This is a genomic window from Mesorhizobium sp. BR1-1-4 (assembly GCF_020165375.1).
Classification (GTDB): Bacteria; Pseudomonadota; Alphaproteobacteria; order Rhizobiales; family Rhizobiaceae; genus Mesorhizobium; species Mesorhizobium australicum.
Genome location: NZ_JAIUIB010000015.1, coordinates 1 through 114,397 on the forward strand (window position 1 = coordinate 1; position 114,397 = coordinate 114,397).

109 protein-coding genes and 4 pseudogenes (1 of these 113 cut by a window edge) are annotated in these 114,397 nt (G+C 61.6%); 49 read left to right on the forward strand and 64 right to left on the reverse strand.

What is annotated here, in order from left to right; translation table 11 throughout:
- Positions 1–395 precede the first annotated feature (395 nt).
- On the forward strand, positions 396–770 hold the full coding sequence (locus tag LB571_RS26515; protein ID WP_224599248.1) for a DUF3363 domain-containing protein: 375 nt from the start codon (positions 396–398) through the stop codon (positions 768–770).
- Positions 771–1,293: 523 nt separating this feature from the next.
- Here the strand turns inward: LB571_RS26515 and LB571_RS26520 are convergent.
- The 6 genes from LB571_RS26520 to LB571_RS26545 form a co-directional block, all read right to left on the reverse strand.
- Entirely contained in the window at positions 1,294–2,949 is a 1,656-nt protein-coding gene (locus LB571_RS26520) for an ABC transporter ATP-binding protein (RefSeq protein WP_224599250.1), read from the reverse strand.
- A complete protein-coding gene (locus tag LB571_RS26525; protein WP_224599252.1) occupies positions 2,939–3,763 on the reverse strand; it encodes an ABC transporter permease in 825 nt (274 codons plus the stop codon). The genes LB571_RS26520 and LB571_RS26525 overlap by 11 nt, the downstream gene beginning before the upstream one ends.
- A gap of 65 nt (positions 3,764–3,828) precedes the next feature.
- A complete protein-coding gene (locus LB571_RS26530) occupies positions 3,829–4,881 on the reverse strand; it encodes an ABC transporter permease (protein ID WP_263484769.1) in 1,053 nt (350 codons plus the stop codon).
- 58 nt (positions 4,882–4,939) lie between these two features.
- Positions 4,940–6,547 carry an ABC transporter substrate-binding protein gene (locus LB571_RS26535; RefSeq protein ID WP_224599254.1) on the reverse strand — a complete coding sequence of 536 codons (1,608 nt, stop codon included), beginning with the start codon at positions 6,545–6,547 and terminating at the stop codon, positions 4,940–4,942.
- A gap of 123 nt (positions 6,548–6,670) precedes the next feature.
- A complete protein-coding gene (locus LB571_RS26540; protein ID WP_224599256.1) occupies positions 6,671–7,024 on the reverse strand; it encodes a Rieske (2Fe-2S) protein in 354 nt (117 codons plus the stop codon).
- 11 nt (positions 7,025–7,035) lie between these two features.
- Positions 7,036–8,118 carry an amidohydrolase family protein gene (locus LB571_RS26545; protein ID WP_318011591.1) on the reverse strand — a complete coding sequence of 361 codons (1,083 nt, stop codon included), beginning with the start codon at positions 8,116–8,118 and terminating at the stop codon, positions 7,036–7,038.
- 132 nt (positions 8,119–8,250) lie between these two features.
- On the opposite strand from LB571_RS26545, the gene LB571_RS26550 reads away from it, so the two are divergent.
- The 4 genes from LB571_RS26550 (at position 8,251) to LB571_RS26565 (ending at position 14,079) form a co-directional block, all read left to right on the forward strand.
- Entirely contained in the window at positions 8,251–9,108 is an 858-nt protein-coding gene (locus tag LB571_RS26550) for a LysR family transcriptional regulator (RefSeq protein ID WP_224599262.1), read from the forward strand.
- A gap of 90 nt (positions 9,109–9,198) precedes the next feature.
- Complete coding sequence (locus LB571_RS26555; RefSeq protein ID WP_224599263.1) at positions 9,199–10,278, forward strand: hybrid-cluster NAD(P)-dependent oxidoreductase; 1,080 nt, start codon at positions 9,199–9,201, stop codon at positions 10,276–10,278.
- A gap of 565 nt (positions 10,279–10,843) precedes the next feature.
- Positions 10,844–12,937, forward strand: a complete 2,094-nt coding sequence (locus LB571_RS26560) for a ParB/RepB/Spo0J family partition protein (protein ID WP_224599264.1) — start codon at positions 10,844–10,846, stop codon at positions 12,935–12,937.
- A gap of 830 nt (positions 12,938–13,767) precedes the next feature.
- Positions 13,768–14,079 carry a DUF736 domain-containing protein gene (locus tag LB571_RS26565; protein ID WP_224599265.1) on the forward strand — a complete coding sequence of 104 codons (312 nt, stop codon included), beginning with the start codon at positions 13,768–13,770 and terminating at the stop codon, positions 14,077–14,079.
- 86 nt (positions 14,080–14,165) lie between these two features.
- On the opposite strand, the gene LB571_RS26570 is transcribed toward LB571_RS26565, so the two are convergent.
- Complete coding sequence (locus LB571_RS26570) at positions 14,166–14,696, reverse strand: MucR family transcriptional regulator (protein WP_224599266.1); 531 nt, start codon at positions 14,694–14,696, stop codon at positions 14,166–14,168.
- A gap of 416 nt (positions 14,697–15,112) precedes the next feature.
- Between LB571_RS26570 and LB571_RS26575 the strand changes: the two are divergent.
- From LB571_RS26575 to LB571_RS26595, 5 genes and pseudogenes are all read left to right on the forward strand, one after another.
- Positions 15,113–16,314: pseudogene (locus LB571_RS26575) on the forward strand (DUF932 domain-containing protein).
- A gap of 218 nt (positions 16,315–16,532) precedes the next feature.
- Positions 16,533–16,745: a helix-turn-helix domain-containing protein gene (locus LB571_RS26580; RefSeq protein ID WP_224599267.1), complete on the forward strand. Its 213-nt coding sequence runs from the start codon at positions 16,533–16,535 to the stop codon at positions 16,743–16,745.
- A gap of 107 nt (positions 16,746–16,852) precedes the next feature.
- Positions 16,853–17,131, forward strand: coding sequence for a DNA -binding domain-containing protein (locus tag LB571_RS26585; protein ID WP_224599268.1), 279 nt, complete (start codon positions 16,853–16,855; stop codon positions 17,129–17,131).
- Positions 17,118–17,471: a transcriptional regulator domain-containing protein gene (locus LB571_RS28985; RefSeq protein WP_224599269.1), complete on the forward strand. Its 354-nt coding sequence runs from the start codon at positions 17,118–17,120 to the stop codon at positions 17,469–17,471. The genes LB571_RS26585 and LB571_RS28985 overlap by 14 nt, the downstream gene beginning before the upstream one ends.
- Before the next feature lie 52 nt (positions 17,472–17,523).
- Positions 17,524–18,048: a DUF2285 domain-containing protein gene (locus LB571_RS26595; protein ID WP_224599270.1), complete on the forward strand. Its 525-nt coding sequence runs from the start codon at positions 17,524–17,526 to the stop codon at positions 18,046–18,048.
- A 61-nt stretch (positions 18,049–18,109) separates the two neighbouring features.
- On the opposite strand, the gene LB571_RS28895 is transcribed toward LB571_RS26595, so the two are convergent.
- Positions 18,110–18,460, reverse strand: a complete 351-nt coding sequence (locus LB571_RS28895) for a hypothetical protein (protein WP_318011590.1) — start codon at positions 18,458–18,460, stop codon at positions 18,110–18,112.
- Between the two features lie 30 nt (positions 18,461–18,490).
- Here LB571_RS28895 and LB571_RS26605 point away from each other — a divergent pair, with 30 nt between their 5' ends.
- The 10 genes and pseudogenes from LB571_RS26605 to LB571_RS26645 all read left to right on the forward strand — a co-directional run bounded on the left by LB571_RS26605 (position 18,491) and on the right by LB571_RS26645 (position 25,950).
- Complete coding sequence (locus LB571_RS26605; protein ID WP_224599271.1) at positions 18,491–19,375, forward strand: replication initiator protein A; 885 nt, start codon at positions 18,491–18,493, stop codon at positions 19,373–19,375.
- A gap of 315 nt (positions 19,376–19,690) precedes the next feature.
- The gene (locus LB571_RS26610; RefSeq protein ID WP_224599273.1) at positions 19,691–20,155 is read left to right on the forward strand and encodes a DUF2840 domain-containing protein; all 465 of its coding nucleotides are present in this window, start codon (positions 19,691–19,693) and stop codon (positions 20,153–20,155) included.
- A complete protein-coding gene (locus tag LB571_RS28990; RefSeq protein WP_411908847.1) occupies positions 20,152–20,397 on the forward strand; it encodes a hypothetical protein in 246 nt (81 codons plus the stop codon). The genes LB571_RS26610 and LB571_RS28990 overlap by 4 nt, the downstream gene beginning before the upstream one ends.
- 26 nt (positions 20,398–20,423) lie before the next feature.
- Positions 20,424–20,816, forward strand: a complete 393-nt coding sequence (locus tag LB571_RS28995) for a S26 family signal peptidase (RefSeq protein ID WP_411908848.1) — start codon at positions 20,424–20,426, stop codon at positions 20,814–20,816.
- Positions 20,753–21,061 (forward strand): DUF736 domain-containing protein, encoded by a 309-nt coding sequence (locus LB571_RS26620; RefSeq protein ID WP_224599275.1) that lies wholly within the window; start codon positions 20,753–20,755, stop codon positions 21,059–21,061. Before LB571_RS28995 ends, LB571_RS26620 begins: the two co-directional genes overlap by 64 nt.
- Before the next feature lie 31 nt (positions 21,062–21,092).
- On the forward strand, positions 21,093–22,172 hold the full coding sequence (locus LB571_RS26625; RefSeq protein ID WP_224599277.1) for a lytic transglycosylase domain-containing protein: 1,080 nt from the start codon (positions 21,093–21,095) through the stop codon (positions 22,170–22,172).
- Between the two features lie 247 nt (positions 22,173–22,419).
- Positions 22,420–24,159 carry a relaxase/mobilization nuclease domain-containing protein gene (locus LB571_RS26630; RefSeq protein ID WP_224599280.1) on the forward strand — a complete coding sequence of 580 codons (1,740 nt, stop codon included), beginning with the start codon at positions 22,420–22,422 and terminating at the stop codon, positions 24,157–24,159.
- 148 nt (positions 24,160–24,307) lie between these two features.
- Entirely contained in the window at positions 24,308–24,637 is a 330-nt protein-coding gene (locus tag LB571_RS26635; protein WP_224599282.1) for an ArsR/SmtB family transcription factor, read from the forward strand.
- Between the two features lie 205 nt (positions 24,638–24,842).
- Positions 24,843–25,079: pseudogene (locus LB571_RS28840) on the forward strand (SRPBCC domain-containing protein); the annotation flags it as partial.
- A gap of 157 nt (positions 25,080–25,236) precedes the next feature.
- Entirely contained in the window at positions 25,237–25,950 is a 714-nt protein-coding gene (locus LB571_RS26645) for a dihydrofolate reductase family protein (protein ID WP_224599284.1), read from the forward strand.
- Positions 25,951–26,262: 312 nt separating this feature from the next.
- On the opposite strand, the gene LB571_RS26650 is transcribed toward LB571_RS26645, so the two are convergent.
- The 7 genes from LB571_RS26650 to LB571_RS26680 all read right to left on the reverse strand — a co-directional run bounded on the left by LB571_RS26650 (position 26,263) and on the right by LB571_RS26680 (position 30,631).
- Positions 26,263–27,012, reverse strand: a complete 750-nt coding sequence (locus LB571_RS26650; protein WP_224599286.1) for an ATP-binding cassette domain-containing protein — start codon at positions 27,010–27,012, stop codon at positions 26,263–26,265.
- A complete protein-coding gene (locus tag LB571_RS26655; RefSeq protein WP_224599288.1) occupies positions 27,005–28,165 on the reverse strand; it encodes a hypothetical protein in 1,161 nt (386 codons plus the stop codon). Before LB571_RS26655 ends, LB571_RS26650 begins: the two co-directional genes overlap by 8 nt.
- A gap of 88 nt (positions 28,166–28,253) precedes the next feature.
- The gene (locus LB571_RS26660; RefSeq protein WP_224599291.1) at positions 28,254–28,655 is read right to left on the reverse strand and encodes a periplasmic heavy metal sensor; all 402 of its coding nucleotides are present in this window, start codon (positions 28,653–28,655) and stop codon (positions 28,254–28,256) included.
- On the reverse strand, positions 28,652–29,086 hold the full coding sequence (locus LB571_RS26665; protein WP_224599293.1) for a hypothetical protein: 435 nt from the start codon (positions 29,084–29,086) through the stop codon (positions 28,652–28,654). Before LB571_RS26665 ends, LB571_RS26660 begins: the two co-directional genes overlap by 4 nt.
- The gene (locus tag LB571_RS26670) at positions 29,083–29,667 is read right to left on the reverse strand and encodes an RNA polymerase sigma factor (RefSeq protein WP_224599294.1); all 585 of its coding nucleotides are present in this window, start codon (positions 29,665–29,667) and stop codon (positions 29,083–29,085) included. Before LB571_RS26670 ends, LB571_RS26665 begins: the two co-directional genes overlap by 4 nt.
- 108 nt (positions 29,668–29,775) lie before the next feature.
- On the reverse strand, positions 29,776–30,153 hold the full coding sequence (locus LB571_RS26675; RefSeq protein ID WP_224599296.1) for a hypothetical protein: 378 nt from the start codon (positions 30,151–30,153) through the stop codon (positions 29,776–29,778).
- A gap of 43 nt (positions 30,154–30,196) precedes the next feature.
- Positions 30,197–30,631 (reverse strand): EF-hand domain-containing protein, encoded by a 435-nt coding sequence (locus LB571_RS26680; protein ID WP_224599298.1) that lies wholly within the window; start codon positions 30,629–30,631, stop codon positions 30,197–30,199.
- Positions 30,632–30,854: 223 nt separating this feature from the next.
- Here LB571_RS26680 and LB571_RS26685 point away from each other — a divergent pair, with 223 nt between their 5' ends.
- From LB571_RS26685 to LB571_RS26695, 3 genes are read left to right on the forward strand one after another with little or no spacing between them, the layout of a single operon-like run.
- Positions 30,855–31,277 carry an EF-hand domain-containing protein gene (locus LB571_RS26685; protein WP_224599300.1) on the forward strand — a complete coding sequence of 141 codons (423 nt, stop codon included), beginning with the start codon at positions 30,855–30,857 and terminating at the stop codon, positions 31,275–31,277.
- 34 nt (positions 31,278–31,311) lie between these two features.
- A complete protein-coding gene (locus tag LB571_RS26690) occupies positions 31,312–31,731 on the forward strand; it encodes a BA14K family protein (protein WP_224599302.1) in 420 nt (139 codons plus the stop codon).
- A gap of 50 nt (positions 31,732–31,781) precedes the next feature.
- Positions 31,782–32,234, forward strand: coding sequence for a VOC family protein (locus tag LB571_RS26695; RefSeq protein ID WP_224599304.1), 453 nt, complete (start codon positions 31,782–31,784; stop codon positions 32,232–32,234).
- Positions 32,235–32,885: 651 nt separating this feature from the next.
- On the opposite strand, the pseudogene LB571_RS26700 reads toward LB571_RS26695, so the two are convergent.
- Both LB571_RS26700 and LB571_RS26705 read right to left on the reverse strand, forming a co-directional pair.
- Positions 32,886–33,369: pseudogene (locus LB571_RS26700) on the reverse strand (IS6 family transposase); the annotation flags it as partial.
- 122 nt (positions 33,370–33,491) lie between these two features.
- Complete coding sequence (locus LB571_RS26705; protein WP_224599492.1) at positions 33,492–33,695, reverse strand: hypothetical protein; 204 nt, start codon at positions 33,693–33,695, stop codon at positions 33,492–33,494.
- Between the two features lie 12 nt (positions 33,696–33,707).
- Here LB571_RS26705 and pyk point away from each other — a divergent pair.
- A pseudogene (gene pyk, locus LB571_RS26710) lies at positions 33,708–34,873 on the forward strand (pyruvate kinase); the annotation flags it as partial.
- 85 nt (positions 34,874–34,958) lie between these two features.
- Here pyk and LB571_RS26715 read toward each other — a convergent pair.
- On the reverse strand, positions 34,959–35,921 hold the full coding sequence (locus LB571_RS26715) for an alpha/beta fold hydrolase (protein WP_224599306.1): 963 nt from the start codon (positions 35,919–35,921) through the stop codon (positions 34,959–34,961).
- 245 nt (positions 35,922–36,166) lie between these two features.
- Here LB571_RS26715 and LB571_RS26720 point away from each other — a divergent pair, with 245 nt between their 5' ends.
- Both LB571_RS26720 and LB571_RS26725 read left to right on the forward strand, forming a co-directional pair.
- Positions 36,167–37,153 (forward strand): PdxA family protein, encoded by a 987-nt coding sequence (locus tag LB571_RS26720; RefSeq protein ID WP_224599309.1) that lies wholly within the window; start codon positions 36,167–36,169, stop codon positions 37,151–37,153.
- A 31-nt stretch (positions 37,154–37,184) separates the two neighbouring features.
- The gene (locus tag LB571_RS26725) at positions 37,185–38,258 is read left to right on the forward strand and encodes a tartrate dehydrogenase (protein WP_224599311.1); all 1,074 of its coding nucleotides are present in this window, start codon (positions 37,185–37,187) and stop codon (positions 38,256–38,258) included.
- An 85-nt stretch (positions 38,259–38,343) separates the two neighbouring features.
- Here the strand turns inward: LB571_RS26725 and LB571_RS26730 are convergent, their stop codons facing one another.
- From LB571_RS26730 to LB571_RS26740, 3 genes are all read right to left on the reverse strand, one after another.
- Positions 38,344–39,687, reverse strand: a complete 1,344-nt coding sequence (locus LB571_RS26730; protein WP_224530534.1) for an MmgE/PrpD family protein — start codon at positions 39,685–39,687, stop codon at positions 38,344–38,346.
- Between the two features lie 65 nt (positions 39,688–39,752).
- Entirely contained in the window at positions 39,753–40,502 is a 750-nt protein-coding gene (fabG, locus tag LB571_RS26735; protein WP_224599313.1) for a 3-oxoacyl-ACP reductase FabG, read from the reverse strand.
- Entirely contained in the window at positions 40,499–41,209 is a 711-nt protein-coding gene (locus LB571_RS26740) for an FCD domain-containing protein (RefSeq protein WP_224599315.1), read from the reverse strand. Before LB571_RS26740 ends, fabG begins: the two co-directional genes overlap by 4 nt.
- A gap of 105 nt (positions 41,210–41,314) precedes the next feature.
- On the opposite strand from LB571_RS26740, the gene LB571_RS26745 reads away from it, so the two are divergent.
- The 10 genes from LB571_RS26745 to LB571_RS26790 all read left to right on the forward strand — a co-directional run bounded on the left by LB571_RS26745 (position 41,315) and on the right by LB571_RS26790 (position 51,725).
- Positions 41,315–41,896 carry a chromate transporter gene (locus LB571_RS26745; protein ID WP_224599318.1) on the forward strand — a complete coding sequence of 194 codons (582 nt, stop codon included), beginning with the start codon at positions 41,315–41,317 and terminating at the stop codon, positions 41,894–41,896.
- Complete coding sequence (locus LB571_RS26750; RefSeq protein WP_224599320.1) at positions 41,883–42,422, forward strand: chromate transporter; 540 nt, start codon at positions 41,883–41,885, stop codon at positions 42,420–42,422. The genes LB571_RS26745 and LB571_RS26750 overlap by 14 nt, the downstream gene beginning before the upstream one ends.
- Before the next feature lie 166 nt (positions 42,423–42,588).
- Positions 42,589–43,647: an ABC transporter ATP-binding protein gene (locus LB571_RS26755; protein ID WP_224599479.1), complete on the forward strand. Its 1,059-nt coding sequence runs from the start codon at positions 42,589–42,591 to the stop codon at positions 43,645–43,647.
- Between the two features lie 11 nt (positions 43,648–43,658).
- Positions 43,659–44,705, forward strand: a complete 1,047-nt coding sequence (locus tag LB571_RS26760; protein WP_224530520.1) for an ABC transporter substrate-binding protein — start codon at positions 43,659–43,661, stop codon at positions 44,703–44,705.
- Between the two features lie 415 nt (positions 44,706–45,120).
- Entirely contained in the window at positions 45,121–46,569 is a 1,449-nt protein-coding gene (locus LB571_RS26765) for an ABC transporter permease (protein ID WP_263496335.1), read from the forward strand.
- A gap of 211 nt (positions 46,570–46,780) precedes the next feature.
- Entirely contained in the window at positions 46,781–47,488 is a 708-nt protein-coding gene (locus tag LB571_RS26770; RefSeq protein WP_224599323.1) for an FCD domain-containing protein, read from the forward strand.
- A gap of 237 nt (positions 47,489–47,725) precedes the next feature.
- Positions 47,726–49,135, forward strand: coding sequence for an MmgE/PrpD family protein (locus tag LB571_RS26775; RefSeq protein ID WP_224599325.1), 1,410 nt, complete (start codon positions 47,726–47,728; stop codon positions 49,133–49,135).
- Positions 49,136–49,193: 58 nt separating this feature from the next.
- Positions 49,194–50,285 carry an isocitrate/isopropylmalate dehydrogenase family protein gene (locus tag LB571_RS26780; RefSeq protein ID WP_224599327.1) on the forward strand — a complete coding sequence of 364 codons (1,092 nt, stop codon included), beginning with the start codon at positions 49,194–49,196 and terminating at the stop codon, positions 50,283–50,285.
- On the forward strand, positions 50,272–51,357 hold the full coding sequence (locus LB571_RS26785; RefSeq protein ID WP_224599329.1) for a tartrate dehydrogenase: 1,086 nt from the start codon (positions 50,272–50,274) through the stop codon (positions 51,355–51,357). The genes LB571_RS26780 and LB571_RS26785 overlap by 14 nt, the downstream gene beginning before the upstream one ends.
- A gap of 140 nt (positions 51,358–51,497) precedes the next feature.
- On the forward strand, positions 51,498–51,725 hold the full coding sequence (locus tag LB571_RS26790; protein ID WP_224599483.1) for a hypothetical protein: 228 nt from the start codon (positions 51,498–51,500) through the stop codon (positions 51,723–51,725).
- Positions 51,726–51,856: 131 nt separating this feature from the next.
- Here LB571_RS26790 and LB571_RS26795 read toward each other — a convergent pair whose 3' ends face one another.
- Positions 51,857–52,843, reverse strand: coding sequence for an aldo/keto reductase (locus LB571_RS26795; RefSeq protein WP_224599331.1), 987 nt, complete (start codon positions 52,841–52,843; stop codon positions 51,857–51,859).
- 176 nt (positions 52,844–53,019) lie between these two features.
- On the opposite strand from LB571_RS26795, the gene LB571_RS26800 reads away from it, so the two are divergent.
- From LB571_RS26800 to LB571_RS26820, 5 genes are all read left to right on the forward strand, one after another.
- Positions 53,020–54,228: an ABC transporter substrate-binding protein gene (locus tag LB571_RS26800; protein ID WP_140789339.1), complete on the forward strand. Its 1,209-nt coding sequence runs from the start codon at positions 53,020–53,022 to the stop codon at positions 54,226–54,228.
- A 73-nt stretch (positions 54,229–54,301) separates the two neighbouring features.
- A complete protein-coding gene (locus LB571_RS26805; protein ID WP_096455234.1) occupies positions 54,302–55,174 on the forward strand; it encodes a branched-chain amino acid ABC transporter permease in 873 nt (290 codons plus the stop codon).
- The gene (locus LB571_RS26810) at positions 55,171–56,181 is read left to right on the forward strand and encodes a branched-chain amino acid ABC transporter permease (RefSeq protein ID WP_224599333.1); all 1,011 of its coding nucleotides are present in this window, start codon (positions 55,171–55,173) and stop codon (positions 56,179–56,181) included. The genes LB571_RS26805 and LB571_RS26810 overlap by 4 nt, the downstream gene beginning before the upstream one ends.
- Entirely contained in the window at positions 56,178–56,900 is a 723-nt protein-coding gene (locus LB571_RS26815; RefSeq protein ID WP_224599335.1) for an ABC transporter ATP-binding protein, read from the forward strand. The genes LB571_RS26810 and LB571_RS26815 overlap by 4 nt, the downstream gene beginning before the upstream one ends.
- Positions 56,897–57,619 (forward strand): ABC transporter ATP-binding protein, encoded by a 723-nt coding sequence (locus LB571_RS26820; RefSeq protein WP_224599337.1) that lies wholly within the window; start codon positions 56,897–56,899, stop codon positions 57,617–57,619. Before LB571_RS26815 ends, LB571_RS26820 begins: the two co-directional genes overlap by 4 nt.
- A 26-nt stretch (positions 57,620–57,645) precedes the next feature.
- Here LB571_RS26820 and LB571_RS26825 read toward each other — a convergent pair whose 3' ends face one another.
- Positions 57,646–58,386, reverse strand: coding sequence for a FadR/GntR family transcriptional regulator (locus tag LB571_RS26825; RefSeq protein ID WP_224599339.1), 741 nt, complete (start codon positions 58,384–58,386; stop codon positions 57,646–57,648).
- 122 nt (positions 58,387–58,508) lie between these two features.
- Here LB571_RS26825 and LB571_RS26830 point away from each other — a divergent pair, with 122 nt between their 5' ends.
- Positions 58,509–59,414, forward strand: coding sequence for an NAD(P)-dependent oxidoreductase (locus LB571_RS26830; RefSeq protein WP_224599340.1), 906 nt, complete (start codon positions 58,509–58,511; stop codon positions 59,412–59,414).
- Between the two features lie 74 nt (positions 59,415–59,488).
- Here the strand turns inward: LB571_RS26830 and LB571_RS26835 are convergent, their stop codons facing one another.
- Positions 59,489–60,292, reverse strand: coding sequence for a FadR/GntR family transcriptional regulator (locus tag LB571_RS26835; RefSeq protein WP_224599341.1), 804 nt, complete (start codon positions 60,290–60,292; stop codon positions 59,489–59,491).
- A 3-nt stretch (positions 60,293–60,295) separates the two neighbouring features.
- The gene (locus tag LB571_RS26840) at positions 60,296–61,738 is read right to left on the reverse strand and encodes an FAD-binding oxidoreductase (protein ID WP_224599342.1); all 1,443 of its coding nucleotides are present in this window, start codon (positions 61,736–61,738) and stop codon (positions 60,296–60,298) included.
- A 161-nt stretch (positions 61,739–61,899) separates the two neighbouring features.
- Between LB571_RS26840 and gloA the strand changes: the two genes are divergently transcribed.
- Positions 61,900–62,310, forward strand: a complete 411-nt coding sequence (gloA, locus tag LB571_RS26845; protein WP_224599343.1) for a lactoylglutathione lyase — start codon at positions 61,900–61,902, stop codon at positions 62,308–62,310.
- 83 nt (positions 62,311–62,393) lie between these two features.
- On the opposite strand, the gene LB571_RS26850 is transcribed toward gloA, so the two are convergent.
- The 4 genes from LB571_RS26850 to LB571_RS26865 all read right to left on the reverse strand — a co-directional run bounded on the left by LB571_RS26850 (position 62,394) and on the right by LB571_RS26865 (position 67,094).
- On the reverse strand, positions 62,394–63,362 hold the full coding sequence (locus LB571_RS26850) for an ABC transporter permease (protein WP_224599344.1): 969 nt from the start codon (positions 63,360–63,362) through the stop codon (positions 62,394–62,396).
- Between the two features lie 4 nt (positions 63,363–63,366).
- Positions 63,367–64,869 (reverse strand): sugar ABC transporter ATP-binding protein, encoded by a 1,503-nt coding sequence (locus tag LB571_RS26855; protein WP_224599485.1) that lies wholly within the window; start codon positions 64,867–64,869, stop codon positions 63,367–63,369.
- Positions 64,870–64,874: 5 nt separating this feature from the next.
- The gene (locus tag LB571_RS26860) at positions 64,875–65,858 is read right to left on the reverse strand and encodes an ABC transporter permease (protein ID WP_224599345.1); all 984 of its coding nucleotides are present in this window, start codon (positions 65,856–65,858) and stop codon (positions 64,875–64,877) included.
- A gap of 159 nt (positions 65,859–66,017) precedes the next feature.
- Positions 66,018–67,094 (reverse strand): sugar ABC transporter substrate-binding protein, encoded by a 1,077-nt coding sequence (locus tag LB571_RS26865; protein WP_224599346.1) that lies wholly within the window; start codon positions 67,092–67,094, stop codon positions 66,018–66,020.
- 214 nt (positions 67,095–67,308) lie between these two features.
- Between LB571_RS26865 and LB571_RS26870 the strand changes: the two genes are divergently transcribed.
- Positions 67,309–68,913: a GMC family oxidoreductase gene (locus LB571_RS26870; RefSeq protein ID WP_224599347.1), complete on the forward strand. Its 1,605-nt coding sequence runs from the start codon at positions 67,309–67,311 to the stop codon at positions 68,911–68,913.
- On the opposite strand, the gene LB571_RS26875 is transcribed toward LB571_RS26870, so the two are convergent.
- Positions 68,910–69,737 carry an NAD-dependent epimerase/dehydratase family protein gene (locus tag LB571_RS26875; protein WP_224599348.1) on the reverse strand — a complete coding sequence of 276 codons (828 nt, stop codon included), beginning with the start codon at positions 69,735–69,737 and terminating at the stop codon, positions 68,910–68,912. The two genes, LB571_RS26870 and LB571_RS26875, sit on opposite strands and share 4 nt — an antisense overlap.
- A gap of 155 nt (positions 69,738–69,892) precedes the next feature.
- Here LB571_RS26875 and LB571_RS26880 point away from each other — a divergent pair, with 155 nt between their 5' ends.
- The gene (locus LB571_RS26880) at positions 69,893–70,624 is read left to right on the forward strand and encodes a FadR/GntR family transcriptional regulator (protein ID WP_224599355.1); all 732 of its coding nucleotides are present in this window, start codon (positions 69,893–69,895) and stop codon (positions 70,622–70,624) included.
- Between the two features lie 47 nt (positions 70,625–70,671).
- On the opposite strand, the gene kdgD is transcribed toward LB571_RS26880, so the two are convergent.
- The 4 genes from kdgD to LB571_RS26900 form a co-directional block, all read right to left on the reverse strand.
- Positions 70,672–71,604: a 5-dehydro-4-deoxyglucarate dehydratase gene (gene kdgD / locus LB571_RS26885; RefSeq protein WP_224599356.1), complete on the reverse strand. Its 933-nt coding sequence runs from the start codon at positions 71,602–71,604 to the stop codon at positions 70,672–70,674.
- Between the two features lie 80 nt (positions 71,605–71,684).
- On the reverse strand, positions 71,685–72,512 hold the full coding sequence (locus LB571_RS26890) for an ATP-binding cassette domain-containing protein (RefSeq protein ID WP_224599357.1): 828 nt from the start codon (positions 72,510–72,512) through the stop codon (positions 71,685–71,687).
- Entirely contained in the window at positions 72,509–73,582 is a 1,074-nt protein-coding gene (locus LB571_RS26895; protein WP_224599358.1) for an ABC transporter permease, read from the reverse strand. The genes LB571_RS26890 and LB571_RS26895 overlap by 4 nt, the downstream gene beginning before the upstream one ends.
- Positions 73,583–73,740: 158 nt before the next feature.
- On the reverse strand, positions 73,741–74,850 hold the full coding sequence (locus LB571_RS26900; protein ID WP_224599359.1) for a sugar ABC transporter substrate-binding protein: 1,110 nt from the start codon (positions 74,848–74,850) through the stop codon (positions 73,741–73,743).
- 181 nt (positions 74,851–75,031) lie between these two features.
- Here LB571_RS26900 and LB571_RS26905 point away from each other — a divergent pair, with 181 nt between their 5' ends.
- A complete protein-coding gene (locus LB571_RS26905) occupies positions 75,032–76,060 on the forward strand; it encodes an aldo/keto reductase (protein ID WP_224599361.1) in 1,029 nt (342 codons plus the stop codon).
- Positions 76,061–76,874: 814 nt separating this feature from the next.
- On the opposite strand, the gene LB571_RS26915 is transcribed toward LB571_RS26905, so the two are convergent.
- From LB571_RS26915 to LB571_RS27000, 18 genes are all read right to left on the reverse strand, one after another.
- A complete protein-coding gene (locus LB571_RS26915) occupies positions 76,875–77,642 on the reverse strand; it encodes an SRPBCC domain-containing protein (RefSeq protein WP_224599362.1) in 768 nt (255 codons plus the stop codon).
- The gene (locus LB571_RS26920; RefSeq protein ID WP_224599363.1) at positions 77,629–77,985 is read right to left on the reverse strand and encodes an ArsR/SmtB family transcription factor; all 357 of its coding nucleotides are present in this window, start codon (positions 77,983–77,985) and stop codon (positions 77,629–77,631) included. Before LB571_RS26920 ends, LB571_RS26915 begins: the two co-directional genes overlap by 14 nt.
- 330 nt (positions 77,986–78,315) lie before the next feature.
- Entirely contained in the window at positions 78,316–79,257 is a 942-nt protein-coding gene (locus LB571_RS26925) for a 3-hydroxyacyl-CoA dehydrogenase (RefSeq protein ID WP_224599364.1), read from the reverse strand.
- Complete coding sequence (locus LB571_RS26930) at positions 79,257–80,147, reverse strand: N-acyl homoserine lactonase family protein (RefSeq protein WP_224599365.1); 891 nt, start codon at positions 80,145–80,147, stop codon at positions 79,257–79,259. The genes LB571_RS26925 and LB571_RS26930 overlap by 1 nt, the downstream gene beginning before the upstream one ends.
- A 10-nt stretch (positions 80,148–80,157) precedes the next feature.
- The gene (locus LB571_RS26935) at positions 80,158–80,721 is read right to left on the reverse strand and encodes a hypothetical protein (protein WP_224599366.1); all 564 of its coding nucleotides are present in this window, start codon (positions 80,719–80,721) and stop codon (positions 80,158–80,160) included.
- Positions 80,708–81,751, reverse strand: a complete 1,044-nt coding sequence (locus LB571_RS26940; RefSeq protein WP_224599367.1) for a LacI family DNA-binding transcriptional regulator — start codon at positions 81,749–81,751, stop codon at positions 80,708–80,710. Before LB571_RS26940 ends, LB571_RS26935 begins: the two co-directional genes overlap by 14 nt.
- A 59-nt stretch (positions 81,752–81,810) precedes the next feature.
- Positions 81,811–83,100: a histidinol dehydrogenase gene (gene hisD / locus LB571_RS26945; RefSeq protein WP_224599368.1), complete on the reverse strand. Its 1,290-nt coding sequence runs from the start codon at positions 83,098–83,100 to the stop codon at positions 81,811–81,813.
- A 59-nt stretch (positions 83,101–83,159) separates the two neighbouring features.
- On the reverse strand, positions 83,160–84,383 hold the full coding sequence (locus LB571_RS26950) for a sugar ABC transporter substrate-binding protein (RefSeq protein ID WP_224599369.1): 1,224 nt from the start codon (positions 84,381–84,383) through the stop codon (positions 83,160–83,162).
- An 82-nt stretch (positions 84,384–84,465) separates the two neighbouring features.
- Positions 84,466–85,389: an ABC transporter permease gene (locus tag LB571_RS26955; RefSeq protein WP_050596470.1), complete on the reverse strand. Its 924-nt coding sequence runs from the start codon at positions 85,387–85,389 to the stop codon at positions 84,466–84,468.
- A 122-nt stretch (positions 85,390–85,511) separates the two neighbouring features.
- The gene (locus tag LB571_RS26960) at positions 85,512–86,528 is read right to left on the reverse strand and encodes an ABC transporter permease (protein WP_224599371.1); all 1,017 of its coding nucleotides are present in this window, start codon (positions 86,526–86,528) and stop codon (positions 85,512–85,514) included.
- Positions 86,525–88,147: a sugar ABC transporter ATP-binding protein gene (locus tag LB571_RS26965; protein ID WP_224599372.1), complete on the reverse strand. Its 1,623-nt coding sequence runs from the start codon at positions 88,145–88,147 to the stop codon at positions 86,525–86,527. Before LB571_RS26965 ends, LB571_RS26960 begins: the two co-directional genes overlap by 4 nt.
- Positions 88,148–88,211: 64 nt before the next feature.
- Entirely contained in the window at positions 88,212–89,123 is a 912-nt protein-coding gene (locus LB571_RS26970) for an ABC transporter permease (protein WP_224599373.1), read from the reverse strand.
- Positions 89,124–89,155: 32 nt separating this feature from the next.
- Entirely contained in the window at positions 89,156–90,739 is a 1,584-nt protein-coding gene (locus tag LB571_RS26975; RefSeq protein ID WP_224599374.1) for a sugar ABC transporter ATP-binding protein, read from the reverse strand.
- Between the two features lie 64 nt (positions 90,740–90,803).
- Complete coding sequence (locus LB571_RS26980) at positions 90,804–91,946, reverse strand: substrate-binding domain-containing protein (protein WP_224599375.1); 1,143 nt, start codon at positions 91,944–91,946, stop codon at positions 90,804–90,806.
- Positions 91,947–92,022: 76 nt separating this feature from the next.
- A complete protein-coding gene (aldA, locus tag LB571_RS26985; RefSeq protein ID WP_224599376.1) occupies positions 92,023–93,513 on the reverse strand; it encodes an aldehyde dehydrogenase in 1,491 nt (496 codons plus the stop codon).
- Positions 93,514–93,555: 42 nt separating this feature from the next.
- On the reverse strand, positions 93,556–94,587 hold the full coding sequence (pdxA, locus tag LB571_RS26990) for a 4-hydroxythreonine-4-phosphate dehydrogenase PdxA (RefSeq protein ID WP_224599377.1): 1,032 nt from the start codon (positions 94,585–94,587) through the stop codon (positions 93,556–93,558).
- Between the two features lie 225 nt (positions 94,588–94,812).
- The gene (locus LB571_RS26995) at positions 94,813–95,907 is read right to left on the reverse strand and encodes a four-carbon acid sugar kinase family protein (RefSeq protein WP_224599378.1); all 1,095 of its coding nucleotides are present in this window, start codon (positions 95,905–95,907) and stop codon (positions 94,813–94,815) included.
- The gene (locus LB571_RS27000; protein WP_224599379.1) at positions 95,894–96,757 is read right to left on the reverse strand and encodes a DeoR/GlpR family DNA-binding transcription regulator; all 864 of its coding nucleotides are present in this window, start codon (positions 96,755–96,757) and stop codon (positions 95,894–95,896) included. Before LB571_RS27000 ends, LB571_RS26995 begins: the two co-directional genes overlap by 14 nt.
- 330 nt (positions 96,758–97,087) lie before the next feature.
- Between LB571_RS27000 and LB571_RS27005 the strand changes: the two genes are divergently transcribed.
- The 3 genes from LB571_RS27005 (at position 97,088) to LB571_RS27015 (ending at position 100,729) form a co-directional block, all read left to right on the forward strand.
- Positions 97,088–98,155 (forward strand): ABC transporter substrate-binding protein, encoded by a 1,068-nt coding sequence (locus LB571_RS27005; protein ID WP_224599380.1) that lies wholly within the window; start codon positions 97,088–97,090, stop codon positions 98,153–98,155.
- On the forward strand, positions 98,079–99,725 hold the full coding sequence (locus LB571_RS27010) for a sugar ABC transporter ATP-binding protein (protein WP_224599382.1): 1,647 nt from the start codon (positions 98,079–98,081) through the stop codon (positions 99,723–99,725). The genes LB571_RS27005 and LB571_RS27010 overlap by 77 nt, the downstream gene beginning before the upstream one ends.
- A gap of 110 nt (positions 99,726–99,835) precedes the next feature.
- Complete coding sequence (locus LB571_RS27015) at positions 99,836–100,729, forward strand: ABC transporter permease (protein WP_224599384.1); 894 nt, start codon at positions 99,836–99,838, stop codon at positions 100,727–100,729.
- A gap of 95 nt (positions 100,730–100,824) precedes the next feature.
- On the opposite strand, the gene LB571_RS27020 is transcribed toward LB571_RS27015, so the two are convergent.
- The 12 genes from LB571_RS27020 to LB571_RS27075 all read right to left on the reverse strand — a co-directional run.
- Complete coding sequence (locus LB571_RS27020) at positions 100,825–103,377, reverse strand: ATP-binding cassette domain-containing protein (protein WP_224599386.1); 2,553 nt, start codon at positions 103,375–103,377, stop codon at positions 100,825–100,827.
- An 80-nt stretch (positions 103,378–103,457) separates the two neighbouring features.
- Positions 103,458–104,651, reverse strand: a complete 1,194-nt coding sequence (locus LB571_RS27025; protein ID WP_224599388.1) for a substrate-binding domain-containing protein — start codon at positions 104,649–104,651, stop codon at positions 103,458–103,460.
- 88 nt (positions 104,652–104,739) lie between these two features.
- Positions 104,740–105,744, reverse strand: a complete 1,005-nt coding sequence (locus LB571_RS27030; RefSeq protein ID WP_224599390.1) for an ABC transporter permease — start codon at positions 105,742–105,744, stop codon at positions 104,740–104,742.
- A gap of 69 nt (positions 105,745–105,813) precedes the next feature.
- The gene (locus LB571_RS27035; RefSeq protein ID WP_224599392.1) at positions 105,814–106,701 is read right to left on the reverse strand and encodes an N-acyl homoserine lactonase family protein; all 888 of its coding nucleotides are present in this window, start codon (positions 106,699–106,701) and stop codon (positions 105,814–105,816) included.
- A 25-nt stretch (positions 106,702–106,726) separates the two neighbouring features.
- Positions 106,727–107,347, reverse strand: a complete 621-nt coding sequence (locus tag LB571_RS27040; protein ID WP_224599394.1) for a hypothetical protein — start codon at positions 107,345–107,347, stop codon at positions 106,727–106,729.
- 57 nt (positions 107,348–107,404) lie between these two features.
- Positions 107,405–108,181, reverse strand: coding sequence for an SDR family oxidoreductase (locus LB571_RS27045; protein ID WP_263484806.1), 777 nt, complete (start codon positions 108,179–108,181; stop codon positions 107,405–107,407).
- Positions 108,178–109,092: an NAD(P)-dependent oxidoreductase gene (locus tag LB571_RS27050; protein WP_224599397.1), complete on the reverse strand. Its 915-nt coding sequence runs from the start codon at positions 109,090–109,092 to the stop codon at positions 108,178–108,180. The genes LB571_RS27045 and LB571_RS27050 overlap by 4 nt, the downstream gene beginning before the upstream one ends.
- Positions 109,082–110,020, reverse strand: coding sequence for an NAD(P)-dependent oxidoreductase (locus LB571_RS27055; protein WP_318012420.1), 939 nt, complete (start codon positions 110,018–110,020; stop codon positions 109,082–109,084). Before LB571_RS27055 ends, LB571_RS27050 begins: the two co-directional genes overlap by 11 nt.
- The gene (locus tag LB571_RS27060; RefSeq protein WP_224599488.1) at positions 109,992–110,876 is read right to left on the reverse strand and encodes an amidohydrolase family protein; all 885 of its coding nucleotides are present in this window, start codon (positions 110,874–110,876) and stop codon (positions 109,992–109,994) included. Before LB571_RS27060 ends, LB571_RS27055 begins: the two co-directional genes overlap by 29 nt.
- Before the next feature lie 92 nt (positions 110,877–110,968).
- Positions 110,969–112,276: a histidinol dehydrogenase gene (gene hisD / locus LB571_RS27065; protein ID WP_224599401.1), complete on the reverse strand. Its 1,308-nt coding sequence runs from the start codon at positions 112,274–112,276 to the stop codon at positions 110,969–110,971.
- Positions 112,273–113,202, reverse strand: a complete 930-nt coding sequence (gene mmsB / locus LB571_RS27070) for a 3-hydroxyisobutyrate dehydrogenase (RefSeq protein WP_224599403.1) — start codon at positions 113,200–113,202, stop codon at positions 112,273–112,275. The genes hisD (LB571_RS27065) and mmsB overlap by 4 nt, the downstream gene beginning before the upstream one ends.
- 15 nt (positions 113,203–113,217) lie before the next feature.
- Positions 113,218–114,397, reverse strand: the 3' portion of a protein-coding gene (locus LB571_RS27075) for an aldehyde dehydrogenase family protein (RefSeq protein ID WP_224599405.1). Its footprint extends 332 nt past the window's final position; the window shows 1,180 of its 1,512 coding nt (coding positions 333–1,512); its start codon lies beyond the right edge, outside the window; its stop codon occupies positions 113,218–113,220.

Consider the following 114,397-nt stretch of genomic DNA (forward strand, 5'->3'; position numbering starts at 1 on the left):
TTCGGGGGCGGGTCGCTTCAACATGACCCAGTGAATCAAAAACCCCCGGCAATTGCCAGGGGTTTGTCAGCAGTCTGACCGTCCCGGTTTAACCGGGACGGTTTTTTGCGTTCTGGGCATGCAGTGCGACTGAGCGTCGCCGGCCAGCACGGCAGAGATATCAGCAGTGGAAACGGCATCCTGATTGGAGCACTCCGCGTCGACCTGGTGGAGGCTTCCGGGGCCAGTGAGTGAGAACCATTGCTCGCGTTCGGCCGGACTAATTTTAGGCGGATCAAAACCGTCGTCAGTACATCCAGGCGCTTGTTCATTCCGCTATCACTTGCGGATAACGAATCCCGAAATCTGCGTTCTCAAGAAAGCGCCGCGGGGATCTGCAGAGCACCTAGCGGCGATTGGACAAACGTCGGCAAAGTCTCGTCGACATGGGCCAAGCCACGCGCCTGGACGACGGACGCATCCGAGCGTCAAAGGACCTGCTGCACCGGCTCGAACAGGCCGAAGTCGCCCGCGTCGGCCGTATGATGGCGGCCGAGCGCGAGCTGAGCTTTATAAAGCATCAGACTGGGGAGCACGTCAGCGGCCGGCTGGTTGGAGCAGCTAATCTCGCCTCCAGACGCTTCGCAATGATTGACGACGGGGTCGGCTTACAGCTCGTGCCGTGGCAGCCAGCACTCGAAAAGCGCATCGGCCAGCATATTACTGGCATAACCCGTGACAGCGGCGATATCGAGTGGAGCTTCGGCAGGATGCGCGGGATGGGACTTTGAGCGTCTTCGAGCGTGGCGGCTTGACCGCACACCGGCGGAAGTAAAATGGTTATCCGCCCTCGCCGGCCGCCGCGATGTCTACTGCCGACGATCGGCGGCCCAAAGGCGAAAGCTGGGTCGGCTTCTCCATGAGAAGTGTTTTTGTCATCGACGGCCCCGAAGCCGTCACGAGCCCAGCACATTCAATGATCACCGTGACCGAACGGCAAGGTTCACTGTCACCACGCCCCATCAATGTCCAGCCTATCAGACGCCGCAGCTCTCGCATAACCGCGTTCCCATTGGCTCCGACCATCAGTGACGATCGCCTGAAATCCGGTTCCGTTGCCTCATGAAAGAGGTGCCAGCGATGCAACGGGTGTTTCAGGGGACCGGCCTGGCAAGCCTGTTCGGCTATAGCTGCTGGAGATGCGCTGGGAGGTTGCCGTGCAGGGATCATCCACCGATAGGGAGTTGGCCACATGCAACCAATATTTCGATTGCGAGCCGGCGTGAGCGAAACGTGTTCCACCCTCAGTCGATTTCAGCCGGCCGCATCCAGAATGCCTTGCCTCTGGCGTCGTGCCAGCAGTTCCGTCAGCCAATCCGGATCCATTTCCGGTACGGACGAGAGAAGCAGTTCGGTGTAGGCAGCGTGCGGGGGTGTCAAAATCTCCGTCTTCAAGCCCTGCTCCACCACCCTCCCTTGATGCATGACCACGACCTCGTCCGCGATCGCTCTTACTGTCGCGATATCGTGGGTGATGAAAATGTAGCTGACGCCGAGTTCGCGCTGCAGGCGCATCAGGAGCGTCAGGATCTCTTCCTGCACAATCTGATCCAGTGCCGAGGTGACCTCGTCACAAATAATGAACTCCGGATTGGCAGCCAGAGCGCGGGCTATGCAGATCCGCTGCTTCTGGCCACCGGACAACTCACCGGGCAGTCTGTCGAGGAAGCTTTCGTCCATCTCGATCATGTGCATGAGCTCGCCGACCCGCTCGTCGCGCTGCTGCCCCTTCAAGCCTAAGTAGAATTCAAGCGGACGCGAAATTATCTCCTCCACAGTCTGGCGAGGGTTAAGGGCGCTGTCCGGCGATTGATATACCATTTGGATGCGGCGCAGCAGGTCTTTCGAACGTCCCTTCAAGGAGAGGGTAAGCGGCTTGCCATCAAACGACATCGATCCAGACATCGCAGGCAGCAAACCGGTAACGACGCGCGCGAGCGTCGATTTCCCCGACCCTGATTCGCCCACGACTGCTACCGTCCGGCCGCGCGGAACCTTGATGGACACGTCCACCAGCACCTTAACCCTTCCGGCATAAGCCGCGGTGACATTGTCGATGGCGAGTAAATGGTCCTGGGTCCGAATCTCCGTTTTGGCGAGCTTGCGCACGGCCCAGAGGGTCCGGGTGTATTCCTGGGTAGGGGTAGTGAGCATCTGCCGTGTGTCGGCTTCCTCGACGGTTTGTCCATGGAGCAGAACCATGATCCGGTCCGCCATTTGCGCCACCACGGCTAAATCGTGTGTGACGTAGATCGCTGCTGTGTTGAAATCTTCAACAATCCTGCGGATGGAGGCCAGGACCTCCACTTGCGTCGTCACATCGAGCGCAGTGGTCGGCTCATCGAACACGATCAGGTCGGGCCGGCAAGCCATGGCCATGGCCGTCATGGCTCGCTGCAACTGACCACCGGACACCTGATGCGGATACCGGAAGCCGATGGTCTCAGGTTCTGGAAGCTGGAGGCGTCGATAAAGGCCAATAGCGTCGCGATTGGCCTTGTCTCTGCTGGCGATCCCGTGCGCAACCGCCGTCTCCACGGTCTGATCCAGGAGCCGGTGAGCCGGGTTGAACCAGGCGGCCGCGCTTTGCGCCACATAGGCGATGCGGGAACCCCTGAGGCGCCGACGGCGGGCTTCGCTCATTGACAAAAGATCGACCCCGTCGAACAGCACCGAGCCTTGGGTAATACGGCACCCCGGCTTGGCATAACCCATTGCCGCAAGGCCGATGGTCGACTTCCCGGCGCCGGATTCGCCGATCAGCCCGAGCACTTCTCCGCGTTTAAGCGAGAGATCCACGCCCCGAACGATCGGGTGCCAGCGCTCGTCCGAGAAGCCTTCAACGTGGAGGTCCCGGACCTTGAGAAGATCTGTTCCCTTTTCGCGCGCCGTGGCACTGCTACTTTTCATCACGTAGTCCACTCGTTGAATGCAGAATCCAGTCCACGACGAAGTTCACGGCTACTGTGAGGAGGGCAATGGCACCCGCCGGCAGCAGCGGCGTGACGTCGCCATACGTGATCAGCGTTGCGTTTTCCCGCACCATCGACCCCCAATCAGCCGATGGCGGCTGTATGCCGACGCCCAGGAAGGACAATGCTGCGATCGTCAGAAATACAAAGCAGAATCGCAGGCCAAATTCCGCGATGAGCGGCGGCATAATGTTGGGCAGGATTTCCTTGCGCAGAATCCAAGCGGGACCTTCGCCGCGCAATTGCGCGACCTCGACATACTCCATTACCACCACGTTCAGGCCAACGGCTCGGGCCAGACGAAACACACGCGTCGAATCGAGCAGCGCGATGATCAAGACGAGGCTGGTTATCGAGGAGCCGAATATGGAGAGCAGCATCAACGCAAAAATGAGACTGGGGATCGACATCAAGACGTCCACCGCGCGTGACAATAGCTGGTCAGGCCACCCTCGGTACATTGAAGACAGCAGGCCGAGCGTCACACCGGCTGCAAAGGATATGATGGTTGTGGCAACGGCGATGCCGATCGTGTTGCGAGCCCCGTAGATTAGTCGAGTGAGCATGTCGCGACCGAGTTGGTCAGTCCCGAACATAAACTCGTGGCTCCAGGGCGCGAATGCCTCGCTAAAGACCTGCGTCTCTCGATAAGGAGCGACGGGAGGCGCAAATAGAGCGACCAGAACGTAGCAGAGGGTTACAACCATGCCGAACCAGGCACTGAGCGGCGCCTTCTTCAGCGCTATCCACATGCGAGATCGGCGTGTGCGCCTTACCCTGAGCGCTCTCGTGGTCTGAATGAGGGGCTCCGCACTTGTCATCTTGGGTGCAAAAGCCTCGGATTGGTCGCGATCGAAATGATATCGGCGATCAGGTTGAGCAGGATGTAGGTGGCGGCGAAGACAAGGGCGCAGGCTTGCACGACTGGTACGTCCCTCGATTTCACGGCATCGACCATCAGTTGGCCGACGCCGGGGTAGACGAACACCACCTCGACAACCACGACGCCGACGATAAGGTAGGCAAGATTGAAGGCGACAACCGTCACGATCGGGGCCCAGGCGTTTGGCAAAGCGTGCCGAAGCACGACCACCATTGGCGTCATTCCCTTCAACCGAGCCATGTCGATATAGGGGCTTGAAAGCATGTTGATGATCGCCGCGCGCGTCATTCGCATCATGTGAGCGACGATGACGAGTGTGAGCGTGATGGACGGCAAGGCCGCACGCCAGACGTGCTCCCAGAAAGGCGTCTGGTCGCTGATATTGGCCAGCGTCGGGAACTTCGGTACGACGTTTAGGGTCCAGTTGATCGAAGCCGCAAGCCAGACGGGTAGAGACTGTGCGAACTCCGTCCCGGCGAACGTATCGCGCGAGATGATCAGGAAGGCGAGCATGTAGGCGACGAAGAATTCAGGGAACGAAATTGTCGTAAGCGTCACCGTGTTTACAAGCCGATCGAACCAGCTGTTGCGGTAGAGGGCCGCAAGAATGCCCAACCCCAGCGCCAGCGGCACTGCGATGAGCGCGGTCATGACCGCCAGGAACATCGTGTTGTAAAGGCGAGGTGCGATGATTTCCGCGACTGTTCGCCGGTAGCCAGTCCGGCTGGCGAAGGAGGATCCAAAATCACCCTGAGCCATCTTACCAATCCAGCTGAAATAGCGTGCGATTGGCGGGCGATCGAGGCCGATCTCGTGTTGAAGGGCCGCGACTGTTTCGGGGGTAGCGGCTTGGCCGAGCGTCGCTTTGGCGAAGTCGCCAGGCAGCATTGCGATGGCCGAAAAGATGATGATGGAAACGACGAACAACGTGATCAGGCCGAGGCCTAACCTTTGCAGAACCGTTTTTGCGACCGGATTCACACGCATGCGCGCAGTCCCAACGGCGCGCCGCCCGCTGTGCGACCGGCGCGCTTGGCAAACACCTCTATGCCTCAGCCATCCACCAGCGCTCAGCCATCTTCAGTCCGTCATTTTCCCAATTCGGCGCCACATCGCCATGCGCCAGTTTCTTGGATTTGGCGCTGACGAAGTTGTTGAACACCAGCACGATAGTACCGCCATCATCATGGGTCAGCTGCTGCATTTCGGCATACATGGCGGCGCGCTTGGCCTCATCCGTCTCGGCTCGGGCTTGGACGAGCAATTCGTTGAAGCGGGGATTCTTCCAGAAGGACTCGTTCCAGCTGGATTCGGCCGCGAAGGCTTGCGTGAACATCCAGTCGGCGGTGGCGCGACCACTCCAATACGAAGCGCACCACGGCTTCTTGAGCCAGACATTGTCCCAATATGCGTCCTCCGCTTCGCGCACCACATTGACGTCGATGCCGCACTGTGCGGCCGTCTCGCGAATGAGTGCGGCCGCGTCTACCGCCCCAGCGAAAGCGGCGTCGGCGACCGAGAGATCGACCTTCAGCTTTTCCATCCCCGCCTTCTTCAGATGATGACGGGCCTTTTCGGGATCGAAACTGTGTTGCGGCTCCGGGTTCTTGTAAAACTTGATCGCCGGCGCAATTGGATCGTCATTGGCAACGGTAGCATGGCCGAGGAAAATCTTGTCGGCGATCTCTTGTCGGTTGATCGCCCATTTCATTGCCATGCGCACATCCCGATTGTCGAAAGGCGCCATGGTGACGTTCATCGGCAAGGTATAATGCCCGTATCCGGTGATCTCGATGATGTCGATTTTTGGATTGCGCTTCAACATGCCGAGTGTTTTCAGGTCGGCGCGGCCGATGTAATCCACTTCCCCGGTCGAGAGTGCAGCCATGCGTGCGGCCAAATCCGTAATGGCGACGAACTCCACCTCATCCAGGTAAGGCTTGCCGTTCTTGAAATAATTTGGGTTGCGCTTGAGCTTGGCCGAAACGCCGGGCTGGAAATTCTCGAGCACGAATGCGCCGGTTCGGGCTCCTGATGCCCAATCGGCTTTCCCGTCAACGCTAGGCATGATCACGAGATGATAATCGCTCATAATGTAGGGGAAATCGGCGTTGCCGCTGTCGAGTGTGAAGACAACCGTTTCTGGGCCGTCCGCCTTAATGTCCTTCACAGAGGCAAGCAAAGGCTTCGCCGCAGATTTGGTGTCGGCGCCCATGTGATACCGCATGGAGGTCACGACATCGTCTGCGGTCACGCTTTTGCCATTGTGGAAGGTCGCGCCCTTGCGCAGCTTGAAGACCCACGTCTTGGCGCCATTGGAAGATTCGAAGCTTTCTGCCAGGTCTGGCTGTATGCCGCCCTTCGCATCCACCTCGGTCAGGCTGTTGGACATAGCGCCTGAAAAGGCGGTTTGGGAGAAAGTGTCGGGATACCCGGCCGGATCAATGGAATCTGTAGTCGCTCCATGCGCCATGCCGAGCTTCGCAAAGCCACCTTGCTGCGGTTCTGCTCGTGCCTCCGTGACAAAGAGCTTATCTGCGGCCGCGATGGTGAGGCCTGCCGCCAACCCTAGATGGATGAAGTCACGCCGCGAGACCTTGCCGCGACCGATCAGACTTTGCGCGATGCGAAGCTTGTACTCAGATTCCGACATTTTCGTTCTCCCATTGGCGGATTTTTTTCCGCGTTATAATTAACCCTCGTCATGCACGTCGACTTGCCAACTCTTCTTCCCTTGCTTTCGCCTTCTTCATCGAGCTGCTGATCCCTTTGACCGTTACGCGGTCACATAGATGTTGCCGTCCTCGACCACGACCGGGAATGTTCGCGCCCGCACGCTCGGGTCGACAAGTGCCGAACCCGTCTTGATGTCGAACTCCCAGCCATGCCAGGCGCAGCGCACAATCTCATTTTCCCGGTGATAGATGAACCGCGCTTCGTCGACCGGTGCGGTGGTCCCGCATTGTGGCCCCTCACACAGCGGTGCCCCGCGATGCGGACAAATATTAAGCAGCGCGTGGAATGTCTCTCCGATGCGAAAGACACCCACCGAAAGGCTGCGGACTTTTGCGATGACGGGTGTGCCCGCTTCGATCTCCTCGGCGCGACAGATGAAGATTTTCTCGGCCATGGTCTGCTCCGTCAGGCAGCATTCGCGGTCAGCAGGGCCGGAATCCGCTTATAAACATCGAGCGCATTTTGACCCATCACCTTCGTCCTCCAAGCAGGAGGAATGTGCAGCGTGTTGGCGTCATCATAGTCCCAATGCGGATAGTCTGACGCAAACATCAGCGTGTTCTCACCGTCCATCGCTTCCAGAATGGACCAGAGATGCTGCACATTCGCGGGCTGCTCCAGGGGCTGTGTGGAAAACCGAATATTTCGGCGGCAGTACTCGGACGGCAGCATTCTCAGCCAAGGGGTCTCCTTGCGCAGCGCCTTGTAGTCGGCGTCGAGGCGCCACAGCACAGTCGGCACCCAGGCGACGCCGCATTCGACCACGACGAAATAGAGTTCCGGCCATTTCTCGAACACACCGTGGGCAATCATGCTGGCGACATGGCTGATCGCCGACATGTGCAGGATTGCGTGTGTCTCCCAGAAGAAGGTGGTGGGGGCAGGCGCGACGGCGTTCCAGTTGACGCCACCGTGGCCGCCCAGGTGAATGGCAAACGGCAATCCCATCTCCGCACAGGCTTCGTAGATCGGGTGGTAGAAGGGATCGCCGTAGGGCTTCACGGAGCCTTGGGAGGCTAGAACCTGGACCATGCGAGGATGACTGCCTAGCCGACGGATTTCGGCGGCCGCCAGCTTTGGATCCTGAGGCGCAATGATGATCGAACCCATGAAGCGGTTGTCTTTCGGCAACCACTCGGCGATCTGATAGTCATTGTAGGCACTGACCAGCGCACTGGCGTAATAGGGGTTTGCGAGAGTCGAGGCTTCTATAGGCTCGTCCCCGGTCAGGATCGCCACGCCGACCTTGTATTTGTCGAGATGTTTTTCCTTCATGATCCGATAGTTGTCGGCTTCGGTCTCGGGTCGCACGTCCTTTCGCGAGAAATCCTGCGGATGGAACCAGGGGCGATGGCCATGCGGGAAGGACCCTCTGGGGCCGGTCTTCTCGCCCTCGATGAACATGTCCTTCCAGATGCCGGAAAGATACGGTTCCAATACCGTGGCGCTGGACCAGTAGTTGTGACAATCGCAGTCGACGATAAACACTTTAGCTTTTGCTCCCTCTCCAGACCGCGGCTTTACTTGCCGTTTAGCTCGCCCAGCTTCCGCCTTGACAATTGGCGGATCAAGCCAATGATCTCTGGGTAATGATCGGTTTTTTCGATTGAGGCGCAACACGTGCAGCTGGACCACATTGGAACGTTGCTCGACATCATCGAATCACGCAACTTCAACCGGACTGCCGACCGGCTGAACATTACGCAGTCGACGGTCAGCACTCGGATCAAGAGCCTCGAAAGCGCGGTAGGATCGGAGCTCTTCCATCGTGGTCGCGCTGGCGCTGAACCGACCGCGGCGGGGCGTCGTTTCGAAGCCTACGCGCGGGCGATGTTGTCGACTTGGTCGCAGGCGCGTCACGACGTGCGCGCGTTCAACCGGTTCGAAGGAACCCTGCGCGTGGCCGCGCAGGTTGGCATGACCCGCTCAGTGCTGCCTGGGTGGGTGGAGGCGCTCTGTCAGGCCCTTCCCAAAGCCTCGATCCATGTGGAATCCGACTACTCCAACCAGATGGTGACCGATCTCAGCATGGGAAATCTGGACATAGCCGTGCTCTACGCGCCCCGCTATCTTCCCGAAATTGCTTATGAGCACCTTATGGTCGAGGAGTATGTGATGGTCTCGACCTTTGCCAGGACGATGTCGGAGGTCGATCCTGACAGCTACATTCGGCCAGGCTACACCGTCGTCCTTGAGAAAACCCATTCCGAGCTGATCCCTTCTTTGGCAATCTCCCGCCTTTCCATGGGATCCGAGAGCCTGGCCGAAGCCATGCTGCGGCGAACCGGGGGGAGTTGTTACATGCGCAACGACGATGCCCGCAGGTTTACGGCCGAGTGCCCGTCGTTCCTGGTCGAGGGCGCACCGACGCTCTCCCAGCCCGTCCATACGGCCATGCTCGCCCGGCGCAAGCATGAGCCGATCATCCGCAAAGGGCTTCGTGCGCTGCAGCTGGCGGTGATGTCGCTCGAGACGTAGATCGAAATTCCCGATTAAAAAACCGGTCTGGAGCTACTATTCGGCTAAGTGCCCGGCTGCCATGTTGCGGCGTCATTTGAAGAGCTAAACATGAACGCACTCACTTCATTTCCGAGTTCCGAATTTGTTGCGAGAATGCGGCAGCGGCAATGGGCTGACGCATCGCCACAGGCAATGCTCTGCCGTGCGGTCATCGACGAGACGCACGACGCGAAGACCTTTGTGTTCTCGGCCGCCTCAGACCGCATGTTCTGCTTCAATGCGGGGCAATACGTGGTCCTTCACCTCGCGATCGATGGCGCCGCGGTGGCCAGGTCCTATTCCGTTTCGTCGCCGCCAACACGTCCGCTCGACCTGCACATTACGGTCAAGCGGACACCAGACGGGCTCGTTTCCAATTGGCTCCACGACAATCTGCGGGCGGGCGACGAAATCAACATTGAAGGCCCGCGGGGCTCGTTCAAACTTGACGGCTTGCCAGGCGAAAAGCCTCTCTTTCTTGCGGGCGGCAGCGGGATCACGCCTCTTATGTCAATGCTGCGAACCCTGACGGACAGAGCATCCGATCTGGACCTGCGTCTCGTCTACAGTGCGCGGTCGCCGCGAGATCTCATCTTCAGGTCGGAACTCGATGCGCTTGCTGCCCGATTCCGCAACCTGAGCGTGACATGCGTCTGTTCCAGGCGAGATCCTGCCTGGGCCGGACCGACTGGCCGCATAGACGGCCCCATGCTCCTGCGCCTCATCCCCGATCTTCGCGAGCGGACAGTCTACGCCTGCGGCCCCGAACAGTACATGAAGGCGCTGCGGGATGGTCTTGGCCAGGCAGGCGTTGACCCACGGAGGTATCATGAGGAGAGCTTTGGAGGCGATCTGGGTCCTACTACTTCGGACGTGGCGTCTGCCATTTCGTCCTCCGTCCATTTCGCCCGTTCCGGACTGGAGCATCGCTGCGCGCCCGGAGAGACCCTGCTGGATGCGGCGCGCAATTGCGGTGTCTATGTCCCCACCGGCTGCCAGCAGGGAATTTGCGGCACGTGCCGGATACCCAAGCTCTCTGGCGACGTCGTGATGCATGATCTTGGCGGACTCACATCCGAAGAAAAGTCAGCTGGCTTTGTCCTTGCCTGTTGCAGCCGCGCGCAGGGCGCTGTTTCAGTCGATCTTTGACCTCGGCTGAGGTTCTGAACGGATGATTTTCTATTGACGGCAAGCTGGTCCCGCATGCGATTCAGCTGAATTCCACGCCTGGGTTCTTAGAAAGGCAGACTCAAAGCTGGGTCCCATGTACCTGCTCGATCTTCGCCTGAAGGGTTGCGTCAGACCAGTCAGTCTTCATCAGCGCAGCACCCTCCATCGCAGGTCAAGTGAAGCTTTTTATAGCATCAGGCAGGTCGCTTCCCCCTTTTTAAATGGGGAGCCGTGCGCGGTGGCCTAGCTCAGCCGCCACATAGGGGCGACGGTATCCAAAACTGCATATGATGCATCGCTGCAAAGAAGGAGAGAGATGGTCTTGGCCATCTCTCCCCCGCGAATGCCGCCTGCGCAGAGCGGGGCCGCCCGCTCGCAAGGCGGTGAATGTTCTCACCGCCTAAACTGATCCCATCCGCCCGCTCGACGCGCAGCCCAGCTCCGCTCGCCGGCATTCGCCCCCCTCTCTGCCGCGCGCTCACGCGCCCCCGGAAGGCATGCCGAGGGGCATGCCTTCGGCATGTAACGGGAAAGGACCAGAGCCATGACGACCAATGAAACGAATGCGAAGACCGCAACTGCCAGCGATAACGGCACGGAGGTTTTCATCCCGCTGAACAAGCTGAAGAAGTCGCCTCGCAATGCGCGCAAGACCCCGCACAGCGAGGCGGTCATCGAGGCCTATGCGGCGAGCATCGCCGCCAAGGGCATCCTGCAGAACCTCGTGGTGGAGCCGGAGCTTGACGGGGAGGGCGCGGAAACCAGCTTCTACTTCGTCAGCATAGGTGAAGGCCGCAGGTTGGCGCAGTTGCTGCGCGTGAAGCGCAAGCAGATCAAGAAGACAGAGCCAATCCGCTGCGTCATCGACACGGTCAACGATGCGCACGAGATCAGCCTGGACGAGAACATCACCCGCGAGGCGATGCATCCCGCCGATCAGTTCGAGGCGTTCCGCGACCTTCACGAGAACAAAGGATGGGGTGCGGAGGAAATCGCCGCTCGCTTCGGCATCACCGCGCATGTCGTGAGGCAGCGCATGCGGTTGGGCGCGGTCAGCCCCACGCTGATGCAGGTCTATCGCGATGGCGACCTGACGCTTGACCAATTGATGGCTTTCGCCATCACCGACGATCACGCCCGGCAAGTGCAGGTTTTCGAAAACCTCACCTACAACCGCGAGCCGTACGTCATCCGCCGAGAACTGACGCGGACGCATGTTGCGGCGAGCGACCGGCGCGCCGTCTTCATCGGGGCAAAGGCCTACATGGAAGCCGGTGGCGCTATCTTGCGCGATTTGTTCACCGAGGATCGGGGCGGGTTCTACGAGGATGCCGCTCTGCTGGACCGATTGGTGATCGAGAAGCTGCAAGGCATCTCGGAAACTGTCAGGCAGGGTGAGGGCTGGAAATGGGCAGATGTCCATATCGACTTTCCCCACGCAAACGGCTTGCGCCGCACATACCCTCAACCGGTGGATTTGTCGGAGAAAGATCAAGCTGCCTACGCGACGGCATCCGACGAGTTCAACCGGCTCACGGATGAATGGGATAGCGCAGAGGAACTGCCGGACGATGTCGATCAGCGTTTTGGCAGGCTCGAAGCCGAGATCGAGCGCATCGACGCGCTGCGTCACGCCTTCGATCCTGATGTTGTTTCGCGTGGCGGCGTGTTCGTCGTGCTTGCCCACGACGGATCGGCGCGCATCGAACGTGGCTTCATTCGCGCCGAGGATGAGTTGCCGGAACTGGAAGCGGTAACACTGCAAGGCGGCGAAGGTTACGCCCTCAACGACGATGGCGAGATCATCGAAGCCGGCACCGGTTCAGATTGCGATGATGCGAACGATGGAGAAGCGGAGGACGACGGCAAGCCGTTGTCGGACCTTCTCATTCGCGACTTGACCGCTCACCGGACGCTTGGGCTTCGGCTTGCGCTTGGCGAACAGCCGGACATTGCCCTTGTCGCGGTTACCCATGCTCTTGCCGCGCAGACCTTCTATCAGGGTGTGGAAGCCCACTGCCTGGAAATACGCCCGACCAGCATCTATCTCGCCGGGCATGCGGACGGCATCGAGGATACGGCGGCAGGCAAGGCGCTGGCGGACCGACACGCGGAGTGGGCTGCGGACATGCCTCGCAATGTGGGCGACCTGTGGGGCTTGATCGCCGCACTCGACCACGCCAGCGTCATGGCGTTGTTCGCTCACTGCGCCTCGCTAACCGTCAATGCCGTGAAACAGCCTTGGGAGCGCAAGCCGCGCGCCCACGAGACAGCGGACAGACTGGCAACGGCGGTCAACCTCGACATGACGGCACATTGGACGCCAAACGTCCGGACGTATCTCGGGCGCATCACCAAGGCACATATCATCGACGCCGTGCGCGAAGCTGCCAGCGACGAGGCGGCAGACAGCCTGTCGGATCTGAAAAAGCAGCCAATGGCGGAAGCCGCCGAGCAGTTGCTCGCCGGGACCGGATGGCTACCTGCGATCTTACGCACAGAGCCACCAGCCATGTCCGTTGAAAAGCAGGACGAGACAGCAGATGCCAGACCGGTGGACGTTCCCGAGGTGGAAACAAAAACCGCGCAGATCGACACGACCGAGGAAGCTGATGCCTTTGACGTCGCCGCCGAGTGAGGCGCGCTTTCCAAGAATTTTCGGCCGCGCCGTTGGCGCGGCCGGACACTTCGACAGCACGAGGTTCGGAAGTGTTGGAACGCTGATGATGTCTACCGAGGCGAACATCGTCCGGGCGCGACCGCCACCTACCCGCCCGGCGCATCTCGGCGTCGTGCGCCGTCGTGCGTCCCGTTCCCGACAATGCATCACCATGCGTGAGCGGTCAGCGTATTGGGATCATCCCGCGATGGTGTGGAGCCGGTGCAAATAGTTGCCAACGCTTTCGCTCGAGTCGGGCGCGCATGCTCCGGACTTGAGATTCGTAGTCGTCACGAGGTTTGGCGGCTTGGTTGTCGCGTCCCTCGCGCCAGGTCTTCTTCATGCCGCCCGGCACTCGATCGCGGTTAGCCCAAAGATGAAGGGAAGGCGGGTCGTCCCTTTTTCATCCGATGGAGGAGGGACCACACTCTCCTGGCGTTTGAGGCCAGTTCGTTGACAGTACGGAACAGCGCCCGGGCGCGGAAGATATTGGCTGTGAGCCATCATAGTCCTCTTGGTGTTCCCTTCCGTTGGCGCCAAGCCACGCCCACGGCGTCCTCGAACGGATTGGGTCTGACCGAAGACCGTCTTCGCTTTGCTCCGCCTCGATCGTCTTCCCGCAACGACGCCACTGCGTTTTCTTCCCCTGGCCGCTGCGCGTCCATTCCTCGCGGTTCAAGAAAGCCTCGCGTCGCCGTCTTCCACTTCGTTTCAGCCCCTTCGCGGTGCGGACCGATCGTCCCCGGTCTCACGACCACCATCGAGGCCGCGATGGGCGCGGCCCGAGAAAAACAGAAGGAACCACCACAATGGCTACGATCGGCACTTTCTCCCGCACCGCGAAGGGCTTTTCCGGCTCGGTCAAGACCCTCAATCTCAATGTCAGGACGGTCACGTTCGCTCCGGCCGATGGCGAAAATGAAAAAGGTCCCGACTTCCGCATCTTCGCCGGCGCCACCGAGTTCGGGGCGGCGTGGAAGAAGACCTCGCGGGAGGGACGCGACTATCACTCCGTCAAGCTCGACGATCCGAGCTTCCCCGCTCCGATCTATGCGAGCCTGGTTGAGACTGACACCGAGGGCGACTTCTCGCTCATCTGGTCCCGCCGCACCGCAGAGTGACCCGATAAGACACGAAGCCCCGCCGCAAGGCGGGGCTTCGCCATGTTCAGGTCAGGCGCAGCCTAGGCTCTGTCAGACGCAGCAGGCTACGCTTTGGCGGGCGCCTTGCGCGCCTTCTTCACCGGCGACTTGATTGCAGCCGCAGTTGTTCTCGCTGCTGCCGCACGCACGGCGGGTTTGCGTTTTTCTGCCGCGGCAGATGTGGCCGCTGGCGCTTTGCGCCCGAGTCCAATTGATTTCGCCAGGGCCGACCGCGTCGCCGCATAGGTCGGCGCCACCATCGGATAGTCGGCCGGCAGGTTCCACTTCTGCCGATATTGGTCGGGGGTCAGGTTAAAGTGCTGAAGATGCCGCTTGAGCGATTTGAATTTCTTTCCATCTTCCAGACAGATGATGAAGTCCGGCGTCACCGACTTCTTGATCGATACTGCCGGCTCCTGCTTGACCACCGGTTCTGCCGTTGGCGTTCCGATGCCGTTCAGAGCGGCATGGATATCGCCGATCAACTTCGGCAACTCGCCAACCGGTACTGGATTGTTCGATACATAGGCGGCGACAATGTCAGCCGTTATCGACACGGTATCCAGTTCGTTGTCTTGTTCGAGAGCAGTGGTCATTTAATTTCCCTCTTTTTGTATCAGATGAATTGAGCGACGTTTGATTTTCCCAGCCTGCCCACGAGGCAAATAGTACGTCTCTTTGCAAAATACACGTCTCTTACGCAACATTATAAGAGTAAGCTTCGCTTTTATCGTCCCGATCGGCTGCGGATGCCCTTGCCGATCACATGGGAAGCGAGGAGCTTCCCCTCGCTTCCCCGCCAGTTCCGCCTGTGCAGAGCAGGGTCGCTGGCTCGCAAAGCGGCTTACCTCGGCAATGATCTCGATCGCTTTCCATCCACTTCGCTCAACCATGCAACCCGGCTCCGCGCGCCAGCACTGGCCCCCATCACTCCCGCGCGCTCTCGCGCCCCCGGAAGGCATGCCGGGGGACATGCCTTCGGCATTGACGAAAAGGAGTGAGCGAAACGAACATGACCACCACCATCGGCGAGAACAACAGCCAGCAGCAGGCGACTTCCAGCGGCTTTCGCGTGGATATCTCGCGCGGCGAGCGGATCGGGCGAGTTTCCTCGGAATGGTTCTCGCGTCCCGATGACGAGCGCTATCTGAGCCTCACCGAGCTTTATCATGCCGTGAAGCAGCGGGCGGACCGCGCTACTGCCCGCGCCGTCGAGAGTCGCGCCGTGCGCGTGGAAGCCACCCGCGACAATGCGGAGCGGCTTTCGCTAAGCGTTCCCGGACGGGAGCAGCCAATCGCACCAACGCATTGGAGTTTTGGGCAGCTTTGCAGCCTTGTCGGCGTACCAGCGACCTATATGCGCCAACTGCCCGCACCGCTCGCAGGCATCAATTTGCAGCACGGACTCTTGAGCCATCGGGCAGAATTGATGAAGACACTAGAGACGGAAGACGGACGCGTAGAACTTCGCGCCGTGACCGGCCCGGACTATGGCCGCATCTGGGATCACGAGCTTGTCGCCGCCGTCATGAATATCGCCGGCAATGGCACCGGTGACACCATGTGGAACGTGCCGGGCGTTCTGGATTGGGCGACGATGGCTCACAATCCATTCGTGGACGTGACCAAGGACACCACCACGCTTTACGCCAGCGACCGCGACGCGTTCCTGTTTCTGGTGGACGATACACATCCATCGAAGCCGGAAGGCTCCCGAATGGCGAACCGGATTTGTATTTTCGTGGCTTCTATTGCTGGAATTCGGAAGTCGGCAGCAAGACGCTGGGCATCGCGAGTTTCTATCTCCGTGCCGTGTGCATGAACCGAAATCTATGGGGCGTGGAAGGCTTCGAGGAAATCACGATCCGCCATTCGAAGTTTGCCGCGCAGCGTTTTGCGTACGAAGCAGCGCCCGCTTTGACGAGCTTTGCCAACTCAAGCGCCGCGCCGTTCATCGCCGGCATCAAAGCCGCTCGTGAGAAGATCGCCGCCCGTAGCGACGAAGAGCGCGAAAACTTCCTGCGCAAACGCGGCTTCTCCAAGGGCGAAACAGGCAAGATCATCGAGGCAGTCTTGCACGAGGAAGGCCGGCCGCCCGAAAGTATCTTCGATTTTGTGCAAGGCATGACCGCGCATGCCCGCACCAAGGCGCATCAGGATAAACGATTGGACCTCGAAGGCAGGGCGAAGACCTTGTTGGAAAAGGCGGCATGACAGTCATGACACTGCGCGGCCGGACATCCGGCCGCGCAGTGTACATCGCAGAATCTTGCGTCAATCCGTGAGCCGATCGATGGCGGCGATGCCCAGGTTGCGGCCGCGGCTCGCCGGGCTCCGCCCGGCTCGCGAAACACACACACAAACGGTTTTCAAAAGACGAATACCTAGTATATTGGGTGGCAATATATTAGGTAGCCGGTGACTCCTCCCGAATGATCTTGCGGGAGAGAGTAGCGAAGAATCTACGCCGGCTGAGACATGCCACTGGCTTGTCGCAGGAGGAGCTCGCGGATCGTGCCGACGTCAATCGCAACTATGTCGGTATGCTTGAGCGCGAGGAGCACGCAGCTACAATCGACATGCTTGAAAAGCTCGCTGCAGTTCTGGACGTCGATCCTATTGAGTTCTTCCGCAGAGACGGATGACCAAGCCAAGAGCGCCTCAAGGGAACTCGACCCTGGTCACTGTCCCCGTGCGCAAAGGAATCTTCAAGGAGCATCTCGACGCGATGTCGTAGCGGAGCGTGTGTGCCATGCTTAAACCGCTGCTCGATCCCAATGTCGCCGACGTCGCTCCGGATGCTCCGGTCCTGACTGGATATGACGAGGAGCGGCTGCTCACCTACATCCGCCTGCTCGACGCGGCGGCTGAAAATGCGGACTGGCGCGACGTGGCCAGGATCGTCCTGCACATAGATCCCAAGGAGGAGCCGGAGCGGGCGTTCCGATCTTGGGAGACCCATCTTGCCCGCGCGCGGTGGATGACGACGACCGGCTATCGATATCTTCTGGCCGGCGGTGCGCCGCACTGAGCGTCCAAGGCCATGGTTTGCTGAATCAGCACAGCGGTTTGCCGACTCTCCAACTACCCGATTTGCGTATCGGCAGGGATGCTCATCCCGAAGCCCACATCCTGATGCGGGTACCGGGAGAGGACTTGGCGCATTGCGAGGCGATTGGACCGATCCGGCAGCCTACGCACACATGCAAGGCTACGAGCCTGCAGAGTTCGCTGCCGAATATCTGATCCGGAACGACGAGTTCGTCGCCGAGTGCGGTCAGGTTTCGTCACATCACCCAAGTGCCGTAGAACTTGTTGGTCCACCCGACTTCATCGCTCGTTGGGGCGCGCGATTTCAGAGTCACCGGTGACGGGCTTCCGTTAGCTGGGAACATCGTCTGGACGGAACAGACTTCGCCGCGCGTGCTGCGAGCCACGCAAATCCGATCGTTAGTCAGCCCTTCGCATCAGACTGTTAAACTTTCCAGACTTAGCGGCGCCGCCGCGGACGAGCTGCATATTCTTTGGCCGGTATCGGCCGCGACAAATAATCTCGTCACAGACCTCGGCAACGGCGCGACCGAATTCAACGCGATCGTCCTGCCGCTCGACGACGCCTTCGAGTCGCGGCTCGACGCAGCGCGTAGGTTCTGGCGTGAACTGAACGGCCGATCTCGCGGTCCTGGCTATGGCGCGTTGCCGAAGCAGACGAAGGCGAGACACACTCTCAATCTGCGCGCTCATGACGCCCGCCGCGCAGGGGCCACCTACCGCGAGATCGCGCAGGTGCTGTTGTCACGAGAGCCGATCGCGCCTCGAGACTGGCGCGATCATCATCTCCGGCACAAGGTTAGGGCGATCCTGCGAAGGGCGGATCGCCTTGTGGCCGGCGGCTACCGCGACCTTCTCTTCTATCCGCACAGCCGCAGCCGAAAATCAGATCGCTGAAACCCTTCTCGCATGGGTAGCGAAAACACATCCCCCAATGTTTGCCCTCCCTCGCCTTTCCTCAATTCGACCATCGTCCGTTTCGCGCGTCCCGGCAGGCCAGGACGACAGCAAAACCGAACGGAGATCGAGCGATGTCGAAGGGTCCCGCGGACGCGCCCCAAAAATACCTGCGAACGAAGGAGGGGCACCAATCGTCGGCCTTTGCGCTCGCACGCTGGAAAAGCACCGGACGTACGGCACCGGACCAAAATACCGAAAAGTCGGTGGTCGCGTCCTCTATGACATCGACGATCTGCACGCCTGGATCGAACTTGGTACGCGCACGTCCACCAGCGATGCCAACGCGACCTTTGTTCCGCCTGCCAAGCCGCATGCCGCCCGCGCGCCGGCCTATGCCGGCCGGCGCCATGGCGTCTCCTGATACTGCGGGGCAAAGAAAATGCAGCTTCGCTCGACCGATCAGGGGCAGCTTGATCTGTTCCGCGCGCGCCCCAGTGTGATCACGCCACGCGATGCGCAAGACCTGATGTCGTGGCCGTTTTTCTCACTCGCCAAATCCCGCCGCGTGACACCGATCGACTTTCGCATGGGCGAGGTTTCGATCCGCGTCGAGGCGACGATCGAACATGGCATGGCGACGATCTGGGACGCCGACATCCTGATCTGGGCAGCCAGTCAGATTGTCGATGCACGTGACAAAGGCCTTCGCACGTCGCGTCTGATGTCGGCCACGCCCTACGAGATCCTTGCGTTCATCGAGCGTGGCGACTCCGCTCACTCTTACGACAGACTGAAAGCCGCGCTTGACCGCCTGCAATCGACGACCGTCGCTACATCGATCCGCCAGTCGTCCGAGCGGCGGCGGCATCGCTTCTCCTGGATCAACGAATGGAAGGAGCGGATGGACATCAGTGGGCGCCCACTTGGCCTCGAGCTCATCCTGCCGGACTGGTTCTATGCTGGCGTCATCGACGATGCACTTATTCTCACGATCGACCGCCAATATTTCGGGCTAACGGGCGGCCTGGAGCGCTGGCTTTATCGACTCGTTCGCAAGCACGGTGGCCGCCAGACCTATGGTTGGAGCTTTGATCTCTGCCATCTCCACGTGAAGTCCGGCAGCCTGTCGCCCTTCAAGCGCTTCACCTTCGACCTGCGCGAGATCGTGCGTCGCCAGCCACTGCCGGGCTACCGGCTGGCACTCTCCGTCGATCCCGACGGTCGGTCACGCCTGAACTTCCAACTCAACCCGGACGATCCATTCGCGAGCGCCAGCGCAACGCCGTGCGCGCCACGTGGCCGCACCACTAGGGCTGTGAAATGACTGTGGACAGGCCCGTGCTATCAGGAACCGCAACTCCCGTGCCATCGGGAACCGGATTCCCGCGCTATCAGGAACCGGAATCGGCCTTAAGTCATTGCAGCGATTGCCCCGCTCCTCTAACGTTTCTAACTGTGAATCCTTCGGATTCTTTCTAACGAAAAGCGTTCATCCACGAGGCTGTGGACGACAGCGGAGCCATGATCTTTCGGCCAGGCCGGGAATAGTCAATGTCCGTTGTTCCTCGTGGAACACGACTGTTTTCTCCGCCCCTCGTTTCGCCATGCTGACTGCTGACCTCCGGGCAAGGAGGCTAGTATGAGCGATCTCACCCAGGTCGAGCTGGTGTGGCTGAAGAAGCGGATCGAGAACTACATTCGGTTCGGCAAGCTTGCTGCAAACAGGACTATCGACCGCAGTCGTCGTGTCGTCTCCTTCACGCCAGGTTGCATCTTTGGCTTCGTTCGCTGGACCGCGAACGACTTCGGCACCGTCGCTTCACGCATCGATATCCTACGCGCTGTTGCCACCGGCGAGCGCTGTTCGACTGTCGCCTATGTGCGGCCTGGTGCCGACATCCTGCTTACAGCGATCGGATGGCCGAACGTCGAGAAGGTGCTGAAGATCATCGACGCTATCGAAGCGATCGGAATCGATCCCATTGATGTGTCGCCGGACTACTGGCGGCATGCCCACAGCCGACTCGCCGCGCGCCAGGCGCCCAGGCCCTACACTCGCCAGCGCCATGAGGCATGGCTCCTCCGCCGGCGAGTTGAGCCATGAGCATGCGCGCAACGATCATCATCGCCATGTTCGGCGGCGCGGTCCTCGTCGCTGCGCCGGCATGGATCGACCATCGACCGAAGTTGATCTGGAACGCTTCAGCGAGCGTCCCGGTCGGACTCTACCGCGTCGAGCCGGTCGACCGGATCGGCGTTTCCGAAATTGCCGTCGTCATGCCGCCCAAGCCGCTGGCGGATTTGCTTGCCCAACGCGAATACCTGCCGCACGCGTGCCGCTACTGAAGCATGTGTTGGCACTCGGAGGCACAATGGTGTGCCGGCGAGGCAGCTCCATCATCGTCGACGGCGTGGCCTTTGGACGTGCGCTCGATCGTGACAGTCGTGGCCGGCCGCTGCCCGGCTGGCAGGGCTGCCGCATCGTTGCCGATCGTGAAGTCTTCCTCATGAACTGGGACTCGGCTGACAGTTTCGACGGCAGGTATTTCGGCCCACTCCCGCTCAATTCGATCATCGGCCGCGCAGTCCCGATCTGGACCAACGACCGCACTTCTCCGGCGCCGGATGCCGACAAACCGGTCCCTGGTGACCTTGATACCTCGCACCAAACCTCATCAACTCTCATGAAAGGAGCACCGCAATGGCTCAGATCGGCACCTTCACCCGCAACGATGACGGCTTCTTCGGCAACATCTCGACGCTGACGCTCGACGCGAAACTCACCATCCTGCCTGTAGAGAAATCGGACGCGGAGAATGCTCCCGACCATCGCGTCTTCTGCGAAGGCATGGAGATCGGCGCGGCGTGGGATCGGACTGGCGGCAAGGCCGGCAACTATCTCTGGGTCTCCATCGATGATCCGTCGCTCACTCAGGCGATCCGCGCCAATTTGTTTCAGTCCGATGCCGAGAAAAGTGTCTGGACGTTACACTGGAGCCGGCAGTCGTAGCGCGACGAGCGAGGCTGACCGGATGCTCCGATTGCGCTCCAGCGGCCTTTCTATGTCAAACCCTTTGATCGATCGGGCGTCGGTCAAACCCTTCGACCCGATCGCCTGTCAGGCGGCCGGCGCGCGCAGCGAAGGTCAAGGGTGGCCGAACGCTTGCCCGTCGTGCAAGACGTTCATGGCGCCGCACGTTGCGGCAACAAAGTCCGGCCGGCGAAGCCTTACCCTTGACGGAAGCGAGCACGGTGGCAGGCTGCAGGCGCGTCGGGATCGTGGTGCAGGTACTTTTATCTGCCGAGGCATTGCAGCGCTGTCTGCAAGCGTCATACTCGCCCTTACGGCGTCTATTGTCTGTGCTGAGCCTTCCGCGCATCGTGAACGGCCGGCGCACTCCAGCAGTACCATCTCGTCCGCTGATCCCTGGTCGGCGCATATCCGGGAGGCGGCCAAACGCTTTGCCATTCCCGAGCGACTACTTCGCGCCGTCATGCGCGTCGAGAGCGTTGGGGATGTTCATGCGGTGTCGAGCAAGGTCGCGATGGGCCTGATGCAGATCATGCCGGCGACGTGGGATGAACTGCGGATCAAGCATCATCTTGGCGACGTTCCTTATCAGCCGCGCGACAACATTTTTGCAGGTGCAGCGTATCTGCGTGAGATGCTCGACCGCTTCGGCCGCAACGGCTTCCTCGCTGCTTACAATGCCGGTCCTGGGCGATACGAAGAGCATCTTGTTACCGGCCGGCCACTTCCGCGCGAGACGATCGACTACGTCAGGAAACTGGCGCCCCTGATCAATGGTTCGGTTCCCATTCCGATGCGCGCACGTCAAGGAGCGGGCAGGGCGAGCGCACTCGAAGCGGCGATTTTCGCGCACGTCGTGAACACACGGAATAGCTCGGCACCGCAGGGTGAGCGCGAGACTAATGTTCCCGTAGAGAGCGTCTTCACGGCGATCCGTTCACCCAGCGTGCGAGCACCGGTGGACAAAGCGGTCACCGATCTTACGGTGCTCGTACCGCAACCGGACGGCCCGCGCAGTGAAGGCGTATCAGTTCCGAACTCCGCTATTCGTAGTCCGTTTGTGCAGACCTCCGCCGTGACTCCACGATGATCTCAGCATTCCTGGTCAATCGCACTCCGGCCTGTTCTGTCGCGGAATTGGCGGCGGGAGGGCAGTTCACCGGGGAAGTCGGGAAGGGATGGCGAGATAAAAGGCCGCGAGGTGCAGCTGATGGCGGTCGTGGTTTTTCAGCGGCTTACAAGCCGATTGCGCGATGTGCGCAACATCGGCGCACATCGCGGCTTCGCGGCTTCGCCAACGATTTCTATAGCTTGATGCGATGTGCGGCGGTGCTGCGATGAAAAACGGGGACGATTTCCGCATCCGCCCGGGCCGCATCCGCTCGACCCGCGCCCAGCAGTCCAGGCCCTTCATCGCCCAGGCGCTCGCCGCGGCCCAGAAGGCCGGCGGCCACGTCTCACGATCCGGCAGGATCACATCGGGCAGCCGCTCGCGCTTTGGCCGCGGCATTCGCGCGTCCATTCAGGCCAACCGCCTGCTAACGGCACGCTCCCGCATCACAGTCATCAAGACGCGCGTGGTTCGGCACCTGGCGCGATCAGCGCCGCTATCCGCCCACCTCAACTATCTCAGGCGCGAGGGCGTCACTCGTGACGGAGAGAAGGCGCGGCTGTTCGGACCCGAGACAGACCATGCCGATCGCAAAGAGTTTGCCGAGCGCTGCAAGGATGACCGGCATCACTTCCGCTTCATCGTCTCGCCTGAGGACGCGGTGGACATGGCCGATCTCAAGACCTTCGCCCGCGACCTCATGAGGAAAATGGAGAAGGACCTCGGCACGAAACTCGATTGGGTTGGCGTCAACCACTGGAACACCGACAACCCGCATGTCCATATCATCCTGCGCGGACGGACCGACGGCGGCCAGGACCTCGTCATCTCTCGCGACTACATCAAGCAAGGAATGCGCGATCGGGCGCAGGACCTCATCACCCAGGAGCTGGGGCCGCGCACGGACCACGAGATCCGCCGCAATCTCGAACGGCAGATCGAAGCGGAACGCTGGACCAGTCTCGACCGCCAGCTTGCGCGCGACGGCAATCGCACCGGCGTCATCGACATGGCACCGAGGCCGGACCGCCAGCCAGATGAATTCCATGCGATGAAGGTCGGGCGGCTTCACAAACTCGAAACCCTCGGTCTCGCCGACCAGGTCGGCCCCGGCCAATGGCTGATGTCCGAGAATGCCGAAGCGACGCTGCGCGAACTCGGCGAGCGCGGCGATATCATCAAGCGCATCCACCGAGGCCTGACCGAGCGCGGCATCGAGCGCGGTACCGCGAACTACGTGCTGGCTGGAGAAAGTCTCGATGATCCCGTCATCGGCCGGCTGGTAAATCGTGGCCTCGACGATGAATTGAAAGGTACGGCCTTTGCCGTGGTCGACGGCACGGACGGGCGAACCCATCACATCAAGCTGCCAGACCTCGATGCCGCCGGCGACAGCGGGCTGGGCTCGATCGTTGAGCTTCGCAAGTTCGACGATGCGCAGGGTCGCCGCCGGGTGGCACTTGCCATCCGCTCCGACCTCGACATCGAACGGCAGATCACTGCGACCGGGGCTACCTGGCTCGACCGTCAGGCGATCGCGCGCGAGCCGGTGGCCCTCGGCGGCGGCGGCTTCGGCGCCGAGGTGCGCGCCGCCATGGACCGCCGCGCCGAGCACCTAATCGAACAAGGTTTTGCCGAACGGCAGGGCGGCAGCGTGATTTTCACCCGAAACCTGATCGACAGCCTGCGCAAGCGCGAAATCGAGGCGCTGGGCGAGAAGCTCGCCGGCGAGACCGGGCGTCCCTTCAATCGATCCACCAGCGGCGACTATGTCGCCGGCAACTACCGTCAGCGTTTCGCGCTCGCCTCCGGTCGCTTCGCCATGATCGACGACGGACTTGGGTTCCAGCTCGTGCCCTGGTCGCCGTCGCTGGAAAAGCAGCTCGGCCAGCATGTCACCGGCGTGACGCGCAACGATGGCGGCGTCCACTGGAGTTTTGGCCGCAAACGCGGGCTCGGGCTGTGATCCCCTCGTTGTTAACAAAGGAGCTTCACTGTGTCCGGCGTGCAGGTGCGCCAGTCACGCAAGGAGCGATCTGGGCCGTTTTGCGCGTTGAGGCGGCGACATGGAATCCTAGATTGACACTCGACCACTGGCGCTATTAGATAGCCTGATGGCTACTCGTCAAGATCAGCTGTCGGCGGTTCTTGCGGCACTTTCTGACCCAACGCGACGCGCAGTCGTTGAGCGTCTTACGGCGGGTCCAGCCTCGGTTTCCGACCTTTCGTCGCCATTCGGCATGGCCGGACCGTCGTTCCTGAAACACCTCAAAGTGCTTGAGGAAGCGGGTATTGCGGAGAGCGAAAAGAGGGGGCGCGTGCGTCTCGTCAGATTGCGCTCTGAGGCCTTGCAATGGGTGGAGGACTGGTCGCGGACACATCGACGTCAGTTGGAGCGACGCCTAGATAATCTCGGCGACTTCCTAAAGAAGAGCAATAACTGATGCCTAAGCAGCGGGAGCGTCACGAGCAATTCTCAACGGTGCGGCACTACCCGAGCACTCGGACCGAAGTCTGGGCCGCGTGGTCGATACGAGAGAAGAAGGCCGCTTGGCTGCGCAATTCGGAGCTACAGTTGGATTTCCGCGTAGGCGGAAAGGAGCATTCCGAATTTAGTGCAACGATCGCCATGTCAACGACACGTACTTCTTTGAGATAACCGAGCTCGAACGAATAGTTCTGGCGTACTCAATGGCCAAGAACGACCGCGTCCACTCGGTCTCGCTCGCGACGATCACGTTCGAAGATCACGAGGGCGGAACTCGGTTCACCTACAAAGAGCAGATGTGCATCCTCCCTCCGAGCGACGGTGTTGAGGGGCGAACGCACGGATGGAACATCCTTCTCGATGTGCTCGGCGAATACCTGTCTGGGAAGCAGGCATAGTCGGCGCTTGAGCCAAGTTTGTTGCGCTGCGCTGGGCTGAATGAAAATACATAGCCAAACGGCTTCCTCTCTTGATCCTAACGTGCGACGCGTTAGATAGCCGCAAGGATACCTATTTCGCCATGTCGGGGGAGCGTCAACCACAGGAGTGACCAAAATGCGCAAGGTCCGCGTCTTCAACAGTGTTTCGATAGACGGGTATTTCAGTGCTCGTGACGGTGACTATCAGTGGGCTCATGAGGGGGCCAACGACCCTGAACTCGCTGAGTTCACCAAAAGCAACGCGCAAGGTGAGAACGTGCTGGTTTTTGGCAGGGTCACTTATGATGTGATGGTCGCTTGGTGGCCGACGGCGGAGGCGGCTAAGACCATGCCCGAAGTCGCAAAGGGCATGAACCAAGCTCCGAAATATGTATTTTCTCGCTCGCTCAAAACGGCAAGTTGGGCGAATACGACGTTGCTGCATGACGATCCGGCCGGCGCGATCGCCCGCATCAAGGCAAGCCCCGGGCCCGATCTAACAGTTCTCGGGTCTGGGACCATTGTCGCCCAACTTACCGAGGCGGGCGTAATCGATGAGATTCAGTTGCTCGTCGTTCCAGTCATCTTGGGCTCTGGCAAGAGCCTCTTCAGTGAAGTCAGCGGTCGCCCCTGGTGGAATCTGACCAAGTCGAAAACCTTCAAGAACGGTCGCGTGTTTGCGTCTTACGAGCGACTAAGGCATCAGAAGTCCGGTTGGTCGTGTAAAGAGCCGATCTTCGCGACGTCGGACGAACGTGCGGCCCGTGGGCTTCGGAGCGCCAATCTGCACGCTGCGAAGGTTATGAGCACCCGGGGGATGCTTCTACCGTCCGCCGCTTTCGATCGCTGAAGCCCGTATTTGCCGCCGTCAAGCCGATCGGCAGGGACAGACCACCGCCAGTGCCGTCGCCGCCTTGCAGCAGGTGACGTCATCGGCCTTCTGTTCTTCAGCATGGCTTCGACGGTTTCCACTATAACCGGCCAGCGTCCTCTCATTCTGGATTGGCATTATATTTGAATTCGCGCAGGATCTAGTAGCCGCGCTACCTCCTCCGCGGTATACCGGGATGATTGCGACCGAACCGATCTTCTCAATCGTATCTGCTCACGGTTCTAGCTGTCGAACCGAAAATGGTCGGATTTGGATAATGGATCATAAATGCTAGACGCATACCGACTGTAACAGCGCCCGCATGACTTCGGCCTCGAAAGCGCCAGGCATCTGGCTGGCCTCGGCCAGTTGCCTTGCATCCCAGTCACGCGCGATGCGGCCCTCGGCCAGAAGCAGAGCGCGGTTGCACAGGCCGGGCACAGCCTCCACGACATGGGTGGAGATGATGATCGCATGGCGGTCACTCGAAGCCAGAGCCAGGATGATGCGCTTCACCTCGAAGGCGGCGAGCGGATCGAGGCCGTTGAGGGACTCGTCGAGGATCAGCAGCGGTGGCACGCCGAGCAGAGCTGCGGCGATGGCGATCTTGGCCCGCGTGCCGAGTGAGTATTCGGCAATCGGCCGCTCGATCCAGCGGTTCAGCCCGAGCCGTCCTGCGACGTCGGCCACGGGCCATTCATCTTCAGTGCAGCCGCGGATCGATGCCACGGACTGGAGATATTGCCGGCCGGTCAGCGCCCCCGGCAGGTCGGGCGGATCGATGGCGAGGCCGAAGCCGGACTTGGCGCGCTCCGGTTCACCGGCAAGGTCGACGCCGTTGATCGCCACGCTGCCCGCGAGCGGCCGCATCTGACCGCTGATTGCTCTCAGCAAGGTGGATTTGCCCGAGCCATTGGCGCCAAGCACGCCAAGGATGTCGCCACGGCCCAGCGACAGGTCGACGCTGCGGACGACAGGCCGGCCGCCATAACCGGCACTGAGCCCGCGAACGTCAAGGATCCCGGCAGGACTGCTACCCATGGCGATATCTCCGTTGCGCCCGGTGCCACAGGAACAGGACAAGGGCGGCAAAACCGATTAGCACCGGGCGCCCGTATTCAAGCGACTCGTAGCTGGTATAGGCGATGGCACTGAGGAAGCTAAACGCGGCGACGAAGGGCGCGGTCATGAAATAGGCGGCGAAAACCGAATAGGCGCCATTCAGCGCCAGCAGCCAGATGCCGCTGGCGACCGGCGTCGTCCAGGCCGAGGGTTCCGCCGCCACGGCAGCGCCGGCCGGCAGGAGAAAGAAGGCGACCGACAATTGCAGGGGCAGCCGCGCCAGGCGCAGCCAGGCCCTGGTAAAGCCGAGCGGCGCGGTGCGCAGCACTGGTGAGCCGAGCGGGTGGAATCGCGCACTCAGCATGAAAACGGCAAGTCCGCCGGTCAGGCCGGCTGTGGCGGCCGGGACCGCATCGTGATGAACGAGGCTGATCGCTGCGGAAAGAGCCGCGACGACACCGAAGACGATAGCCGCACCCACCAATCGCCAGGACGGGCGCACATGGCCGGCCGGCAGGCCCCACGCCCAGCTGGAGAGCCAGGCGGGTGCCGAACGGTCGAAAGCGCCGAGCAAGGGCCGGCGCCCGCTCCGATCGCTCGCCAGATCGGCAGTGTCGCTGTGGACGAGGTCGCGAGCGCTCCGCACACGCAGGACGGCTGCCGCGCAAAAGCCGGCGCCAAACAGGATCGCGGCGCCGAGACCCCAGACAGGCGCCAATGGCTTGGCGAGGACGAAACAGCCAAGGCCCACCGTCGCCGCCACGCCGAAGGCAATGGGAACGCACAGCGCACATGTCGCCACCGCCGCCATGTGCCGGCGCTCCCGAAGCGACAGTGGCAATGCCCTCAGGAACGGTGCAAAGGCGCGCGACAGGCAAAGTCTTGCGATCCCGCCCCCGGTGACGCCTCCCAGGCCAAGAAGTGCCCCCGGCAAACCAAGCATCCACAGCGCCTGCGCTTGCCGTAGCGTGGCTGCTGCCGCCTGCAACGCGACGACCATGTCAGCGATGGCATAGGCAATCAGAGCCCCGCCACCAAGCCCGATCCAGGCAAGGTCGCGGCGGCGCATCGAGCGCAAGCCGGCCGACAACTCGCGCCAAAGGAGAGTCAGGACAAGCCTGTCGTGCCGCATTGTTCCATCATCGCGATCGGGCCTCGCAGACCGGTTGGATATCGACATAGGTCAGCGACGATTGTGCCGCCAGTAGGGCCGTCGCGGCTCAACCTCCCCCAGCGGGCGTTGCGTTGACATTCTTCAGCGCGGTCAGGAGATATTCCTGCATTGTCGCCTGAAGGTTGGTCGTTGCGCTGCGCACCGCAGCCATCGCGTCCTTCACCGCCGCTTCGTCGAAAGGCGTGGCTTTCTGTGCCGCCGCCAGATTGGCACGAGCGCTGCGCAGGTCGCGCAGCGCCTGGAAAGTGCGCGCGCGGTTGTCGCGCAGCACGCTGCGGAATTCGTTCCTCACCTCAGGCGGATAGTTGCTGGCGATTTCCGACAGCAGCACGCCCGCCGCCGCGCCCTGGCGTAGGCCATACATGGCATAACCGACGAGGAAGAAGTTGACGGCGAGCGAAAGCGCAAGCAGCACCAGCGTCGTCGTCCATATCCAGGAGCGCTTCAAAGCGAGCTCTCCTCTGCCGGGTCGGCCGCGACCACACCATCGTCGGCCAGGGACGATCCCGACGACAACGCCAGCAGTTCCGTATCGGACAGATCGTCCTGCAGCCGCGCCACCTGGTAGCCTGCCAGCGTCGCCGCCACGATCGCGGCAGCGGCGCAGGCCGCGAACCCGGTCGGACTCAAGAGCAGGCGCGCCAGGAAGGAGGGGCCAGCCGAGCCGGCTTCGATGCGACCCTGCACCTTGCGTGCCAATTCCTGGTCGTCGCCATCGGTCAGCGCCGCCTCGAGCACGAGGCGGTCGAGCACGGCATCGGGATCTTCCTTCCGCTCCGCTGCCAGCAGGGCAAGGGCCTGCTGGCGGAAGGGCGCCGGCCACGTCTCGACAGTGTCGCCGAAGCGACGCCTGTTTCGTTCGAATTCGTCCCGCGTCATGAGGACTTCCTTTCGGTGCCCATGGCCACCATTGCCAAATGATCCCTGAGTGCGCGCCGTCCGCGCACAAGCAATTGCTCGGCCGAGCCGACGCTGCTGCCCATCACCTCGGCGATCGCCGCGATGTCGAGGTCGCCGACGGCCCTCAGCAACACCGCCATGCGCTGCCGTTCCGGCAGGCGCGAGAGCCCGTCGCGCACGATCGCCAGCTCCTGCCGCGCCGCGGTCGTCGCCTCGGCATCCGCCTCTGGCGACGTGATGTCGTCCCTTATGTCGTCCAGCCCGATGAAACTGCGCAGCGCCCTGCGTCGACGCTGGTCGATGCAACGGTTGGCGGTGATCCGGTAGAGCCAGGTCGAAGCCCGTCCTCTGGCCGGATCGAACCGCGCGGCCTGTTTCCAGACAGTCACGAACACCTCCTGCACCACATCCTCGGCATCGGCGGCATTGCCGAGATAGCGCGCGGCAAACATCCGCAGCCCACGGCCATGGCGGGCGATGAGCTCGGACAGCGCGCTTTGGCTGCCCGCTGCGACGCGCGCCAGAAGCTCATCGTCGCCATGGGGCTCCTCATGTCGCACGGCGGCGCACATCCACGGACGAGACTGCTGGTTGGGCGAATCCGAAATTCGCATCGATCAGGAGGACCACAGAAACGAATTTCGGATTCAAATCCATCACACCAGATGTCAGCGCCGCCAGCGGCGGAAGCCGTGGACGGTGTTGTCGTTCGGGCCGGTGAAGCTGCCGGCCGACCGGCCATGGAACGGCCCACGCGCCGACACTCGTTTCCCCGAAAAGGTCTGCCCATTCGGCCCTGTGCCAGAATAGCTTCTGGCGCAGCGGTCAACAACGCCTCCCACGCATTTGGAACTCGACGTGTAAGTGCCGCCATTCGGACCGGTGCGGGTGGTCGAGCCGCTATAGACGTTGCCGTCCTTGCCATCGCTGCGGCTGATCTCGCCGCCATGCGCGGTCGGACGCTGCCACTCCTCGGCCGAGGCTGGTGCCGACCAGACAAGCATTGCGCCGAGGCAGAAAATCGGAATCTTTACCGAAGACAACATGTCGTACTCCTTGTTTTGTAAAGGGAATGATCGCTGCCGATCATCAGTTGGCGTGCTCGGCGATCAGCTTGCGGACAGAGGCGATCTCGTCGGCCGAAAGCTTGCCATCTCCGTCGCGGTCCGCGAGGTCGAACAGCGGCATGCTGCTGGCGAATTCCGGTTCGGAGACCTTGCCGTCGCCATTGGCGTCCATGCGCCGCCAGCGGTTGGCGAGCCGCGCCTGTGCGATCTCGGCGCGGTCCTTTATGGCCTGGCGGGCGCTCTCTATCTCGTTCCTGTCGATGACGCCGTCGCCATTGCGGTCGAGCTTCCTGAACAGGCGCACGCGGGCGGCCGCCATCTCGTCCTTCGAGATGACGCCGTCGCCGTTGGTGTCGATCCGTTGCAGAATGCGCTGGCCGGGCATGTCCTGTGCCTGAGCCGCGCCGAGCGGCGCCAGCCCGATGAGCAGGGCCGCAATGAGCGCTGAGCGTTTCATGATGATGATCCTTTCGTTGTCGGGTCACGGGGCGATTGCTGACCGATACGCAGCGCCGGCCTGGCTCCTACGCTCGACACGCAAGATTCTTTGCTGACCTGCCAATCGCCGTCCTGTGTCTCCTGAAAAAATCGCACGGCACGCGTAGGCCGGCCCGGTGTGCTGCGTAGAAGGTTCTGCAAGGACGGTCCGCGGCGGGCCATCCAACTCAACGGAGATTCACATGAACAAGATCGTCATGGCCCTTGCCGGCGTGCTGCTCTGCACCGCCAGCGCCTGTGCGGCGGACGGCAGCGCCAGGGACCTCTTCCGGCGCATCGATACCAATGGCGACCGCAAGCTCGAATTCAGCGAGATCCAGGAGGTGCGGGCCGCGATGTTCGACCGCATGGATACCAACCACAACGGTGTGCTCGATGCGGAAGAAGTGCGCACCGCGGTAGAACGGGTGAAATCGACACGCGACTTCCAGACCGCCCGGTTCGCCGGTTTCCAGACGCAGGCCGGCCGTATCGATCGCAATGGCGATGGCAAGATTTCGCGCGACGAGTTTGCTGCCTTCATCCCCGATCGGTTGCTGAAAGCGGACACGAACGGTGACGGTGCCCTTTCGATTTCGGAACTGCGGACGCTCCGGCGGCAGTGATCACCGAGACCTTCCCGAACCCAGGAGACACAAAATGAAACGGACAATCATTACATCTTGCGGATTGATGCTTGGCGCTTTCGCACTGGCCTCACCGGCCGAAGCCTTGCCACCAGCATCGAGCCCACCATCGGTCACCACAGCGCCGACGCCGGTTTGGTTCCGACGCGGCTTCTACGTCGTCGGTAGCGGCTATTACTATAATGGCTATCGCGGCTATGTCCGCGTGCGGCCAGGCTACCGCTACTACAATGGCTACTGGTTCCCCGCCGCCGCCTTTGCCGCCGGCGTCGCGGCGGCGACCGTCACGCCATTGCCGCCGCGTCCGGCCGTCCGCCTGGAAGCGGCGCATGTGCGCTGGTGCTATGAGCGCTACGTCTCCTACCGCGCCTGGGACAACAGCTATCAGCCTTATAACGGGCCTCGCCAGCAATGCTGGTCGCCCTTTAGTTGAAGCCATGAGATCCTGCGGATCGTCCCCTGCGCTGCGCCGTGGAGAATGACATGATTGCCAATCGCTCGATGCCCGCGAGCGCGGTCATACCCGTGCTGTCCTATCCCGACGTCGAGACAGCAAGCCGCTGGCTTTGCCAGGTCTTCGGGTTCGACCAGCGGTTGATCATCGGCAACCACCGCCACCAGCTCGGCTTCGGCGACGGAGCGGTGATTGTCACCGGATCGAAGAACGGCGAACCGATCCCGGAGCAGGCCGGCGCGCCATTCGCGGTGATGGTGCGCGTCGAGGATGTCGATGCCCATCACAAGCGAGCCGCGCGCCACGGTGCCGTAATCCTGAGCCCGCCGGCCAGCTTCCCCTATGGCGAGCGCCAGTATTCCTGTCGCGACTTCGCCGGCCACCACTGGACGTTCTCGCAGTCGATCGCCGACGTCGCGCCCGAGGACTGGGGTGGCGTTCCCGTGGCGAAACGACCGACCGGACCTGATGTGGAAAGCTGACAGCGAATTTTCGCTGCGGTCCATGGGCTCCTCGGTCGCGATGGCGGTACGGGCGCGCGATAACCGCGTTATCGCGGCCTCTTCGACTTGGCTGATTGCAAGGGCTGCGAGAGTGACGCTGACAACGGGAGCCTTTACCCCTCCTCTCATCGATTCTTGGGGATGTTCCAGATAGCTCAGATGGCGCTGCCTCGGAATGCCGGCATCAATCCGGGACCCTCGCTCAAAGTTGCTCGTTCTGTTTGGTGAGACCGTGGACCAGCACCACTATCAGCATGATCGTGCCGAAGATCATTTAGCGCGCGGCAGCGGGCACCTTTGCCACTGAAACGATCCGAGTGTTCGTTGGTTCGGATGGACAGGCGTTTTGCCCTCCCTGGGGAAGCCGATTAGGCAGCGACCAGTCCTGCCACAAAGCGTGCAGAAAAGGTCGCCCGCTGTTGACGGCTGTCGTTTGACAGCCAGCAGGGGGCACCATCTCAGGCCGAAGCGCCACTCCCGCGAAGCGGGTTCCTGAATGAAGTCGCCTGCAGAATGGCAGCTTATCACAAATCCTCGCCGAAACCCGCCATGCCGGCAACGTGGCCCCAAAGCGTCCGTCGGGAGAGCGCCCAAACAGCAAGGCCGCAACGAGCCTACGTGCGAAGGGGCTCAGGCGGCAATAATCTCGAACTGCTCGGCGATTGACGGACGTGGATTATAGGCAAACCTCGCCTGTCGTTTGCGCATCATGTGGACCATCTCGATGCTGGAGAGAATAACCTCGGCGCTTGCCGTCGACTTGAGCCGAGCATGGAGCGGACGCGGCGCTTGATGCGCCGGTGTTCCTGCTCAATCCGGGTTTTGAGATACTTGCTCTTGCGAATGCGGATAGCTTCAGTGAACGTCGCGATCGATCCAGCAGGCGTCTTTCGGCATCGCAGGAGATGATTGCCTCGTGATTTGTCTGGCTGCCGTCGACGACAATGCGTTCCGGTCGGCCGTGGCATACCAAGGCCTTGCGGACGAAGCGCATTGCCGCCGGCAGGTCACGGTTTTTGCTGAAGAAGAACTAGACCGTGTCGCCGACGCTGTCGATTGCACGATAGAGATACATCCATCGACCGCAAACCTTGATGTATGTCTCGTCGATGTGCCGATCTGGCGGTCCGGGCCGCGCGCAAGGCGATCGACGGCCCTTGGTCGAAAATGGTGCCGGCCGAGCGCGCAAGGCTGATCTGGAAACTCGCCGATCTGATCGTTCGGTGTCCCTTTCCTTCATCTGCTTATAGCCGGTTTGAGAAAATCGCTCCAGACCTTGGCTTCGTGCAGGGCCGGCTTCTCCCTCAGGTCGTCTTTCGACGTGGTATCCGGCGGAACCCAACTGGCCAGATCATCACGGCTCAAGCTCTCGGCAATCTTTGCATTACTATCGTGTTGACCGACCGCTGAAACAAAAACGTCGATGAACGCGTCGCGCATCTCACATCTAATCTTGAGCAAGACGCGGCCTTCGCGTTGGACACTGATCCCGCGCTAGGTAATGCGTCATGGGTGCAGCTTCCGCACCCCGAGATATTCCAGGCAGTGCAGCCGGGACGCGATCTTCTGCTCGACGATGGCAAGGTGCGGCCGCGCGTCATAGATGTTTCCCCAAGCCAGATCAGCACCAAAGTCATCGTTGCCGGAAAGCTGTCGAACCGGAAGGTGTGTCTCTGCCCGACACGGAGATTGCCGTGCCCGCTCTCACGCCCAAGGATCACGCCGACCTCGAAGCCGCCTCACGGTTGGTGTCGACTGGATCGCGCTTTCCTTTGTTCAGCGCCCTGAAGATGTGGTGGAGGTCCGCAAGATCGTGAACGGCCGGGCTGCTGTGATGTCGAAGATCGAAAAACCCCAAGCGGTTGCCAGGATTGACGAAATCATCGAGGTGTCGGAAGCGCTAGTGGTTGCTCGCGGAGACCTCGGTCGTGGAGATGCCGCTGAAGAAGGTTCCGGGAATCCAGAAACGGATTACCCGAGCGGCCCGCAAGCTGGGTCGCCCGGTGGTCGTTGCGACACAGATGCTCGAATCCATGATCACATCGCCCGTCCCGACCCGCGCGGAAGTCTCCGATGTGGCAACGGCCGTGTTCGAAGGTGCCGACGCGGTGATGCGCTCTGCCGAAAGTGCCGCCGGCAAGTATCCGTTGGAGGCGGTCTCGACCATGAACCGTATCTGCGAGGAGGTCGAAGGCGATATCCACTATCGCACGATCATCAATGCGCAGCGCAGCGAACCCGAGAAAACCGGGGCCGATGCCATAGCTGCAGCGTCTCGGGCCATTGCGGAAACCCATGATCTCGCTGCGGTTGTCGCTTGGACAAAGTCGGGCGCAACGGCGCTCCGCATCGCCCGCGAACGGGCTGCTGTACCTGTCATGATGCTGTCCCCGATCCCGGCCACCGTTCGGCGGCTCGCGCTTGTCTGGGGCATCCACGGCATCGTCACCGACGATGCGGTCAACGTTGACGATATGGTGGATCGCGCCGGCCAGAATATCGAGAAGGACGGCTTCGCCAGCGCAGGTGAGCGCGTGCTCGTTGTCGCCGGCATTCCGTTCGGCACGCCGGGAGCAACCAACATGGTTCGTATCGCGGTGGTCGGAGAGTCTGCCTGACGGTCCGGCTACGGCGAACGTTTCCGGACTGTCGGGAGATGGGCGTCAGAGCAGAAGCTCTGACGCCCTAAGGTCAGGAGCTGCATCACGAACGATACGGGGTCGGCTCACCGCCATTGAAGAAGGTCCAGAAGCTCTCATAGACCAAGTCGGGGCGGTGCTCGGCCGGGTAATGGCCTGTCGGAATCGCCCAGGCCCTGAGGTTTGGAGCCCAGGGTGCCCAAGCCTCGATTGGCGTTAGATGACGGCCCACATGGCTGTTGCCGCCCCAGATCACCATCACCGGGCACTTGATCGTCTTCTTGCCGAAATCAGCTGTGTCCATGGCGAGGTCGAGCGTCACGGTCGCGCGGTAGTCCTCGCACACCGCGTGAATCTGCTCGGGCGTCGTGCAGCGGGCGTATTCCTTGAACGCTTCGGGCGTGAATATCTCCAGGCCCACGCCTTTCTTGTTGAGCTTGTAGTTGATGTAATAGTCGAGGTCGGCGCAGATAAGCTTCTCGGGGAAGGGCGCCTTCTGCGCCATGAAGAACCAATGGTAGCTCTCCAGCCCCCAGCCGAGGGTGACGTTGGTTAGAAGATGATAGGTGGGAATGATGTCGAGCGCGCAGAAGCGCGTGATCCTGTCGGGCTGGTCGAGCACCATGCGAAAACCGACACGGGCGCCGCGGTCATGGCCGGCAAGCGCGAATTTCTCGAAGCCAAGCTCACTCATCACGTCGAAGGCGTCTTCGCCCATGGCGCGGAAACTGTAGGCGGCATGGTCGTCGCCGCCGTCGGGTTTCGAACTGTCGCCATAGCCGCGCAGGTCGATGGCGACCACAGTGAAGGATTTCGCCAGGGAAGGCGCGATACGATGCCAACTGACATGCGTCAACGGGTTGCCGTGAACAAGCATCAATGGCGGGCCAGATCCCGCGACCGCGACATTGATCTCCGCACCCCTGGTCTTCACCGTCCTGTAAGAGAAGCCCTCCATCAAGCTCCCATGGTTCTCTTCCAGTGGCGGCATGGGGGATGGGGCGTCCGAGGCGTGCTGAGTGTCCATGGTGCTCTCCAAAAAGGGTCGGCCTAAGCCTTCTCTCCAAATTGAAGATTGTCAACAATTTTCAGTTGACTTTTTTTGGATGCGGCGCAACATCGCTTCGTAATGGTCACTAAGCCAACCTTGCGCGGCCGCTATCGGGTGGCCTCACCACCGTCGAGCCGAAGGGCATATCCATGGCAAATCAAGATAGATCCGCGCGCAAGAGTGCTTCATCCCTGCCTCGTCTGGCCTTGTTGCCTGGCGACATGACCGGTATCGGCCCGGAGCTCGTTGCCCGCGTGCTGTCTGATGGGAGGCTCTCCGAAGTTGCGCGCATTGTCGTTCTGGGGGACCGGCGGGTCCTGGAGATGGGGGCTCGCGACGCCGGCGTATCCCTTGCTATCAAGACCGTGCCGGATGTCGCATCTGTCGACTGGGATGCAGCCGGAACGCCTCTCATCGACCTCGGCAACATCGATCCCCAAGCCTTGCCGCGCGGTGTGGTTTCACCGCAGTCCGGCAAACTGACCGGGGACACATTGGCCGAGGGGGTGCGGCTGGCGATGAACGGCGAGGTCGACGGCATCACCTTTGCGCCGCTGAACAAGGCAGCGCTTCATGCCGGCGGCTGGAAATTTGCCGACGAGCACAAGATGTTTGCCCACCTATTGGGACACAAAGGCTATTTCTCGGAGATGAATGTGCTCGACGGCCAATGGATGTCGCGCGTCACCTCGCATGTGTCACTGCGCACGGCTCTCGATCAGATCACCCATGACAGCATCATCGAGGCGATCGAACTGGTTAACCGCACCATGCGGCGCGCCGGTATGGAGAAACCGCGCATCGCCGTCGCGGCCCTCAATCCCCATGCCGGCGAGAACGGGCTGTTTGGCCGTGAGGAAATCGACCTGATCGGACCGGCGGTCGAGGCGGCAGCGGCAACCGGCATCAACTGCAAGGGGCCTTTCCCCGCGGACGCCATCTACATAAAGGCCTTCGCGGGCGAGTATGACAGCGTGGTCGCTATGTACCACGACCAGGGACAGATCGCGACCAAGCTGCGCGGTTTCAACCGCGGCGTGACCGTCACGGCTGGCCTGGAGACCGTGTTCACCACGCCGGCGCACGGCACCGCCTTCGACATCGTTGGCAAGGGTATCGCGTCGACAGGCGCGCTGGAGAGCGCCATTCAACTCGCGGCCCAGCTTGCGCGCCGAAAGGGCGTGCAGCACGCAGACGCCGCAGCCTGAGCAATTTCCGCCGATCAGCCTGGAAAGCAAAATGACACAATCCAACAGTTTCCGCATCGCGGTCATCCCTGGCGACGGAATCGGCAAGGAAGTCGTACCCGAGGGCGTGCGCGTCCTGGAAAAGGTCGCTTCGCGGTTCGGCATCGGGCTGTCGTTCGACTGGTTCGATTTCGCTTCCTACGACTATTATGCCCGCCACGGCCGGATGCTGCCGGAAGACTGGAAGGACAAGATCGGATCACATGACGCGATCTTCTTTGGCGCCGTCGGCTGGCCAGCCGGCGTGCCTGATCATGTGTCGCTGTGGGGGTCGCTTCTCCAGTTCAGGCGCGAGTTCGATCAGTATGTCAATCTACGGCCGGTGCGCCTTATGCCCGGGGTTCCGAGCCCGCTCGTCGGTCGCGGTCCTGGCGATATCGATTTCTGGGTCGTGCGCGAAAACACAGAAGGCGAGTATTCGTCGATCGGCGGCCGTATCTTCCCGGGTACCGAGCGCGAAGTGGTGGTGCAGGAAACGGTCATGACGCGTATCGGCGTTGATCGCGTGCTGAAGTTCGCGTTCGAGCTTGCCGCCAAGGGCAAGCGCAAACACCTGACCTCGGCGACCAAGTCTAACGGCATCTCGATCAGCATGCCCTATTGGGACGAACGCGTGGTGGAAATGGCCAAGGCCTTTCCCGACGTGCGCTGGGACAAATATCACATCGATATCCTGACGGCTCAGTTCGTCCTTCACCCCGACTGGTTCGACGTCGTGGTCGCATCGAACCTTTTCGGCGATATCCTTTCCGATCTCGGGCCTGCCTGCACGGGAACGATCGGCATCGCGCCGAGCGCCAACATCAATCCAGATCGCAATTTTCCGTCCCTGTTCGAGCCGGTTCACGGCTCGGCACCGGACATCGCCGGGCAGGGGATTGCAAATCCGGTTGGACAGATCTGGTCGGCTGCTATGATGCTTGACCACCTCGGACATGCCGAGGCGGGTGCCTGGATTGTTTCGGCCATCGAGACCGTTTTGGCCGAGCCATCGCTGCGCACGCGTGACCTCGGCGGAACCGCAAACACCGTCGAGTGCGGTAAGGCAATCGTCGCCGCGCTCTGATTTTTTTGATCAATCACGTTGGCTTAGAACCGGGACGGCAGGCTGCCTCGTCGGCCCTGACCGATGCCGTCGCATCGACCTGCGCCTAGGCTGCCGGCGTCGCTGCCTGGGCGATGACGGCGGTATCGTCGAGGCTCTCGATATCCCAGCACAGATCGCGCAAGCGCGCCGCTGCCTTTGCACCCAGAACCGGTTCGGCCAGACCGCCGAACTTTGCGTTCAGATCCTCATCGGTCATCGGTCGCGCCAGGCTGCCGATCGCGTGCTCGACATGTCGCTTGAGGACACGGCCATCCCTGAGCTTGATCGTGACGTGACATTCGTCTTCGGCAACGCTGTGTGACGCCAGCGCACTGACGCGATCGCGCAGTGCAATGACCTGGGAATCGCATACCTTCGCGTCGCTGTATTCGGCTTCGCCGGCGCGGCCTTCTATGACGGCGACCGCTGCCGAGTGGTAGACACTGAATTTGCCTTCGAGGCCGACTTGCGGGGTTTTCTTGCCGGTCAATTCCAGCACCAGCGGGTCTACTTCCAACTCGACGCTCTCGATCTCATCGGCCTCCAGGCCGAATTCATTGCGCAACTGCACGCAGCCGTCGATGATCGGGTGGATGACGATACCGCAAGCGAACGGCTTGTAGGTGTTGAGAGCGATCTCGAAACTATCGCCCAGGCCTTTGGTAATCTCGTCGAAATTCCGCTCGGTGGACATGACATGGGCGAAACCGCGCGGCGCCTCGAGCACGCGGTTTGACGAGGTGAAGTCGCGTTGCGCCAGCACGGCCGAGAGCAGGCCATTTTGCGCCGCCCGTCCGGGGTGGAAGCTCTTGCACATGGTTCCGAACATCTCGCGAAAACCGGAAGACTGCGTGCCGGCGATGCCAAGCGCCCAGATCATCTGCTGTTCGTTGAGGCCAAGCAGCCGTCCCGCGGCGGCGGCCGCGCCAAAAACGCCGGCCGTTCCCGTGATATGCCAGCCGACGTCATAGTGCGCGGGATAGACGGCATTGCCGATGCGACATTCGACCTCGACCCCAAGGATGAGGGCATGCAGGAGATCGCGCCCGCTCGTCGGCTGCAGCTGCGCGAGGCTCAGGATCGCGGAAGCGACCGGCCCTGCCGGATGGATGATGGTCCTCAGATGCGTGTCGTCGAAATCGAAAACGTGGCTGGCGATGCCGTTGATGAGCGCGGCATTCAAGGCGTCCAGCCGTTCGCCACGGCCGAGGATCGCCGCTTGATCCTTGCCGGCGAAAGGCGACACTGCGCCTAGGGCAATGTCGACGCTTGGGTGTTGCGAGCCGCCAACCGCGCAGCCGGTCCAGTTGAGGAACGAGCGCACTGCCTCGCGCTTGACGCTGGCGGGTACGCTGTCTGCGGATGCCGACACGACATAGCGCGCCAGTGTGGCTGTGACGTCCATCATTGGATCTCCCTGGATCGCTGCTGAGCATCGCGCGGCGCACCGGCATGCTTTCGGACTGGCGTGGATTACGCCATGAAGGCACCGCCATTGACGTGGACGGTCTGGCCGGTGATGTAGCGAGCCGCCGGCCCGCAGAGGTAGCGCACGAGCGACGCAACTTCCTCGGGCGTTCCGCGCCGCCCGACAGGCGGCAGTTTCCCGGCATGGTGAGAAGGTTCTTCGCCAGCACGCTGCGTGTCGATCATCCCAGGCGAAACGCAGTTGACGGTGATGTTTTCGCCGGCAAGGTCATGGGCGAGCGCCCGCGTGAAGCCGGCCAGGCCAGCCTTCGCCGCAATGACATGCGCGCGGCCACTGGCGCCCGTATGAGCCGACAGACCGCCGATGTTGATCACCACGCCCTGTCCAGAATTCTTGAGGTGCGGGAGCGCCGCTTGAGCGGTCAGGAACGCACCATCGAGAATGATGGAAAGCACCTCGCGCCACTCGACAAAACTCAGATCTGCAAAGGCGGTCTCGCGTCGCACGGCAGCACTGTTGATGAGAATGTCTATGCCCCCGAACTGCCGGACAGTCGCGTCGATCAGCGCGTCGACGGCATTTGGGTCGACGACGTCGGCGAGGACGGCCGCGGCCCTGCCTCCGGCAGCGGTGATATCATTGACGACGGATTCGGCTTCAGCATGAGACGTGCGTGCGTTGACGACCACCGCGGCTCCGGCACGAGCCAGTTCCAGCGCCATCACGCGGCCGATATTGCGTCCCGCTCCAGTCACGATTGCGACGCGGCCCTCAAGTTCCCGAGCGCCGTTCATGCGATATCCCTGGTTTTGGCAGCATCGCCGATCGCATGCGTCGGGTCGGCCGACGCCGGCAAGGTCATGCGGCTCTTGCCGCTGAGCACATGAAGGAAGGCTGCTTCCACGGCTGCCACGGCGTCGCCTTCCCGCAATGCTGCAACGATACGGCGATGCTCGACATTGGATACGATCAGGCCGCCGCCCTGCAGCAAGGCGCGTTCCCGAAACAGGTGCAGTTCCTTGACGAGTTCGGAATAGGCTTTATGCAACCGGCTGTTTCCTGCAAAGCGCAGGATGGAATCGTGGAACGTCAGATTGATCGGGTAATAATCATCGAGGGAATGCGCGATGGCCGCCTCTTCCATGCAATCCAGCAAGCTTTCGAGTTCCGAAATCTGCTCCGGCGTTACTCTCGTGGCCAGAAGTCGCGCCGCTGATGCAAAGAGACCAGCGCGCACATCGTAAAGTTCCGCGGCCTGTTCCTCGCCAATCTTACGCATGAACACGCCTCGATTGGGCACGAGTTCGAGCAAGCCTTTTTCGGCAAGTGCGCGGCAGACTTCGCGGATCGGGCCGCGGCTCACAGAGAAACGGATCGCCAGCGAATTCTCATTTAATCGCTCGCCAGGGGCGAATTCTCCCGACAGGATGAGGGTCTCCAACTCGCGCCGCAGGACGCTGGTCAGGGAGTGGTTCTGGAGAAATTCAAGCTCGGCCCTCATGGCATCGTGATCTACTATTTACTGCAAACTGTCAACAGAATACAGTGCGTCCGCTGATCGCTGACGTGGGCGTTCCTGGGTGAAAGCACGAAAATCGGAGGTTTCATGGACCAAATTGACGTCCCGACGACAGACGTGTTGCCCCCGCCAGGCCTCCTCGATCTCTTCCTGGCATTCACCAAGCTCGGCATAACCAGCATCGGTGGTGGTGTGAACGGTATGATGCACACCGAGTTCGTGGTGAATCGGCGCTGGTTCACCGACAAGCAGTTTTTGTCCGGGCTGGCGCTTAGCCAGTCCCTTCCGGGTGTCAATGTCGCAAACTTGGCGCTCTGGCTCGGGTTTCAATGTCGCGGTGTTGTTGGAGCCGTGGTTGCGCTGGCTGCGGTGGTGCTGCCCCCTGCTGTGGCGATAGTCCTCATAGGAAACATCGTGCTGAGGCTCAGCACCGATCCTGTGATCGGCGTGATGCTCGTGGGCCTCGCGGTTGCGGCATCCGGATTGTCACTATCGGTCGGCTACCTTGCCATGCGTTATGCCTGCATCGACGTTGTTTCAATAGCCCTCTTCACATGCACGCTGATCGGCGCGACGGTCTTTCATTTCTCGGCTCTTGTCGTGGTGGCGGTGCTCGCGCCCATCGGCATCGGCGTCGGCTTTGCAAGAAACCGGCATGAAAGACGATAATCTGCTCGTCAGTCTGTTTCTGGTCTTCGCGCCCCTGTCTTTGATGGCCATCGGCGGCGGGGCCTCCATCCTGGGCGAACTGCAACACAGCGTTGTCGACAACCGGCATTGGTTGACCAACAAGAGCTTCCTCGACATGTTTGCCATCTCCCGCGTTGCGCCCGGACCGGGCACGCTGATCGTCACCCTGATGGGTTGGCATCTGGCTGGATGGGCGGGCGCGATCGTTTCGACGATTGCGATTTTTGCGCCGTCGTCGCTGCTGGTGATCGTGGTCGCGCATTTCTGGCACAGCCGCCCCAATGCGGCGTGGCAAGGTGCTCTGGTTTATGGCTTGGCACCGCTTGCCGCCGGGCTGGTCCTGTCAAGCGTGTTCACTCTCTTGAGCAATGCCAAAGGCGGATGGATTGCCTGGTGCGTGGCTATCATGGTCGCTATCGCGGCGCGGATGGTTCGCCTCGGGCCACTGACGCTGATGATCGTCGGATCGGTCGTTTTCTGCGGGCTGATGACCACTGTCGGATAAGGCGTTTCAGCCCTGTCTCCGGGCCGAAAGACGTCACGGCGCCTCTGCATCACGCAGATAGTCGTCAGTTAATTGTTGACAATTGACAAAATTAGACGGACCTTTAGCAGCAGGCACAAGCGCATCGCGCTTGTGAGGAAATGTTCGGGAGGACCCTTTGGCCTTTGTGGAGCTCGACAAGCTGACCAAGCGCTACGGCAAGTTGACGGTGGTCAACGGCGTCGATCTCGCCATCGAAAAGGGAAAGCTGGTGTGCCTGCTCGGACCGTCGGGCTGCGGCAAGACCACGACCCTGCGCTTGATCGCTGGCTTTGTTCAGCCGTCGGATGGCCAGATCCGCGTCGGTGGCCGTGTTGTGTCGTCGCCGCACGCCAGCGAACCGCCGGAAGCGCGCAACATGTCGATGATCTTCCAGAGCTATGCGCTCTGGCCGCATATGACGGTGTTCGAGAACATCGCCTACGGTTTGCGGCTTCGTCGCATGGGCAAGGCCGATATTCAGACAAAGACAGGTCGCATCCTCCAGGCGACCAAGCTCGAAAGTCTGGCCGAGCGCTATCCGGGCGAGTTGTCAGGCGGTCAGCAACAGCGTGTCTCCCTTGCGAGGGCCCTTGTCATCGAGCCGGAGACGCTGCTCCTCGACGAGCCGCTTTCCAACCTCGACGCCAATCTTCGCGAGGAGATGCGGTTTGAAATCCGCCGGCTTCACGACGAGTTCCGCTACACGACTGTTTATGTCACGCACGATCAGACGGAGGCCATGACCGCCGCCGATGTCATCGTGGTGATGAACCAGGGCAATGTCGAGCAGGCGGGTTCACCCGAGGACATTTACGAGCGGCCTCGATCGGAATTTGTCGCGCAATTCATCGGCGGCACCAACATCTTCAAGGGCAATCGGGTCGGAACGGACACCGTCGATTGCGGCAACGGTCTGGTGCTGCGCTGTGGCAGCGGCGACTATGCCGCCAGTGGCCAGACCGCCGTATCCGTGCGGCATCACGATCTGCATCTCACCAACGAGAAACCGAAAGGCGATCCGAGTAACTGGGCCACCGGAAAGGTCGTGCGCCAGGTCTATCTCGGGTCGCATCGCGATTATCTCGTCAATCTATCAGGCGGCGAAACCGTGCGGGCGATCGCGCCTGTCGATGTCGCGGTTCCGGAAAACCAGCAAATTTGGCTTCATTGCCCACCTGATCGTTGCCGGGCGCTCGCACACTAGGGAGAGAGAGAATGTCCAACAGGAAAGTCGCAGCAGGCGCGCTCTTGGCGGCCTTGACATGGGGGCAGATGGCATGGGCAGCCCCGCCCGAGCCCTACAAGGTCACGGACGATCTTGTCGCCGCCGCAACCAAGGAAGCGTCGGTCGTCTATTACACCTCCACCGACGTCCAGGTCGCCGAGAAACTGGGCGCCGCATTCGAGGCGCACTATCCGGGCATCAAGGTCCACGTTGAAAGGGCCGGTTCGGAGCGCGTCTTCCAGCGCATAGGCCAGGAGTATTCGAGCGGCATCCACAACGCCGACGTCATCGAGACCTCCGACGCATCCCACTTCCTGACGTTCAAGGATCAGAACTGGTTGACGCCTGCCGTTCCGGAGGATGTCGCCAAGATGTGGCCGGAAAAGGATCGTGACCCCGATGGTCTCTATGCGGCTTTCCGCGCCACGCTGACGGTAATCGCCTACCGGACCGACATGGTCAAGGAAGAGGACGCGCCGAAGACCTGGACCGATCTGCTCGATCCCAAATACAAGGACAAGCTGGTGAAGTCGCACCCCGGCTACAGCGGCAACGTGATGACCGCCACCTATGCTCTTAGCCAGCTTCTCGGATGGGACTATTTCGAGAAATTGGGCAAGCAGGGTGTGATGCAGGTTCAGTCCTCGACGGAACCGCCGAAGGTCCTCGCCCAGGGTGAACGCCCGATCCAGGCTGACGGCAATGAATACAACGTGTTCATCCTCCAGGACAAAGGCGTGCCGATCAAGGCTGTCTATCCGGCGGAAGGAACCTCGATCGCTTACGGCAACGCGGCGATCCTGGCCTACGCTCCTCATCCGAACGCAGCCAAGCTGTTCTATTCCTTCATGTTCTCGCAGGAAGCACAGCAGTTGAACGATGACTTCGGTGGTTTGCGTTCGGTTCGCCCAGATGTGAAGGAGAAATCCAACCGCACCCCGCTGTCGCAAATCAAGCTTCTCGACTCAGATCCATCCAACGTTCGGGATGCCGTCGAAGAGATCAAGCAGAAGTACGAAGAGTATTTCGGCACCTAAGAAGCGGCTCGGCGCCCCCCGGATTGGGCCGCGGAGTAGAAGATCAGGCGATGTCGCCGCTGGCGACATCGCGAGATCCCGGGCCAGTCCGCGGATGTCTCGCCGACATCGGATCAAACCCAGAGGTGACCAGGTGACCATCGCTGCATTGTCCCCCGATTCCGCCAACAGGCGACATCTCGGCAGGTTCGATTTGTCGACGCCGCTGTTCGTGTTTCTTGCGGTCGTTCTGTGTGTGCTGGTCCTGCTGCCATTGTTTTGGCTGGGATACTATGCTCTGACCAACAAGGCTGGTTCACCAACCCTGGCGAACCTGGCTCGTCTCTTTACCGATGCCACAATTCGCCGGGCCTTCCTTATATCGCTGAGCATGGCCGGTTGTGTCGGCCTGTTTTCTTGCCTGGTGGCCACACCGTTGGCTTGGCTTGTCGCGCGCACCGATATGCCGGGACAGCGCCTGGTCCGCAGTCTGGTGACGGCATCCTTTGTGACGCCGCCATTCCTGGGTGCTATTGCCTGGGCGATGCTGGCCGCACCGAACAGCGGCATTCTCAACAATATCTACCGCTGGGCATTTGGCCTCGATCAATCACAGGCCCTGTTCAACATCTACACCTTCACCGGGCTGGTGTTCGCGGTCACTTGTTACTCGTTCCCTTTCGTCTTCACGCTTGTCGCCAACGCGTTCGACAAAGTGCCATCCGATCTCGAGGAAGCATCGGCGATCCTTGGCGGCAAGCCAGGCACCACATTGCGGCGGGTGACGTTGCCGATGGTGTTGCCCGCGATGCTCGCTGGGTCCCTGGTTGCCATCGTCCAAGCCTTCACCATGTTCGGTTCGCCGGCGATCCTGGCGCTGCCGGCCGGGTTCCACGTTCTCACCACCAAGATCTGGAGTTTCTTCCAGTTTCCTCCACGGCTTGATCTCGCGGCAGCGAGCGCCGTGCCCCTGCTTGTGGTGACCATGCTCTTGCTGTGGGGGCAGAGATGGCTGCTCGGACGCCGTGGCTACACCGTGCTCAGCGGCAAGAGCGGCACCCCTCGGCGTGTGAAGCTGGGCAACTGGAAATGGCTGGCGGGTGCATACGTCCTGTTCATCCTGTGCGTGACGATCCTGTTTCCCTACCTGGCCTTGCTCAAGGTGGCTCTGACCCACAACATTTCCGAACCGCTCACCTGGAGTTCCTTGACGCTCCATAACTTCCATTTCGTGCTTTTCGAATTTTCCAGCACGCGGCTCGCCATCTGGAACACCTTGATCCTCGGCCTGGCGACGGCAACGATCGCGACCGGCATAGCTCTTGTCGTGTCCTACCTGGTCGCGCGCCGAGCCGTGCCGGGCGCGTCGCTGCTCGGCATGCTGGCAACCGCCCCGATTGCAATTCCAGGCATTGTGCTCGGCGTCGGCCTCTTCCTGGCCTACGCCAATCCGACCTTCGGACTTTATGGCACGCTTTGGATCCTGCTGATTGCGTTCCTGACGATCGAGCTTCCTGCCGGCTATCAGCAACTGTCATCAGCCTTCCACGGCGTGCATCCGGAGTTGGAGGAAGCCAGCCGCATTCTCGGCGCCACCCGTCTGAAGACGCTTTGGCAGATTACCGCACCGCTGTTGCGCACCAGCCTGATCGCAGCTTGGTGTTTCGTCTTCATCGGCACCATCAGGGAATTGTCGGCGACGGTCCTGCTGACGACGGCGCAGACCAAGCTGGTCTCGGTCATCATCTATGACCTCAACGAAAGCGGCGACTATGGGGCGATTTCGGTGCTTGGCATTCTGCTGCTGGTGGTCTCGTTCACCGTCGTCTTCATAGCCAACAAGGTTCCAGTTCTCGGCGGAGCGCCTCCGAGAAGTGGCAGTTGACGGGATGGTGGTCTGGTTCCACAGCAATTATCAGCGTTTCGCTTGACAAGAGGAAGTATCGTCTCAGTCATGGGTTCGATTGGATGTGTCGGCATCAAATTCGATGAGGGAGATCAAACCGTGGATGACGCGCAGGCGAGGCGCTGGCGGCCATCGAGACCGGATCAAGCAAGCGGTATCTTCCGTGGGGCATTGAACGGAATTCGGGCCCATGGCTAACGAAACCGAGAGCATGCAGGGATTTTCGCCCATCGACTTTTTGCGCACGCGCTCGCTCGCCAATGTCGTGCAGCACGAAATAGAGCGAATGATAGTCGAGGGAGAATTCACGCCTAACGAGAGGATCAACGAAAACGCCCTGGCCCAGCAACTCAAGGTCAGTAGGGGGCCGATCCGGGAAGCGTGCAGCGCGCTGGCGGCTCTCGGACTGATCCAGGTGATCCCCAACCGGGGGTTTTTCGTGCGTGAACTCAGCGATGACGAGGCCCGTGATGTCTCGGAAGCGCGCGCGTACATCTTTGCCTGCATGACCATGAGTGTTGCGGAGAGGATCACCGACCCCGAGGTCACCAGGTTGAGTGCGCTCGTCGATCGCATGGATGCGCTGGCGAAGACCGGCGAGGTGAGCCAGTACTATCCGGTCAATCTGGAATTCCATTCCGAACTGGCCAGGATGTGTGGCAACGCACGCTTGGCGCAGATTTATCTCGGTCTCGCTCGTGAGCTCCATATCCAGCGCTATCGGGCACTGGCAAGTGGTGACGTGCTCGACATTTCCAACCACGAGCATCGGGCCATAGTGGAGGCTGTCGCCGCTCGCGATCCGCAACGGGCCTTCACGGCCGGGCGGGCGCATATCGTCAATGGCACGTCGCGCACACGCAGGGCCAACGTGGCTTTGCGCCACGGCTCCGACTGATCTCACAGGGCGCTCGCACTCACTTCTGCATGCGACGTCGATACGGGCGCCCGTAGCATTGGCATGCCGGTGAAGTGGTTTGCCTTCTAAAACTTACTCATCCTGTCGACAAAAAATTGTTGACAGTTTACCAAAACTTCCTTCCTAGTCCTCTGCACCACGAGGCCATGACATGGAGTCGAGCTCGAACTCGGTGCCTGTCTGTGCCGCTACACCGGTCGACTGAGAGGATTACCAATGCACGACACCGCGCCTGCAGGTCTCACAAACTACGTGGCGGAATTCGTCGCAACAGCCACTCCGAAGGATCTGCCGGCCGACGTTGTTGCTCTCGGCAAGAAGTCGATACTGGATGGCATTGGGCTGGCTCTATCAGGTTCGGTCGCGCAAAGCGGCGACCTTGTCCGCCGCCATCTCGATGAGCTCGGGCTTATGCCAGGTGCCGCGACGGTCATCGGAGCTGGCCGCAAGGTTGCCCCCCGCTTTGCGGCATTCGCCAATGGTGTCGGCATTCATGCCGACGACTATGACGACACCCAGCTGGCCGTGGCGACAGATCGCGTCTACGGCTTGCTGACCCATCCCACGGCGCCGGCATTGCCCGCGGCCCTGGCCATCGGTGAACAGGTGGGTGCCTCGGGCAAGCAGGTCATGTTGGCGTACCATCTCGGCGTCGAGGTCGAGTGCAAGATCGCCGAGGCCATCGCGCCCCGCCACTATCAGACCGGATTTCACGCGACGGCCACTTGCGGGACCTTTGCCGCCGCCTCGGCTGCGGCCTGGCTTCTGCGTTTCGACGCGAAAACCACGGCTCGCGCGCTTTCCATCGCCGGCAGCCAGTCGGCTGGCCTGCGCGAGAATTTCGGCACGATGACCAAGCCGTTCCATGCGGGGCGTGCATCGGAAAGTGGCGTCGCCGCTGCACAATTCGCCGCCCATGGATGGACTGCTACCGACAAGATACTGGAGGCCCCGCGCGGGTTCTTCCAGGCAGCCGGCGGCGGTTACGACGAGAACGCCATCCGCGGACGCCTCGGCGCCTCCTGGACGTTCGCCAACCCGGGCATCTCGATCAAGCCGCATCCCTCGGGGTCGTTGACTCATCCGGGGATGACGGAGATGGCGCGCCTTATCCGCGAGCATGGCATCAAGGCTGGGGATGTGAAGCACGTGCGGGTCGGCACCAACTCCAACATGCCGAATGCCCTGATCCATCACCATCCACATGACGAACTCCAAGCCAAGTTCTCCATGGAGTTCTGCATGGCGATCCTCTTGCTCGACGGCAAGGCCGGGCTTGGCGAGTTTACGGATGCGACCACTCAGCGCGACGACGTCAAAGCGATGATCGACAAGGTTGATTTCGTCGTTGACGAAAGGGCAGAGGAGGCCGGCTATCACAAGATGACGACGATCATCGACATCACGCTCAATGATGGCCGCGTCATCCACGGCGAGGCTGATTTCGGCAAGGGCAGCCCCGCCAATCCGATGAGCTATGAAGAGGTTGCCGACAAATTTCGGGACAATGCGGCTCATGCCCGCCTTGCCCGTTCGGCGGCCAACGAGGTCGTCTCACTGGTGCGTGACCTCGAAGAACAGCCCTCGCTCGAGCGGTTGATGGCACTGGTCGCCAAGGCCGGCTGACGGTCTTCGTGGCGCTGCGGCGGCAGCGCCGCAGCCGGCATTCAGAAAGGTTGGTCCGATGGCCCATCTCACGATCGGCATGCTCAAAGGCGATGATATCGGAGACGAAATCGTGCCCGCTGCGGTGCGCATCGCCCGGGCCGCCGCGGCTCGAACGGGTCTGGAGATCGACTGGCGACCAATGCCGATCGGCCGCTCGGCACTCGACACGCACGGCTCGACAATGCCCGACGGCACGCTTGAGACGCTTTCGACGCTTGATGGCTTCATCCTCGGCCCGATCGGGCATCGCGCCTATCCAAAGGTGCCTGGTGCGATCAATCCGCATCCGATCCTGCGCAAGCACTTCGGCCTTTTCGCCAATGTCCGGCCGACGCGTTCCTTCCCCGGTCTCGGCGCACTGTTCGACGACGTCGATCTCGTCATCGTTCGGGAAAACAACGAAGGCTTCCAGCCTGATCGCAATGTGGTCGCTGGTTCGGGAGAATTTCGCCCAACGCACGACACGACGATTTCAGTTCGTGTCATCACCCGCGCCGGCAGCTATCGTGTCGCCAGGGCCGCGCTCGAACTTGCCAGGAACCGGCGCAAGAAGCTGACGATCGTTCACAAGGACACCGTGTTCAAGCTGGGCTGCGGCATGTTCGTGGAGGAGTGCTATCGGGCCGCCGAGCAGTTCCCCGATGTCGCGGTCGATGAGGTTATCGTCGACACCTTCGCCATGCGGCTGCTGCGCGATCCTCAGACATTCGATGTCGTCGTCACCACCAACATGTTCGGCGACATACTGAGCGACGAGGCCGCAGGCCTTGTCGGCGGCCTCGGCATGGCGCCTGGCCTGTGTATCGGCGAAGGCAACATAGCCATGGCGCAGGCGGCGCACGGGTCAGCCCCCGATATCGCCGGCAAGGGCATCGTCAATCCCTACGCGATGATCGAATCCACCCGCATGCTGCTGGAATGGCTTGGCCACAACCGTGGCATTGCCGAGGCGCTCGCCGCGGCGTCGATCATGGCCGAAGCCACCGTTGCCGCACTTGCCCGGCCCGAAACGCGAACGGGCGACATACGCGGAACCACCGACACCGAAGGAATGACCAGCGCCATTGTCGCTGCCATCGAGAAGGAATCTGAAAATGTGCTCGCATAAGATTGCGGTCATTGGCGGTGACGGTATTGGGCCGGAGGTGGTTGAGGCCGGCGTCGAGGTACTGGAAGCCTTGGCTGCCGTCGAGCCGGGCCTTGCCTTCGACTTCAAGCGCTTCGACTGGAGTTCGGACTACTATCGCCGCAACGGCCGCATGATGCCGCAGGATGGCCTCGAACAGATCAAGGGCTTCGATGCCATCTACTTCGGCTCGGTCGGCGACCCGAATCTTCCCGACGATATCACGCTCTGGGGCCTGCGTTTGGCTATCTGCCAGGGATTCGACCAATACGCCAATGTGCGGCCGACGCGCCTCCTGCCTGGGCTGACCGGCCCTCTGCGGCCCGAACTCGGCAAGCAGATAGACTGGGTAATCGTCCGCGAAAACAGCGAAGGCGAATATGCCGGCGTCGGCGGTCGCGCCCATCGCGGCCTGCCGATCGAAGTCGGCATGGATGTAGCCGTCTTTACCCGCACCGGCATCGAACGGATCGCCCGCTTTGCCTGTGACATTGCCATGTCGCGCCCCCGCAAGCTGCTGACAGTGGTCACAAAGTCCAATGCACAACGCCATGGCATGGTGCTCTGGGACGAAGTCGTGCGCGAAGTGGTTCGCGACTACCCCGGTCTGATCGTCGACTGGATGCTGGTCGATGCGATGACACAGCGCATGGTCAACAAGCCCGGCAGCATCGACACGGTTCTGGCGACCAACCTCCATGCCGATATCCTTTCCGATCTGGCCGCAGCACTTGGCGGGTCGCTCGGCATCGGCTCGACATCGAACATCGATCCGTCGCGCAGCCGGCCGTCCATGTTCGAACCCATCCATGGTTCGGCCTTCGACATAACCGGCAAGGGCGTCGCCAATCCGCTTGGATCGTTTTGGACCGCAAGCTTGATGCTTGACCATCTCGGTGAGCAGGCTGCGTCGCGACGTCTCATGATTGCGATCGAAACCGTCACCGGTCGAGGAGAATATCTGAGCCCCGACCTTGGTGGCGCCGCCAGCACCGCCGAGGTAACCGCCGCGGTGATCGCCGCAGTTTCGGGTGTGAACAGTCCAAGCTCCTGACGCTCGCCCGGACAGAAGTTCACATTACACGCGCCTTTCGCCAGACTGCAGACGCTTGCGCGCTCGCTATTATCGGTCGCGCTAAGGCTTTGTTCCGCGTTGATGGCCGCTGACCTGGTCGCCATCTTCCGGCTTCAGATATCGCCACCGACGATCACCAACAATGGACCGATCATGGCGACTTTGGTCATGCGGTTCGCGGCGGCTTCGTCAGTCCCCACAGCGACACGTCACTCGGCAGGATCCTGGCCGGCCAGGCGTTGGGACGAAACACGGATGCCTGCATCACGATCGTCGATCTGACCGGCTTGCCGGTTCTCGACCTCGCCATCGCAACGCTGGCCGTCGAGACGATCGAAACCACCTGATCGATCGCGGAGAAACGGCATCAGGATTGATTGGGGCCGCTTGGGCCTTTGGTTTCTGAGGCAACGCTTATTTCGTCACATCAGGCTGCGGAAGCGTCAATGTGGCGCTCGCGATGTCGAGGAGATATTGCTTACCAGCGTTGATGCACATGGGGCTTTATGTCCTGGTCGTAGACGTCCCGGATCTTGCTCATGAGTTCATCGGATAGCGGCGGGAGGTCTGCGGCTTCGGCGTTGGAACGGGCCTGTGTGGCATTGCGAGCGCCCGGAATGACGACGCTCACCGCGTCGAACATCAGGATCCAGCGCAGCGCGAATTTCGCCATCGTCGTGTCTCCCGAAACCAGCGGCCGGATCTTCTCGACCGCCGCCAGCCCGACCTCATAGGGCACGCCCGAGAAGGTTTCGCCGACATCGAAGGCCTCACCGTTGCGGTTGAACAGGCGATGGTCGGTGGTCTCGAATTTGGTGTCGGCCTTGAACTTGCCTGACAGCAGGCCGCTGGCCAGCGGCACACGGGCGATAACAGCCACATCGTTCTTTTTCGCTTGGTCGAAGAACAGTTCCGCCGGACGCTGACGGAAGGCGTTGAAGATGATCTGCACGCTGACGACGCCGGGATATTGCATCGCCTTCAGCGCCTCTTCGACGCGCTCGACGCTGACGCCGTAATTGCGGATCTTGCCTTGCTCGACGAGCCGGTCGAGCCGTTCGAACACCTCCGGGTGATAGTAGAGGTCGGTCAGTGGGCAATGCAGCTGCACGAGGTCGAGCGTGTCGGCCTCGAGATATCCAAGGCTGCGGTCGACCCAGTCGGTCAGGTTCTTCTGGCTGAAGCCCTCGACCGTCTGTGACGGCAGCCGCTTTCCGGCCTTGGTGGCGATGAACGGCCGCTCGCCGCCGCGCTCCTTCATTACCCTGGCGATGAGCTTCTCGGAGCGGCCGTCGCCGTAGACGTCCGCCGTGTCGATGAAGGTGACGCCGGCATCGAGGGCCGCGTGCAGGGCGGCCACCGCATCGTCGTCATTGACCTCGCCCCAGGCGGCACCGATCGCCCATGAGCCAAAGCCAATTTCGCTGACTGATCTGCCGGTACGGCCGAATTTCCGTGATTGCATCTTGCTATTCCTGACTGCGGCTTGCCGGCAATTCCGGCTTTGCGATTCTGATTTTCGGGAAGCCTCTTATCGCATGGCAATGCGATTGACATCCCCGTCCGTAAGATTTACCAGATTACAGGGTTGTATGACAACCCGGTAAGGCTGCAATCATTTGGAGTCGGGAGGATCTCAAATTGAAAACCGTTCTTAAACTGGGCGCGGCCCTGTGCCTTGGCGCGCTTGCTCATCCTGCATTGGCCGAGGACAGCATCGTCAAGATTGGCGTTGTCGCGGCCGAGTCGGGCTCGTTCGTGTCCGCCGGCCATACCCTGCCGGCGGGCGTCGGCCTTGCCGTCAAGCAGATCAACGATGCCGGCGGCTTCAAAGTCGGCGGCAAGACCTACAAGCTCGAAATGGTCAAGCGCGACGACCGCACCGATATCGCGACCGCAATCGCCGCCACCCAGGAATTGGTGCGCGACGTCAAGGTGCAGGCAATCTTCGGCTCGGAAACGCATGACTTCACGCTGGCCATGGCCAAGATCACCCAGCCGGCCAAGATCATCCATTTCGCCGGCAATTCGACGCTGGCGAAAATCCTCAACCCCGATAGCGTCAAGCCGGGCGGCGAGGACCACTATCTCTTCCAGTCCGAACCGCAGGAGTTCCAGCGCTCCGGATCGACCGCGCGCGGCGTGCTCTCCCTGCTCGAGCCGCTGCTTGGCTTCAAGCCGAAGAAATCGGTGATGATCGTCGGCAATGACGCCACCGGCCAGTTCCTGTCGTCCTACTACTACAAGGCGCTGAAGGCCGAGGGCCAGGATGTTCCGGACATCATCTTCTACCCGCCGGACACGACCGATTTCTCGCCCTTCCTGACGCGGGCCAAGAGCCTCAATCCGGACATCATCCACTTCTGGTACAATGGTGATTCAACGCTGACGGCGCTGCCGCAGGCGCTCGAACTCGGTGCCGCGAAAAGCTATTTCCTGTTCGGCGTCGACCCCGGCATCTGGAAGGAAAAGCAGCTTTCGGCCGATGTGCCGGTGGCGATGAGCTGTGTGCCGGTGTGCTGGGGCGAGTCCTCCAACCCGAAGGCCAAGGCCTATTTCGACGCCTATTTTGCCGCCGGCGCGCCGCATGGCGTGACCTCGTCGGTGTCGCTGCTCTACCACGACTATGTGCACTTCCTCGTCGAAGCCTGGCAGAAGGCCGACAGTTTCGATCCGGACAAGACGGTCGAGGCGCTGCTGAGCCTCCACCATCAGGGGGTGGTCTCGGATGATCTGACGTTCAATCCGACGCATCAGGTCACCCACGCCACCGAGGTCTGCGCCGCGGCACCCGGCGGCACCATCTCCTGCGCCATGCAGCAGCCGCCGGCCGAAGCGCCGAAGAGCTGATCCAGCATAGTCCCCGAGTTGGCGGCGCTACCCGCCGCCAACTCCGTTTCTTGCAATACAGGTCTCGATCGCCGTGGATATTTTCATCCAGCAAATCCTCAACGGCCTTTCCATCGCCAGCGTCATCACGCTCATTGCCATCGGCGTGACCCTGATCTTCGGCCTGACCGGCATCATCAACTTCGCCCATGGCGAGTTCCTGATGATCGGCGGCATCGTCACCTGGCTCGCCGTCAGCGCCGGCCTCGGTTTCCCCTTGGCGGTGGTGCTGGCGATCCTGGCGGTCGGGCTGATGGGCTACATCCTCGAGCGCGGCCTGTTCCGCTTCACGCTGGAGCGACCGACCAATGGCTTCATCGTTTCGCTCGGCCTCATCGTCGTGCTGCAGCATGTCGTCGTCTTGTTCTGGAACCCCAACCAGAAAAGCATTCCGCGCCCGCTGACCACGGTGTGGGAAGTTGGCGGCGTGCGTATCGCCTCGGTGCGCGTCATGGTGATCCTGATCACCATCGCCGTGGTGGCGCTGAGCTTCCGCATGATCACTGCAAGCCGCTACGGCCGGGCGCTGCGCGCCAGCGTCGAGGACCGTGATACGGCCGCACTGATGGGCATTCCGGTGCGCCGCTACATCACCGGCGTCTTCGTGCTCGGCAGTGCGCTGGCCGGGCTTGGCGGGGCGCTGCTGATCGCCCTGTTTCCGATCACGCCGTTCACCGGCGGCACCATGGTGATGAAGGGGTTTGCCGTGGCATTGATCGGCGGGCTCGGCAACATCTATGGTGCCGTCGCCGCCGGCCTCATCCTCGGCATCGTCGAAGGCTTCAGCGCCGGCTACGGCTTCTCGCAATGGACCGATGCCTATTCATTCGCCTTGATGATCCTGGTGCTGATCGTGCGCCCGCACGGCCTGTTCGGCGGCACCAGCGGACCCCGGATGGCGTCATGAATGCAGGTTCTGCCCTCAAGCCGTGGCGGTCGCTTCTGCCGGTACTGGTCATCCTCGCGCTGATCGCGGCCGTGCCGCTGTTTTCACCGAGCAACCGCTTCCTGTCGCTGGCGATATCGGCCGGCATCAATGTGATTGCGCTCTACGGCCTGTCGGTGCTGTTCGGCCAGACCGGCATCCTGTCGATGGGCCACGCCGCACTGGTCGGCGTCGGCGCCTACGCGGCGGCGATCCTGGCGCGGGACTTTGGCGTCGGCTTCTGGGCGGCGCTGCCGGCGGCGGCTGTTGCGAGTGCTGTCTTCGCCATGATCGTCGGCATTCCCTCGCTGCGCGTCGGCGGCCATCACTTCGTCATCATGACCTTTGCCTTCGGCCAGTTGCTGGCCATCGTGCTCACCAATGGCGGCGACTATACGGGTGCTGCGACCGGGCTTGATATCGCCGGTCCGGTCACCCTGTTCGGCGCCGATATGACCGACCTGACGCGCTACTATCTGATGGTCGTCGGGTTCGTGACCATAGCGGCGGTGGCGAGCTGGGCGATCATCCACTCCTCCTATGGCCGCACATTGCGGGCCATCCGCGAAAACGAAAAACTGGCCGCTTCGCTCGGCATCAATGTCGGACGGCACAAGATCGGCGCCTTTGTCGTCAGCGGCATCTTTGCCGGCATCTCCGGCGTGCTGTTGGCCTATTTCCTTGGCCATATCTCGCCCTCACAATTTTCTTCTTTCCCAAGCATCTACCTGGCGCTGATGGTGATGATCGGCGGCGCCAGGCTGATCGAGGGACCGCTGGCCGGCGGCATCCTCGTCGCCTTCCTGCCGGAGGTGCTCAACCTCGATCCGGTGCAGTCGCGCATCGTCTACGGCGTCTGCCTGATTGCGGTGATCATGCTTTTGCCCGACGGGTTGATCGGCGGCATCGTCCGAGCGCTCCGCGCGGCATTTTCGGGCAAGCCGAAACAGGAGACGGAAGAGCGCGACGCAGCAGAGGCTCGGCGATGAGCGCGATCCTGGCGATCAGCGGCCTCAGCAAACAGTTCGGCGGCGTAACAGCCCTTGCCGGCGTCGACCTCGCCATCGAAGAGGGCGAAATCCTGGGCGTCGTCGGCCCGAACGGATCGGGCAAGACGACCTTGTTCAACGTCGTCACCGGGGTGCACAAGCCGAGCGGCGGCAGCGTGGCGTTCCGCGGGCAAGACATCACCGGTCTCAAGCCGCACGCCATATCACGAGTCGGCATCGGCTACACCTTCCAGCACGCCATGGCCTTTGCCGGCCTTGGCGTGCTGGAAAATGTCCAGATCGCCGGTGAGCACGCGCGGGCAGGGGGCACCGCCAATCCCTGGCCGACATCGCACGCGCTGCTCGATTTCGTCGGCTTGAGCGCGCTCGGCGGCGAAAAGGCCGGCGTGCTGCCCTTCGGCAGCCTGCGCCTGCTCGGCCTCGCGCTGGCGCTCGCCACGCGGCCATCGCTGCTCTTGCTCGACGAGCCCGCCGCCGGCCTCAACGACCGAGAGACAACAGCCCTGGTCGGGCTTGTCCGCCAGCTGCCCGGCCATGGCATCACAGTCTGCGTCATCGACCACGACATGAAGCTGATGCAGATGCTGTGCCGGCGCCTTGCCGTGCTCGATTTCGGTTCCAAGATCGCCGACGGGCCGACCGAGGCGGTGCTCGCCGATCCCAAGGTGCTGGAAGTCTATCTCGGAGGCGATCTGTGAGCCTGCTCGCCGTTTCCGATGTCGTCACCGGCTATGGGCCGACGATCGTCAACCGCGGCGTCTCGGTGACCTTGGGCGAAGGCGAGATCGTCACCATCCTCGGCCCCAACGGCGCCGGCAAGTCGACGCTGCTCAAGGCTATTGCTGGCCTGATCAACCCCCGCGCGGGCAGCATCGCTTTCGATGGCGCCGCGGTGACCGGGCTTGCCGCCGATGTCATGGCCAGGCGCGGCGTCGTGCTGGTGCCGGAAGGCCGCAAGATATTCGTCGACATGACGGTCGAGGAGAATTTGCGCCTCGGCGCCTATGCGCGCCGCGACGAGGCCGCCGTGGAAGCCGATTTCGCAACCATGCTGGCCTTCTTCCCGATCCTGGCCACCAAGCGGCGCGACAGAGGCGGCTCGCTGAGCGGCGGCCAGCAGCAGATGCTGGCGATCGCGCGCGGGCTGATGACGCGGCCGCGCGTGCTGCTGCTGGACGAGCCGTCGCTTGGCCTGTCGCCGCTCCTGGTCAAGGAGATCAAGGCGATCATTCTGGATATTGGCGCGCGCTTCGGCGCCTCGGTGCTGCTGGTCGAGCAGAATGCCGGCCTGGCGCTCGCCGTCGCTTCGCGCGGCTATCTCATGCAGAATGGCCGCATCGTCGTCTCCGGGCCGATCGCCGAATTGCGCGACATGTCGCTGATGCGCGAACTCTACCTCGGCGGAGTCGCCGGATGAGCAATCCCTCAGTCGTGGCTGGCCCCTCAGTCGTGAACAGCTTTGTCGCGCAGATCCTCGAAGCGGGCATAGCTCTTGGTCAGATGGTTGCGCATGGCGCGCCGCGCCGCATTGACGTCCCTGGCCTCGATCGCGGCGAGAATGGCGCGATGCTCGCGCTGCATGCGGTCCAGGTATTTTTCCCGCTCGGCCTCGGTCATCCGGTCGAGCCGTGTCCACTGGCGCGGGATCATGGCGCTGCCGAACGTGTCGAACAGCCGGGTGAAATTGGGATTCTGCGTCGCCGCGAGAATGGCGCGGTGGAAGCCAAAATCCTCTTCCGAGCCCGAGCCGCCGCCACGCACTGCCGCCTCCAGCGCGTTGAGCCGCGCGCTCATCTGCCCGAGTGCTGCGTCGCTGCGTCGCTCGGCGGCGAGGCCGGTCGCCTCGACCTCGATGCCCATGCGCAGTTCCAAAACGCGCAGCACCTCGTCGATCGATTCGAGATCGTCGGGCAGGATGGAAAAAGTCCGTGGCAGCGGATCCTTGGCGACGAAAGCGCCGAGGCCCTGGCGGGTAGTGATCAGCCCGCGAGCGCGCAGTGCTGCAAGCGCCTCGCGCACTACGGTGCGGCTCACACCCGTCGCGGCGACGATCTCCTGCTCGGTCGGCAGCCGCTGGCCGGGCGCCAGATCGCCGGACTCGATCTGAGCAATCAGCGTGTTGACCAGCCCGGTCCGCAAATTGGGCGCCTGCGGTATGGCATCGAAAAGCATTGTTTCCGCCATCGCGCGAACTCCGGTCCGAATCTTCGGCAAAGGCCGATTCTTCTTCGGAGGATTGCATCGACAGGTGCCCGCCGCAAGGTGACGAAAGTTGACCCCGCCCACGCGGACCAAAGGAGGATTTTATGAAAGAACGCATTGGCTTCATCGGCCTGGGCAGCATGGGCGCCGGCATGGCCGACAATCTGCTGCGCAAGGGCTGGCCGCTGACCGTCTGCGTGCACCGCAGCCGCACCGCCGCCGGCCAATTGATCGCGGCCGGCGCCACCGAGGCGCCAAGTCCGCGCGAACTCGCCGCCACCAGCGACATCGTCATCCTGTGCGTCACCGGCTCGCGCGAGGTCGAAGCGCTGGTCAAGGGGCCGGACGGGCTGGCCGCAGCCGGCACGCCGCTGCTGATCATCGACTGCTCGACCTCCAACCCGTCTTCGACGACGGCGCTTGCCGCCGAGTTGGCCACGCACGGCGTGACGCTGATCGACGCGCCGCTGGCGCGCACGCCCAAGGAAGCCGCCGAAGGCAAGCTCGACGTCATGGTCGGCGGCCCGGCCGAGGCAGTCGCCCGCGCGCGGCCGGTGCTCGAAGCCTTCGCCGCCCGCATTGTCCACACCGGCCCGACCGGCAGCGGCCACACCATGAAGCTGCTTAACAATTTCGTCTCGATGGGCTATTCCGCCATCTATTCGGAAGCGCTGACGCTCGGCGCCAAGGCCGGACTGACGCCGCAGGTCTTCAACAGCGTCATCTCAGGCAGCCGCATGGATTGCGGCTTCTACCAGGCCTTCTTCGACTTCGTGCTGAACCGCAACGAAAACGCCCAGCGCTTCGCCATCGCGAACGCGCTGAAGGACATGACCTATCTCGCCTCGTTCGCGCAGGCTGCCGGCATCGCCAATCCGATCGGCGCGGCGGTGCGCAACGGGTTTGCCACCGCCGTCACGACAGGCCATGGCGAGAAGTTCGTGCCGGCGCTGTCGGATATTGTCGCGGGGTTGAATGGGGTGTCGTTGGTGGAGCCACCGGGGGCGTGAAATCGCGTGGCGGCTCCCGAGTGGGGGCTGCCTGGCGATCGGCATGGTTCAGGCGAGCGCGGCCGGCTAAGACTTTATCCCCCAGCCCGCCCACGAACCGCCTTTCGCGATCTCGAATGCCGCATCGGAGACGCCGCCTCCGGCACCAGCGCTGCCTCCGCAGCCACGTCCCCATCATGCAGCCCAACCCGCAGCGCCGCGCCCGCCAGATGGTCGCGCATCGCCGCTTGCGCGCCCTCCACATCGCCGGCGCGGATGGCGGACAGGATGCGCTCGTGTTCGCCCAGCGTGATGCGGGCCATGTCGTCCGACTTCTGCTGGTTGCCTGCGGCGAGGATGCTTTCGCGGACACGCTCGGAAACGAAGACCAGGAACTGGCCCATATAGGAATTGCGCGTCGCCTCGGCGACGGTGCGGTGGAATTCGAGGTCGCTGCGCAGCCAGGCGACGCTGCCATAGGGGGCCGCCCGCATGCCGGCCAGCGCATCGCCCATCGCGGCGAGATCGGTTTCCGAGCGCCGTTTGGCGGCAAGGGCTGCCGCCTGCACTTCGAGGATGCCGCGCAGTTCGAACAGGTTGCGGAAGGAATCGGCGCGCTGCAGCGCCTCAAAGTCGATGGTCAGCACCGTCGGGTTGTTGCTCTCCACCACGAAGGCGCCGCGCCCCTGCTGCGACCAGATGCGGCCTTCCGAGCGCAGCCGCGCGATCGCCTCGCGCACCACGTTGCGGCTGACGCCGAAAGTGGTCGCAAGCGCCTGCTCGGTCGGCAACTGGTCGCCGGGCTTCAAGCGCCCTTGCGCGATCTCGCGCGAGATGGAACTCGCCACCAAAGTGGAGAGGTGCGGACCGCGATTGACCTTGTCAAGTTTCAGCGTCATCGCTCACCTAAAGTCGACGGCGGATGTGGACGCCAGAATGCGGCCGTTGCTCAGGATGTGGCGCGGATCGAACGCGTCCTTGATGCCGGCGGCAAGGTCGAGCGTTACCGGATCGATGCGTTCGAGAAAGGCCTTCTGCTTGACCCGGCCGATGCCATGCTCGGCGCTGATGGAGCCGCCATAGCGGTCGACGACGGCAAAGATCTCAGCCTCCGCCTCCTCGAACAGATGCTCGATCGCTTCAGCGGTCATGCCCTCCGGCGGCACGACATTGAGATGGATGTTGCCGTCGCCGACATGGCCATAGGTGACGGCCAGCGCGTCGGGTCGCCTCTGTTCCAGCGCAACCAGCGCGTCGGTGACGAAATCGGCGAGTTTCGAGATCGGCACCGAGACGTCGGTGCGCAGATAGCGGCCGCCGCGGCCCTGACGCTCGACCATGATCTCGCGGTAGAGCCACAGGCGCTCGCCTTGCGCCCGCGTCGATGCGACGAGGCCGTCTTCGACGATATTGGCGACGCCGTCGAGGAACCCCAGCAGCATGGCGGACAGGTCGATCAGCCCGCCGGAGGACACCTCGATCAGCACATAGGCCGGGTAGGGCTTGTTGAGCGGGTCGGCAAAATCCTTGCCCTCGCGCATGGTGATCTCGATGCCGCCGCGCAGGATCAGCTCGAAGGCGGTGAGCAGGTCGCTGCAATCGCGCCGGGCGCGGGCATAGAGCGCCATCGCATCCTCTACGGAGCGCAAGCCGACCAGTGCGGTCTCGATCTGTGTCGGCTTGGGGAACAGTTTCAGCGCGGCCGCGGTGACGATGCCGAGCGTGCCTTCCGAGCCGATGAAGATCTGCTTGAGGTCGTAGCCGCGATTGTCCTTGCGCAGCACCTTCAGCCCGTTCCAGATGCGGCCATCGGCTAACACCACTTCGAGCCCGAGCACAAGGTCGCGCGTCATCCCGTAGCGCAGCACGTTGAAGCCGCCAGCATTGGTGGCGACATTGCCGCCGATGCGGCAGCTTCCCTGCGCGCCGAAGGTGATCGGAAGCAGGCAGTCATTGTCCTCGGCGGCGCGCTTGGCGTCCTCAAGGATGCAGCCGGCCTCGACCACCATGGCGAAGTCGATCGGGCTGATCGAGCGGATCCTGTTCATGCGCTCCAGCGAGATGACGATCTCGCCGCCATCGGCAGCTACCGCGGCACCGACCAAACCGGTCAGCCCGCCTTGCGGTACGACGGGAATGCGCTCGGCATGGCAGAACCGCATCAGCGCCGACATCTCCTCGACCGTGGACGGCCGCGCCATCGCCAGCGGGCGGCCAAAATGGTCTCCCGACCAGTCGCGGCTGTAGCGAGCGAGGTCTTGCGTCTCGGTCAGCAACCCGCCATTCGGTAGCACGCCGGCAAGGGCTGCGATCAGCGATGCGGAGGAGGGCGGCACGACATTCATGAATTGACTCTGCCCCCCTTGGGAAAACGACTGGACAACCACCGTTCTTGTCGTGTTATCATACAACCCTGATTTAGAACATCAAGCGAAGTCGCGTTCCAACCGGCAGTTTGATGTGGACGGTCAGACCAGCAAATCACTGAATTCGGAGGACTTTCCCAATGAGCGACGCCCCGGGCTTTCGCTATATGCACACCATGATCAGGGTGCTCGACCTCGACAAGTCGATCGCCTTCTACACCGAGGTTCTCGGCATGACCTTGCTGCGCCGCGACGATTACCCCGGCGGCAAGTTCACCAACGCCTTTGTCGGCTACGGCCCCGAGGACAAGGAGGCCGTCGTCGAGCTGACGCTGAACTGGGACAGGGAAGAGCCCTATGAGATCGGCACCGGCTTCGGCCACCTGGCGCTCGGCGTCAACGACATCTACGCCGTCTGCGCCGAACTCGAGAAGCGCGGCGCCAAGATCCCTCGCAAGCCAGGTCCCATGCAGCACGGCACCACGCACATCGCCTTCGTCGAAGACCCGGACGGCTACAAGATCGAGCTGATCGGCCTCGACACGATGTGATCCGACCAAGCGGGGCCGCATCGGGCTTGTGATGCGACCCCGTCCTGTCCGCGCTGGCTTGGGAGGCGGTGCGGATTTCTCTTTCACTTGATGACCGCGATCTTACTGCGGTCGATGGTGATGGCGACGGCGGCGATAAGCACCGCGCCGAACACCATGTTTTCCAGGAAGATGTTGACGCCGACGAAGGTCATGCCGATGCGCACGATCGAGATGATCAGCGCGCCGACCGCCGTGCGGGCGACGCCACCCAGCCCGCCGGTGATGGCGGTGCCGCCGACGATGACGGCGGCGATGGCCGGCAGCAGCAGCTGATTGGCAAGCACCGGCGAGCCGCTCGACAGCCTTGCCGCCAGCACCACGCCGGCGATAGCAGCCAGCATGCCTGAAGCGGCGAAGGCGATGATCTTGGTGCGGTCGACATTGATGCCCGCCGCCCAGGCAGCCGGCTCGCCGGCGCCGACCGCGATCGCCTGGCGGCCAAAGCGCGTGTAGCGTAGCGCCAGAAAGGCGGCGATGCCGATGACCGCCGAAATCAGCACCACCACCGGCACCCCGGCAACCGTGGCGTTGATCCAGGCGGTGTTTTCGCGGCCCGCTTCCTCGATGGTGATGGCGCGGCCGTTGGAGACCCAGAGCGCGAGGCCGGTGACGACGCCGCCGGTGGCGAGCGTCGCCACGAAGGACGGCACGCGCAGCTTGACATGGACGATACCGCTCAATGTGCCGAAGGCAAGCCCGGACAGGATCGCCACCGGGAACGCGGCAAGCCCTAGTGAAGGCAGCAGCTGCGCCAGGATGACGCTCGCCAGCGAGGCCACCGCCTGGATCGACAGGTCGATGCCGCCGAGCAGGATGGCAAAGGTGACGCCGGTGGCCAGGATGAACAGCACGGCGGTGTTGGCAAACAGCAAGGCTACCGTCTCGCCGGTGAGGAAGCCGGGCGCGGCGATCTCGATGATCAACAACAGGGCGACGAGCAGGACCAGCGGAATGGCGCCTTGCGTCCACTTGCCCTCGAACACCTGCCTGATGGAAAAACCTTCATTCATCGGTTCATACCATTGCTCGCAGTAGATCAACCTGGTTCGGCTTTTTGCCGGGGCTGGCGTCGAAGCGCGCGGTGATCTCGCCGTCGCGCATCACCAGCACCTGGTGCGACAGGCCGATCGTCTCTTCCAGCGTGTCGGAAATCAAAAGGATCGCCACGCCTTGCGCGGAGAGATCGCGCACCAGTTCGTAGACCTCTTCCTTGGCGCCGACATCGAGGCCGCGCGTCGGATGGTCGAGCACCAGGATGCGCGAGCCCGCCGTCATCCAGCGCGCCAGCACCACCTTCTGCTGGTTGCCGCCGCTGAGCTTGCGGCAGGCGGCATCGGGGCCAGGCGCCTTGATGCGCAGCCGCTTGATCCAGTCGGCGGCGAGCCGGCGCTCCTTGCCATAGTCGATGGCGCCATGGCGCATGACGCTGGAGAGATCGGCCAGCGAAATGTTCTCCGCGATCGACAGGAACATCACCAGCCCTTCGAGCCTGCGCTCGCGCGGCACATAGCCGATCCCCTTGCGCACCGCAGGCTCCGGCGAGGCGAAGCGCACGGCGTCGCCGGCGATTTTCATTTCGCCGGCATCATGCTGCAGAAATCCGCCGATGGTGCGCGTCACCTCCTCGCGGCCGGAGCCGACGACGCCGGCAATGCCGACGATCTCGCCGGCCCTGATTTTCAGGTCGACGCCGTGATAACAGCCGTTCGCGCCAAGTCCCCTGGCCTCGACCATGACCGTCTCGCGCGGCGCCTGCTGGCGGGCCTCGCGGTAATATTCGGCCTGCAGCCCGCGCCCGACCATGATCTCGTGCAGCTCCGGCGCGGTGACCTCGGCCGCGCGGTGTTCGGCGACGACCGCGCCGTCCTTCATCGTGTAGACGCGGTCAGAAATCGCCAGCACCTCGTCGAGACGGTGCGAGACGAAGACGAAGCTGGCGCGCGATTTGAGCGAGCGGACGCGCGCGAACAGCACTTCGATATCGGCGGCGTTGAGCACCGAGGTCGGCTCGTCGAGCAAAATGAGCAACTGCCGTTCGACCACTTCCTCCAATGTCAGCGCCTTGGCCAGCTCGACCATCTGGCGCGCGGCGAAGGTGAGTTCGGAGGTGCGCGCCGTGACATCGATGTCGATGCCGATCTTGGCCAGCTGACGGCGCGCCGCCGCGTTCATGGCGCGCCAGTTGACGATGCCGAAGCGGGTGAAGCGATCCTCCTCGCCGAGATAGATGTTTTCGGCGACGGTCAGATTGAGCACCAACGACTGTTCCTGGAAAACCATGCCGATGCCGTGCCGTGCCGCGTCGCGCGGACTGCGCATGCGCAGTTGCTCGCCGTCCAGCGTCAGGCTGCCGCCATCCGGGCGATAGCTGCCGGCCAGCACGCGCATCAGCGTCGACTTGCCGGCGCCGTTCTCGCCGATCAGGCCGACCACCTCGTTCGGCCGGACTTCGATCGAGACATCGCGCAAGGCCTGGACGCCGGGAAAGTTTTTGATGATGTGGGACGCGTTCAGCATGGCGCTCACTTGACGATCCTGAGGCGAACGCGATCGAGCGACAGCGCCACCGCGGCGATGATCATCAGGCCCTGTACCGTCTGCTGGATATAGGGCGAGATGCCGAGCAGGATCATGCCGTTGGCCAGCACGGTGACGATCAGCACGCCGATCAGCGTGTTGACGACGCCGCCTTCGCCGCCGGTCAGCGCCGTGCCGCCGACGACCACGGCGGTGACGGCGGCGAACAGCCTGCCGTCGCCGATGACGGCATGCGACTGGCCAAGTTGTGCTGCGGCAAGCACGCCCGATATGCCGAAGAAGAAACCGGCCAACGCAAAGGCGGTGATGCGCACACGCACCACGTTGACGCCGGAGAGCTTGGCGACATCCTCATCACCGCCGATCGCCAATATGTGGCGGCCGAGCTTGGTGTGGTACTGAATGACGGCCGCGAGCAGGAAAGCGCCAAAGGCGACCCAGACTGCTACCGGCAAGCCCAGGAAACGGTGCAGTGCCACGTCGCGGATCGAGGCGTCGTTGAGCCGGATCGCCGAGCCGCCCAGCATATAGACCGACAGGCCAAGGCCGATGAACCACATGCCGAGCGTCGCCATGAAGGAGGGAATGCGCAGCATGGTCTGGACGAGGCCGCTGACGAACCCCATCGCGGTGCCGGCGATGATTGCGGCGAGCACCGCCCACCAGCCATAATCATTGCCGTTCGCGTCATTGGCGGCGAGCAACACCACCACCATGGCCGATACCGACAGCGTGCCCTCCACGGAGAGGTCGATGCTGCCCATCAGGATGATGAAGGTCAGCCCCATCGCCAGCGTCAGCGGCACGGCGGCCGAATTGGCAAGCCGCACCAGATTGCGCAGTTCGATGAAGTTGGGATTGGCCATTGCGATGAGCACGCACAGCACAATCAGCACCGCCAGCGGCGCCAGGCTGCGCCAGCGCCTGCCACCGAACACAGTGGCGATGCGGCCGGGGGTCAATGTCATAAGCGTCGTCCGCTCGATGTCCGAAACGGACTTCAGGGGTTCTGTATGGATTGTCAAGAAACCGCTTCCCGTCTGCTGATGACAGCCGTCGCGACGAGGGGATCGCGACGGCTGCGGGAGGAAGCTGGCCACCAGGGAGGTGTGGCCCGCTCCGGTTGATCAGGTGCGGATGGCTCCAGTCACCCGGCCCCACAGATCGTTCCAGTCGATCTCCGGCTTGGCATCGACATTGGTCTTGTAATATTCCTCGACATTATCGTGCGAGATCAGCACCGCCTTGCCGTAGAATTCGCGGTGTTCCGGCGGCTCCTTGGTCGGATCGAACTTGCCGATCTTGGCGTTGTAGCCGATCGCCAGCCCCATGCCGCCCTGCCAGAACGGATCGGAGGTGACCGTGCAGGCGAACTCGCCGGTGCGCACCGCGTCGACCGCCGTCTTGATGCCGTCGACGCCGACGATCGGCACCTTGCCGGCGAGGTTTTCGGCGCGCAGCGCTTCGAGCGCGCCGGAGCCCATATCGTCATTGGCGGCCCAGATGCCCTTGATGTCATCGCCGAAGCGGGTGAGCAGATTGCCCATCAGGTCGAAGGCTTCCGTCGATTTCCAGTTGGCGACCTGGAAGTCGAGCAGCTTGATGTTGGGATTGGCGGCAAGGGCCGCGTCGAGGCCCTTCTTGCGTTCGATCGCCGCCGTGGTCGAGATCAGGCCGCCGAGTGCGACGATGCCGCCCTTGCCGCCGATGGTCTTGAACAGGATCTCGGCGATGGTCTTGCCGCTTGCGATGCCGTCGAACTCGATATGCGAGACATAGTTCGGGTTGAAGTCCTTCGGATGCAGGTCGGAGGGCTTGTTCCACTGCGTCACCACGTAGGCGCCGGCCTTGGCGCAGGCCTCGACGATTGGCCGCGCATCGGGCGTATCGTTGGGATCGGAATTGAGCACCATATTGCCGCCAGTCTTGGCCAACATCGCCTTGATGTCGGCGATGCCTTTCTCGCTGTTGCCCTCCGACACCAGCGTGACATGTTCCAGCCCGGCCCATTTGGCATAGGCCTCGGCGCCGGTCTTCCACACCGCGTGATAGGGGTTGGAGAGCGAGCGGATCGACGTCACCAGCGTCGGCTTTTCCTGCGCGCGCAACACTTTCGGCATGGCAAGCGCCGCCACGCCGGCGGTGGCGCCTATCATCAGCGTCCGGCGGCTGACCGAAAGCGTAAAATCTGTCCTGTCCTTCATTGTTCAAACCTCCCGATTGAAATCTGTTCCCGCCCGGCGGCATGCGCGGGGAGCGCGGCCGGGCCTCCGATCGATGGACTGCCAAGTTCCTCCACTTGTACGACAACCCTTCAACACGATAACCATACCCTTTCTCTTGACGCGGCACAAGCGACTTGAGATCGTTGCGTAGAGGAGGGCAGGGCACTGATTTCGCGCTGCCAAGGGAGTGAGAATGTCTGACTACATCATCGTCGGCGGCGGTTCGGCCGGCTGCATTCTGGCCGCCCGGCTGAGCGAGGATCCGGACGTCTCGGTCACCTTGCTCGAGGCCGGCCCGCGCGACACCGATCGCTACATCCATCTGCCGGTCGGCTTCTTCAAGATGACGGCGGGGCCGCTGATCTGGGGCTATGACACAGCGCCCGGCAAGGCGATCGACGGCCGCACCATGGTCTATCCGCAGGCGCGTGTGCTGGGCGGCGGCTCCTCGATCAACGCCCAGGTCTTCACCCGCGGTTGCCCGCAAGATTACGACGGCTGGGCGGCTGACAATGGCTGTGCGGGATGGCGCTACGCCGAAGTGCTGCCGTACTTCATCCGCTCCGAGGGCAACGACACTTTCGCCGGCCGTGAGCACGGCATCGACGGGCCGCTTGCGGTTTCCAGCGGCGCCCCGCATCCGCTGACCCGAGTGTTCGTCAAGGCGGCGCAGCAGGCCGGTCTTCCCTTCCGCGCCGATTTCAATGCCGGCGAGCAGGAAGGCACCGGATTCTACCAGACGACGACGCGTCAGGGGAAACGCTCGAGCACGGCGGTCGCCTATCTCCGGCCGGCGCTCGGCCGCAGGAATTTGACGCTGCGCACCGACGCCACGGTCAGCCGCATCGTCGTCGAGAATGGCCGCGCCATCGGCGTCGAGATCATCGTCAACGGCCGCAGCGAGTTGTTGCGCGCCGAGCGCGAGGTGATCGTCACCGCCGGCGCCATCGGCTCGCCCAAGCTTTTGATGCTGTCGGGCATCGGCCCGGCCACGCATCTCGGCGAGCACGGCATCAAGGTGGTCCACGATCTCGCCGCCGTCGGCCAGAACCTGCATGATCACATGGATGTCGATGTCGTTGCCGAACTCAACGGACCGCATGGCATCGACCGCTACAAGAAGAAGCGCTGGCAGGCGGTCGCCGGCCTGGAATACGCGCTGTTCGGCAAGGGGCCGGTGGCCTCCAACATCGTCGAAGCCGGTGGCTTCTGGTGGGGCGACCGTGCGGAGAAGACGCCCGACATCCAGTTCCATTTCCTGCCCGGCGCCGGTGTCGAGGAAGGCATCGGCTCGGTTCCCGGCGGCAATGGCTGCACCCTGAATAGCTACCATGTCCGCCCCCGCTCGCGCGGCAGCGTCACGCTCAAATCGGCGGATTTGCGCGATGCGCCTATCATCGACCCCAACCCGTTCGCCGAACGCTACGATCTCGAGCGCGCCATCGACGGCATCGAGATCAGCCGCGAGATCCTGTCTCAGCCGGCCTTCGCCAAATACATCAGCCGCGAGCACCTTCCGGGCGCGGCGATGCAGGGACGCGCCGCACTCGAAGCCTTCGCCCGCGAACATGGGCGCAGCGCCTACCACCCGGTCGGCTCGTGCCGGATGGGCGGCGATGCCGGGAGCGTCGTCGACCCAGAGCTTCGTCTGCGCGGACTCGACGGTCTGCGGGTCTGCGACTCGTCGGTCATGCCAAGCATCGTGTCATCCAACACCAACGCCGCCGTGATCATGATCGCTGAGAAGGCGGCGGATCTGATCGCGGGACGAGGGCCGCTGCCAGCGGTGACGGCCTAATCGTCGTCAAACATCGCGCTTGGCGGAAAGTCTAAGCGGCTGTAGTCCACCACGATGAACTTGCCGCCCTGGTAGCGCTCGATCACCGGATTGTCCGTCACCTTGCCGCGCACGCGCTCGGCCTGGTCGTCGGAACTGTCGAGCGGCGTCCAGCCAAGCTTCAGCCTCGCATCGTGCCGCCAGAAGCCGCGGCTGTTGTTGGACTGGCCCCAGATGACGGAGCAATCGACACGCTCCGCCTCGGCGCAACGTTCGATCAGGCGGACAAAGTCATCGTGCGATATCCAGGTCGACAGGATCCGTTCGTCCGGAACTTCCGGCAGCACCGAGCCGATGCGGATCAGCACGCTTTCCACGGCATGCTTGTCGAAGTACAGCCGCGCCAGCATTTCGCCATAGGCCTTCGACAGGCCGTAATAGCCGTCGGGCCGAAGCAAGCAGTCCTGGTCGAGAATCTCTGTTCGCTCATAGAGTCCGACCGCATGCACGGAGGAGGGGAACACGACCCGCGCGTTCTCTCTGCGCGCCGCTTCGTAGATGTGGAAGGCGCCGCGGAAATTGGGGCCTAGCACTGTCTCGAAGGATTGCTCGGTGGAGATGCCGCCGAAATGCAGGATCAGCCCGCAACCCTCCGCCAGATCGTTCACCGCCTGCTGGTCTTCGAGATCGGCGATTGCGAAGCTTGCGTTTGGCGGCAGCGGGATCGGCAGCGGCACGACATCGGTGAGCCGCAAGGTCCAGCCCAGCGCCGCCAGCCTGACTGAGAGCAGCCGTCCGATCGTGCCGGAGGCGCCGGTCAACAGCACCGGTTTGTCGGGGATCATCACGCCCTGTCCTTTCGCTGATACCGCGGACATGTTCGTGCGGAGCCGATAAGGCGAATGAAGACTGGTCGCGGCGAACACACCGCAAATGTCATCATATCACCGTATAAATAATCGGTTGCCAAGGACAGCGGTTCGTTTATTGCTTGATGGCGATGAAACGTTCCTTTGGCCTTCCCCCGCAGATCAGCCGCACAGCGCAGGTTGCCGACTGGTTTGCGCGCGAAATACGCGCCGGCCATATGACGAGCGGCGAGAAACTGCCGACCGAACAGGAACTGATCGCACAATTTGGTGTCAGCCGCACGGTGATCCGCGAAGCCATGGCCTCGCTGCGTTCGGAGGGCCTTGTCGTCAGCCGCCAGGGCTCGGGCGTGTTCGTCGCCGACCATGAGGCGAACACCACGTTTCGCATCGTCTCCGACGAGCTTCATTCGCTGACGGAAGTCCAGAATGTGCTGCAGCTTCGGCTGGCGGTGGAACAGGAAGCCGCCGGCATCGCCGCCGAGAAGCGCGGCGACGATGATCTTGCCCGCATGCGCGACTGCCTCGACGCCATCGACGCCTCGATCGCGGCGGGCGAGAGCGCCATCGAGCCCGATTTTGCCTTCCATCGGGCGATCGCCTCGGCCACCGGCAATCCCTATTTCGAACGCTTCATGCATTTTCTCGGACCCGTCGTCATTCCGCGCCAGTCGATCCGCCCGCGTGACGAAACGCCGGAGCAGCGGCGGCACTATCTGGAGCAGGTCCAAATGGAGCACCGCCGCATCTATCAGGCCATCGAGCGGCAGAATGTCGAAGCCGCCCGCTTCACCTTGCGCGAACATCTGGAGGCTGGCCGGGAGCGTTATCGCCGCATGGTCGATGGTCACGCCAGATCGTAGCAAGCCGTCAACTCCGGTCTTCGATCCGCTTCGCAAATCATCCCGTCCTACGCCAGCTCCGCGACCGGCATTTTGCAGGACTGCATGAGAGCCGCGAGCTGCCGCTCCTCGTCAGCCGTCAGGTCGAGAAGCGGCGATCTCACCGGGCCGCAATCTATTCCGGCAATGCGCGCGCCGGCCTTGACGATCGACACGGCATAGCCGGCGCGCCGGTTGCGGATGGCAAGGTAGGGCAGGAAAAACGAGCGGATGAGATCGCCGACTTCCGCCGTGCGGCCGGCACGCAGCGCATTGAAGAAACGCAGGGCGATCTCGGGCGCGAAATTGTAGATCGCCGAGGAGTAGGTCGTCATGCCGATTGCCGCCGCGGCACTGGCATGGACCTCGGCCGTCGGCATGCCGCCGATGAAGACCAGCCGGTCGCCCATGCGGTAGCGTGTTGCGGTGAGGAGTTCGATATCGCCGACGCCGTCCTTGAAGCCGATCAAATTAGGGCAATCCTGCGCCACACGCTCGAGCGTCTCGGGCGTCAAAATGGCATTGTCCCTGTTATAGGCGATCACGCCGATGCCGACCGAGCGGCAGATGGCCGTCAGGTGGCGGCGCAGGCCTTCCTGCTCCGACTTGACCAGATAGGGCGGCAGCACCAGCAAGCCGTCGGCGCCATTGGCCTCGGCCGCCTTGGCGAACTCCACCGCCATATGCGTGCCATAGCCGACGCCCGCCAGCAGCGGCATCGTGTCGGGCACCTCCTGCGAAGCCGCCCGCACGACGCGCTTGTATTCCTCGAGCGTCAGCGAAAAGAACTCGCCGGTACCGCCGGCGGCAAAAAGCCCGCTCGCCCCGGCTGTGCCTTGGGCCGCGACATGGGCGCGGTAGCCGTCCTCGTTGAAGGCACCGTCATCGTCGAAGAAGGTCAGCGGAAAGGACAGCAGCCCGCGGCCAAGGGATCTGGTCAGTTCGGTGGGTGAGAACGTCAAAACGAATACTCCGTGCGAGGGGCCGGCCGATGGGAGGTCGGGCCGGCAAGGATTGTTCTAGCCGTGACTTGCCGGCAGGTTCATACGAGGCCCGGCCGGACTTCGGCCGCGGCGGCATCGATCGCCCTGGTGCCCAGGCCCGACTTGACGATGCGGATCAGTTCTTCTTCGCTGGTATCAGCCGTGGAGGCGTCGAGCGCGACCTCGCCCGAATGCAGGAAGTTGATGCGGTCGCAGACTTCGAAAATCTGGTTGTAGTTGTGGACGATCAGGATCACCGACACCTGGCGCTGCTGGCGCAGATTCTGGATCAGGCCCAGCACATGCGCGCTCTCGCGCACGCCCAGTGCCGCCAGCGGTTCGTCGAGCACCAGGATCTTCGGCGATGAATAGATCGAGCGGGCCACCGCAATGCACTGGCGCTGCCCGCCCGACAGGAGATCGACCGTGCTGTTGACGCTGGGGATCGTGATGCCGAGCGTATCGAGATAGAGCTGCGCCTGTTCGCGCATCTTCCTGTTGTCGAGCAGGTTCAGGCCGAGGAAGCGCTTGTGGTATTCGCGGCCCAGAAACATGTTGTGGAACACGCTGAGGTCGCCGATCAGGGCAAGGTCCTGATAGACGGTCTCGATGCCCTGGGCGCGCGCATCGCGCGGCGAGGCGAAACGCACTTCCTTGCCTTGCGAGACGATCGTGCCGGTGTCGGGCTGGTGGAAGCCCGACAGGATCTTGATCAGCGTCGACTTGCCGGCGCCGTTGTCGCCAACCAGCGCCAGGACTTCGCCTTGGCGCAACTTGATCGAGACGTCGACGAGGGCTGTGACGGCGCCGAAACTCTTGGATATGTTGGACATCTCCAGCACGACGGGCGCGTCGGATGCGAGTGGCGGAATGGTTGGCGAATTCATACGCGCCTCCGTGTGCGCAGGCGGTCGACCTGGATTGAGAGGATCATCGCGGCGATGATGGCCGCGCCGAGATAGATGTCGGACACAGTGGCCTGGGCGCCGATCATCACCAGGCCGTTGTTCAGCGAAGCGACGACGAAGGCGCCGATCAGCGCGCCGATGACGGTGCCGGAGCCGCCCAGCAGGGAAGTGCCGCCGATGACCGCCGCCGCGATCGCCTGCAAGGTGAGGAACGGGCTGCCGGCCTGCGGGTCGGCCGAGGTGAACTGTGCGGTGTTGATGATGCCGGCAAAGGCAGCGAAGCCGCCGGCAATCATGAAATTGTAGATCTTCATGCGATCGGTGCGCACGCCGATTTCGCGGGCGCCGATGATGTTGGAGCCGGTGGCGATAGTGTGCAGCCCGAATGTCGTGCGGTTCAGGACCAGCGCCAGCACCAGCACCAGAACGACCGCCCACAGGAAGGGCGTGAAGGCCGTCACGCCGTGCAACGACAGGAGCCCGTCCGAAGGCTGGTAGAGGCTCTGACCGAAGATGGCATTGAAGGGCTGCTCGACCGGCGCCACGATCGGCTGGCTGTTGTAGATCGAGACGACGATGCCTTGCAGGAAGAACAACATGCCGACCGATGTGATCAGCGACGGCACCTTGAAACGCACGGTGATGATGCCGTTGATGGCGCCGACCAGTATGCCGATCAGCACGCCGATCAGCGCACCGACGGCCAGCGGCACGCCATAGGTCACCGACAGCAGCGCCATGACATAGGGCGCGATCGAGAAGATGGCGCTGAGCGACAGGTCGATCTCGCCGGTGATCATCAGCATGACTTCCGCCGCGGCGATCAGGCCGAGCCGACCGGTGTCGCGCAGCACGACGCTCATGAATTGCGGCGACAGGAAACCGCCATCGCTGCCGAACTGGAAATAGATCACGAGCACGATGGCGACGACGGCGATGCTGGCCTCGCGATAGCGGGACAAAAGGATCAGCAGCCTTTGGGTCATCGTGTGCGGGACCTTGACGCCGACGGCGCTCTTCTTCGCAAGTTTGGTTTCTGTGGGCGGCACTCTTGTCTTCCTGGTTGCGGACTGCTTCTTGATTTCGAACTCTGGGCGAAGAACCGGATCGGCGCCGGCGAAGGCAGCCAGACGGGCAGCCGTCGCTGCCCCCGCCACATCAAGTTAAATGACGCGGCGAGGGCAGGCGTTTCACGGGGTTGACCGTGTCAGGTCGGCTCGACGTCGCTGCGACCCTCAAAGCGCGACTTGCCGACATAGGCGTCGACATTGTCCTTGGTCACATAGGCCTGGCTGGTGTCGCTGTTGGCCGGGCCGACGAGGCCGCCCGACAGCTTGTAGAGATACATCTGCTGCACCGGCAGGAAGCCCTGCAGATAGGCCTGCTGGTCGGTGGTGAAGTTGACGTCGCCGGCCTTGATGAAGTCCAGCGTCTGCGGGAATAGGTCGAAGCCGGCCACCGCGCCGCCGGCTTTCACCAGCCCGTATTTGTTGGACACGAAACCGCAGGCATAGGTGTCGGAGCCGCCGGTGCCGAACAAGCCGTTGACGGTCTTGTGGCTGAGATAATAGCTCTCGACGCGCGAGATTTCCGTTGCCGGATCCGGGCCGGTGTTGACGACATCGTAGGTGACGCCGCTGCCACTGTCCTTGATCGCCTGGATGTAGCCGTCGAGGCGCGGCTGCGTGTTGAGCGAGCCCGGCACGCCGATCGACAGCATGACGTGGCCACCCGTGGGGATCAGCTTCAGCCACTTCAGCGCCGAGTTGTAGCCCGACTGATAGAGCGGCTGGCCGACATAGGAGAGCCGCTTGTTGGGGCTGCCGACCGGCACGTCGGCGTTGAAGGCGACGACCGGAATGCCGGCCTGCGCAGCCATGTCGGTGGCGGCGTCGAAGGCCGTCGGATCGACGAGGCAGACGGCGATGCCGTCCGACTTCTGCGCAATCGCCGTCTGCATGGCGCTGACCATTTCGGAGACGACGTTCTTCTGCGAACCCGTCCACTGATAGCTGCAGCCGAAGGCGGCGCAGGCATCCTGGATGCCATACACCGTAGGCGTGAAGAACTGGTCCAGCGTCACATGGCAGACGAAGTGGAACTTGTATGGCTTCTTCGGCAGACCGGGCGATGAATCGGCTGCTCTGGCCGCACTCATGCCGCCGGCCAGACCGCCGCCTGCCAGTCCGCTGGCGAGGCCTGCTGCACCAAGGCCAAGTTTTCCGGCCAGTGCGAAAGCACTGCGCCTGGAGATGGCGGCATTCACCATCTCCATCTGATTTTTGGTTTCGTCGTCCTTCTTTGTTTTGTCGTCCATTGCGTTCCTCCCTTTTCGTTTTGCAAGCTGGCCCGTAGTCATATTGTTACATTGTTATATGACAACTTTTGTGTCAATGCTTTTTCGCGCCGGTTCCAAGACGGGCCTTTTGCGCTGGCAGCGATAAGAAGGCCGCCGCTTGAGCCGGCAGGATGGAAGGCAGGAATCACAGGAAGAGAAAATGGCTGAAATCGAATTCAGGGCTGTTAGCAAAGGCGGCCTGAAGGTGACGACGATCGGGCTCGGCGGCACCGGACTGGGCAACATGTACCGCGCCGTCGATACCGATGCGGCGGTGAAGACCGTGCAGGCGGCCTATGACAACGGCATCCGTTATTTCGACACCGCACCAGTCTATGGCTTCGGCGTCAGCGAGACGCGGCTTGGGCTGGCGATCAAATCCTTACCCCGCGCGGACATCGTCATCTCGTCGAAGATCGGCTACGACCTCGTGCCGATCCCGCCGGAAGAGCTGAAACCGGCATTGTGGGACCAGCCCGGTTCGTTCCGCGCCGAGTTCGACTATTCACGCGATGCGGTGATGCGTTCGCTCGAAGGCACGCTGAAGCGCCTCGACACCGACTATGTCGACATGGTCTCGATCCACGATCCCGACGAAGCCATCCATTTCGGCCCCGGCGAGGACCCGTATGCTCGTAGCCGCTTCCGGGAAGCCATGGCCGGCGCTTATCCGGCGCTCGACGAATTGCGCTCGCAAGGCGTCATCAAGGCGATTGGCGTTGGCATCAACCAATGGCAGATGCTGTCGGACTTCGTCGTCGCGGGCGCGTTCGACTATTTCCTGCTTGCCGGCCGCTACACGCTGCTCGAACAGGAGCCGCTGGCGACCTTGCTGCCGCTCTGCGAGCAGCGCGGCACCAGGATCATCATCGGCGGACCCTACAATTCCGGCATCCTGGCAACGGGCGCCGTCAACGGCGCGACCTTCAACACCAGGCCGGCGCCCGAGCCGGTGCTCGAACGCGTCCGCCGCATCGAGGCCGTCTGTATCAGCCACAAGGTGTCGCTGCCGGCGGCCGCCCTCCAGTTCCCGCTCGGCCACCACTTCGTGTCGAGTGTCATCCCGGGTGCAAGGTCTGCCGATGAGTTGAAGGAGAATATCGGCTATCTGCGAGAGAATATCCCCCCGGCCTTATGGGCGGATCTTAAGCGCGAGCGTCTTATCGAAGCTGGTGCACCGGTTCCTTGATGCGACGAGCGACTGGAATGGCGTCGTCCGACGCACAGTAGCGAGGAAACGTAACATGGAATGCTAACCAATCTGGTTCGTGGGCGCGTAAAAGCGGGTCTGCCTTGCGACCGCATCTCCGGGAGTTGAGGGTCTTATGGGATTACAAGCCCGGCGTCCTCGCTGGCCGACCAGAGGGCCTGCAGCTCCTCAGCGGCGACGAAAAGATGATCGAGTCACGCCCGCGCCGGCCGGCGAGAGGATCCGCAATGCAAAGGTATCATGAGTTTTCCAGTTGCAACGTGTGGGCAGGGAGCTGTACAGGCGCGTAGAACAGGATGGCCCGACGAGTACAGAGAAAAGGGGTCTCGCGAAAGACAACCCCATGGTGGGGTCGAGCTACGGGGCCCAGCGGTCAGCCCTCGCGAAATCCAGCGGACTCGGCTGCAAGGCGAGTGCGAAAACGCCGCTGCGAAAAAACACCAGCGGATCGGAAAGGGACCTAGCGATAGTTTCTTTCCAAGACGGGGGCCAGCGTAGTCATTCCATGCACGGCACGTCGCCGCCGACAAAGAGGTCGCCAGCTCCCATAACCGATCGAGAGATTGAAGGATTCCCGAGTTGCGCGGAGCTATCCTGAAGCAGAAGCGCTCCTAGGTGGTCGGAACTCACGCTCGCTTTTGTCGTCTGGCATGGTTGTTCCTCGGGCCCGGCGATCTCACCAGCCTTTTGGAAAACGGCTTCTCATCCCCCCGTCGGCCCTTCATCTCATTAGTGGGTCGGTGCCAGCTACACCGACCCATGCCGTTTCCGCTCCAGGTTGAAGCGAAACCGCTTAACTGATAGCCTCGAACATTGGAGAGGCCTCATAGCGAAAACCCAAGCCGGAAGTAATCGCAGGATCGTTCTCCTGGAACGCTGTCAACTCATCGACACCCTTAACCCTGACGACACCCAAGCCGAAAGCGCCGTCCGGATGATTGACGGGGCCAAAGACAACGACGCTTCCGGCCGCCAGCCCCTGGTACCAGTACTGGCCGTGTTCCTTCATTACCCGCTTTTCGGCATCGGTCAGATCAAGGGCGAAAGTGGGACGTGGTGGGTAAAGTTTCAGAAAATATGCAGTCCGCGCACTTGTTTCTGCCGTTGCAAATCCATTCAGCCAGCCAAAGACCATCTCCCAGCCGGCAGCGTGCGACTCGCATGAGGTGAGGTTGTCGCCAAAACCGCTATGTCGCAGGGTAACGCGCGTTGTGCCGTCCTTTTCCTTGAGGTTGAAGCTCACCAAGGTCTCTGCTTCGTCCCAGTCCGGCTTCCAGGTAAACTCGACCCGGTGCGGTGGTTCGACAATCGTGTAGGCGCCCGCGACACTAAAAGGAACGCCATCGGCGCCGACCCCTTCAGATCGCCATGTTCCACCCTCGCGAAGATCCGCCGTCATGGACGTAGTTTGATATATGCCGGCTTGCCCCCACCACTTCGGCAAGTCGGCAGGGTTTGTGAGTGCCGAAAAGACCTTAGCGACTGGGGCCTCAATATCGACTGTCGCCAGTATGAGGCCGCGGTCAAGGTCGGCGATTGCGCGAGCGTTATTCATCGTCATTTGGAGTCTCCAGGTAGTGTTTAAGGGCGCCCAGTTGTGTCTGCCAAAAGCCGCGGTAGGTCAGAATCCATTCATCGACGGGCTTCAGCCGCGACGGCGTCAATTGGTAGCGTCGCTCGCGGCCGTGCTTCGTTTCCGTTACGACGCCGGCCTCACGCAACACGCGCAGGTGTTTCGAAATCCCAGGGCGGGTCTGATCGAAGCCGTTTGCAAGCGTATTCACCGCCAGGGGGCCGTTGCGCAAAGCGTCCAAAATGGCGCGGCGCGTCGGGTCGGAAATAACCCTGAAGATGTCATGGTCGCTATGTTGGGCCAGGACGGCTTTTCGTTCGACGCTGTCCATGAGGGATCTAATAGGTGACTGACTGGTTACCTATTAGGTCAATATTTTCTGATTTCGTCAAGCAGCATTGAGAGACTTCACCACCACAATTCCTTTGACGAGTGGCGATAGGAGCGGTGCGAGCTCGCTGCCATCTCTATTCAGGCGTCTCTTTCATATTTGGTGAGATTCTCATCGATTCCGACGAACCGGAACACTTGCCCTCCGGGCCTGAAAGTAGAGGTGGGCGGCGCGAAGGTTAACCCCGGCGCAATTGACGAGCGCTGCAACGGATCTAAACTGGCTGCGTGTCATCGACCGCTGTCGTGTCCCGTACGTCGCCCTTTACCGCTATATCGGCTGGTGCTGTTTGTGTGAAACGAAGGCCATCAGTCGCCGGTCTCGCCACGCTGATCGAGCCCTTAGATCTTGTTTTGGCAACTCGGCCCGGCGCTCTGCTGTGACGCGCTCTATCATTTCGGGCGACCAGGGCTTCGGATCCCGGCGAGCCTCGGCGATCGTGTGGTACAATGGTCCCAGCCGCTGCGCATAGTCTTCGACACCTCCGGGAGCATTCAAATCAATCGTCTCAAATGGTCCCATGAACGACCAGCGCAGGCCAAGCCCATGAGCGATGGTTCGGTCGATATCAGCCACACTCGCTAACCCAGCATCGAACAGCGCCCATGCCTCGTTCAGCAATGCACCTTGGAGGCGGTTAAGAATAAAACCCTCGATCTCACGGTTGACGACGATCGGCACCTGTCCGAGTTGCTCCATGGCCGCGCGCAGCCATGGAACAATTTCGGGATCTGTCCAAGGCGCCGGCACCAGTTCGACCAACGGTACCAGATGCGGTGGATTGACCGGATGGGCTATCAGAAAGCGTGATCGCCTTGGGGCATGTTCGGTAAAAATGGAGGCGGGGATGCCTGAACTCGAACTGCCAACCACCGCATCGTCGCGGATGGCCGCACCAATTTCTGCGCACACCGCCTTTTTTACGTCCAAGCGTTCGAAGACGGATTCCTGCACGTAATCGGCCGCCGCCACTGCATCGACGAGGCTATCCACCACGTCGATGCGTTGCGCGACGATGTCGACATCGTCGATCAGGCCGAATTCTCGCATGTCCGAAAGACTGGCGCGGATACATGAGGGTGCGGTTTGTCGAATGTCCTCGTTTGCATCGAAGAATCGCACCGGGATGCCGGCGCGGGCAAAGACGATCGCCCAGCCGCTTCCGACGAGGCCGCCGCCAACAACGGCGACTTGCTTCAAATTTGTTGCCATCATCGTACCTTGGACGTCTCACCGTCAGCCAAGCATATCTCCGAAATGCGCAGTCCATCCTTGGTGATCCGCGATGGAAAGCGGTCCTTGAGCCTTTCCTCGTGCACTGGAATGACCCGTTGCGCTTCATAGCCGACCTGTTTCATCATCGCTTCGGTGGCCAGCAGCAAATTCTGCTGGCTACCAAGAGCAAGACCGACCGGCACATACATCGGCGTATCGACATCGACGACGCCCCCTGGGCCTTCGACATTCTCGAAGACATAGACCAGGTCGCCGGCGAGCACCCAGGCGTCGAAAGACAGCGCGTTGCCGTCGTTGCGGACATTGACCCACATGGAAGCAAAGGTGTGGCTGTCGTAGGCGACATGAAGGTCGATCCCCGGAAGGGCGTTCTCTACGGTGCCATCGACGCAAATGAGCCGTTTCTGGCGCGCAAGATCGACGCCACGGATGATGTCACCGGGATCGACCGCCACCATCATCCAGCGGAGCCTGTCAGGCAGCGACATCGCCCAGGTCCACTTCGCGATCTCCCGTTCCTGAATGTAGAATTTCGCCTTCGGAAAATCCTCGACATTGCCGAAATGGTCGAAATGGGCGTGGGTAATAAAGACCGTATCAACCTCCTCGGGTGTCAGCCCGACCCCGGCGAGAACGTCCTTTGGGGAGCGCCAGTTCTCGACACCGAACTTGTCGCCAAGGTGCTTTCCATAGTCTTTGTCGTTGTAACCGACATCCACCATGGCAACGTGTCCGTTGCCTTTGATCAAAGCGTAGCAGTACGGGAGTTTGACGTAGCCTTGGTTGTGCGCACCATACAGAACGCCACTTTTGTGGTATTTGGTGACGTAGGAATATTCGAGAACCCAGATCGAATACTGCGACATTATTTCCTCCCTAGACTGATTGTAAGCGGCTTTCGGTCCCGCAGTTGCAACAGGAATGCCTGAAGTCGACCATAGTCATGCCGAAGCGATCCTCGGATGCCGATTGCAGATGCCGGTAAGCTGCCGACAGATTGCCGAGCGGCTCTGCGAGGTCTGGGGTATTCTTGGCAGCTTGCTGCTCGCGCAAGACAGAGAGGCAGGTGCCCACGAGCCTGTGTGCGCTGATCAACTGCTGCAGATGCCCCTCGAGGCGAGACGTTGTCCGCAGCTTTGAAAGGCGTTCGCGGAGTTCGTCGAACAATTCCGCGGCACTGGTGATCGACGGAAGGTCGAGCACTTCGCGGCGGCTGCTTGCCTGCAGCAGGATCATCAGGCCAGCGACCTGGCCGATTAAACGCTTAAGACCGTTGTAGACCTGCCGGGCCTCGAGGCCATAGGCGACCACCTCATCCGCCACACCTTCAGGCAGCGATAAGGCCGCGACTTCGCGAGCGGGACCAAAGCCAGCACAGTCCGGGCCATGGATTTGCGCCGCCCAGTCCAGCATCGACAGAGAAGACTTATTGCCTGTCATCGATGGCCCTCGTGGTGCTGCGTTCGACGAGTTTTCCCGGAATGCGCTGCAGGGCGGGCTGACTGGCATCGTTGCGCGATAGAGACAGCGTCAGATCCACGGTCCGTTCGACCATCAATTCCATTGGCTGACCAACAGTTGTGAGATCGTGCGACGGCCAGGAGGCCATCGCGATGTCATCGAAACCGACTACCGACAGACGGTCCGGTATCGAAAGGCCGAAATCGCGCCGTGCCGCGTCCATGGCGCCGATCGCCAGGATATCGTTTGCACAGAAAAGAGCTGTCGGCGGTTCGTCGGACGAGAGGAAGTGGTGCGCGGCGGCATAGCCGGCCGCGTAGCTGAATTCCTGCCCTACGCTGCTGAGAGGAGCCTGCACGCCTCTTTCCAGGCAGCGGGCATGAAAACCCTTCCAGCGATCAACGTTGGTCGAGGCATTCGGCAAGCCGGCGACAAAGGCCAGGCGTCTGTGTCCGAGATCGATCAGGTGGTCGGCGACCGTCCTGCCGCCGAGTTCATTGTCGCAAGTCACCGCATATGAGCGCTGGCTTGCGTCGTAGCGGTTGAAGAACACGACGGGCGTACCAACCTTGCGGCAGGCATCGGACGATGCCGAAGAAAGCGTCGTGGCCAGGATGATCACCACGTCGGGGTGATAGGAGAGCAGGACGCGAAGCGTCTCATCCTCGCTGCGCTTTGGGTCGGTCACCACCAGCATCACATTCAGGTCCAGGGCTTGCAGCTTTCCTGTCAGCCGCGTCAGCACTTCCGGATAGAATGGATTGGTGATGTCGGACACGACGATGCCGACGATGCGGCTGCTCTTGGTGATGAGGCCGCGTGCGAGCGGATTGGGCTGGTAGCCGAGTTCCGCCGCGCGCGCGAGGATTCTCGCGCGCGTCTTTGGCGCGATCACGGCGTCCTCGTAAAACGCTCGTGAAACCGTGGATACCGACATTCCCAATTGTCTTGCTAAATCTTTCACCGTTATGCGGGGCGTGTGAGGCTCCTCCAGGGCGACTTCGGTCATGGCTGCTAGGCTCCAGTTTTAGCGGCGAACCATGTTTCGACGTGCTTTGTTCAAGGTCGTCAAGCGGCGTTTCGGCCGCCGTAGCGCCGCACGCGGATATTGGCCTGCTCCGCGTGTCCGGCAAAACCTTCCAGCATGCACAACCTCGAGCAATATTCGCCGACCAGTCCACTGGCCTCGTCGGTGAGGACCCGCTGGTATGTGCAGGTCTTGAGAAATTTGCCGACCCACAGTCCGCCGGTGTAGCGGGCTGCCTTCTTGGTCGGCAGCGTGTGGTTCGTGCCGATGACCTTGTCGCCAAATGCCACATTCGTGCGAGGCCCAAGGAACATGGCGCCGTAGTTGGTCATGTTGTTCAAGAAGTAATCGGGGTCGCGCGTCATGACCTGGACATGCTCGGAAGCGATCCGATCCGCCTCGCGCACCATCTCCTCATCGGACTCACACACGATCACTTCGCCGTAGTCTGCCCAGGCCTTGCCGGCGAGTTCCGCTGTCGGCAAGCGCAGAAGCTGCCGTTCGACTTCGGCCATCGTTGCCCGGGCGAGCTTCTCGGAGGTGGTAAGCAAGACGGCGGGCGAGGTGGGCCCATGTTCGGCCTGGCCGAGGAGATCGGTTGCGCAGATCTCGCCGTCGACGCTTTCGTCGGCGATGATCAGTGTTTCGGTCGGGCCGGCGAAGAGGTCGATACCGACGCGGCCGAAGAGCTGGCGCTTGGCCTCGGCGACAAAGGCATTGCCGGGACCGACCAGCATGTCGACCGGGGCAATAGTACCGGTGCCGAGCGCCATGGCCGCTACTGCCTGCACACCGCCAAGCACGTAGATTTCGTCGGCACCGCCCAGATGCATGGCGGCGACGATCGCCGGATGCGGACCGCCTTGGAAAGGCGGTGCGCAGGCAATCACGCGCTTCACGCCGGCTACACGCGCCGTGACCACGCTCATATGTGCCGAAGCAACCATCGGATATTTGCCGCCGGGCACATAACAGCCAACGGCATTGACCGGAATGTTGCGGTGGCCGAGCACAACGCCAGGCAGGGTCTCGACTTCGATATCCCTGATGGAATCGCGCTGATGCTGGGCAAAATTGCGCACTTGCGCCTGGGCGAAGCGGATGTCTTCGAGATCGCGTGGAGCAACCGTGGACAGGGCTTTTTCAATGTCCTGCTCGGAGAGGCGAAAGCTTTCGGGCGACCAGTTGTCGAATTTTTCAGAGAGCTCGCGCACGGCCGCGTCACCTCTCGCCTCGACGTCGGCGAGAATATTCTCAACGGTCAATCGCGTCCTGGCGTCGACCGCCGCCGCTGTGCTCGTGTCCTGGCCACGCTTGAGATAACTGGGCATTTTCGTCCTCGTTCTTGAAGAAGGTGGAGCGGGCGGCGTGACGCCGCCCGCCTTGGCCATTACGGATTGACGGTTGGCTGAACCTTGGTGAGCTTGTACTGGTCTGCTGGCGGCTCGCATTTCTGGCAGTTGATGCCGGGCTCGTCGGCGGCCTTCGGGACATCGGCCGGCAGAGGCTGGATGGTGGCGCCTGGGGTTGGCTTGCCTTCGAGCGCCGACTGGATGGAAAGTTCCGGTAGCAGCGTCGGGCTGAACACCTCCGTCACGAAGGAACTGGGCACAACGCCTTCCGGGAAGGCGTTGCAACCGTCTTCGAACGTCTGGCCTTTGCACAGCTTGACCTGGTCGGCGGGGACCCACGGCAGAGGATATTCGATGTTGCCGGGCTTGAGATCGCGCTTTCCAGTCAGGGCTTCCATCATCAGCTTGAAAGCATAGCCAGCACTGGCCGGCGGCGAGCCGGCGGAAACGCCTTTCAGGCCACGCTTCTGGAAATCTGGATTGGCCAGCGCAAGGCGGAAGCCATTCGAGTTTTCGCCCGTCATCGGCACCAGTTTGCTTCCCTTGTCCATGAGGGCCTGGATCGCACCGTATTCACCGGCCTGAGCCCAGATACCGTCGACGTCGGGATGGGCAGCGAGCGCTTTGGCTGTTTCCTGCTGGGTCGTACGGTCATCCCAGAAGGAATAATATTCGTCCACGACCTGTATGCCGGGGTACTTCTTGAAGATCGACATGGCTCCATCGGTGTGGCGCTTGTCGACCGAGTTGCCGGGAACGCCGCGGCTGAGGAAGATCTTGCCTTTGCCGCCGAGCGCATTGACCAGGGCCTGAGCGCTGTTCTCGCCAAAGCCAGCGGTAATGTAACTGACGTTGTAGGCGCAGGGCTCGGTGACCGTCGCGTCGTACATGAAGAACTTCACGCCTTTCTCGCAGCCTTTGTGGATGACGCGATTGAGGGCAGTGGAAGAAATCGGAAAGCTGATAATGCCGTCGGCTTTGGCGGAAATCATGCTCTCATACGCGGCGATCTGCGCCTGGGGATCCGTGCCCGAGATCACCTGGGTCAGTTCCACGGTCTTGTCGTAGGGTGGGGTGGCGGCAAGCGCCTTGACGATGTTGGCTGCCTCCGACTGCCAAGAGTTGCCGCTGTAGCTCATGCTCAGGTAGATTTTGAACTTCTTGTCCTGCGCTGACGCCGACGGGGCGGTGAGCGAAAGGCTGACCGCAGCAGTACAAAGAGCGGCTGCGCATAGACTTAGTTTTCTCTTCCAGTTTGGCATCGAAGGTCTCCCAGATCGTTGACCGCTTGTTGATGGGAACGTTCTCACTGAACGTCCCGGATTGCCGGGCGCGGGCGGTCTTTTACCGCGCCAGTCGACGCCTTAGAAACGCGAAGGTGTTTTCCCTCAGCAAGAGCAGGGCTATGAGGATGATCGAACCCTCGATAACTGTGCGCCAGCCCTGTGGAATGCCAAGGGCCGAGATCACCGTGCTCAACGCCGTGAGCAGGATCGCGCCGCCTATCGTGGCGACGAAAGAGCCACTGCCACCAAGAATGGACGATCCGCCGATGACGACAGCTGCAATCGAGGGCAGCAGATAGTCGTCGCCCATGCGCAGCGTTGCGCCGTTTGCGTAGCCCGCCAGCATCATGCCGGCAAACCCGGATGCGGCTGCGCTCAGCATATAGGCGATCAGAACCGAACTGCGCACTGCAATGCCTGCGACATGAGCCGCGACCGGATTCGCGCCGATGGCTGTCAGGCGGCGACCGTAAGATGTTCGGCCCTGCAGCACTGAGCCGAGGATGGCGAAAGCCAGGATGAACAGGAGGATGACCGGGATGCCGATCCAACTCGCTTTCATCAGAGCGGTCAGGATTGGGGGAGCCGCGCCGCGCGGTGTGCCGCTCGTCAGCCCAAGTGCTGCGGAAGCGGTGATGATCCCCGTCGCCATGGTCATGATGAAGGGGGGGATACGCAGCAAGGTCACCCCAAGGCCGCTGATCCCGCCAATGCAGGCGCAGATCAGCAAGATCGCCGGTATCAGCGGCAAGCTCATGCCGCTGGAGGCATCGATCCAGCTGGTCGTCAGCACGCCGCCAAGCGTTATGAGCGCCGGGACTGAAAGGTCGAGACCTCCGATCATGATGACGATCCCCTGGCCGAAGGCCACGACGATCAGGAACGACGCCAGAAGGATTATGGTGTTGACGTGATCCCATGAACCGAGTGCCGGGCTGACGAAGCGTGAACCCAGCACCAGCAGGATACTGATACCGAACACGCAGACCGCCGTGATTGTCTCTGGCCGCAAGCGTGCAGTACGCCGATTGTCGGCGACACGTTCCGTCTGCCGTTGGGCCCGCGGGGCAGGGGCTACCGTCGCCCCGGGAGGGTGCGCTTCGGTCACGTTGCACCTCTTCGTTCAACAAAATGCGTCACGACATTTCCAAACACCACCGCCAGAACGAGCACCACGCCCTGGAAAATGCCGGTGTAGAAGGACGACACGCCCCCAGCGAACAGCACCTTCTGCAGCAACATGAGCGTGGCGGCGCCGATGATGCTGGCGATGACACTGCCGCGCCCACCGCTCAGCGACGTGCCGCCGAGCGCCACGGCAGCGAAGGTCAGCATCAGGAAAGAGGCGCCTGCGTTGGGATTTCCTGTCGCTGTTTGAGCGCTGAGCATGAAACCCGCGAGGCCGTAGAGCATGCCACCGATAACAAAGCTTAGAATTCGGACGCGTTTGACATTGATGCCTGACAGATGCGCAGCTGTCTCATCAGCCCCCACGACATAAAGGCCTGTGCCGAACGCCGTGCGTCGGCAAATCATCCAGAGGACGACAACGGCCGCGACGAAGAGCCCCGAGATCGGGATCACCCCGAAAAGCACGTCGGTGAGATCATAGGAGATGAAATCCGCGACCGTACCTCCCGGCGCGTCGAGGATCACCAATGAAAGGCCCTGGCAGATGATCATCGTCGCCAGCGTGGCGGCGATCGACTGGACACGCAGTACAGCGACCAGGAAACCGTTTATCAGGCCGACGAGGCCCCCGATCGCCAGGCAGATGGCAAGGCTCTCGACCGCCCCCATCGGGCCGTCCAGCGGATAAGCCGCCATGATGACATTGGTCAGCGAAATGACGCCGGCGACGGAAAGATCGAAGCCTCTGGACAGCACGATCAACGTCTGACCCGCCGCCGCGATCGCAAGGGGAACGGCATTATTGGTCAGGTTGAGCACTGTGTCGGCGGTCAGCGCGGTAGGATCCCATACGGAATACAGGCCATACAGGATGATGTAGAGAACGATGATGATGCCGGTGCCGCTGGCCAGTAAGGCTTTTGCCCTTGCCGATATTGACGGAGCGAGACGGTGAGGGGTGGCTGCTGCCTTGGTTGCAAGAATGCTCATGCCGCGGCCTCACGCTTCGATTTTGCGGGGTCTCGGGAATGACCGGTAAGGGCCGCGACCAGCGCACGCTCTTCGATGGCTTCGCCCGTGAACTGCTCGAAAATTCGTGCGCCGTAGAGCACCAGACAGCGGTCGGCCAGACGCGTCAGTTCCGTAAGTTCCGATGAATAGAGAAGCACCGATCCACCCCTGTCGGCGAAGGCCTGAATGGCCGCGTAAATAGCCTGCTTGGTGCCGACATCGACACCTCGGGTCGGATCGTAGAGAAGCAACGTACGCGCGCCCGTAAACATCGCACGCGCTAGCAATGCCTTCTGCTGATTGCCTCCCGACAACTCGGCGATACGAAAATCGAGGTATCGCGGATTGAGTTCGACCGCTTCGGATGCCCGTGCGGCACCGTCCCGTTCCAGCGCGGGCCAGACAAAGCCGGTCCGGCTGATGTTCTGGATAACGGGCAGCACGATGTTTGCTGCCGTCGACAGCGTCGAGAATATCCCTTCCACCTTGCGTTCTTCAGGAAGGAAGCTCAGTCCGGCCGCGATGGCATGGCGCGGGCTCTTTGGTTGTACGGGTTTTCCCTCGACCAGGATTTGTCCCGACGTCGCTTTATCCAGGCCGACAAGGGTGCGGAAAAGTTCGCGCTGACCCTGGCCTTCCAAGGCGGCGATGCCGACGATCTCGCCCTCTTTCACGTCAAGTGTGACGCCCTTAAGCTTTGCGCCGGTGACATTCTTCAGTTCGAGCACGGAACGCGTCTCGCGACCGAGCGAGTGGCTGCGGCGCCCGTGCGCCATCTCCGTGCGGCCGACCATCAGCTCGAAGATATCGGCATCGCTGGCATCCGATAGTCCGACGCTTGCCACGGAACGGCCGTTTCGCAGCACCGTTGCCTGCTTGCACAAGGTGCGCACCTCGGCCAGGCGGTGTGAAATATAGAGCACGGCGGTCCCGGCCGCAGTCGTGCTGCGAACCAGATCGAACAGCCATTCGACATCGGTCAATGCTGCCGTAGGCTCGTCAAGGATAAGAACCTTTTCGGCATAGTGCATGGCGCGGGCGATCTCGAGCCGCTGCCTGTGGGCGAGCGACAGGCTGGCGATGCCGGCGATCGGCGAGACGTCATCCAAACGATAGCGATGCAGGATTTCAGCCGCGGCTCGCGCTGTCTGGTAGGGAGAGATCAGGCCGAACGCCCCGCGCTTCATGGTGGGCAGCAGCAGCGCTTCGGCAACGGTCAAGTTGGGCGCAAGGCTCAATTCCTGGAAAGCCGTGGCCACGCCTGCTTGTCGTGCACGGAGGATCGAATGCGGCGCATAGACCGCACCGTCGAGACGCATCTGACCGCTGTTTGGCGCAAGCACACCGCTGAGGATCTTGACCAGCGTGGATTTGCCGGCGCCGTTTTCGCCGAGCACCGCATGGACTTCGCCCGCCGCCAGATCCAGCGACACATTTTCCAATGCTGTGGTCGCACCGTAGGATTTGGTAACGGCAACGGCCTGCAATCGTGGCGGCGACACACTCAACAGATTTCCTCCTAAACGCTCTCTTCCATCCCAAAACACACAGTGAGAACGTTCTCTTTTTACTATTTCATCGAAATGCGCTGCGATCAACCGATCATCGCAGCCTAAATAGCGGAGGCACATATCCTCGGATTTTCATGTCGTGCCGCTGCTTTCATCGGCGGTTCAACGAGACGGCAATGATGATGATGGCTCCCTTGATGACCTCTTGGATGCTGGTCGAAAGACCGAGAACGAGAAGGCCAAACCCAAGAATGCCTATGAAGATCGCACCGACGACGGACCCGACGATTGATCCATAACCGCCAAAGAGACTTGTCCCACCTATGATCACAGCCGCAATCACGTCCAGTTCAAGACCCGCCCCCAGGCTGGGATTGCCAGCCGTGGAACGGGCCGCGAGCATCAGCCCCGCAAGGGATGCGGTCATGCCGCACAACACAAAGGCGAAGATCTTGACGCCGTCCGTGCGCACGCCGGAAAAGCGCGCGGCAACGGCATTTCCACCGGTCGCATAGACACGCCGGCCGTAGGGCATCTGATGCAGCAGGTAGTAGCCGGCGGCCGTAAGGACGATCGTCCACCAGATCGGTGCCTGAACGCCCAGGAAACTGCCGTTCCAGAACAGATTCGAAAAATCATCATCGACGATCGACACTGGCCGGGTGCCGGTGATGGTCAGCGCCAGCCCGGAAAAGATGGACAACATGCCAAGGGTCACAAGAAACGATGGGATGCGCAGTTTTGTAACCAGCAAGCCCGACACCGCGCCGATCGCGGCCCCGGCGCCCAACACCAGAAGCGCGGCGACATAGGTCGGGACATTTTGATCGAGCAGCAAGGCTCCGATCATGCCTGAGAAGCTGGCAACCGACCCAACCGACAGGTCGATTTCACCGCAGATGATGACGAACGTCATGCCGATCGCCATCACGGAGACGATGGCCGTGATGCGCAGAACCGCGCTTGCGGTTGAGACCGACGCGAAGTGGGGAGCGAACAAGACGAAATAGAGGGTGATCGCCAGAAAGATCACATAGGTGATGTGATCGCGGAAGAAATCCATCGCAGCTAAGCGCATCGGCATCGAGGACGGTTTCATGCTGCAACTCCCTGGGTGCGTACGCTGGTTTGTTTGGCGGCCTCGGCCTGCAGCAACGCGCGCAGCCCGGCCTCGTCGTGCGCGCTGCCGATGCTGCGGGTTATCCGCCCCTGCGCCATCACCAGAATGCGATCGGACAGATCCAGGAGTTCCTCGAGTTCCGAGGAAATGAGCAGCACGGCGACGCCTTCGCCGGCCGTGCGACGCACAAGCTCGCGCATATCGCGCTTGGCATTGACGTCGACGCCGGAGGTTGGCTCATCGAGGATCAACAGCTTCGGCTTCATTGCCAGCCATTTTGCGAAGACAATCTTCTGCTGATTGCCGCCCGAAAGCTCCTGGGCTTTCTGTAAGGGGCCGCGGCACAGGATGTTGAGGTCGTCACGGTATTGTCTGAACAAAGCCGTTATCCGGGCCTTTGCCATCGGCCCAAAAGGACCCGCCAGCGAGAAATCGGAAAGGCGGGGAAGCGCGAGGTTCTCCTCGATTGAGCGCCCGCCAACAAGCCCTTCGAGCCGACGGTCTTCGGGAACAAGCGCGATAGCAGCAGTGATCGCTCTGCTTACGCTGCCCGGCCGAACGGGTTCGCCTGCGACAGTGATGTGGCCGGATACGTCTGGAAGGATGCCGAACAAAGCCTTGCCCAAGGTCGAGCGGCCGCTGCCGACAAGCCCGGCAAGGCCGACGATCTCGCCTGGTTCGATCGAGAACGATACGCCGGACAACTTGCGCGACGTGGCTAGATCGCGAACCTCGAGAGCCGCCGTCCGGTCGGGCGTTGCCGGGCGGCGTTTCGCGGGCGTTGCTGCGGTAGGCAATGGCGCGTCGCCCTTCGGTCGCGACATCATCGCAGCGATATCCTCGATGGATGTCTTGCTCGGATCAAGTGGGCCAACCAGTCGCCCATCCTTGATGATCGAGATGCGATCCGAAAGCCGCAGCACATCGGCCATGCGGTGGCTGATGTAAACGATACCGATTCCGGCCTGCTTGAGCTGACCGATGGTCCGAAAAAGCGTTTCTTCCTCGTGGATGGTCAGTGATGAAGTCGGTTCGTCCATTACGAGCAGCTTGGCGCCCCGCGAGATCGCCTTGAGGATCTCGACCATCTGCCGTTGGGCGAAGGCCAGATCGCCCACACGCGCGGAAGCATCAAGCGAGAAGGCATACCGCTCGATCAGAGCCTGGGCATCGCGAACCATTTTTCTGGCGTCGACTCGCAGGCCGTAGGCGAGCGGCTCGCGAAGGATGAACAGGTTTTCGGCAACCGAGCGGTTCGGCAAGACGCTCAGTTCCTGGAAGATCATTGCGATACCGCGGTCGATCCTCTCGCGAAGCGACAAGACCGTGACGTCCTCTCCGGCGAACAGAATGCGGCCTTCATCCGTTCGATAGGCTCCCATGAGAATCTTCATGAGTGTCGATTTGCCCGCACCGTTCTCGCCGAGCAGCGCGTGCGTTTCACCGGCCATGACATCGAACGAAATATCAGACAGCACGCGGTTCGCGCCAAACGACTTGCTGATGCGTTGCATCGCTACGATCGCGTTCTGGGACGGTGACGTTTTCGCTTCGGCCATGACGATTTTCTCGATCGCTCGGGAGCGTCGGCGGACTGTTGCGGCCCGCCGACGAAAAAGTGGGCTAGAAGCACTTGCCGTTGCAGATTTTTACCACCGAGGCTGGAGCATCTTCCTTGGTGACCTGCTTGAGGGCACTGAGAAGGTCGAGCTTCTTGACACGCAACGTCGGCACCGAAATGTATGGCGGGACGTCATGTCCAAGCAACGCAAGCGCGGCCGCCTTGGCCTCGGCGACGCCCTGGTCGTAGGGACGCTGCGCGCCTACGGCCAGAAACTCACCACGTGCAACGTTCAGCGCGCTGTCAGCGGCAATGTCATTCGTGGTGACGACGATATCGCGGCCGAGTGTCTTTGCCGCGGCCACGACTTGCTGGGCGGGCGTGTCCCAGGCAACGAAGATGCCCTTCATGTCGGGATGCGCCGTCAACATTGCGGTGGCAACCTCGTAAGCCTTCTCGGGCGCAGTGAAGGTGCCGACGTCCGCGACCTTGATGTCGGGATGTTCGCCGAACGCCTTCAAGGCGCCGACCTTGCGGGCTGCGACGGAGTAGTAATAGTCATAAACAAGCGTGATGATGCCGACCTCGCCCTTGCCGCCAATCGCCCCGACAAGTTCCTGCGCGGCGAAGTAGGCGTTCTTCTCATTGTCGGAGGCGACAACGGTCACATAGTCCTTGCCCGGCGCCATATCGACCGGGACGTTGTCCATGAAAACCAGTTTGATGCCGGCGGCCGCCGCCTTCTTGTAGGCTTCGGACTCAGACTTCGGATCGATCGGGATCGAGAAGATCACGTCCGGCTTGCGGGCGGTCATCTGCTCCAGATCGCTGATCTGCTGCCCGGGCTGGAACTTGGCGTCGGTGGTTCCGACAACTTCGATGCCCAGGTCCTTGAGCGTGTTGCTGATTCCGGCGACTTGCAACTGAGGCCAGCCGGCATCCATGGTGTGCATCACCAGGCCAGCGGTGAACTTTCCCGCCTTGAGCTTGGCAAGGTCTTCATCGGAGAATTTCAGCACATCGGGTGATACCGCCGGCGGACCGTCCGGGAAGCCTGGGACGGGTTGGCCCCGCGGCGACAGGGGCAGCGGCTCGAGCAGAGCTTTTGCTTCCGGAGGGATGGTGTCATCGGCGAACGTCGACGATGCAGACAGTCCCGATAGTGCCAAGGCCAAAGCGGCCGCCATAAATCCACGATAGTGCATTTCATTCCTCCCGATCATATGAAACGGCCGTATCGGCCGGGTGGCGACCTGGCTGGTCGTACTGGTTGGGCGCTGCTTAGCGCCCGTAAGGCATCAATGCTGCCGTGGCGGCACCCGAATAGTTCACGTAGACAGTCTTTTTGCGCATGTAGCTCTCGAGCCCATGCACGCCGTCGTCACCGCCCAGTCCGCTTTCACGGAAGCCGACATGGAAACCCTGCAGCATTTCCGGGCCAATCCGGTTCACGTAGATCTCGCCGAACGAAACCTCGTTGACGGCGTTCATGACGCGGCCCAGATCATTGGTGAAAAGATAAGCCGACAGACCATAGTTGCTGGCATTCGTGATGCTGACAGCCTCCTCGAAAGTGTCGAAGGGCATGATCGGCACGACCGGGCCGAAGATTTCGCGCGTCATGATCGGCATGTCGGGCGTGACGTCGGTCAATACGGTCGGGTTGAGCCAGTAGCCGCCATCGATAGGCGCCTTGGTCGGGCGCCCGCCTGCGAGAGCAAGCCTCGCGCCGCCCGCGACGGCTTCCGCAAGGACCGCCTCGACCTTTTCCAGCTCGTCACGGCTGACTTTCGGGCCGATATCCGTATTTGCCTGCATCGGATCGCCGACGACGAGCGACTTGGAGAATTCCACGAAGCGTGTGACGAACTGATCGTAAATCGAACGGTGAACGAGCGTGCGTTCGTTGCATATGCAGACCTGTCCGCAATTCATGTAGCGCGACGTGGCCGCGGAACGAACCGCCAGTTCGAGATCGGCATCAGCCAGGACGATGAATGGGGCCTTGCCGCCTAGCTCCAGCGAAACAGGCGTCAGATTGCGCGACGCATTCGCCATGATGCGCTTGCCGGTCGGTACGCTTCCGGTCATGGTGATGAGGTCGATGCCGGGTTGCGTGCAGAGCACTTCGCCTATTGTTTCACCTCGTCCCGTTATGACGTTCACCACGCCGGCCGGCACGCCCGCTTCGACAAAGATGCGGGCCATTTCGAGCGCCGAAAGGGGCGTGTCTTCATGCGGCTTAATGACGATGGTGTCGCCGGCGATCATGGCTGGTGCCACCTTGCGGCTGACCAGGGCGCTCGGGTAATTCCATGGAATTATGGCGGCGACGACGCCTACCGGCACACGCTGTATCCAGACCTGCTCTCCCGCGTAGTCGGATGGCAGGATCTCACCTTGAATGCGACGGGCAAACTCAGCGTAGTAGTCGAAGAACTCGGCCGCGCCGCCGACTTCACCTATTGCTTCATTGATCGGTTTGCCTTGTTCCCTGACCACCACTTCGGCCAGATGTTGGGCATTCTGCCGGATCAGGTCCGCGATCCGCTTCATGATCACCGCGCGGGCGAGAGGCGATTTGAGCCCCCAAGCCTTCTGCGCCTTGCGGGCGGCTTCTATCGCCTGGCGAGCCTGGTCCGGGCTTGCCTCCGGCACGTCGACAAAGGCCTTGCCATTGGCCGGATTGATCACGGATCGCGTGCCGGCTTCGCCGGTGACAAACTTCCCGTCGATCAACATGAGATAGGATGTCTTGTCTTCTGCTGCCATGGTTCAAATCTGCTTCTGCGTGCGTTGGAGGCGTGCCGACGCCTATGGGTTGGATTTCGCGGCAGCCATCTGGACCGCGAACTCGATCGCTTCGACCAAACTGTCCTCATTGGCGATGCCCTTGCCGGCGATGTCGAAGGCCGTGCCGTGGTCGACGGAGGTGCGGATGATCGGAAGGCCGAGCGTGACATTGACACCGGAGAGCGCTTTCCACTCACCGGTCACGGGATCGACGTTGAAGCCGAGCAATTTCACGGGGACATGGCCCTGATCGTGATACATCGCGACCACGGCGTCATACTGGCGGGCACGCAGCTTGACGAAAACCGTATCGCCCGGAACAGGCCCGAATACCGTAAAATCGGCGGATTTGTAGGAGGCGACGACAGGGGTCGTGATGTCGATATCCTCACGACCGAAAATGCCGCCCTCACCGGCGTGCGGGTTGAGCGCGGCAATCGCAATACGGGGATGGGCAATGCCGAGGCCATGCAACGCCTCGACCGTCAACTGGATGACCCGCCGCAGCCGAGGCTCGGTCAGTTTCGAGGGAACCTGGGCCAGCGCCACATGGGTCGAGACATGGCTGACGCGAAAATCGCCATGGGCAAGCATCATCACGGAATCGCGTGCGCCTGTCAGTTCTGCCAGCATGTCGGTGTGGCCGGCATAATGATAGCCGGCCAGATTGAGTGCTTCCTTGTTGAGGGGAGCCGTAACGATGCCTGCAATTGAACCGGCCTGCGCCAGGCGAACGGCCTTTTCGATCGCCAGATAGGCGAGGCGCCCGCCTTCAGCCGACAGGACGCCTGTCTCAATAGGTGTCCGTTCGGGGCCGGCTTCGAGAATGGCTACCGGCTGAAAAACCCCAGTGGCCGAAGCCGACGGCCGTTCCTCCTCGATGCGCCCGGAAATCGACTCCATCGCACGCATCGCGGTGACGCTGCCGATAATGAGAAGGGACAACGATCCGTCGGCAAGGCGCGGTTTCAGCCGTGCACATGCCTTTGCAATGATCTCGGGGCCGATGCCCGCAGGATCACCCATTGTGATGCCGAGTCTTGGACCAGACATAAACGCCTCTAATCGGTCAATTGTGATCATCTTCTAATCCTTCTAACCACGGATGTGCAATAGTTTTCTTTTCCAGTCATTCGTAATCAGCCGAACCGTGAAATCCGCCTGTTTTCCCCACCTCTCCGTGGGCAGTCCCCGTGTAGCCGGCTGCTAAAACATCGTTTGACGTCATTTGACGGCGGGAATGGACCCGCCCGATGCTCTTGCCGGCGATCGTCTTGATTAGCGACGCGCGAGAGCCGTGAGCCTGCAGAAGAGGGCGCTGTCGCCGAATGCGCCAGATTTGGAAATCGTGGCTAGTCCCTCGAAAACGCCGCCTTTGATTCTGGAGATCGGAAGCCCCGGCTCAATCTCGCTCTCGACCGTGAGTTCGACGACGCCGAGGCTGGAGCACACCGATCGCAATGTTTCGCCGCCAGTGACGAGCAGCGTTCCGGGCTTTGGCAAGCCGTCGAGAAGCGAGGCAAACACCTTGCCGATATGATCTGCCACCGCGTGGCGATCACCCGATGCAACGACGGTGACAACCGATGGCGCGCCTCGGATGATCCGTTTCGCCAAATCCCTCTTTGCTTTGTCGATGTCGCTTTCGACGACGATATGCGCATCCGCATGTTTGGCGGAAAAGCAGGCCACCTGCGCGGCCGTGACTTCGTGATTTGTGCCGACAAGGCCCAGGAATGGGGCGGACAATGCCGGAACAGGCTTGTGTGGTATGCTCAGGTGTCGTGCCAGCGCTGCAGCGAGGCCGCCCGTACCAACCCAGAGCGTCCGCGGCGCGCTCGCCGTGGCAACGATTTCGTCCAGGTCGTTGTCCGTTTCGGCGTCGTAGAGGGTGATGAAATGAACTGGCCGTGCCCCCGGTATCGAACGTCCAGGCGAAAAGCGCTGGCCTAGATCGGCGACGATGTCGGGACCTACCATTTCGGGCCGGTCGAGCCGCCATTGACGCCCAAGGCGTGTCACACGGCCCTGAAATGGGAACGCAGGCGCCACAACAACGCGCTGGTACGCTCCCTCGACGATGCAGGCTTCTATTTCGGCGATGACGTGACCGCGCAAAAGGCTGTCGATCTTCTTGAAGCTCAGCTGTCCGGCGGCGAGCCATGGTGCGAACCTCAAATGTCTCGCGACGGCCGTTGTCTCGGCGCCCTCACGTGTGGCGATATCGACAGCCAAACGGCCCGAGAACGCGCGATCCACTTGCCAACTCACCCCAACTCCTCGGCCCGGCGAGGCGAAGCAAACCGCGCTATCCAGGGCGCCGGTCAGGTCGTCGGCGACGATCCGGATGTCGACAGCCTCAAGAGCGCTCAACTGAAGAACCCGAACGGCTGACGCGCACGACCCGGACGTTTACATCGAGCGTCCGGAGATTGGTGAGGTTGGCCTGATCGATGCCCTCATCGGTAATGATCTGGTGGATATCGGCCAGGCGGCAGATGGTGCAGAAATTGGGAGCGGTGAATTTGGAATTGTCGGCAAGCACGACGACGCGGCGCGCCGCGGCGATCATCGCCTGCTTCATCGCCGCGACCTCAAGCGAGGTCTCCGTGAGCATGTCTCCGGTGATCGCATGAGTGCCCAGAATGGCCACATCGGCGTGGATGGTGCGCAGGAAATTCTCGCCAGGCTGGCCAACCAAAGTTAGAGAACCAGGCTTGCAGGTGCCTCCAAGCATGACGAGGCGTACGCCCGGCACGGTCGCGAGTATCTGCGCGATCGCGAGACTGTTGGTGACGGCCGTCAGCGCAATGGGCGTCGCCGCGATGGCGCGGGCGACTTCCAGAACTGTGGTGCTTGCGTCGAAAATGACACTCTGGCCGGGGCGAAGTTCCGACATCATGGCCGCACCTATGGCTTCCTTCTCAGCCCTGGCGAAGTGCGCGGCAGTTGCGAGATCCGGCTCGAAGGTGGCGAGTTCCGTGCGTTGAAGCATCGCTCCGCCATGCGTTCGCTCCAATGCTCCCTGCCGTTCCAGAGTCTCGAGGTCGCGCCGGATGGTCGAAGGTGACGCGCCGATGAGATCGATGAGTTCCTGAACGCCGACGGTTCCTTCCCGTTTAAGGCATTCGAGAATGAAAGCATGACGCTTGGCCGGGATCAGGTCGACCCGTCCACGCCCGCCATCGTCTTCCCATGACCCGGCGGACGCTGAGGGCGCCATATCTTCCACCGTTGATTTTCGAACATTCCTTGCCACGTTCGTATCTCCGCACAGTGCAGCAACGCGCTCGCTGGAATCACGGCGAGCCCAGCATCGCGAATATCACGAATTCATCGGGCGAGCCCACTGGTTTGTCATGTCGATGGGCGAATTCCTATCGCTTTTGGCCTTATTAGAATTATTTTGACTGATTTTGACCACATGTGGTAAGCGATAGTCGTCAAACGTCGTCATTTGGCACTGACAAGCGCGCAGTTCTTGTCAAAAAATGGAAATTAAGTCAGCGATTTAGAGCGTTTGGGCTCTGTTTCGAACCGGGTTGGAGGAACCATGTTTTTCTTGTCGAAGCTGAAATCGGCCTTTATCGGCGCCGCTGCAGCGGCCTTCTTGTCAACGGCTGCTGTCGCTGCCGATGAACCCACGGTCGGCGTTGTCGTGCCGACCCTGGATGCGCAATTCTGGAACAGCTATGTCGCTTTCATGAAGAAGGGAGCGGATGAGCTTGGTGTAAAGCTCGTCGTGCTCAATGCCGACAACAAGCCCGACCAGATGGTCAAGTCGCTTGAGGACCTGGTGGCCCAGAAAGTCGACGGCATTGTTTTCACGCCCTATTGGGCCACTGCCGCTCGCGGGCTTACCTTGGCGAAGGAAGCCGAGATCCCTGTCATCCTCACCGACAGCTACCCGGACTTTTCGCCTCAAACCGAACGTTTCCCCAATTACATCGCCTTTATCGGACCGAGCGATGAAGACGCCGGATACCAAATGGCCAAGGCGCTGTTCGCAGCGATCAAGCCCGGGCCGGATGGCAAGAAAGTGATCGGCGTGGTGAACGGCACCGCCGGCACCTCGGTCGCCATTGATCGCCGCAAAGGGCTGGAACACGCTCTCAAGGAAGCGCCCGATGTGCGCGTCGCCGGCGAAGTCGACGGCAATTTCGTCCGTGATACGTCACAGACCGCTTTTGAATCGCTCTTCCAGGGCAATCCGGACATCACCGGTGTCTGGGCTGCGAACGGCGGCACAGCGACCGGCGTGATGGCTGCCCTCAAGAACCACGGGAAAGCGCCCGGCAAGGACGTTATGGTCGTTGGAATGGATCTCAACCCTGAGAATGTCGATGCGGTAAAGTCCGGCGACCTGCTTTTCGATATTGGCGGTCATTGGCTCCAGGGCGGCTTCGCCCTTGTCGCACTTTTCGATCAGATCAAGGGTATTCCGGTTCCCGCCGGCGCCGACAATGTCAAGCTGAAGCTGCTGCCGCTGACCAAGGATCGCGTCGCGCAGTTCGAAAAGGACTTTCCCGGCGGCGTGCCGACATATGATTTCAGGCAGCACTCCCGTTTCTACAACAAGGACGCCAAGCCAGCCGTTTTCGAGATGCAGTATAGCAACTGAACGTACTGTCGAGCCTGCCTGCAATCCCACCGTTGCGGGCAGGCTCTGCCTGGCATTTGGGCGTAGTCAATTCATGACACTTACTGCGAGCGAGCTGCGCAAGAGCTACGGCCTGACACGCGCCGTGGATGGCGTGTCGGTGGTGCTCCGGCCTGGAATGGTTCACGCGATCGTCGGCGAAAACGGAGCCGGCAAATCGACGACCTTGCGTATGCTTGCTGGCGCGGAGCGGCCTGACAGCGGCGTTATGACGTTGGATGGAGCAAGATATGCCCCACCAAGTGTTATCGGTGCGGCGGCCCTTGGCGTGTCGCTTGTATACCAGGAAATCACGATCAACCGTTCGCTGACTGTTGCCGAAAACATCTTCATCGATCGTCTGCGACAGTTCGCCGGCCGTCTCGGTTTTGTCGATCGCAGACGTATGGAATCGGCGGCGCAAGCGATCCTCGATCGGATCGGTGCGAAAATTTCGGTCTCTGCCGACATTGGCCACCTCAATCTCGGCGAGCTGAAATGCATCGAGATCGCCCGAGCGCTGTCTACAAATCCGAAAATCCTCCTTCTCGACGAATCCACCGCCTACCTCGATCATCGAGAGGTTCAGGCTGTCCTTCGCGTCATCAGCGAACTCAAAGGGCAGGGGATGACGGTCGCCTTCGTTTCTCATCATCTCGACGAGGTGCTCGCCGTCGCGGATGAATTGACGATCCTGAAAGACGGGCAATATGTCGGAACATATCGCACGACCGAGATTGAGCCCAATGAAATTCATCGCCGCATGGTGGGGCGCGCGCTCACGAAAAGCATCTATCCGCCACGGCCGCCGAAAGATCCAGGCAAGCCGGGACGGGGTCCTGTTGTCTTCGAAGCCTGCGAGGTCGCCGTTGGGCGCGAACTCGGCGACGTCAGCCTCAATGTGCATGCCGGCGAAATCCTCGGCCTTGCCGGATTGAAAGGCGCCGGCGCCGAAGCGCTGTTCGCGGCCCTTTGCGGCGACGTGCCTTTGCGCAGTGGCTCGATGAAGCTTGCGGGTGGTTCATACGTGCCGTCGAGCCCGACTTTTGCCTGGCGAGAGGGCGTCGCTCATCTGCCGGGTGACCGTCACAATGAAGGCCTGATCGCCGACTTCAGTCTCCTCGACAATCTGGTGATGGCCCGCCCACCGCATCGTGGGCCGTTCTTCGATCGCGCCGGTGCCACTGCCATCGCGGGTGACCTCATCGCCCAGATCGGCATCAAGACACAAAGCGTCGATGCGTCCTGCCGCTCACTCTCGGGAGGCAATCTGCAAAAGGTGGTGATCGGCAAATGCCTGGCTGTCCAGCCGCGTCTGCTTCTGCTCAACAATCCTACACGCGGCGTCGATATCGGCGCCCGCGCGGAAATTTATCGCATCGTCAGGCAGAAGGCGGCGCAGGGTCTCGCCGTGATCTTGTCTTCAGAAGACATGCCTGAACTGATCGGTATGTCGGACCGCTTGCTGGTGCTCCGGCAAGGCCAAATTACGCATCGCATCGAGACGGCAGCAGATGCCACCGAGCATGACATCATTGGACATATGGCCTGACCATGGAAACGAACGAGACCTCGATCGCCACCACAACACCGAACGCAACTGGGGAACCTGGCGTCAATGCCAGCCGGTTCGAAGTCGTCAAGCGCGGCTTTCCGCTCGCCATGCTCGTCCTGCTCATTGTGATCTTCTCGATAGCCTCGCCACGGTTCCTGACTTTCAGCAACCTTCTCATCGTGCTTCAACAAGGCACGGTGCTGCTGGTTGCTGCGCTCGGCATGACCTTCGTCATCATGGCCGGTTCAATCGATCTTTCGGTCGGTTCAATTGTTGCACTCGCGGCATTGGCAGCGGCATTGACAGCTGACAGTCTTGGCGCCGCAGCGATCGTTCCCGCCATTGCCGTCGGTGCTGTTGCCGGATTGATCAACGGCGTTCTCCTGGCCAAAGGCAAGGTGCCGTCCTTCATCGCAACCATGGGCGCGATGGTGGTCTATCGCGGCATCGTGCTGCTTTTCACACGTGGCGCTCCTGTCTCGATCGAGGATGAGCAATTCCTTAATGTCTATACCAATCGGACTTTGGGCATTCCGCATTCCGTGATCATTGGCCTGGTGCTGATGGTTGTCGCGTATGGCATCATCAACAGGACGGTGTTCGGGCGCGAGGTTCGCGCCATAGGCGGGGGGGAACGTGTCGCCATTTTAACGGGCATCCAGGTCGCACGCGTGAAAATCTATATGTATGTGCTTCTCGGCGCCTTGTGCGGCATTGCCGGCTTGCTGCAAGGCGCGCGCGCCATGGCCGCCACCGCTCAACTCGGGGAGGGCCTGGAACTGGACGTCATTGCCGCGGTGGTGGTGGGCGGAACACCGTTGACCGGAGGTGTCGGCAGTGTTGTCGGCACCACGCTGGGCGTTCTGATAATCACGCTTCTGTCGAATGGAATGAACATGGCCGGTGTCGATCCATACCTTCAGAATATCGTCAAGGGTACGGTTCTGGTCTGCGCGGTATTCGTGACCATTGATCGCAGGAAGATCGGCATCATCAAGTGACCGGAGCGCCGACATGCAGTTGGGAGAGATCACGCGCCTTCTTTAGCGGATCATCGCGCACTCGACGTTGTATATCCAGTCTGCGGCAGTTCGTGTCACGGCCTCTCGATAGACGCTGACCGGGCCTGCGAATAGACTGCCACGGCGATCAGCGTCAGCAGGCCGATGAACCAATATTGCCAGGCTTGGGACAGGCCCAGGAAAACCATCGACGAATTGACTTCCTGGATCAGGACGGCGCCAAGCAGCACGCCGATGAAGCTGCCGCGTCCGCCGAAAAGACTGGCTCCGCCGAGGACCACTGCGGCAATGCTGCCCAGCGTGTATTCGATGCCCTGATTGGGATCGCCGATGCCGAGCTGCGCCACCACCATCATGCCACCAAGCGCCGTGAGCAAGCTGCAGGCGACGAACGCGCCGACGACAGTCCAGCCTGTGCGCACACCAATATGCGCCGCCGCCTTCTCGTTCGAGCCAACGGCGCGCAAGCTCATCCCCCAACGGCTGTAGCGCAAGCCGACTTCGAGGATGATTGCCAGGGCCAACGCGACGATGAACACGATCGGTATGCTGCCGATGGTGGCTTTGATGGTATCCATGACGGTGGCGCTGATGGCTCCATCGGGATAAGGCCGCAGCAACACCGAGATGCCCTGAATGATGATGTACACCCCTAGCGTCGCGGCGACGGAGGTGAAGTTTCCGAACCGAACCAAGGTGCCGTTGGTCAGCCCGACGAAGGCTGCGGCGCCAAAAACGGCCAACACGCCAACGATTATCGTTCCCATGCCGGCGCCTTCATTCAGGAAGAATGACGCGATGACAAGGCTCAAGCCGATCAACGGGCCGACCGACAGATCGATCCTGCCGGTGAACACTGCGCACATCTGGCCAAACGAGACGAACGCCAGCGCAGCGGAAAGGAACAGGATCTTTTCGATATTGAAGCCTGAGACGAAACGGATGTTGTGACCAGACGCTACCAACCCCAGCAGCACGATCAGCCCGGCGAGCACGAGGCTTGGAACATAGTCGCCGGCAACGATAGTCCGCAGCCATGACCATCCATTGCCGGATCCGGCTCGTCCTTGCTGATCGGTCTTGCGATGGGTGGTGGCGGTGATCATGGTCCGGCCGATATTGGCCTCATTGACGTCTTGGCCTGAGAGTTCGCCCACGACGTGCCCACGGGAGAAGACCAGCACCCGGTCGCATAGGCCCTCAAGCTCGACGATATCGGATGAGACAATCACCACCAATGTCCCACGCGAAGCGACGTCACGCAGGATGCGATAGATTTCGGCGCGGGCACCCACGTCGACCCCGGCTGTCGGCTCCTCTGCCAGGACGAGCGAAGCCTCTGCCAGGAGAGCTCGTGACAGGATCGTCTTTTGCTGGTTCCCGCCGGAAAGCGTGGCGACACTCTGCTCGATCGATGCCGCGCGAATGTTCAGGTCCACTCGCTGCGCTTCCATTTGCCGCCGTTCGAGCGAACGGTCCACGACGCCAAAGTTGGCGAAACGTGACAGCGCCGAGATGGTGCCGTTTTCGCGTACGGAAAGACTGGGAAAAAGGCCTTCATGTTGGCGGTCGGGAGACAGATAGATAATGCCTGCACGACGAGCGGCACCCGGGTTGCCGAGCGGCACGGTCTTCCCATCCAGAGTGACGGCTCCACGGGCATTTACAAGACCTGCCAGCGAACGCAGGAAGTCGCTCTGGCCGTTTCCGGTTATGCCGGCGATGCCAACGATCTCGCCGCCACGCGCCGACATGTTGATGTCTACGAAATCAGCGCCCGAAAGGCCGTTGACCTCAAGAACACTTCCACCATTCACGATACCGGATGATTTGGGGGGAAATTGCTTGGTAACGGTGCGTCCGACAATGAGGTTGAGGATCTGGTCATCGCTGACATCGCGCACCGGTGCCGATCCCTTCACTTCACCGTCACGCATGACAGTGACAGTGTCTGCGATCTGCCTGATTTCCTGCAGCCGATGCGAAATGTAGATGACTGCCGCGCCCCGTGCCGCTGCTTCCCGCACGTTGCGAAACAGGATGTCGACAAGGTCGGCTGTCAGAGCCGCGGTGGGTTCGTCAAGAATGAGGATCTTCGGGTCGATCGCAAGCGCCTTGGCAAGTTCTATCAGTTGGCTTTGTGCGATGTCGACATCGCACAGCCGGGTCTTGGGGTGAACGGCAGAACCAACACGACGGAGTTGGGCGACTACCCAGTCATTGGCATTCGCATAATCCGTTCGAAGCGCTGCTGGAACTGCAAGCAGCAGGTTTTCAGCCACCGTCAGATCAGGAAGCACAGCCGGATGCTGATGCACGATGGCGAGCCCGAGGCGTTGCGCCTGCGCTGCGCTCAAGCGACCTACAGTTTGTCCGCATATTTCGATCGAACCCTGATCGAAGCTCAAATTTCCGGAGGCAATGCCCATCAATGTCGACTTGCCTGCGCCGTTTTCTCCCAGAAGCGCATGAACCTCGCCACATCGCGCGGCAAACGAGATGTCCTTCACGGCGACGACATTGCCGAAACGCTTCCACACGCCTTGCATGCGCAATCCCAACGCGGCGTCCGATAGGGCGTCGGTCGGGGGTGCCATGTCAGGCTGAAGCTGTTCGACGGTGGCCATGGTCGATCCTCCTAAGTGTCTCCATCATCCTCTTGAGGAGATGAAGGGGCGGGCAGAAGCCCGCCCCGTTTTGCTCGAGATCAGAGACCGCCCTTTAGGGCCGCTAGGACTTGTTCGTCCGTCAGGCTGGTGCCATTCGAAGCGGATTCAGGGAGCTTCGGATTGCAGAACACCGTTCCGGCAAGCGAATCCTCCAACTGGAAGTTCGTCACCTCCTTCACACCCGCCGCGGCCACCGTATGCTTGGTGCCATTGGGATCGGTTATGACGAGCGGCTGATCCATCTGGCCGCCGGCGGCCTCGGCAATCGCCCAGCGAACGGCCAGGCGAACATTCCACTGCTCGGCGCTGTTTGTCGTGTACTGGAAGGTGGACTTGGCGTCGGCGTCGTGCAGCTTCTTCCAGGTGCAGCCGAACACGTTTGCGTCTTCACCGGCGATCAGCGGAAGCGGCCGACCGGCCCGTTCGAAGACGCCCGAGGCGACAACGCCCATGCTGAGGTCCGCGATCACACCGTCGATCTGCGGATACTGGGCAATCAGCGCGCCCAGTGATTTGGCGACCATGCTGGAATCCCAATTCGTCACTTCGAACGGCTTCTGCCCGATCTGGACGATGCCCGGATAGTCCTTGAACGCTTCGAGGATGCCGTCGGCGCGCTCACGGCTCTGGCTGGTTCCGGCAGGTCCGCCGAGATAGGCGACATTTCCCTTGCCGTTGAGGGCCTTCGCCATCCATTTCCCCCAGTCGACGCCGTCCTGGTGGAAGTTCGTGCCGACGAAAACGCTGTAATCCTTCCCTTCCTCGCCGCCGACACGGGCGCGGTAGGGCACGACGGTGCTGCCCTGCTTGAAGGCATCGCGGATCGCCGGCAACATAGCTGGGCCGGCATCGGGGAACACGACAATGGCATTGACGCCGCGTGCCGCGAGACCGCTGAGGTCGGAGATTGCCTTCTGGGTGTTACCCTGTCCGTCGGTATGATCCCAGCCGGTGACATTCGGGCACTGGCTGGCCTCGTTGATCGCAGCGGCCGTCGTCATTTGCCGCCAGGGGTTTTGGGCGAAGCCATCCGCCAGCGCGACGGAGATTTCCTTCGTTCCGCAGAAGCTCGGCGGCGTCGCTGCGGGTTCGGCGCAGAAGACACCACCGGCAATGCCCTTGCACCAATCTGCGGCGTTGGCTTGTGTGACCGACAGCGGTGAGACAGTTGCAAAGCACGAAAGGGCGAGCGCGGCGCCCGATAGCACGTTTAATCCAAGACAAGACTTCATCATTTCCTCCCAACGAAGTTTGGTTGCTGTTCTCCAACCTGCCCGTGATGGACAGCGTTGAAACTTTTTATTCCCTTGGCCGCCGACATCATGCGGTCGACCTGTTCCTCAGGCTGATTGCACGCCTGAGATTGCGAAAATTCAGACCATAGATGCCGACCCCGACCAGGATCGCGGCACCTTGAAAAAGGTATTGAACGCCGATGCTGGCGCCCGTCGTCAGCACCAATTGCTGGAGCTGTGTGAGAAAGAGCGCGGCGATCACGGTCGCCGCCAGATTGCCCTTGCCGCCAAACAGCGAGGTTCCACCCAGAACCGTCGCGGCGATTGACGGCATCAGGTAGTTGTCGCCCTGCTGCGGACTTGGCAGTTGCATAAGGCCGCCGAGCAGAATGCCGCCAGCCGCATAGAGCAGGCTCGCGCCCACATAGGCGGCGATCTGGTAGCGGTCAGCGACGATACCCGCCGCGCGTGCCGCCCGGCTGTTTGCGCCGACTGCCTCGAAATTGCGCCCGAAGGTCGTCGCCTTGACTACGAAAATGACGACAATAGCCATCGCGACTGCCAAATAGGCGAGCTGCGTGATGCCAAATATCTTGCCGTTGGCGAATGCTGCTATCGAGCCGGGTACCGACACCGGCGTGCCGCCCGAAATCTTGACGTTCATGCCATAGAGCAGCGCGTTCATGCCGATCGTGGCTACGATGGGCGCAACACGAACCTTGCTGACGAGCAGGCCGCTGATCAGTCCCGCCACAGCTGCAGCGGCGAAAGCGTAAAAGAGTGCCAGGACGACACTGCCCTCGGCATCCGGTTGGCTCTCCGAGAAGTAACAGACGATGACAGCGCTTAGCGAAACCATCCCGGGGACAGATAGATCGATGCCGCCCTGCTGGATGACGAGTGTCTGCCCCAGGCTGACCAGGGCCAGGATCGCGGCAAAGGGGAGCATCCCGCTCATCGCTCCGGTGCCAAGACTCTGCGGCGCGATCAGGCCGCCGAAGGCGAAAAGGACCAGCGTCGCAGCCGCGATGCCTGTTGTCGGCCCGCCGGCCGACGCAAACCAACTGTTCGCTCCGGATGCACTGCCCATCTTCGGCTTCCCTGAAACCTGTTCCAAGTGTCTTGTCCTTCTGCGGATTCGCGGCATCGAACGTGTCGGCTAACGCACTGCAGATTTTGCCCCGCTGGCCAGGCAGATTTCGCTGATCCGCAGCTTTTGACTGGAGAGGCGTGACGGGAATGTCTGTTCGAGCCGGCACTCGTGAACGGGTATGACCCGTCGAGACTCATGGCCCACCTGCTTCATCATTGCTTCGGTAGCCATGATCAGATTAATCTGGCTGCCGGTCGCCAGGCCGACCGGGAGATACATGCCGTCGATCTTGAGCTGTTCGGATGCGCCGTTCAGGTTCTCGAACTGGTAAACGAGATCGCCGGCAAGCACCCAGGTGTCCTGGGAATCCGTCTTGTCGTCATTGCGCACGGTCACCCACATGCATGCGAAGGTATGGCTGTCATAGGCGACGTGAAGGTCGATGCCGGGGAAGACGTTTTGCATGGCGCCATCGACCGCGATGAGGCGTTTGTCGCGCGCCAGCTGTACACCGCGCAGAATGTCCGCCGTGTCGATGCCAGACAAGATCCAGCGCATGCGATCTGGAAGCGACATCGCCCAGATCCATTCCTGCAACTCCTTCTTCTGGATGTAGAAGGTGGCATTCGGAAATGCGTCGACATTGCCGAAATGATCGAAATGCGCGTGTGTGATGAATACGGCGTTGATGTCTTCCGGCGTCAGTCCGATTTCCGCAAGGACCTCGCGCGGTCCGCGCCAGTTCTGGACGTTGAACAGAGTGCCGAGATAGTTGCCGTAGTCGCGATCGTTGTAACCGACGTCGACCATCGCGGCCCAACCGTCTCCCTTGATGACGGCGTAGCAGTAGGGCAGCTTCACATAGCCCTCATTGTGAGCGCCGTAGATGACGCCGCTCTTGTGGTATTCAGGCACGTAGCCGTACTCGAGGACGTAGATCGAATAGAGTGACACCGGTTTCCTCCCTTGATCCTGACGGTTAATTCTTCGCAGGCCGGCAATTGCAACAGGCTGTCGTGAAGTCCACGGGCGTCAGTCCGGCGGAAGGTTCCGAAACCGTCAGCAGCGACCGCTGCGCGGAAAAGAGCGCGTCAACGACGGCATCGAGGTCGGGACTTGCCGGATCGATGAGATCGGCAAGGCGATCAAGCCGCGAGAATATCCGGCTGAGAAGCACAAGCAGACCGGCGAGCGCGGCTTGGTGACGCGTCGCTGTCGGAGGTGCCTTTACCGCCCCCAACCGGTCGGTTGCCTCGCGAAGTTGCCGAGAGACCGACGCCAGTAGAAGATCGTTGCGGTTGCGGTCGAGGCTGTCGGTTTGCAGCAGAAGCAGGATACCCGAAAGCTGGCCGACGCAACGCTTGGCGGCGTCGTAGAGCGGACGGGTGTCGGCCAGGTACGAGGCAATTGCTTCATCGCAGATCCCCGACTTCAATAACGCATCGGGCTGGGACTCGTGGGGGGTGTCCCATATCGAACAGGTGGGACGGTGCACCCGGTCGATGCCCGAAGACGGCGCTGGAAATTCGTGACCATACGTTTGCCGCGCCGTCCCATGCGCTAGCGGAGCCTCGTCTTGTCGGGAATTGATCCTGAGCATGCGTCGCCTCCGAATGTTCGTCGTCGCATCAGTCCGCAGGCCCTGCGGACTGTCTTTTCAGTGCATGAATCGGCCGCCGTTGACGTCGAGAATGAGTCCCGTCACGTAGTCGGACAGGTCAGAGACCAGGAACAGGCAGGCTTTTGCGATATCGTCCGCCGTTCCGAGCCGGCCCAGTGGGATGTTCACGACGATGTCGCGTCGCTTGTCTTCGGTCAGCTTGTCGCCAAAGATGTCCGTGTCGATCGTGCCGGGGGCTATCGCGTTGACGCGGATATTGTGCTGCGCCAGTTCACGCGCCATGGACTTGGTGAGGCTGTGGATGCCGCCCTTGGCGGCGGAATAATGCGGCCCGCCGAAAATGCCGCCGCCGATCTGAGCAGCGATCGAGCCGATCGAAACGATCGCGCCGGTGCGCCGTTCGATCATCGAAGGCACGGTAGCCTGGGCCATGTTCAGGCTGCCGCGCAGGCTGGAATCGATGACCAGATCGAAATTCTCCTGGGTGATATCCATGAGCCGATCGGGTTGGCTGATGCCGGCATTGTTGATCAGGATGTCGACATGTCCGAATCGGGTCATGACGTCGCCAACTGCCTTGCGGCAGAAAGCAGGATCCCGGACATCGCAAGCCACGCCAATGTGTTCGGGGCCGATGTCGCGGGCCGCATTCACGGCGGCCTCTTCGTTAAGGTCGAAGATCGCCACGCGGCAGCCCTGCGCGGCAAACCGCCGGGCCGTGGCCTTGCCTATGCCGCGCGGCGAGGCGGCGCCTGTAATAATGGCGGTCTTGTCGTTCAGCATCACGGTGTATTCCTCCCCAGATGAATTCATTCGGCGGCCTCGGTCGCGTCTTCGATATTCAGGCCTGCCCAACCCTCGATGAGAGCGGCGATGCGCGAGCAATCGGCGTCGGCCATGCCTTGCGTCATCGCGAACTGCCAGAACTGGCGGACGTTGGCCCCGAGCCACATCGGCACGCCCATGCGCTCGGCTTCCTGCATGCAGAGCGTCACGTCCTTGTGCATCAGCTCGGTGCGAAAATTCTGGTCGTAGCGGCGTGTCACCACATGCTTTGGATAGGCGATCTCCGACACCCAGGACCGGCCTGAGCCGGCATTGATGATCCGGAACAGATCCTCGGGCTCGATACCGCCCTTTTCGGCGAATGCCAGCGCCTCGCCGACGATCACCATGTTGGTTGCGGTGAGAAGATTATTGGCGAGCTTGAGGATCTGCGCCTTGCCGACGTCCGGGCCGAGATGGACAAAAGTCTTTGCAAACGTCGCCAGGAACGGTCGTGCTCGTTCCAGGGTCTGCTCCGACCCCGAAGCCATGACCGCCAGCGTCTCGTTGCGGACGCCGATTGGTCCGCCGCTGACAGGCGCATCCAGCACCGATACGCCGCGTTCCGTCATCGCATCACCGACCTTGCGCGCCATTGTCGGGCCGGTGGTCGAGAGATCGATATAGTGCTGGATGCGTTTGCCATGGATAAGGCCGGCCTCGCCGAGAGCGACGGCCTCGACGATCGGCGCGTTTGGCAGGCTGACGAAGACCGTCTCGACCGCATTGGCGACCGCGGCGGCGCTGTCTTGCCGCTTTGCTCCCTGCGTGACAAGCACGTCGACGGCCGCAGCGTTGGTATCGAAGATGTGGATGTCGAACTTGGCTCCCAGAGCCTTGCTGACCATGGGCATGCCCATCGCACCGAGACCGACGAATCCGTAAGAATTACTGGGCACGCGCGCTCTCCCCGATCGCTGTAAGATGTGACGGCGCGCCTTCGTAGAGGCGATAGATGCCGGTGCCGTCGATGTCGCCGTGGCCGGCGGTGACAAGCAGACGAAAGAGCTGGGCGGCTTGGCCCGACATTGGGGTTGCCGTACCCGAACTACGGGCAAGCTCCTGCACCATATCGAGGTCTTTCAGCAGCTGACGCGCATAGGCCCGCGGCGCGAAATCATGTGCGGCGATACGTGGATAGAGCTGTTGCATCAGAACGCCGTCGGCATGGCCGTACTTCACGCATTCGGGCAGCAGCGCGGCATCCATTCCTGCCGCTTCAGCGAGGCGCACGGCTTCGGCCAGAACAGCATAATTCGTGCCGACCACGAGCTGCGCGATCATCTTGGCAACCGAGCCCATGCCTGTCTGTCCGACATGGGTGAACTGCCGGCCGATGTCCTGGATCAAGGAACGGATGCGTGCGATCGCCCAATCCGAGCCGCCGGCCATGATCGTCAGTGTGCCTTCGCCTGCCGCCGAGGGACCACCCGAAACCGGAGCGTCGATCCATTCGCACCCTGTGGCCTCTTTGACGCGCAAACCGGTGGACCGGCAGAAATCTGGCGACACCGTTGAGAAATCCACCACTATCTGCCGTGACAGGAGAGCATCCGACAGGCCCGCTTGGCCAAACACGACGGCTTCGACCGCCGCCTGCGATGGAAGGTTGAGGAGCACGAGATCCGCGTCCGCGACACAGTCTTTTGGCGACGCAGCGCCAAGTGCACCCGAAGCCACAGCCGCCGCTTGCCGGCCGGCATCCGCGTCGAAGACTCGCAGCTTGTAGCCGAGCCCTGCAAGGCGCGCGGCCATGGGTCCGCCCATCAGGCCGACGCCGATATAGGCAAGGCGCGGCTTACCGGATGTCATAGAAATGGACCGCATTGTCGTGGAACAGGCGCTTTTGCGCTTCGGATCCGAGATCCGCCGTGATCTCCTTGTAGCCACCGAAGATCTTGTCGAGCGTGCCGCACACACTGTCGACCGGGAAATTGCTCCCGAACATGCAGCGCTCGACGCCGTACATCTCGATGATCGACCTCACGATGTCGCGGTTGTTGGCGACCGTCCAGGGATGGCCAGGCAGGCCGATGCCGGAAATCTTCACCGCCACGTTCGGCCGCTTGGCGAACTCAGCCATTGCCGCCTTCCAGCCGGCAATTCCCTCGGCACTGCGATCGGCCGGCAGCCCTGAATGCAGCAGGATGATCTGCGTCTGCGGGAAGCGGTCGGCCAGCGTGCACGCCTCGTGCAGATGCCACCATGGTGTCTGCAGATCGAACCGCAAACCATAGCTGGACAGCATGGCGAAACCTTCGACCCAATGCGGATCTACCATGCTGCCTGGAGCGGCTGAGCCGGGCTTGGGATTGGATTTCGGCTTGTGACGCAGGCCGCGTACGAAGTCGAAACCGGCCAGCCGCTCCAGCACCCGCGCGCGGTCGTCCCGGTCGAGCCATGCCTGGCCGACAGCGACGTTGGGCCACCCCGTCTTGCGACGAAGGGATGCGATATAATCCATCTCGCCGATCGGATCGCTCGGATCCCACTCGGCTTCGATATAGACCGTCTTGACAACGTGGTGGCCGGCAGCGTCCCGCTTGTAGTTGGCCGGCAGATACGGCCGGCATATCGAGGAGTAGTCGCCATAGCGGAATGGGATCAGCGGCCGATCGTTGAGCCACGGATAATAGTTCTGCTCGGGATTCCAGAAGTGGACGTGAGCATCCACCATCGGCATATCAGTCACGTCTGTCTCCTCTCCGTCTCAGGACGACCCATCTCAGATTGGATGCCAGCTCCTCTTCCGGCATCCGCAGTCGTCACGGCGATTTATTCAGCGGCGGCCGCATAGGGAACATTGCGCCCGCCATAGCGACGGACACGAACGTTCGCCTGCTCGGCATGGCCGGCGAATCCTTCAAGTATGCAAAGGCGCGAACAGTATTCGCCGATCATGGCCGAGGCCTCATCGGTCAGGACGCGTTGATAGGTAACGGTCTTCAGGAACTTGCCGACCCAGAGGCCGCCGGTGTAGCGGGCGGCTCCCGCCGTCGGCAGCGTATGGTTGGTTCCAATCACCTTGTCGCCGTAGGCGACATTGGTTCGCGGCCCGAGAAAAAGCGCACCGTAGTTCGTCATCCGCTCGAGAAAGATATCCGGGTCACGGGTCATTACCTGGACGTGCTCCGACGCAATGCGGTTTGCTTCGCCGATCATTTCACCTTCCGTCGAACACAGGATGACCTGGCCGTAGTCTTCCCATGCGCGACGGGCGACGACGGCAGTCGGCAGGATGGTCAGCAGCCTTTCGACCTCTGCGATCGTGGCTTTGGCGAGCGCCTCTGAATTGGTCAGCAGGATTGCCGGTGAGTTGGGGCCATGCTCGGCCTGGCCGAGAAGATCGGTCGCGCATAGTTCGGCGTCGACGCTGTCATCGGCAATGACCAGCGTTTCGGTTGGGCCGGCAAAGAGATCGATGCCGACCTGCCCATAGAGCTGGCGCTTGGCTTCCGCCACAAAGGCGTTGCCTGGACCGACCAACATGTCGACGGACTGGATGCTTTGCGTGCCCAGTGCCATGGCGGCCACTGCCTGCACACCGCCGAGACAGTAGATTTCATCCGCGCCTGCCAGATGCTGGGCCGCAACGATTGCCGGGGCGGGGCGCCCCTCATAAGGTGGCGCCGCCGTGAGGATGCGCGGTACGCCAGCAACCTTGGCCGTAATGACCGACATATGGGCCGAGGCCAGCAACGGATACTTTCCACCCGGCACATAGCAGCCGACGGACTGGACCGGGATGTTCTTGTGTCCAAGAACAACGCCCGGCACGGTTTCGATCTCGATATCGCGCAACGCTTCCCGCTGATGCTGCGCGAAGTTGCGAACCTGTTCCTGCGCGAAGCGAATGTCGCTCAGGTTCTGTTCGGACAGTTCGGCAAGGCAGGCGCGTATTTCCGCATCAGTGAGGCGAAAATCCTTGGGGTCCCATTTGTCGAAGCGGATCGAAAGCTCGCGCACCGCAACATCGCCACGCGCACGGACATCGGCGATGATGCCCTCAACCGTGGCTCTGATGGTGGCCTGATCGGCTGCCACCGCGCTCGGATCGCGCCCCTCTTTGAGCTTGCGGATCATTTGGTCGCTCCTTCCGTCGTCCTGCCTTCGAAGTAGCTGTCGAGATCGAGCGCCAGTTTGATGATGCTCGAATAGTCCTCGCCGGCATGTCCGTTCTGGCAATGGATGGCGAAGAGCTCGGTCGCGAGATTGCCCATCGCTGCCAGGACTTTCGAGCTGTTCGCCAGTTCCTTGGCGAGCCGCATGTCCTTCAACTGGAAATCCGAGCGGAAACCGCCGGCAAAACCGTTGGCAGAGGGCACATTCTCCATCAGGCCCGGGAATGGGTGATAGCGCTCGAGCGCGTAGTTGTTGCCCGAGGAGTTGCGCATGACATCGCTCAGCACAGCTGGGTCGAGACCATTGGCGACACCGAGTGCCAGCGCCTCGACGGTTCCCGCCATGCAGATCCCCGACAAGATATTGTTGCAGAGCTTTGCCGTATGGCCCGATCCCGATGCTCCGACATGGTAGATGCGCTGCCCCATCGCCTCGAGCAGTGGTCGGGCCTCCTCGACATCCGAGGCCTCGCCGCCGACCATGAAGGTCAGGCTGCCTGAATGAGCTCGAGGCGTTCCACCCGAAACCGGTGCGTCGATCATGCGCCGGCCCGCTGCGCGGGCGGCAGCCGCGATTTCCACGGTAACGGTCGATGAAATCGTGCTGCTATCCATCAACAGCGCACCCTTGCGGGATACCGCGATGAGACCCGACGCTCCAAGATAGGCGTCGCGAACATTGTCTCCGGTCGGAAGCATGGTGATAACCACATCGGCCGACGAAGCCGCCTCTGCGGCGGAGGCTGCACGCTGCACGCCCTGCTTCTCAGCCGCGTCGAGTGCCGCCGAAGACGGATCGAAGCCAATCACTTCAAAGCCGGCTTGGACCAGATTGCGGGTCATTGGTTGACCCATATTGCCAAGACCAAGGAAAGCGACAATTTTCAATTGGGCATCCTCCCGTCAGGCAGCCGACGTGTTGACGATGACCGTCTTCGACCAGGTGAAATGCTGGATCATGCTCGCCAGCGAGAGTTCACGCCCCATGCCGCTCATTTTCGTCCCTCCGTACTCGATGTTGGCTTCCGCGACGGCAAATTGGTTGACCTGCACGAAGCCAGCTTCGATGCGCGACACGAAGTCGAAAGCCGCCGGGAGGTTTTCCGTGAAAATGGTTGCAGCGAGGCCGTAAGGCGTATCGTTGGCCTCCTGCAGGACGGCTTCGAAATCGGTAAAGCGCGAGACGGTCGCGACTGGCCCGAAAATTTCGTCGCGGCAAACGGGTGAACTTGCGGGAACGCCCTCGATCAGCGTCGTCGAGTAGTAGTAACCCTTGTCCAGACCTTCGGGACGCTGGCCGCCCCAAAGGATACGGGCACCCGGCGTCTGTCGCGCCATTTCGATATAGCGTTCGACACGATCGAACTGCTTGCGCGATACTATACAGCCTACCTGGGTGGTTTCATCGAGCGGGTTGCCGACCCGAAAAGACGGAATGCCGGCCAGGACGCGCTCGATCACCGCATCATAGACGGCGTCGTGAATGTAGATACGCGTACCGGCCGAGCACGACTGGCCCTGGCGCTGCAGGCGAAGCCCCTGCAGAATGCCACGCGCCGCGCGATCGATATTGGCGTCGGCGAGGACGATGTTCGGATTCTTGCCGCCGAGTTCGGCTGTGACTGGGATGATCTTGTCGGCGGCGTAGTGCATGATCTTGGCGCCGACCTCGCTCGATCCGGTAAAGCTGATCTTGCGAACAGCCGGATGCTGGCAAAGCAGGCGACCCGCTTCCTCTCCGAGCCCGGTAAGAGCGTTTGCGACGCCGGCTGGCAGAACCTCCTGCAGCAGTTCGAACACCCGAAGCACTGCCAGGGGTGCCTGTTCGGCCGGCTTCAACACGACGGTGTTGCCCGCCGCGAGTGCCGGGGCGATCTTGCTGGCAAGCTGCATCAGCGGTGCATTCCACGGGATGATTGCCCCGACGACGCCAAGCGCCTCGCGCCGCGTATAGAGCAGCCGGCCTGGATCCGGCGGATAGGTGAGGCCGTTGATCTCTCCAGCCAGACCGCCGAAATAGCGCATTATATCGACCATGGTGCGCGCTTCATTGCGCGATTGGGTCGGCAGTGCGTTGCCTGTC

Excerpts from the sequence above, each read along its gene's own strand:
- LB571_RS26850 (WP_224599344.1), bottom strand. The coding sequence starts at position 63,362 with ATGAATGAAGGTTTTTCCATCAGGCAGGTGTTCGAGGGCAAGTGGACG.
- LB571_RS26950 (WP_224599369.1), bottom strand. The coding sequence starts at position 84,383 with ATGCCAAACTGGAAGAGAAAACTAAGTCTATGCGCAGCCGCTCTTTGT.
- gloA (WP_224599343.1), top strand. The coding sequence starts at position 61,900 with ATGAGCGACGCCCCGGGCTTTCGCTATATGCACACCATGATCAGGGTG.
- LB571_RS26970 (WP_224599373.1), bottom strand. The coding sequence starts at position 89,123 with ATGGATTTCTTCCGCGATCACATCACCTATGTGATCTTTCTGGCGATC.
- LB571_RS26760 (WP_224530520.1), top strand. The coding sequence starts at position 43,659 with ATGTCCAACAGGAAAGTCGCAGCAGGCGCGCTCTTGGCGGCCTTGACA.
- LB571_RS26530 (WP_263484769.1), bottom strand. The coding sequence starts at position 4,881 with ATGCGTGTGAATCCGGTCGCAAAAACGGTTCTGCAAAGGTTAGGCCTC.
- fabG (WP_224599313.1), bottom strand. The coding sequence starts at position 40,502 with ATGAACGGCGCTCGGGAACTTGAGGGCCGCGTCGCAATCGTGACTGGA.
- LB571_RS26785 (WP_224599329.1), top strand. The coding sequence starts at position 50,272 with ATGTGCTCGCATAAGATTGCGGTCATTGGCGGTGACGGTATTGGGCCG.
- LB571_RS26865 (WP_224599346.1), bottom strand. The coding sequence starts at position 67,094 with ATGAAGGACAGGACAGATTTTACGCTTTCGGTCAGCCGCCGGACGCTG.
- LB571_RS26870 (WP_224599347.1), top strand. The coding sequence starts at position 67,309 with ATGTCTGACTACATCATCGTCGGCGGCGGTTCGGCCGGCTGCATTCTG.
- LB571_RS27000 (WP_224599379.1), bottom strand. The coding sequence starts at position 96,757 with ATGGCGCCCTCAGCGTCCGCCGGGTCATGGGAAGACGATGGCGGGCGT.
- LB571_RS26720 (WP_224599309.1), top strand. The coding sequence starts at position 36,167 with ATGACCGGTATCGGCCCGGAGCTCGTTGCCCGCGTGCTGTCTGATGGG.
- LB571_RS26730 (WP_224530534.1), bottom strand. The coding sequence starts at position 39,687 with ATGATGGACGTCACAGCCACACTGGCGCGCTATGTCGTGTCGGCATCC.
- LB571_RS26675 (WP_224599296.1), bottom strand. The coding sequence starts at position 30,153 with ATGTTGTCTTCGGTAAAGATTCCGATTTTCTGCCTCGGCGCAATGCTT.
- LB571_RS26780 (WP_224599327.1), top strand. The coding sequence starts at position 49,194 with ATGGCCCATCTCACGATCGGCATGCTCAAAGGCGATGATATCGGAGAC.
- LB571_RS26580 (WP_224599267.1), top strand. The coding sequence starts at position 16,533 with ATGATCTTGCGGGAGAGAGTAGCGAAGAATCTACGCCGGCTGAGACAT.
- LB571_RS26650 (WP_224599286.1), bottom strand. The coding sequence starts at position 27,012 with ATGGGTAGCAGTCCTGCCGGGATCCTTGACGTTCGCGGGCTCAGTGCC.
- LB571_RS26900 (WP_224599359.1), bottom strand. The coding sequence starts at position 74,850 with ATGGACGACAAAACAAAGAAGGACGACGAAACCAAAAATCAGATGGAG.
- LB571_RS26810 (WP_224599333.1), top strand. The coding sequence starts at position 55,171 with ATGAATGCAGGTTCTGCCCTCAAGCCGTGGCGGTCGCTTCTGCCGGTA.
- LB571_RS26605 (WP_224599271.1), top strand. The coding sequence starts at position 18,491 with ATGCAGCTTCGCTCGACCGATCAGGGGCAGCTTGATCTGTTCCGCGCG.
- aldA (WP_224599376.1), bottom strand. The coding sequence starts at position 93,513 with ATGGCAGCAGAAGACAAGACATCCTATCTCATGTTGATCGACGGGAAG.
- LB571_RS28995 (WP_411908848.1), top strand. The coding sequence starts at position 20,424 with ATGGTGTGCCGGCGAGGCAGCTCCATCATCGTCGACGGCGTGGCCTTT.
- LB571_RS26655 (WP_224599288.1), bottom strand. The coding sequence starts at position 28,165 with ATGCGGCACGACAGGCTTGTCCTGACTCTCCTTTGGCGCGAGTTGTCG.
- LB571_RS26695 (WP_224599304.1), top strand. The coding sequence starts at position 31,782 with ATGATTGCCAATCGCTCGATGCCCGCGAGCGCGGTCATACCCGTGCTG.
- LB571_RS26890 (WP_224599357.1), bottom strand. The coding sequence starts at position 72,512 with ATGAATTCGCCAACCATTCCGCCACTCGCATCCGACGCGCCCGTCGTG.
- LB571_RS26835 (WP_224599341.1), bottom strand. The coding sequence starts at position 60,292 with ATGACGCTGAAACTTGACAAGGTCAATCGCGGTCCGCACCTCTCCACT.
- LB571_RS26715 (WP_224599306.1), bottom strand. The coding sequence starts at position 35,921 with ATGGACACTCAGCACGCCTCGGACGCCCCATCCCCCATGCCGCCACTG.
- LB571_RS26940 (WP_224599367.1), bottom strand. The coding sequence starts at position 81,751 with ATGACCGAAGTCGCCCTGGAGGAGCCTCACACGCCCCGCATAACGGTG.
- LB571_RS27055 (WP_318012420.1), bottom strand. The coding sequence starts at position 110,020 with ATGCGGTCCATTTCTATGACATCCGGTAAGCCGCGCCTTGCCTATATC.
- LB571_RS26905 (WP_224599361.1), top strand. The coding sequence starts at position 75,032 with ATGGCTGAAATCGAATTCAGGGCTGTTAGCAAAGGCGGCCTGAAGGTG.
- LB571_RS26645 (WP_224599284.1), top strand. The coding sequence starts at position 25,237 with ATGCGCAAGGTCCGCGTCTTCAACAGTGTTTCGATAGACGGGTATTTC.
- LB571_RS26975 (WP_224599374.1), bottom strand. The coding sequence starts at position 90,739 with ATGGCCGAAGCGAAAACGTCACCGTCCCAGAACGCGATCGTAGCGATG.
- LB571_RS26535 (WP_224599254.1), bottom strand. The coding sequence starts at position 6,547 with ATGTCGGAATCTGAGTACAAGCTTCGCATCGCGCAAAGTCTGATCGGT.
- LB571_RS27045 (WP_263484806.1), bottom strand. The coding sequence starts at position 108,181 with ATGAATTCATCTGGGGAGGAATACACCGTGATGCTGAACGACAAGACC.
- LB571_RS26555 (WP_224599263.1), top strand. The coding sequence starts at position 9,199 with ATGAACGCACTCACTTCATTTCCGAGTTCCGAATTTGTTGCGAGAATG.
- LB571_RS26750 (WP_224599320.1), top strand. The coding sequence starts at position 41,883 with ATGAAAGACGATAATCTGCTCGTCAGTCTGTTTCTGGTCTTCGCGCCC.
- LB571_RS26745 (WP_224599318.1), top strand. The coding sequence starts at position 41,315 with ATGGACCAAATTGACGTCCCGACGACAGACGTGTTGCCCCCGCCAGGC.
- LB571_RS26620 (WP_224599275.1), top strand. The coding sequence starts at position 20,753 with ATGGCTCAGATCGGCACCTTCACCCGCAACGATGACGGCTTCTTCGGC.
- LB571_RS26930 (WP_224599365.1), bottom strand. The coding sequence starts at position 80,147 with ATGTCGCAGTATTCGATCTGGGTTCTCGAATATTCCTACGTCACCAAA.
- LB571_RS26880 (WP_224599355.1), top strand. The coding sequence starts at position 69,893 with ATGAAACGTTCCTTTGGCCTTCCCCCGCAGATCAGCCGCACAGCGCAG.
- LB571_RS26680 (WP_224599298.1), bottom strand. The coding sequence starts at position 30,631 with ATGAAACGCTCAGCGCTCATTGCGGCCCTGCTCATCGGGCTGGCGCCG.
- LB571_RS26635 (WP_224599282.1), top strand. The coding sequence starts at position 24,308 with ATGGCTACTCGTCAAGATCAGCTGTCGGCGGTTCTTGCGGCACTTTCT.
- LB571_RS26960 (WP_224599371.1), bottom strand. The coding sequence starts at position 86,528 with ATGAGCATTCTTGCAACCAAGGCAGCAGCCACCCCTCACCGTCTCGCT.
- LB571_RS26570 (WP_224599266.1), bottom strand. The coding sequence starts at position 14,696 with ATGACCACTGCTCTCGAACAAGACAACGAACTGGATACCGTGTCGATA.
- LB571_RS26840 (WP_224599342.1), bottom strand. The coding sequence starts at position 61,738 with ATGAATGTCGTGCCGCCCTCCTCCGCATCGCTGATCGCAGCCCTTGCC.
- LB571_RS26630 (WP_224599280.1), top strand. The coding sequence starts at position 22,420 with ATGAAAAACGGGGACGATTTCCGCATCCGCCCGGGCCGCATCCGCTCG.
- LB571_RS26795 (WP_224599331.1), bottom strand. The coding sequence starts at position 52,843 with ATGCAATCACGGAAATTCGGCCGTACCGGCAGATCAGTCAGCGAAATT.
- LB571_RS27060 (WP_224599488.1), bottom strand. The coding sequence starts at position 110,876 with ATGCCGATGGTGGATGCTCACGTCCACTTCTGGAATCCCGAGCAGAAC.
- LB571_RS26920 (WP_224599363.1), bottom strand. The coding sequence starts at position 77,985 with ATGGACAGCGTCGAACGAAAAGCCGTCCTGGCCCAACATAGCGACCAT.
- LB571_RS27025 (WP_224599388.1), bottom strand. The coding sequence starts at position 104,651 with ATGAAGTCTTGTCTTGGATTAAACGTGCTATCGGGCGCCGCGCTCGCC.
- LB571_RS26725 (WP_224599311.1), top strand. The coding sequence starts at position 37,185 with ATGACACAATCCAACAGTTTCCGCATCGCGGTCATCCCTGGCGACGGA.
- LB571_RS26585 (WP_224599268.1), top strand. The coding sequence starts at position 16,853 with ATGCTTAAACCGCTGCTCGATCCCAATGTCGCCGACGTCGCTCCGGAT.
- hisD (WP_224599401.1), bottom strand. The coding sequence starts at position 112,276 with ATGATCCGCAAGCTCAAAGAGGGGCGCGATCCGAGCGCGGTGGCAGCC.
- LB571_RS26525 (WP_224599252.1), bottom strand. The coding sequence starts at position 3,763 with ATGTGGATAGCGCTGAAGAAGGCGCCGCTCAGTGCCTGGTTCGGCATG.
- LB571_RS27020 (WP_224599386.1), bottom strand. The coding sequence starts at position 103,377 with ATGGCCACCGTCGAACAGCTTCAGCCTGACATGGCACCCCCGACCGAC.
- LB571_RS28895 (WP_318011590.1), bottom strand. The coding sequence starts at position 18,460 with ATGGCGCCGGCCGGCATAGGCCGGCGCGCGGGCGGCATGCGGCTTGGC.
- LB571_RS26925 (WP_224599364.1), bottom strand. The coding sequence starts at position 79,257 with ATGGCAACAAATTTGAAGCAAGTCGCCGTTGTTGGCGGCGGCCTCGTC.
- LB571_RS26560 (WP_224599264.1), top strand. The coding sequence starts at position 10,844 with ATGACGACCAATGAAACGAATGCGAAGACCGCAACTGCCAGCGATAAC.
- pdxA (WP_224599377.1), bottom strand. The coding sequence starts at position 94,587 with ATGTCTGGTCCAAGACTCGGCATCACAATGGGTGATCCTGCGGGCATC.
- LB571_RS26855 (WP_224599485.1), bottom strand. The coding sequence starts at position 64,869 with ATGCTGAACGCGTCCCACATCATCAAAAACTTTCCCGGCGTCCAGGCC.
- LB571_RS26690 (WP_224599302.1), top strand. The coding sequence starts at position 31,312 with ATGAAACGGACAATCATTACATCTTGCGGATTGATGCTTGGCGCTTTC.
- LB571_RS27010 (WP_224599382.1), top strand. The coding sequence starts at position 98,079 with ATGATTTCAGGCAGCACTCCCGTTTCTACAACAAGGACGCCAAGCCAG.
- LB571_RS26915 (WP_224599362.1), bottom strand. The coding sequence starts at position 77,642 with ATGACGATGAATAACGCTCGCGCAATCGCCGACCTTGACCGCGGCCTC.
- LB571_RS26815 (WP_224599335.1), top strand. The coding sequence starts at position 56,178 with ATGAGCGCGATCCTGGCGATCAGCGGCCTCAGCAAACAGTTCGGCGGC.
- LB571_RS27030 (WP_224599390.1), bottom strand. The coding sequence starts at position 105,744 with ATGGGCAGTGCATCCGGAGCGAACAGTTGGTTTGCGTCGGCCGGCGGG.
- LB571_RS27040 (WP_224599394.1), bottom strand. The coding sequence starts at position 107,347 with ATGCTCAGGATCAATTCCCGACAAGACGAGGCTCCGCTAGCGCATGGG.
- LB571_RS26770 (WP_224599323.1), top strand. The coding sequence starts at position 46,781 with ATGGCTAACGAAACCGAGAGCATGCAGGGATTTTCGCCCATCGACTTT.
- LB571_RS26705 (WP_224599492.1), bottom strand. The coding sequence starts at position 33,695 with ATGCGCGACGCGTTCATCGACGTTTTTGTTTCAGCGGTCGGTCAACAC.
- LB571_RS26610 (WP_224599273.1), top strand. The coding sequence starts at position 19,691 with ATGAGCGATCTCACCCAGGTCGAGCTGGTGTGGCTGAAGAAGCGGATC.
- LB571_RS26935 (WP_224599366.1), bottom strand. The coding sequence starts at position 80,721 with ATGACAGGCAATAAGTCTTCTCTGTCGATGCTGGACTGGGCGGCGCAA.
- LB571_RS26830 (WP_224599340.1), top strand. The coding sequence starts at position 58,509 with ATGAAAGAACGCATTGGCTTCATCGGCCTGGGCAGCATGGGCGCCGGC.
- LB571_RS28990 (WP_411908847.1), top strand. The coding sequence starts at position 20,152 with ATGAGCATGCGCGCAACGATCATCATCGCCATGTTCGGCGGCGCGGTC.
- LB571_RS27015 (WP_224599384.1), top strand. The coding sequence starts at position 99,836 with ATGCTCGTCCTGCTCATTGTGATCTTCTCGATAGCCTCGCCACGGTTC.
- LB571_RS26540 (WP_224599256.1), bottom strand. The coding sequence starts at position 7,024 with ATGGCCGAGAAAATCTTCATCTGTCGCGCCGAGGAGATCGAAGCGGGC.
- LB571_RS26860 (WP_224599345.1), bottom strand. The coding sequence starts at position 65,858 with ATGACATTGACCCCCGGCCGCATCGCCACTGTGTTCGGTGGCAGGCGC.
- LB571_RS26875 (WP_224599348.1), bottom strand. The coding sequence starts at position 69,737 with ATGATCCCCGACAAACCGGTGCTGTTGACCGGCGCCTCCGGCACGATC.
- LB571_RS26980 (WP_224599375.1), bottom strand. The coding sequence starts at position 91,946 with ATGCACTATCGTGGATTTATGGCGGCCGCTTTGGCCTTGGCACTATCG.
- LB571_RS26775 (WP_224599325.1), top strand. The coding sequence starts at position 47,726 with ATGCACGACACCGCGCCTGCAGGTCTCACAAACTACGTGGCGGAATTC.
- LB571_RS26665 (WP_224599293.1), bottom strand. The coding sequence starts at position 29,086 with ATGACGCGGGACGAATTCGAACGAAACAGGCGTCGCTTCGGCGACACT.
- LB571_RS26825 (WP_224599339.1), bottom strand. The coding sequence starts at position 58,386 with ATGGCGGAAACAATGCTTTTCGATGCCATACCGCAGGCGCCCAATTTG.
- LB571_RS26740 (WP_224599315.1), bottom strand. The coding sequence starts at position 41,209 with ATGAGGGCCGAGCTTGAATTTCTCCAGAACCACTCCCTGACCAGCGTC.
- LB571_RS27005 (WP_224599380.1), top strand. The coding sequence starts at position 97,088 with ATGTTTTTCTTGTCGAAGCTGAAATCGGCCTTTATCGGCGCCGCTGCA.
- LB571_RS26565 (WP_224599265.1), top strand. The coding sequence starts at position 13,768 with ATGGCTACGATCGGCACTTTCTCCCGCACCGCGAAGGGCTTTTCCGGC.
- hisD (WP_224599368.1), bottom strand. The coding sequence starts at position 83,100 with ATGCCCAGTTATCTCAAGCGTGGCCAGGACACGAGCACAGCGGCGGCG.
- LB571_RS26520 (WP_224599250.1), bottom strand. The coding sequence starts at position 2,949 with ATGAAAAGTAGCAGTGCCACGGCGCGCGAAAAGGGAACAGATCTTCTC.
- LB571_RS26685 (WP_224599300.1), top strand. The coding sequence starts at position 30,855 with ATGAACAAGATCGTCATGGCCCTTGCCGGCGTGCTGCTCTGCACCGCC.